The organism is Desulfosporosinus sp. FKA, assembly GCF_002196785.1.
Taxonomy (GTDB): domain Bacteria; phylum Bacillota; class Desulfitobacteriia; order Desulfitobacteriales; family Desulfitobacteriaceae; genus Desulfosporosinus; species Desulfosporosinus acididurans.
In genome coordinates, this window is sequence record NZ_NAHZ01000018.1 from 1 (window position 1) to 111612 (window position 111612).

Below are 111612 nucleotides of genomic sequence, written 5' to 3' on the forward strand. Positions count from 1 at the left end.
GCAGCTTATCGATAATATTCATAGAGCTTTTGCCGAACGTATCGGAAACGACATTTCCAAGCTGAATGTTCGAAACAGTCAGGCTGTTTTGGAGCCGATTTTTCTCGCTCGACGAAAAGTTTGTCAGTTTGAAGCGGTAGCGCATCAGGTCACGGAGCTGCCGAATCGGCAAGGGAGGCATAAAGCTCCCTGCGACAAGATCATGCTTGAATAAGTCGGCAATCCATCGGGCGTCCTTTTTGTCCGTCTTCTTGCCGCGAATGGCCTTGACGTATTTCGGGTGAGCCAGGGTGATGTTGCAGGAATGCTCCAAGATGTTGAACACAGGAATCCAGTATTTCCCGGTCGATTCCATACAAACATCCTTGCATTCGTGCTCACAAAGCCACTGTGACAGCTCATTCAGTCCTTTGGTAAAGGTTGAAAAGCGATGGCGTTTGTAAGTCGTGACGCCTTTGTTGTTGGTGGAAGCAATACAAGTAACCACGAAGGTTTTGTGCACGTCGATTCCGCAACAGACTGGGTAAACAATTTTTAAAGCCATAAGCGTCTCCCTTCAAGGTAATACAGGGATAGGCAGCATTGACTGATTGCCCAGCAATAAACGAGTTGTTTATACAAAGATAAGTCTGCGTGCTCGAAGCGACACTTATTTGTGCTTGGAAAGGCAATCTACGCATATAATCATGCGGTAACTCCAGCAAAGAGTTGCCCACTCACCTCCACGTGATTTGTAGTGTACTGGTATCCCTGTAACTAGAATACAAAAAAATCGCTCAAGATGAACGGATTTCGTTCCGTTTTGTGCCTTGAGCGAAGCGAAAGGAATGGCAAGACGCAGACGAAGAAATAGAACTCCTTTAATTTTATTTATTTTCTTAGTGGTTGATCTTTGTTTGATCATATTTATACACACAGGAAAGAATACGAACAGTAAGGCAATGTCCATAACGCCCCACCTGTCCTCAACAGCCAAAATTCCTGACGCAGTTAAAATTGCTCTCCAAGGAGCAACTTCAGCAAAGCATCCTGATTTATTGAGAAAATTCCCCTATCCATTTGATGCCATGATAGCAATTTCTTCAGATATCGATATGACTACGTTAGGCGAGTTTGAGGAGTATCATAGATTTCTAAATACTAAAGAACAAACCCCCAATGGGCAAGGTTTAGGATTAGATGTTGGAGATTCCTCCTGGCTATACATAGCCGATGACACCTCGCAAAAAGTGGATAAAGAAGGGCATTGTATTGACTATTCCATGTCCTATTTTCAGGGCATTGATCCAAATAAACTTAAAGACGCGAAGAAAATAGTTCATTACTTCAAAGTTGGCTGGATTGATTCCTTGCATACTTTTGGGGATTTTTCAAGAAATGATTATATAATTAAATTCACCCGTAGTTTAGCGGTCGCCTCATGGAATGCAATGAATCAAAGCGGATTTAAACCTGAAGTATGGATTAACCATGGATCTGAAACAAATGCTCTGAATTTTGGACTGTATAATTCTCGTAACCTTTTTATTATAGGTGAGATTAGAAGGAATATATAGGGAAATATTGAATACTTTAAGATAATTATTTAGTGGTTTTCAACCTCCCACTATTATCAACTTAAGGTATTTCACTTATTGACTGACTACAAGAAGTGGCGAACTGAAGAGAGAATTGTTGTTGATCAGTATAATGGGTACGAGGCTCTTAGGGCGAATCTCATAGATAGAGCGAAAATGAAATTGTGGGGATTTGATTTATAAATGAATACATTATCAAATGGGTTGATTATCTTTGGAATGGGATATCTTGTATATTCACTAATATTTAAAAACGATATTACGATATACGTTGCTTCTTAAGCGAAATATTATATACATGACAAGAAGTATATAAAAGTACAGCTAGCCGTTGCATTAGTCAACTCGATGGTAATTATTGCAGGTGGTCTAATTATTAGAATGCAACAAATATGTTCTCCGAACATATTAATTATCCCATTAATATTCCATTTTGTTAATTTAGGATTATTTCTAATTAGCAAGAAAAAGGGTTTAATCAAAGATGTTTAAATAAAATGGTACATATCACCCGCGGGGAGTGTTTGTTGGAATTTAGGACGCATTCGAGTCTTGCGTTTGGGTTACCAATTGAAACATGAGGTTAATATATGAAAAACCAATCGATGGTACAAAATTCTTCAGTAGTAATAAGAAAAACTGTCCAGAATGCTTGAAAAATATCAAAGGCAATAAGATCCATAGTTTCCATAGTGGCGCTGTCATATCAACAGTAGGTAAAGGTCCCAAACTGGTGATTGGCTTTGAAATGTACAGGCCCGGAGAAGATTCTGCTTCAAAGGATGAGGGTGAGCTGAACGTTGCGAAAAGGTTGCTTTCAAGCACCATGAAGAGCCAAAAAAGATTAATGGATGTTGTCGTTTATGATGCCCTTGCCTGTAATTCAGTTTGGATTAACCACTGCAAAAACCTCGGCATTGATACAATTGTCCGAGCAAAAAACAATAATAATAAGAGTTTGCGGTCAGCAAGAAAGAAGACAAATAAGTCGAAGGCAGTTGGTGTTTGGGAAGATGAAAAGGGATTCGAGAAAGTAGAAGTTTACGAGTCAACATTTACCATGGACAATGTTGAGCAACCCTTGCGCTTTGTAAAATTTGCAATGAAACATAAGGACAAGAAGCGATCACAACTTATGATAGTGACGCCCTCTATGGATATGGCCCATAAAACTTGTTCAAAATCATTAGAGCGCGTTGGGATATAGAGATCTCAATCTTTAACAACCTTAAGAGTGAATATGGCTTAGAGCATTGTTTTGTGCACGGCGGGAATGCCGTAGAAGCAGTTTGGTGTGCTCTGCAACTCAATTTATTTCCTTTTCCGTAGTTTGTTTATTCAAAGAATAAAAAGCATATATTGAATTTGTAATATCGCTTTAATTGGGTGCAGAGCTAATGAACTTTATTTCAGCAAAATGATCTAAGGATATAGAAGATAGATATTGCGTAATTGTTACGGATAGGTAGGGCACAAAATGGAATACATAAACGGAGTTGTCGAGAGAATTACCTTTGAAAATGAAGAAAATGGCTTTAGTGTCATTAAAATAAAATCCAAGGGATTTAATGACCTTGTTACTGTTGTGGGAAACCTATCCGCTGTGAATGTCGGCTCCATCATCCGACTTAAAGGCGAATGGAAGATGGATAGTAAGTACGGGAAACAGTTTCTGGCTCAGGATTATCGTGAAACCCTTCCGGCAACGGTAACAGGCATTCAAAAATACTTGGGAAGTGGGCTTATAAAAGGGATTGGACCAGTATTCGCCAAGAGAATTGTTCAGCAATTTCAAGAAGATACTCTGAGGGTGTTGGAGGAAGAAGCCGATTATTTAATTAAAGTTCCTGGCATCGGACAAAAGCGAATTGAGATCATCAAAAAAGCATGGCAAGATCAAAAGGAAATTAAAAATGTCATGCTTTTCTTGCAAAATAATGGGGTATCGACGGCCTTTGCCGTAAAAATCTTCAAAACTTACGGAAATGATAGCATAGAAATAGTGAAGACTAATCCCTATAAACTCGCAGATGACATCTGGGGCATCGGCTTCAAAACAGCGGACAAAATTGCTTTGAAGATGGGATTCTATTTAAACTCCTTTGAACGCTGTCGCGCTGGGATTGTCTATGTACTTAATGAACTTTCCAATGATGGACATTGCTATGCTACAAAGGAACAGCTCCTTACTGAGGCGGAAACAATCCTAGAACTTGAGCAATCTCTCGTTGATTCAACCCTCGATAAAATGATTGTTGAAAAAACCGTCATTCTTGATGAAGAAGATGCCATCTTTTTACCACCCTTTTACTATAGTGAAGTGGGATTATCGAAAAGAATTAAGGCTATTCTGTCTATTGATGGCCACTACAATGTGGCAACTGTGGATAGTATTATTGAAACTATACAAGAAGAGTACAAAATTAGCTACGACGAGGTTCAAAAGGATGCGGTAAAAACAGCAGCCACTTCAAAGTTTATGGTACTTACGGGTGGCCCTGGAACAGGTAAAACCACAACTACTCTTGCTATTATCAAGGTGTTTCAATTGCTTGGGGCGCGAGTCTTACTTGCCGCTCCAACTGGCAGAGCTGCCAAAAGAATGTCGGAGACTACGGGGCTGGAGGCAAAAACAATCCATCGTTTGCTTGAGTATAAGCCACCCGAGGGTTACAAAAAGAATGAGGAATTTCCCCTGGAATGTGATGTGCTGATTATCGATGAGACCTCCATGGTAGACACTATCCTGATGTACAATCTTTTGAAAGCCGTATCCAACGAAACAGTTGTCATACTTGTTGGCGATGTAGATCAACTTCCATCGGTAGGAGCCGGAAATGTGCTTAACGATATTATTGAATCGGGTATCGTTAATGTTGTTAAGCTAACAAGAATATTTAGGCAAGCTCAGGGAAGTGCCATAATTACTAATGCTCACAAAATCAATCGTGGAGATTTCCCGGAGTTAAAGGGCAACAGTGACTTCTTTTTCATTGAAGAGGATGAACCATCAAAAGTGGTCCAAACGATAAGGGAGCTTTGCATAAAAAGGCTTCCTTCTTTCTATAAAGTTGATCCAATTAACGACATTCAGGTGTTATGCCCGATGCAGCGGGGAGAAACAGGAGCAGCAAATCTCAATGGTGTTTTACAAGACGCCTTAAATTCCTCAAACACTTCTATTAAATATGGCGGCACCGTTTACAAACTAGGCGACAAGATCATGCAGATTAAGAATAACTATGATAAAAACGTTTTTAATGGGGATATTGGAGGCATTACTAAAATTGATACTGAGGAGCGAACCCTCGTTTTAAACTTCGATGGTCATGAGGTGGAATATGATACTACTGAGCTTGATGAAGTCGTTTTAGCATATGCCACAACTATTCACAAAAGCCAAGGCAGTGAGTATAAGATTGTTGTTGCCCCTTTAACCATGCAACATTACGTGATGTTACAGCGAAACCTTCTTTACACCTGTGTAACCAGAGCTAAGAAGATTTTTGTTCTGGTAGGCGCAAAGAAGGCAATTAGTATGGCTGTTCGCAATAATAAGACCTCGAAGAGGAATACCCGATTGGCGGAGAGATTGAGTTCAAAGGATAATACTTAAGAAATGAAAGAAAGTGTGAAAAATACAATGACTAAACCGATTTGTTACCCTGATCAATCATCTCGATGCGCTTACAGTGGAACGAACAATGCCGATTCCTCCCCAAGTCTTATACAGAGCTTGGACAGAGCAATATCCTAATATCTAAGATTAATTTATTTTTAGTCGTTGCAGGCGGACATGTGGGCGTTAACAAGCTAACCCGCCACAAGGATGGACGTCCTTACCTATCCAAAGGCGCTCACTGAACCGGGAAGGGGATGCGTCACATCAAGTATTGCGTGTGGTGTTGAGAGTATTGTTACAATTTAGAATTGCTGGAGTTAACGCTCCAGCTTTTTTGATTTTTCAATTTAATCGGGTAATTTGCAGGAATGCAAGGAAATTTGTGGAATTAGGAATTGAGTGGAGGTGATAAATGTGAGCAAACAGGAAATTGCTAGTCTAGCTTGTAAGATTCTTGGCATCTACATGATCATTCAAGGACTAAACGTGATGGTAAACATAATTCCAGTATATTATTTTACACCCCAGCAAGGCTTCAGCAATAATCTATTAGTAATAATTATCCCTTTCGCAGTTCTGATTGTTTTTGGAGTTTTATTATGGCCATTATCCAATAAGCTTGCTGACCTGATGGTAAAAGGAGAGACAAATTTTCATGAAGAATCAGGGGTTAAAGCAAGCGACATTCAAAGAGTATCATTTTCCGTTCTTGGGTTATTATTATTTGGTAATTCGATCCCAAAGTTGATATCTGAATTGGTTAGTTTCTATTCGATGAGAGGAATGGCAAATTCCACGGTAAGGCTTTTAGGACAACTTGGAGTGCTAGGGACGATTGTCCAATTCATTATTGGATTAGGAATTTTTCTTGGATCGGAAGGTCTAGTCAATTTCTTAAATACCATAAGGAATGCCGGCCTGAATGATAAGAAGGATTCTAACGATCATGAATAATCAAGGTGTTCACCGAACTGAAAAGCTGGTGGGATGTGTCATATCAGTATGGTGGAAAGGAGTCTCATATGAATAAGCTGTCTTATTGTGGAAATGATTGTTCTGTATGTCCGAGGTACACAGCTACCGAAAAAGGTGATATTCCTCAACTTAAGGGGGTAGCAGACTTATGGTTTCGGGTCGGATGGCGTGATAAAGTTGTATCTCCTGAGGAAATTAAATGTTATGGGTGTTTAACTTCAAATTTTTGCAGGTATGGAATACAACAGTGCGCGAGTTCAAAAGAAGTTGATGACTGTGGAATGTGTCCAAGCTATCCTTGTGAAATAAGCTCAAAAACGTTTATACAAACCCAAAAATACGCAGATAGCATTAAAGATAAATGTTCTAATGAGGAATATCTTACGTTGCAGTTGGCATTTTTTCAAAAGAAAATGAACCTGGACGGACTCCATTCGAAATAAAAATGATTCATTTATTCAACAAACGCCTATTCCTCGCCTCCGCTAACCCTAACACTCAATGCAGCGGGCTATCCAAAGGCGCTCACCGAACGGGGAAGGATGGAGGATGAGCATTTTTGTTTTATTTTGGGCAAAATTACTTTATTTGGTAGTAATAGAAGGTTAATCCGGAAGTAAATGGAATTGACGGGATACCTAAATGAAAGGGATTTTAATTTGGAGGGATATTAATGAGAAAGTATCTTTTTTTAGTTCTTGTATTATTGCTATCCTTAAGCTTAATAGGTTGTAATACTAAAACAGATGCCCCAGCCCAAGTTGAAAAAACAAATTCCGCAAAAGATTATCAAAGTGTTGTTCAGGATTTCTTCAACCAGAAAAATCTTAAGATCGCTGTAAATAGTGGGGCCGCTGAAGATATTCAACTACCTAAGGATTTTAATGTCGTAAAAGATAACGTTAACGTAGGGAAACTACTAAAGCAAAGAAATGAGTTATCTAAACAGAACAACTTGGATTTTGAGAAATATATGGGTCAAAAAGTAAAAATGTATACTGCTCAAATTGAAACTGAGGACTCCAAATTAAATTATGACGTAGTTCTGTTTATTGCGGATAATAAAGTAATTGGTTATTGGAAGGATGAGGGAGTGAAAGACCCTAAGCAAAATACTCCAGATTTTAATGTTCTGGTAAACCTCTTAATCGTAAGATAATAATATATTTGGATAAATCGTACAATAGGCCTGCCTGTATGTTGAAGGGTTACCAGCAAAAAAAAACTTCCCGAGCTTTAAGCCAGGGAAGACTTTTTGAACGATTTACCAATTGTTGCGCCGCTGTGATTGAAAGCAGTCACGGCAATAGACTGGTTTGTCACCGGATGGTTGAAAAGGAACCATGGTCTCTTTTCCACATTCAGCGCAAACTGCTGGGAACATTTCTCGTTGCTGGCGACCGTATCCGCCATTATTACCACGAGTTTGTTGCTTTCGGGCTGCACGACAGGATGGGCAACGACCAGGTTCATTAGTGAATCCTTTTTCAGCATAGAATTCTTGTTCATTGGCCGAAAAAACGAATTCTTGACCACAATCTCTGCAAACAAGGGTTTTGTCGTCAAACATAAAAAAAACCTCCTAAATTTTCTGCCCGTAGGTGTGGGATGTAATCTTCCCATAGCTTTAGGCAATTAAGAAGGTTTTTGATATCCACATTTTCTAACGAGCACTTCATAGTATAGCATAATAGAGACTAACCCACAATCAATTATTCGGAAATATTTAAAACATCTCCTTACCCAATTCACTCACGCACCTCGCTATCCCCAACCCCAAATATCTATAAGCCCAAGTCACCGGTCATTTACCGAACTCCTTCAATCCCGCAGGATGGGATGTCCTTACCTAGTGGATGCGGGAAGGAATGAAAACAAAGATACATCTTCATCTAGTTTTAAAAGCGAGATATGGATACCAATAGTCGAAAGGTTATGAGAAATACGCAACCATGCGAAGTAAAACTTACTTCGCATGGTATGACAGCAAACATGGGACTCATCTAATTCCCATGCTAGCCAGTAGACAAGGAGCAAGTTTTGCTTGGTACTGGTGAATTTGGGTGGTGGGGACGGATAAAAAAATTGCTTAAAGCGTAATTAAGAGCGTCTAAAAAAGACAATTAAGGAGTATCCCCATGCTCATAAAACAGCTGCAACTGGAAATAGTTGAAGAAAAGGGTCCACTGTATGGTTTGTTGATTTCGGACGGACGAAATCAAGCGGATTTGCTTTTTGATATTATGACAAAGGAATTAAAGATTTTAGGGGATAATGCTTTGACGCGATTCCTTTTAGCCAATGAATTTCAGTTAAGAAAATTACTGCACAATAAGTGTTCAGATAGCTTTTATATAGGATTTCAGTTGGATTTTTCAGTGATTGACGGAAAAGATATAGCGGCGTTCAACAATCGAGACAACATCGTGGTCAAGGACCATGGGAGTATCGCCGTTATCCCCAACGCTGAAAAAAGAGATTTGACAGAAGTCTATACAGATGGAAGTTATGACGAAAAGCATCAACATAGCGCCTATTGCATTTTGAAAAAAGACTTGGACGGGCATTATGAAGCGCATGAATTTACTAGCGGGGACAAGAGTTCTTCCTTGATAGAACTTCAAGCTGTTATTAAGGCTTTAGAGCTATATAGTGGTGATCTTAGAATTATGACCGATTCTCAATATGTTCGCAAAGGAATTACCGAGTGGATATTGCATTGGAAATTAAATGATTGGTGTACTGCAAACGGTACCAAAGCAAAGAATATCAATCAGTGGTTGAAACTAGAACAGCTTTGCGAAGGCAGGCGTGTTGAGTTTGGTTATGTAAAAGCCCATAACAATCATTTTGAAAACGAATATTGTAATTTGATGGCTCGGAAAAAGTGTGAATCTATGAAGTCGGAAATTTGAATTGTAAAGGCAAGTGGCGTAACTTCCGATTTTTTGTAAACCTCCAGAGTGATGCATGTATCACATGGAGGTTTTTATTTGGCATTGTAGAAGCAAAAACATAGCTAATTTGGAGTATATTCTATTAACTCAAGGTATGGAATAAAAAGGAATGACGAGTAAAGATTGGTGGGCTAAACACGTATTTAATAGGGTGTAGACTCTACGGGGCGTGGATTGTTTTCATTATGGGCAGCATATACAATAAAGCCGAGGTGAACAAAATGGATATGAGAAGAAAAAAGCAACTTCTTGAGGAATATAAAAACAGACGACCCGAAATGGGCGTAATTTCTTACCGTTGCATAGCAACTAATGAGTCTTTCTTGGGTATTTCCAAAGATACGAAGGCCGATTTTAATAGTACCAGCGCCAAACTTGATGGAAACTATCATCCTAACAAAAGGCTCCTAGAACTTTGGAATCATTACGGCATGAAAGGCTTTGAGCTTTCCGTAATGAAAGTCCTTAAATATGAAAACCCTGCCGACGATCACACCGCCGAACTGGAAGCGTTGCGTGAGCAGTGTCTGGCACAGGACAAACAAGCAAGGAGAATTTGGAAATGAACAAGGATATTGTAATGATTGCCGATCAGTATGACCGCATCGATGGGAGAAACGCCTATAAGTCAGATATCAAACGGCTGACACTGGGCGCACCAACTTTGGAAATCAACAAGAATATGCAAATTGCAGTGCAAATCTGGAAACAAGAAGCGAACGGCGAATTAGAACTCAGTGCTGAGCTTCCCATACATCAGTTGATTGATCTGATGATTTTTCTAAGCCGCACCCTAATGTATTTTCGTGAAGCCTATAGGCTGCCGTTGTTATACGACCCGGAGAAGCCGATAGTGGAACGGATTGGTGTGCAGGGCGGCGTAATGCCAATCGCAGTCTATACCGAGAATCCGAATATAGACGAGGATATTCAAAAGTTTTCGCAGGCTCTAAGCAATCTAGGAGAGCTGACCGGCGAACGGCTGCGCGTGCTGTCTCGTATATTTGAGGAAATGGAGTATTATTAAAATGGAAAATCAATGGCTTCTGTCCCCTACCAGACAGTTGACGGAAGTAGAAAGATCTCTTGTCTGGCAAAAGCCTGTCACCCACATTGAAAGTGACGCTGAACGCCGCATATGTTCAGAAGTAAAGCGTAATTGGACGCGCGGTGAAATGAAAATTACAAATATCCTTTTAGAGGGAGACGCCGGTTCCGGCAAGACACAGCTTGCCAAAGCTCTCTCCGCTGACTTTGGACTTCCCTATGCTAAGGTGACCTGTTTTGCGGATATGGACAAATCCGACGTCTTAGGTTCTATCCTGCCGATGCTGCCAGAGGATGAAAACAATACTAAAGGCATAACTTACAAATATTATCCCTCAGAAATTGTGCGAGCTTTTGAAAACGGCTGGTTGCTGGAAATTCAGGAGCCTACAGTAATTCGTGACGCAGCGGTACTGATGGCACTGAACTCGGCGTTGGAGGCGGACGGCAGCATCAATCTGCCTACTCGGATTGTGCATCGTCATCCTGATTTTATCGCTGTTATTACTACAAATCGGGGCTACAATGGCTGCCGCCCGTTGAACGAGGCCCTGCGTGACCGAGTGCAGCACAGTGAAAAGATGGATTTACCCCCCATTGAAGTTATGTCGACAAGAGCAGCGGCTAAAACCGGCTGTACTGATGAAGAGCTGCTATTGACCTTTGCCCGTGTTATTGTTTTATTGGATCAAACTGCCAAGGCAAATGCCATCAAGGGTGTTGCAGGTATGCGCTCCTATTTTTTCTGGGTGGACGCTGTACTTCAGGGCTCGGAGGCGGTGGATGCACTATATCACAAGGTAATTTATAAAATCACTACCGACCCCGATGAAATCGTTATTCTGGAACAAGCCTTATCAAAGCATGGAGTGTTATCAGAACTGGAAGAGATGTCGGAACGGCAAATCAATACCAACGGCCAGGTTATGGAAATCCATACAGAAGGAACTATGGAGACAGAGTTCTTTAACACTATTCCGGATGACATCCCGGCGGTAGTCCTGCGAAAGTCAGCTGACAATGAAGGTCACTCAAATGATGATGCGGAAACCGCAGCCGATACGCAAAGCTCAGACCACGGCGAGGACGGAGACCCTATATATCACGAGTTGCAACAAAAAAACAATGTGGAATTGGAGCAGCAAAGGCGAAATTTTCGCAAACATCTGAATCGTCAAGCACGAGAAATGGTTAAGGGTTCTCCCCATGAGAACGTCAATTTGATTGTTCACAGACCGGAAGCAACGATCGCCCATCACCGTGAATATCATCAGATTGCCTCGATGCTTATGCCAATAATCCGGGAGTTGGTACGAAAAACCCTTCCGCTTTTGGAACACGAAGTATCCGCGGAGTTTGCAAAATCTCGTCTTTACGGGACGAAATTCCATGCAGAAAAGCTGGCATCTCCTGATTTTCACTACTATTCCCAGAAATGTCCGCCGGATGAAGAACCTTCTCTTGCGGTGGCACTACGAATTGACGAGTCGGCCTCTATGAGCGCTTTTGGGCGATTGGATGCTGCCAAGCAGGCTGCGGTTGCTGTTTATGAATTTTGTGAAAGCTGCAAAATACCAATGCTGATTTACGGGGATACTGCAGACCGCTCATCTCTGGAGCAGATGTCGCTTTACTCCTATATCGACTACGAAAATCCAGCCTTGAACGACAAGTATTGCCTGATGGCGATACAAGGGCACAGCAACAACCGAGATGGCATGGCGCTGCGAATCCTGGCAGAAAAACTAATGAAAGCATCGCAAAATGCGAAGCTGCTCATCAGCGTTAGCGACGGTCAGCCAAAAGCTATGCCCAACTATACCGGTGAGACAGCCATAAGTGATATGAGAGAAGTAATACAGGAATATAAGCGCAAGGGGATTGTGTTTCTAGCCGCTGCCATAGGGCAGGATAAAGAGACTATTTGTGATATTTACGGACAGGAACACTTTTTAGATATCACTGATTTACGGCAGCTTCCGGCACGGCTGGTTCAAGTTATTGCTAAATATCTATAGCATGGGATAAACTCTTAAGATACCGGAGGTGATTAATGTGGACTGCGCCAAGGTTGGGCGTTTTATTTTTCATCTACGAAAAGAAAAGGGTCTGACACAGCAACAGGTTGCAGATTTACTGAATATCAGCAATAAGACCATATCCAAATGGGAGTGCGGTTTGGGTTGTCCCGATGTAACGCTCTGGTCTGAGCTCTCGGCAGTGTTGGGTGCTGATATTCAAAAAATGCTGGAGGGAAAACTTGATCCAAATCTGCCCGACGTAGGAAAGATTGATAAAATCCGATTCTATGTATGCCCCGGCTGCGGAAACATTCTAACGAGTACAGGGAACGCCTCTATTTCTTGCTGCGGGCGAAAACTGCGACCGTTGAATCCGGTGCCTCACACAGCAGAACATGAAATTACAGTGCAAGAAATGGACTTAGACTATTATATATCCATTTGTCATGATATGATGAAGGACCACTATATCACTTTTGTGGCGTATGTGCTTTACGATAGAGTATTTCTCGTCCGCTTGTATCCTGAGCAGAGTGCAGAAGTCCGTATTCCAATGATTAAGAAGGGTGGAGATTTATATTTGTATTGTACAAAGCATGGTCTGCAAAAATACTCTGATCTTTGCAACTAACAACCGTGTTTTTTCACTACGGTATACTAAAGAACGCAGTTAATAAAAGATAATTCTATGCGAAATTTCGGTTTGATTTATTCCGGTTTGTAATGCTATTCTATTCCATTTTTGCGAATTGATCTGAGTCGAAAACAAATGAAAGCACCAATGCCGTAGAAAGTAATACAGCAGCAGTCCAAATAGCCTTTTCATGAAAAATTCCCGATTCTAAAGCTCCTATGGCAGCTCCTGCTAAAAAGGAAATCAGAATACAACTATATTTTAATGCCCTTTTTAGAGACTGCTTATCCTTTCTTACAATTCCTTTGTAGTAATTATCAACACAAGAACGCATATTTCCACTGCAAAATATACTCGCGTAATTTTCATCTATTCCAAATTTACGAAATGCACAGTATTGAAAGGATGCTGCAAAAGCAATAAGAGAATCAGCTATTATGTTCGGATAAGAGCATGGAATAAATCCAGTAATAAATAAGATAAATATTGAAGTTGCCAGTATTCTACGCTGCCATAATAGCGGATTTTCTTTAGAAAGCGAATAAAACATATGCCATGCCGCAAAGAACCCTGCCCAGAACGACAAAATAGGCACAAAGGGATGAATCATTCCTAAATAATTTTTCTTTGACAACTGGAAAGCAACGAGTACGAAATTTCCTGTCTGTCCTGTAGCAAACACTTGTCCACGAACAGTATAAGAATATACATCCATTAAACCACCTGCCGAAGCAAGCAACATTCCAAATCCTAACTTTTCGGTTATTTGTATATTACTTTTTTTACAGCCCAACTTATGCACCTTAATTCTCAAATTAGTATTTGAACCCCCCTTCTTATTATATACTTGCTACTTCATAAATTAAAAGGGTGGCAAATTACCAATGCCGACCGGAGAAAAGCTTTAACACAGGACTCCACAACCTCAAGTGGAAATATCCTCTTGATAAAGGTAGACGGAGGGGGTTAGTGGGGAATTTACAATCGTGAACTAAAGGAGTGACGGTGTATGAAATTTATTATTGAGGACAAAGCAAAAAATACAATTGAGAACATGAGAACAATGAAGGGAATTTGATTATTAAAAGAGAAATTAGCTATAGTTGAAATGGCTGGATTAGCAGACTCTGGTCAGACATCAGTGAAAAAGCCGAAACAAGAGGGCCTTGAAATTCACGATATAGTACGGAGAACAGTTAGCGGAATGAGCTATGATAGTTTTGCTGGCATCTGGAAATATAACATAAAACCTAAAAAACATGGACTTGAAGATGGGGGCCAATAGTTCTTGGATCATTCAAGTATGGGGAAGGCTGTAACGTCTTCAAGTAGATTAAGCGAGGGGAAAAATGAGTATTTCAAAAACGCAAATGGACTTAGATGTTAAAAACCTGGGATTGGAGCCGGACATTTTTGCTAAAATCTTAGAGTTATATCGGGATAACCATTATGCGCATTTGACAGGTATTAAAATCGTAGCCATTGGACAAGGGAAATTTACTGCCGAAATGGTCGTGGAAAAAAGTAATTTAAACGTGGTCGGAACTCTTCATGGCGGAGCAACTGCCACTCTGATCGATGTGTGTATGGGAATGGCTTGTTTTACAAAGGGAGTTACAGTTGTAACTGGTAACATCAATATTTCCTACCTATCTCCTGGAAGAGCTAGCAATAAGATCCTTGCTGTTGGACAGGTTATTAGGTCAGGTAAAACTGTCTATTTTACCGAAGCAAGTTTGGAAGACGAAAAAGGTCAGATCATCGCCAAAGGTACGGGGACCTTTTTCTATAAAGGTAATTTGTTAAGCGAGTAAATTCTTAGCTATAATCAATCTGAATGGTCATTTTAATATTAATAGCCATCTTCTAAGAAGATGGCTTAATATATTTTGTTCTAGTCACTGTCTTACTTGTCTGATATTGTGATTTTGCAATATCATTCTTTATGATAGAATAAGGCACTTACACTTTTGGGAGCTGTTTTTGCCTTTTTCCTGACTGTTGGGTTATATTTTCTGGTGTTATTCTTTTTTTAGCTGCCTTGTTAGGATTCTTTATATCCTTAAGCATTTTTACAAAATTATGTGCAGAGGGTAGCTTATTTTGTGGCAATAATACTATCATAAAAAATCAGCTTAAAATGTATGTCGGAATACAAAATAGGCAAGTGATGAAAGTGAGATAAGAGGATGTCTGTGATTGTTTTAACAGATAGCACAAGCTATTTGAGTGAAAAGATCAGAAAAGAGTTAAATATTAAAATGGTATCTTTAAATCTTTCTTACGGAAATGACAGCATGAGAGAAATTGACATGGATAATGATCGGTTTTATAAAATGATGGCCTCGAATGGAATTCCAACATCCTCACAACCTTCAATGGGGGATATGTATAGAGAAATGCTTGATGTGGTAGAGAAGGGTGATAGTCTATGCTGTATTTTCTTATCATCTGATATGAGCGGTACTTTTTCAACAGGGCAAATAGTAAGAAAGATGGTTTTGGAAAAACATGAGAATGCTATGATAGAGATTGTTGATTCTAGGTCCAACTGTATGCAGCTTGGCTTCGCTGTTGTCATAGCAGCGAGAGCAGCACAAGCGGGTAAGTCCTTGGAGCAGGTTAAAGAAGCGGCATTAGACAATATTAAAAGAAGTCGGTTCTTATTTATTCCTGAGAACTTAGACTACTTAAAAAAGGGTGGAAGAATTGGCGGCGCAAGTGCTTTGCTGGGAAATCTATTTAAAATTATCCCGATATTGACTGTGGAAAACGGCAAGACAACAGTTATGATGAAGGTAAGAACTAAGAAAAATGCAGTTTTGGCTATGATTGATACAATGCTGCAGGATATAAACAGCTTTGATTTAGGTGAGGTTGTTGTTCATCATATCAATTGTCTGGACGAAGCAAAAGAGCTTGCAAACGTGATTAAAGAACATCTTAAAGTAGTCGTAGATATAATGGATATTGGTCCAGTCATTGGATTACATGTTGGACCAGGAGCAATCGGAATTGCTTATTATACGCTAAAGGCTATGAGATAACTTTAGAGACATCAAAGATTATTTTGAATACCCCGATTAAAATAACCTTTACCTCTTGTTTATTTTAATGATATAATGTTACCTGAAAGGAAACTATTGCTATATTTTTGAAGTGTCATGACAATTAAGTTTTCTCAATAATACCAAGTTTAAATGATAAAAAAGTGAAGAAGGTGCTCTATGAGTTTTGAACGCAGTGATGTAAAAATTAAATTTGATGAAAATGCCAGTCAGTATGATGGTCAAAGAAAAAAGCTTATTCCCTGTTTTGATGATTTCTATTCTATAGCAATTTCACTTGCAGAAACTAAAACTAAAAACCCCAAAATATTAGACATTGGTGCTGGAACTGGCTTATTATCTTCTTTCATATTGGAGAAATATCCGGATGCCTTTGTGACTTTGATTGACCTATCTGAAAAAATGTTAGATATGGCAAAAGAAAGGTTTGTCGCTAATCAGAATGTCACGTACATAATTGATGACTATACCAAGATTAAATTCGATAGAAAGTATGATGTCGTGATTTCTTCACTTTCAATACACCATTTATCTGGTGATGAGAAAAAACAGTTATATCAAAATATCTATTCTAGTTTAAATCAGGACGGAGTTTTCATTAATGCAGACCAAGTTCTGGGGGAAACCCACTTCATGGAATCGTTGTACAAAAACGATTGGAAAAATAAAGTCGAAAGCAGCGGCTTGTCTAAGGAAGAAATTCAATCAGCATATGAAAGAGCAAATTTAGATAAAATGTCAACATTATCAGACCAACTGAAATGGATAGAGGATAGTGGTTTCTTAGATGTAGATTGCGTTTACAAATATTATAATTTTGTAGTTCTTTTTGGAAGGAAATAAATATCAGAACGAGCCTCGCGAGATGATTGATAACTTCACATCCATATTCCAAACAGCTGTAAGCTAGAGGCCAGCTTGTTTATAGGTAGATTGAGCATTGTTTATGACGATGCTCTTTTCGTTTTTGCACCATCCTGCGAGAAAAAGTAATAAAAAATTATTATCATAGGAGGAAATTCTTATTATATCTCGAATATATAAAATATACAGAATTACAGAAAGAAGATGAATTTATGGACTACAAAGAGGTGTTAAATTTATACATTCCCCTCGTGGATTTTATTGCAGACATCATCGGTCCCCATTGCGAAGTGGTTTTGCACGATATTATAGATGTAGAAAACTCTGTGATTGCAATTCGTAATGGATATATAAGTGGGCGGTATATAGGATGCCCTTTAACAGATCTGGGATTTAAGTTATTACAACAAAAGACCTTTTTGAATCAAAATGCCCTTGTGAATTATCGAAGCCGTACTGCCAGCGGCGAAAATTTAATATCTTCGACCTATAAAATTAAAGATGCAAAGGGTGAATTGATAGGAATGCTCTGTGTGAATATCTTAAATTCTCCCGATGATCTCATTAATAAAATTCCAATTGAATTTCCATTAACTGCAATGTTGGGTAATGTAGTTCGTATGGATGACACTGAAGAGGTAAAAGAGTCATTAAGCACGTCTTTGGATAGCGTGGTTGATGATGCGATAAAGAACATAATAACCAAGTACAAGATTTCTGCAGAAAGAATGTCCAGCGAAGAAAAAAGTGCAATTGTTCAAGAACTTCGTGAAGACGGAATTTTCAAGATAAAAGGTGCAATTGCGAAGGTGGCTGCGACTTTAAGGACCTCGGAAAGCACAATTTATAGATATTTAGCTATGAAAACAAATTAAATTACTTATCTCTAAATGGTTCTTGCTACTTTTCGGGGTTCCCTTGATTGCAGCAGTGTAGTGATGAAAAACACTGTATTGTAAGCAGTGGTTACTCTGATTGAAATATAGATTATGGGGTACAAATAAAAGACAAGGAGAAATTATTATGAACGAAGCGATCAAAACAGAAAAAGCTCCTAAAGCTGTCGGTGCCTATTCCCAAGCTATAAAGGCTGGAGGTTACCTCTACACGTCGGGTCAGATCCCCATTGATCCTAAAACGGGTGTTTTTGTCGAGGGTGGAGTTGAAGCTCAGACGAAACAGGTCATGGAAAACTTAAAACAGGTTATTCAAGAAGCAGGGTTAGACTTTGATAATGTTATAAAAACCACTATTTTTATTCTCGATATGGGAGATTTCGCTGCTGTTAATAAAGTTTATGAACAATACTTTACGAAGACTTTACCAGCTCGCTCTTGTGTCGGTGTCGCCAGCTTGCCAAAAGGGGCTTTGGTAGAAATTGAACTTGTTGCATCCTACCAAAACAAATAAGGACGTGATGAAATGTCGGCCTCATTGAAAGAAATACAAAGGGCTCGAGAAACACTAAATGGCGTGATTTGTAGAACGGGATTGGCATATTCCAATATCATCAGCGAGATGAGCGGCAATAGTGTTTATCTAAAAATGGAAAACCTCCAACGTACAGGTTCGTTTAAAGTCAGGGGGGCCTACAACAAAATAGCGAATTTAAGTGAATCTGAAAAGAAAAATGGAGTCATCGCTTCTTCTGCCGGGAATCATGCCCAGGGGGTAGCTCTTGCAGCAACCACGTTCGGTATCAAGTCGACCATTGTCATGCCGAAGCATGCGCCGTTGTCCAAGGTGATTGCTACGCGTGGGTATGGAGCAAACGTAGTCTTATCTGGCGATATTTACGATGATGCCTATGCAGAGGCCAAACGAATTCAGGCGGAAGAAAACGCCACCTTTGTTCACCCCTTTAATGATCCTTTGGTCATGGCGGGGCAGGGAACAATTGCCTTAGAAATGTTAGAGGATTTGCCAGATGTCGAAGTGGTGGTCGTGCCAATCGGTGGAGGCGGCCTAATCTCCGGGATGGCGGTGGCTATAAAAGAATTAAACCCGAAAATAAAAATTATTGGAGTGCAGACTAAAAATTGCCCTGGCATGGCGGAATCAATCGCCCAGAAGCAGGTAGTAACTGTTGATGGAATCCCGACCATCGCTGATGGCATCGCTGTCAAAACACCCGGGGATTTGAGCTTTGATATCTGTCAGCGCTATGTCGATGATATCGTTACGGTCGATGAGGAAGAAATAGCGAGTACAATTTTATTGTTACTCGAAAAGGTCAAGACTGTCGCTGAAGGTGCTGGTGCTGCAAGTGTTGCCGCTGTCCTGAATAGGCTTTCTGACTACAAAAACCGTAAGATAGCAGCGGTAATCAGTGGCGGAAATATTGATGTCAATACTATGACACGCATCATTAACAAGGGACTCGTTAAGTCTGGACGAAAGGTGTTTTTTGACACTGTTATTTCAGACAAGCCGGGCGTGCTCTGGCAATTGTTGCAGTTAGTTGCTAATGCAGGCGCGAATGTACTTGCTGTTACACATAGCAGGGAAAATAGAGATGTGGCTTTGGGTTGTGCGAGAGTGGAGTTGGAACTGGAAACTGCAGATGAGGAACAAATTCAGACTATAAAGCAATTAATGGAACAACGTCAGTATAAGGTAAATATTCGATAAGAAGGACGTGTAATAATGCAAGAAAAACAATTAACCAGAGGACTTAAGGCTCGGCATATTGAATTGATTGCACTCGGCGGCACGATTGGCGTTGGTTTGTTTATGGGGTCGGCGAGTACCATAAAATGGGCTGGACCCTCTGTGTTACTGGCCTATGCCTTGGCTGGGATCATTATGTTTTTTGTCATGCGTATCATGGGAGAAATGCTGTTTCTCGAACCAGTGACAGGTTCCTTTGCTACCTTCGCGAATAAGTATATAAGCCCATTGGCTGGATTTATGACCGCTTGGAGTTATTGGTTCTTATGGGTTACGGTGGGGATGTCGGAAGTAACTGCAATCGGGATTTATGTAAACTATTGGTTTCCGAGCATTCCTCACTGGCTGCCGGCTTTGGTCGGGGTAGGAATCGTTGCGGCAGCAAATTTAGCTGCTGTGAAATATTATGGAGAATTCGAATTTTGGTTTGCTATGATCAAAGTCATCGCCATTGTCTTTATGTTGGTTATTGGTACAGGCGTGATTTTTTTCGGGTTAGGTAACGGTGGTCATCCCATTGGTCTTTCAAATCTCTGGAGCCATGGCGGGTTTTTCGCCGGTGGGCTCAACGGTTTCTTATTTTCCCTCTGTATCGTAACGGCAGCCTTCCAAGGCGTAGAATTAGTAGGGATTACAGCAGGTGAAGCGGAAAATCCTAAACGAACGCTGCAAAAAGCCATTAAGAATATCATCTGGCGTATTTTGATCTTTTATGTGGGTGCTATTTTTGTCATTGTTACCATTTATCCTTGGAATCAAATAAGTATACTAGGCAGTCCCTTTGTGTTGACTTTTGCTAAAGTAGGGATTGTTGCCGCTGCCGGCATCATTAATTTTGTTGTCCTCACAGCAGCTATGTCAGGGTGTAATAGTGGGATTTATAGTGCGGCAAGAATGCTCTATACCTTAGCCAGTAATGGCCAAGCACCTAAATTCTTTGGTAAAGTATCTAAAAGTGGTGTGCCCAGAAATAGTATTGCAACGACGATTGCCTGTTTATTGTTGGGAGTTTTGTTAAATGTCATAGCTCCAAATTCAAAATTGTTTATCTATATTTATAGTGCCAGTATTCTTCCAGGAATGGTTCCGTGGTTTGCCTTAGCGTTCAGTCAATTTAAGTTCAGGGAGAAATGGAAAAATGAAATCAATGATCATCCCTTTAAGTCTCCCTTATTTCCAATCAGCAATTATATCACCATTATATTTTTGGCACTCGTCTTGGTTGGAATGTGGTTCAATCCTGATACTCATTTATCATTAATAGTGGGAGCAGTATTCCTCCTGATTGTCATTGTGGGTTATTATGCCTTTGGTATGGGAAAAAGACAGACAAACCAGGAATTAGAGACCACACAAGAGGTTGCTAAATAGAATCCCCATGGCCGTGATTTAACATCTTCCAGAGAGGTTATGAATCAATCCATAACCTCTATTTTATTTCAAAATCAGAAAGAATCGAAAGAAGGACAAATTTTCATGACAAGAACGATGCAAACGATGGACGGGAATACAGCTGCGGCTCACATATCTTATGCTTTTACCGATGTAGCGGCCATATACCCCATTACCCCATCAACAAATATGGCCGAGCATGCGGATGAATGGTCCACCCAGGGTCGTAAAAACATTTTTGGCCAAACGTTAAAACTTGTTGAAATGCAGTCAGAAGCAGGTGCAGCGGGAGCCGTTCATGGTTCCTTGCATGCCGGCGCGTTAACGACGACGTATACTTCATCCCAAGGTCTGTTGTTAATGATCCCCAACATGTATAAAATCGCAGGTGAACTTTTACCCGCGGTGTTTCATGTCAGTTCTCGAGCGCTTGGGGCAAATGCAATCTCTATCTTTGGTGATCATCAAGATGTAATGGCTACTCGCCAAACTGGCTTTGCTTTGCTTGCTGAAAGCAGTGTGCAGCAAGTCATGGATTTGGCAGCAGTAGCTCATTTGTCTGCCATTAAAGGACGAGTCCCATTTCTAAACTTTTTCGATGGATTTCGGACGTCGCATGAAATGCAAAAAATAGAAGTCCTTGACTATGATGAATTGGCTCAACTGATCGATCAGGATGCTGTCGATGAATTTAGAAGAAGAGCACTAAATCCTGATCATCCGGTTATCAAAGGGACAGTCCAAAACTCAGATATCTATTTTCAGCAACGAGAAGTTTCCAATCGATATTACCAAGCTCTTCCTGAGATAGTGGAAAACTATATGGCTGAGATCAATAAACTTACAGGTCGGGATTATCATCTTTTTAATTTCTATGGTGCACCTGATGCTGAACGAATGATTATAGCTATGGGTTCGGTATGTGAAGCTATAGAGGAAACTGTTGATTATTTGAACGCCCATGGCGAGAAAGTAGGTCTATTGACGGTTCATTTGTACAGACCTTTTTCCCTAGAACATTTCTTAAAGTACATTCCTAAAACTGTGAAAAAGATTGCGGTTTTGGACAGAACGAAAGAGCCGGGGGCTTTGGCAGAACCGCTGTATTTGGATGTTAAAGCAGCATTTTATGGTAGAGAATGGCAGCCGACAATCGTTGGCGGTCGCTGTGGCGTTGGTGGCAAAGATGTTGTTCCTGGCCACATTCAAGGGATTTTTGAAAATCTGAACCAACAGCAGCCCAAGGACAATTTCACCGTGGGTATTGTGGATGACGTTACTAATACCTCCTTGCCGTTTGGTGAAGATATCGATACCACTGCGCCTGGAACGACGGCTTGTAAATTCTGGGGACTCGGTTCGGATGGAACAGTTGGCGCTAATAAAAGTGCTATTGCCATTATTGGCGATCATACCGATATGTATGCCCAAGCGTATTTTGCTTATGATTCTAAGAAATCCGGTGGTGTTACAATTTCTCATTTGCGCTTTGGTAAAAGCCCCATAAAATCTCCTTACTTGATCAATAAAGCGAATTTCATCGCTTGCCATAACCAGTCATATGTCGATAAATATAACGTATTAGAAGGCCTAAAGCAGGGCGGAAATTTCCTTTTGAATTGTAATTGGACGGAGCAAGAACTGGATGAGAATCTACCGGCAGCTATGAAGTGTTACATTTTCAAGAAGAATATTAATTTTTATACCTTAGATGCGATTGGTATCGCTCAAAAAGTTGGTCTGGGTGGAAGAATTAATATGATCATGCAGGCTGCCTTTTTCAAGATTGCCAATATTATTCCCGTGGAAGATGCAGTGAAATACTTGAAAGATGCTGTCGTAAAATCCTATGGCGCTAAAGGTGAAAAAGTTGTCAAGATGAACCATGATGCCATCGATAAAGGGGTGCAAGGCATCGTGAAAATTAGTATTCCCGCTTCCTGGGAAAAGGCTCAAGATAAAAGCAGGACTGAGGATAACGTGCCAACATTTATTAAAAATATTTTGATTCCCATGAACAGGCAAGAAGGTGATCAATTGCCGGTTAGTGCTTTTGTTGGTATGGAAGACGGCACCTTCCCAATGGGTACTGCAGCTTTTGAAAAACGCGGTATTGCCGTTAATGTTCCTTGCTGGATACCGGAACATTGTATTCAGTGTAATCAATGTTCTTATGTATGTCCCCATGCTGCTATCAGACCTGTGCTGATCAATGAAGAAGAAATGAAAAACGCTCCTGCAGGTTTCGTAAGTGTTGCCGCCAGTGGTGCGAAGGGTTTGAACTTTCGCATGGCCCTTTCAGTCTACGATTGTACAGGCTGTGGAAACTGTGCCCAGATTTGTCCAGCCAAACAAAAAGCCTTAGAAATGAAGCCCCTCGAAACCCAACTTGAGCAAGCTGAGTTATGGAATTATGCTCTGACTGTATCGCCAAAAGTCAATCCCTCAAATACGCTTACTGTAAAAAGTAGTCAATTTGAGCAACCACTTCTTGAATTTTCTGGTGCTTGCGCAGGGTGTGGCGAAACTCCGTATGCTAAACTCGTGACTCAATTGTTTGGCGACAGGATGATGATTGCCAATGCTACAGGTTGTTCTTCCGTTTGGGGCGCTAGTGCACCATCTATGCCTTATACCAAAAATCATAGCGGGCATGGACCAGCCTGGGGTAATTCGTTATTTGAAGATAACGCCGAATATGGGCTAGGCATGTTACTTGGCCTAAATCAAGTCCGGGCGAAATTAGCCCAGGACATCCGAGAAGCGGTTAAATTAAATATTGGAACAGAATTCAACACTGCCTGTGAAGAGTGGTTGGAAAATATTGATCAAGGTGAAGACACCCGTGTCAGAGCAGATAAACTCATCGCCCTACTGGAAAAAAATAAAGGCAATAATCCGCTGCTTAATGAAATCTTCAAGAATAAAGATTTTATGGTCAAGAGATCCCAATGGATCTTTGGTGGGGACGGCTGGGCTTATGACATTGGTTTTGGCGGCTTAGATCATGTCTTGGCATCGGGTCAAGATGTGAATGTTCTGGTTTTTGATACCGAAGTCTATTCCAATACGGGGGGGCAGTCCTCCAAATCTACGCCCACAGCCGCGATGGCTAAGTTAGCTGCGAGCGGTAAACGTACTAAGAAGAAGGATCTTGGTATGATGGCCATGAGTTATGGACATGTCTATGTCGCACAAATTTCTATGGGTGCTGATAAGAATCAAACTCTTAAAGCCATCGCTGAAGCAGAAGCTTATCCGGGACCATCCTTGATTATTGCTTACGCACCTTGTATCAATCATGGGCTTAAGGTGGGTATGGGATGTAGTCAGTTGGAAGCTAAACGGGCCGTGGAAAGTGGTTATTGGTCGCTGTATCGCTACAATCCTCAATTGAAGGATGCGGGCAAAAAGGCATTTGCGCTCGATTCCAAAGAACCAACGCTGAACTTACAGGAATTCCTGATGGGAGAAGTGCGTTATTCTTCTCTGAAAAAGAAATTCCCTGAGGTAGCCGAGGCTATATTTGAAAAAACCGAACAGGATTCCGCTGAAAGACTGGAAAGCTACAGGAGATTAGCAGGTCAATAAGACGAAGCAGCACGTTGTGACTGTTATTGATTTAGAAAACAGTTAAGGAAGTCATAGCCAGAGAGTTTACTCTCTGGCTTTTGAATTATTTTATTTCAGTAAGATGAAATTGATGAAGTCTAAACATCATAATTGTGGTAAAATAGTTAATACGGTTATTTTGGCCCCTTTTTATAGCCGAATTTAAAACTAAAAAAATATAAAGCCTTTTTACGACGGGTAAATCGCAAAATACTGTATTTTAGTCTGCTGGAACAGGTATAGAGAAAGACGTATAACCCTTGGCTTTGTGTTTTTATAATGGAGTGTAATTTTCTTGATGTTAAAAGTTGATAAAATAAGTGAAGAAACCTATTATTCGTTTATTTCTCAAGCCGATTTAGGTAATTTTATGCAGTATCCTTCCTGGTCCAAAGTTAAAGCTGAGTGGACCAGCGATTTATTGGGGTGGTTCACCTCGGATAACAAATTGGCAGGGTGTGGTTTGGTTTTATATCGGAAAATGCCTTACCTTAACCGCTACCTGGCTTATTGTCCCCGCGGCCCGATTATTGACTGGCAGAGCTCTAACCTCAAGGAATGGTTTGAACCTTTTTTTGCTTATTTGAAAAGCAAGCATGTTTTCAGTGTTAAAATCGATCCACCTGTGGTACAGGCAAAATGGTATACTCCTACAATTAAAAAGTTCTTAGAGCAAGCTCGCGAACAGGGCAGCTCGGGAAAAGTTTTGCGTGATTTGCCACCTGATGAGGACTACAGAACGGCTAAACAGGTGCAGCAGCAATTAAGGCAAATTGGTTGGCAGAAGCAGCAAGGTGATACGGGTTTCGCCGTGTCCCAACCCGAATATGTTTACCGCCTGCCCTTAAAGGGGCGCAGCTTGGATGAGGTCTTCGCCTGTTTTCATACTAACTGGAGGCGCAACGTTAAAAAGGCTGATCGTTTAGGCGTCAAGGTCCGAGTCGGGACAGAGCAGGATTTACCGGCTTTTTATGAGTTGCTGAAGGTAACTTCAGAACGGGATCAATTCAAGGTGCGCAGTTTCTCCTACTTTTCTAATATGTACCAGTCATTAAAGGCCGAAGCAGCGGACCGTATTACCCTTTATATGGCGGAAGATGAAGAGGAATTATTGGCTGCTACCTTAGCCGTCCATTCCAATTTCCACTCATGGTATCTTTACGGGTCCAGCAGTAACGTAAAACGGGAGAAGGCCCCTAATCATGCTATCCAGTGGCGTATGATTCAGGATGCTTATCAGCTTAAAGCTCACACTTATGATTTCAGAGGCATCAGCCCTACTCTGGATGAATCTGACCACCTGTTTGGGTTGTTGCGATTTAAATTGGGCTTTGGAGGCGAGGCCTGTGAAATGATTGGTGCTTGGGACTATCCCCTGCAGCCTTTATTACACCGGGCTTTCCTGCTGTATTTAAAACGGCGGTAGGGTGCTGAAACAAATGGGGGTTGCCCTCACATTGCTCCTTGTTCTGTGGCTGAATAATATCAGCATAGAATAAGGAGCTGTTTTATTATGGTACGAAAATTAAAAAGGGAAAAGTCAGGAATGCGCATAATTGTATCATTTCTGTTGATGGTTGGAATAAAGTTCCGGCCCGTGGAACACGAATACAATTGCTAAACGGACACCGTGGGAGGCCTCACGGACAGGTGGAAACAGCGTATGAAACCTCGTTGAAACAAGATTATAGTGTGATAACATTTAGGTCATCGGGAACGTAGAGATTTCCGCAGTAGTATTTTTTCCCCTCGGCTGTATATAGCTCTTTTCGATGAGTTATATTCGTGTCTTCTGTATGCCATAGTACAAGGTTTTTAGCATTAAGGTGAGCAGCAAGTTCACAAGCATCTTTAACCGTGCTGTGATGTTTCTCATAGGGTTTGAATTTTTCTCGGCCATCATATAGACAGAAAGCCTCACATAAAAGCCAATCGCTGTTTAAGACATATCTCTTACATAATTGGTTAAAAGGTTCGTCGCCTAAAAAGGTCAGAACTTTTCCGTCACTCAGTTTAACAGTAAAACCAAACTGTTTTACCTTGGTGGAGTGAATATCGAAGAAGGTAAAGTTTTGACCTATGAGGTTTTTCACTTGCCCATCGGTAACAGGGACAAGAATAATTCGATTCCCGATTATGTCCGTTAATTTTTTATCAAGTGTAGATTCTACGAGAGTAATGATATTGTTAATTAACTCCTCATGGCAATAAATCTTTAGGTTATCGTGATACTGACCTGATAGCATGGACGAAGCGATCATTCGAATAATCCAAACTATCCCGAGCAGATGGTCGGAATGCTTATGGCTTACAAAAACGTGATGAATCTCGGTTAAATCAATACCGACTTTTTCTAAAGCTGCCAAGATGCCATTACCACCTCCGGCATCGACTAATAGATATTCATTGTTCTCATTTGCGAGGGCAAAACATGTGTTGTAGCACTTAGTTACTCCAGCATGTCCGGTTCCTAAGACAAATAATCGATTCATTGGTCTTCACTCCATTGTCAGCTTAATTTTGCATTGAGTTAATTTAAGATTCTATTTGTGACAATAACGGATTTTACTAAATTACAATTTATGGATTTTCGCTAAGACAGCACGTTGAATTTAAAATTAACTTTTCTTATTGCCCCTGTCAATAACAATTTTCCAGAATTGAAGTTTTGGAGTTTAAATTTGATGGAAAGTGTCAATAATTGCTGAAAAAATGCTCTCTCAAACGTATAATTAGTAAAAGAGCATAATCATTAGTATTTACTGTGGGTTATATATAATTTCTGTTGTCGTCAGTGATTCTTAACTATTGATCCAGATAGATATAGGGTCCTTCGTTAACTTCAGGTGGGGTAGAGTCCTCCTTCGCCGCTAAGTATTCCTATTGAGAAAGGCAGCTCGGCAATAATGTCCACTGGACATTATTGTATCTGAAGCCCCGATGTTCAGCTTTGGCTGGACGAGTTCACTGAGAAGGGTTTAGTTTAAACTTTGTGGGAGGAGAATTATGATGGAGCTTTTGGAAATGGACGGCCTCGTAAAATGTGAATTTAAAAAAGGCTCATATATAATCCGGCAAGGTGAAAAGATGGATTATGTATATTACTTAATAAGCGGCACCTGTTATCGAACGTTAATTTCAGAAAAGGGTGACGAAGTAATTTATGGTGTTAAGGAATCCAATAATTCATTTCAATCCGTGCTAGGAGCCTTAACGATATTTGACAATGGATTAAGCGATTATGATTTTATTGCTAAGAGCAAGTGCATTTGTTATAAAATACCGAAGGAAATATTTTGGCAATATGTGCAAAATGATCCGGTTGCCTTAAGCCAATTATTGCAAATGGCGATAGGACTTGTTCGGGAGTTAGTTGACTCTTTGCAGGCCAGGAACGAAGGTAAGGTAGGAAATCGTTTGTGTAAATTTCTGCTGACGAATTCTCAAGTTGAGCAGGGCTTGCTGCTGGTCGATAAGCGCTTCACTAATGCGACAATCAGCCGTTTCTTAGGTATTCATAAGGTTACAGTAGCTAAAATATTAAGAGCTTTGAAGAGTGAAGGTATTATCAAGAAAGAAAAAGAAGGCATTATAATTCTCGATGAGAACAAATTAGAAAGCTATGCAAATGATGAAAGAGTTATTGATTACTAATCAAGTGGATATAAGTACACGTTTTATATTTAACTCAGGGCGCGAGGGAATGCAGTGTTAACCTCTCGCCCTGAGTTGTTCTAACGGAAAAATAAACTTAGGCCGCAAGAAGATCAATATGTGTGCAGACAGAGTATTAGGGGCGGAAGCTGGTTTTCTTTATTCGAAAATTTAATAGCAGCATAGGTTATTGTAAAACGATAGTCTATGCTATTTTCTGCGAAATCTTTAACTGTTAAAATGTCGCTAAGACGACAACCTGCAGGAAATTTTTAAATACAGGGGAGGGAAATAGAGGAGCTTAAGTGCTTCGAACTTAAGAGTTAGGCAAAATTCCATTTTCTAAAAATCGGTATCTATATCTATCGTTGTTTAGATAAGTACTTGAGAATACAAGGACAATTGGAGGTTATTTAAGATGGCAATTGGAACAAGAGCAAATTCCATCGCCGAAATGCCCGATTCCGTAAGTACTCTAACCGGAAAAAAGGTAAACAATTACTTTGATGGTTTAACAGTATGTAAGAAACATAAAATGATTTTCATGATCATTATGGTAGCTTATTTCTTTGAGCAGATTACAAATTGGAATTTTGGATTTATTGCACCTTCTTTGATTAAGTCCTGGGGGCTGACCATGGCCGATATCGGGAGAATAAGTTTCGTGTATTTTATGGCCATGACTTTCGGAGGCCTCCTGGGGGGGGTAATATCTGATTCAATTGGTCGCAGAAAAACGTTCCTCGGTTCAATTTTCCTCTTTTCAGTCGCTTCTATACTTAACGGGTTCGCCAATAATGTGCTGACCTTTACAATATTTCGGGCATTAACGGGATTCGGCGTCTTTTGCTTAATGGTAACTTCACAAGCCTATTTTTCGGAGATGGCCCCGGCTGAATGCCGAGGAAAATGGCAGAGCCTTTCCGCTGCAGTGGGATTTACCGCTGCCCCCATTATTGGCGGATTGTGCAGTTTGATTATTCCTTTAAGTCCGCAGGCGTGGCGGTATATCCTCGTTTTGGGGGGGTTGGGGCTGGTTCCCTTTGTCGTTGGCTTAAAATATTTACAAGAGTCACCGCGTTGGCTGGTAGCCGAAGGGAAGGTCGACCTGGCGGAAAAAGTTGTTTGGGAAGTTAGCGGCATTCCGGTGAGTTTACAAAATGTGCCTTTACCCTCAGGAAAGAAAGAAAGTTTGTTAGGAAGAATAACTGGAATGTTTTCCAGGAAGTATCTTGTACGCACCTTAGTTCTCTTAGCCTTTGTCTTGTTAACTACGCCGGCAACTTTTGTTGTCACAAATTGGACCACAACTCTTTTGAATCAACGCGGATTAGATGTTACCGAAAGTTTGCGAGTTTCGTTTATTCTGATGATTGGCGTTCCGGTTGGCTTATATATTTCTTCGTTTATTGCGGATAAAGGCGGCAGAAAAATACCCATGGTGATCCTTTGCGCTTTGGCAAGTGTGCTTGCTGTCATGTTTGGGAAGGTTGCGGGATTTTGGCCGATTTCATTGATTGGGTTCCTATTGATCGCGGCAATCATGGCGTTTGCCTTTATCTCCTATAGTTATATTGCTGAATCATACCCAACAAGCCTGCGAAATACGGCTGTAGGGATTCATAATTCCGTGGGCCGTTTTGCCACGGCAGCCTTTCAATTGGTCATCCCGTTGATTTTTGCTCAGTATAAGTTTGTAGGGATCTATAGTATTGTAGCGATTATGATTTTGGTTCCTGCTGCGATATTAGCTATTTGGGGTGTTCGTACAGGGGGCAAATCGTTAGAAGAAATAAGTTAAAAGAGAATTGGTACTGGTTATGGAAGGAAAAACATTGAGGAGTGATTACGTTGAGAAATTTTTTAGAAACAGAAAAACACCTAATTACGTTACAACATGAGTCCGAAAAAAGATTTTTAACTGAATTTCGTTCCGGCAGCTATACCCAGGAAAATCCGCTGGTTATCAAAAATCCATATCTGATTAACCCTCTTTCTGCCGTCATTTGTTTTAATACAGCTGAAGCAACGACAGCGGAAATTACGGTTAAAGGTAAGGCCAAAGAAGGCGATATAACTCATACTTTTGCTGCAAGTAAAGAACATATTTTGCCGATTTACGGCTTATATGACAATTACACCAATACGGTAGTGATAACGCTTGGCAATGGAAAAACATCCGACGTTAAAATTGAAGTCGAAGAATTGAATGTTAACAGAGCTCTGTATTGTCATACTACACCGGAGTATTTCGGCAAGGATCTCATGCTGATCTCCTCGACAACTCCCTTAATTGATTCTGCCAAAACGGTTGGTTTCGACTATGCAGGGGATTTAAGATGGATAATCACTAACAAACAAAGTTGGGATATTAAAAAACTAGAAAACGGAAGACTTCTTTACACATCCTATCGAACTGTCCAAAAGCCCTATTATACAGTTGGCTTCATGGAAATGGATTTCTGTGGCAAAATCTATAAAGAATACCGCTTACCAGGTGGTTATCATCATGATGGCATAGAATTGGAAAATGGTAATTTCCTAGTCGCTTCGGACAATGACTTTGAGGAATCGGTTGAAGATTATGTCGTCGAAGTCGATAAAACAACAGGGGAAATCGTTAAATCCTGGGATCTTCTTAAGATTCTGCCCAGGGAAAAGGGCAACGCGGGGGATTGGAATCACCACGACTGGTTCCATAACAACGCAGTTTGGTATGATAAAGCCACTAACTCCATTACGATGTCCGGACGACACAAGGATGCCATTATTAATTTTAATTATGACAGTGGGAAATTGAACTGGATACTGGGCGATCCTGAAGGCTGGGGCGAAGAATGGCAAAAATACTTCTTTAAAAATGTCACTAAAGGTGATTTTGACTGGCAATATGAGCAACATGCTGCCCGAATTTTACCGAATGGCAATGTCTTCGTTTTTGATAATGGAACTTATCGCTCGAAAAATAAAGCAACTTGGATTCCGCCCGAGGAAAACTTTTCGCGTGGCGTGATTTATCGAATCGACACAGATAAAATGGAAATCGAACAAGTATGGCAATACGGTAAAGAACGCGGAGCTGAATTCTATTCTCCCTATATCTGTAATGTTGATTATTATAGCGAAGGCCACTATATGATTCACTCAGGGGGAATTGCGACTTACCGTGGCAAGCATACAGACGGTTTGGGAGCTATGCTTCTTAATAAATATAAAGATGAACATATTCATCTAACCTTAGAATCCATCACTGTGGAAGTCCAAAATGATGAAGTGAAGTATGAAATGAAAGTTCAAGGCGGCAATTATTATCGGGCCAGAAGACTTTCCTTATATGATGAAAAGACCCATTTTACACTTGGCAAGGGAGAGTTTTTGGGCGGCTTTGGCGTAACATCGGAGTTCGGAAAAGTAAAATTCAAAGATGCCGAAGGCGGAGTCCCGGCCAAACATAATTTATCGTTAATTCTGGAGGAGGATCGTCTGGCTCTTCGCGCGGCCTTTAAAGAAGGATCGGAAGTGTTTCTGGAATTAAAAGGTGCGAGCGAAGTGAAGTTCTATTCCATACCAACCGTAGTTCATGATGTGACAGCTGCCTGTGTCTCCTTTGAAGAGCAAAAAGACAACGACTTCCAATTCTATGTCAGTAGGGAAGGATTAGCGGGAGACTTTGATATTTACCTGAATATTGATAACAAAAGGTATGATACCGGATTCTCAGTAAAGTTATAATAGCCAGGATCATCATCGGATAAGAATATAATTGGAGGATGCTCCCCAGAAGCAGGCAGGAACGATTAAACAATCTGTTGGCTAAAGGGGAGTTTTCTCTGCCAATACATTAATAGGAAAGTAATTCTAGGAGCAACCTTCACTTACAAGAAGTAGGAGTTCTTACTAGGATAAATGATTTTGAAAAAGTTAAGGGCTTCTTCGAAATGTCCTAGGTATTAAGTAATTTTATGGTTCTGATTGTTAAAAGAATAACATGTGTTATCGGTTTGCTCCTTGCTAAATGTCTATAATAAACACGAGTTTCGGGTATTTAATATCAAATAAAAAAGGGCCTAACAAAATTTTTAATAAAGAGGAGCGTTGTTCTATGGGTCAACCATTTGTTCATCCTACAGGAGTGACTATTTATAATCCCGAAAAGTGTTTTAATGGTTATACTATCATGGCTGTAAAAAAGCTTGGCTGCGTTCTTATCGATATGAACGGCAATGTTGTCCGAGTTTGGCAGGATTTGCATGGGTTTCCCAATAAGCTGCTTCCCGGTGGCTATGTTTTGGGAAGCCGTGGTGTAAGAGACCCTAAATTCGGTTATCAAGACCAAATTGACCTCGTTCAAGTGGACTGGGAAGGTAACGTGGTTTGGAAATTTGACAGAAAAGAATTGATCGCAGATGAAGGGCATGAACCTCAATGGATGGCGCGTCAGCACCATGATTATCAACGGGAAGGGAATCCGGTTGGCTACTATGTGCCGGGTATGGAATGTCAAACCAACAAAGGGAATACTTTAATCCTTGTTCATGAGAATTGTTTTAATAAAAAGATCTCCGACAAGAACCTGTTAGATGATGTCTTTATTGAAGTTGACTGGGAAGGCAATATCGCCTGGGAATGGCATGCCAGTGATCATTTTAAAGAGTTTGGTTTTAGTGAAGCGGCTAAGCTTGCACTTTATAAAAACCCGAACATGCATGAAGCCGGCGGTGGAATGGGTGACTGGATGCATATCAACTCCATGAGCGTCCTCGGACCTAATAAATGGTACGCTAAGGGTGATGAGCGCTTCCATCCGGATAACATCATTTGGGATTCTCGTGAAGCGAACATTATTGCAATTATTTCTAAGGAAACTGGAAAAATCGTCTGGAAAATGGGCCCTGATTATTCAGCCGATAAAAAGCTTGCTAAGATCGGGCAGATCATTGGACAACACCATGTGCATATGATTCCCCAAGGCCTTCCGGGAGCAGGAAATATTCTCATATTTGATAATGGCGGTTGGTCAGGCTATGGCAGCCCAAGCAATATTTCCAAAGATGGTACAAAAGTTAATATTTCTGACCGGTCCCGTGTCCTCGAACTTAATCCTGTGACCATGAAAGTAGTCTGGCAGATTCTCGGAAGCGAACTTATGGGATATGGGCAGCCAGGAATTTCTGACTATCGTTTCTATAGTCCTTTAACCAGTGCAGCTCAGCGTCTGCCAAACGGCAATACCTTGATAACCGAAGGGGTGGGCGGACGCTTCTTTGAAGTAACACGCCTGAAAGAAGTCGTCTGGGAATTCATTTCTCCATTTACAGAAAATCCATCAACCATCTATTATCGTGCTTATCGTTACCCTTATAGTTATATTCCTCAACTTCCTGAACCCCAGGAAACCCCTGTACAAATGCTCGATATTCGCAAATTCCGTGTACCGGGCGCGGCGGATTGCGAAGTTCAAAATGTGGTGGGTGTTGAAGGAACCACAGGCTATCCTGCCATCCAACAAGCTTGTGTTGCCGCAGCCGATCAGGATTTGTCCTTAAAGGATGACGATGATGATGACGAGGATAGTTTCACGAAATTTTAGTGAATGAAAAACTTCTAAGGAGTGAGGAAAATGTCGTTGGAAAAGTTAAATGCCGATCAATTTGAAAAGATTATTTATAATAATGGTGAACCTTCTTTAGTGATTTTCTCCAGAAAAAGTTGTCATGTCTGTCAGGGAGTTATCCCTGTTTTAGAAGATCTAAAGCCAAACTATGAGGGGAAATTTGGGTTCTATTATGTTGACGTCGAGGATGACAAAACATTATTTCAAAGCTTTTCCCTTAAAGGTGTTCCTCAAATCCTATTCTTTAATGAAGGTGAATATCAAGGAAAGCTCGCAGGAGCCGTTGACGAAGAAAAAGTCGAGGATAAGATTGCGGACGTCCTTGAAGGGTAAAACCTCAGCATTTAGAGAAAGGAAGTCGTAGAGGAGTATGGGAGATATAACAAGTACCTATGATTTAATCATTGTGGGCGGTGGCCCGGCAGGACTTACGGCGGCTATTTATGGCGGAAGAGCCAAGTTAAAAACCTTGGTCATCAATAAAGGTACCGTTGGCGGGTTGGTAAATACAACGCGGGAAATTGTTAACTATCCCGGGTATGGACAAATCAGCGGGGAAGAACTCATGAAGGACTTTAAAAAGCACGCTGAATCCTTTGGGACAGATTTCTTACGTGATGAAGTTGTTAGAACGGATTTCTCACAGGAGGATAAAGTAATCACTACGAAAAAAGGCAAAGTCTATTCATCTAAAGCAGTTATTATCGCCTGCGGCAGTGAACCGAGACTTTTAAATATTCCCGGTGAAAAGCGGCTCCAAGGCAGCGGGGTAGCATACTGTGCTACTTGTGATGCCGAGTTCTTCGAAGGTGAAGATGTCGTCGTTGTCGGCAGCGGGGATCAGGCCATTGAAGAAGGTATGTACATCACGAAATTCGCTCGTAAAGTCACTGTGATTGTGCTCCATGACGAAGGAATTCTTGACTGCAATAAAGTGAGTGCAGAGAGAGCGTTCCAAAATCCAAAAATGGAATTCATCTGGAATTCAACCCTCGAAGAAGTTCAGGGTCAAGATAATGTTGAAGGAGTTAAGATCAAGAACTTAAAAACCGGAGCTTCAACGGAACTTGCCTGTCAGGGTGTCTTTTTCTTCGTGGGCATGGTGCCTTCGACCCATTTTCTTCAAGAAAGCGGTATCGGGATCGATAAAAGAGGCTATATCCCGGTCAATGAATTAATGGAAACGAACCTTGAAGGGGTTTATGCGGTTGGAGACAATCGGGTTAAATATTTAAGACAAGTGGTTTCCGCAGCCGGGGATGGAGCTACGGCAGCTGTTGCCGCCGAACGCTATATTGAAGAAATGAAAGCGTTCAATTCAAACGTTTTGGAAAGTGATAAGCAAGTTCTTTTGCTCTTCTTTAATGCCCAAGATAACAGTAGCTTGGGATTTGGTACTTTGTTAGAAGAAGTAAACCAAGAACTGCAGGAACGATACAAGATTGTAAAAGTTGATCTGACCACGAAGAAAAATCTCGCCCAAAAATATGGTATCGAAAAGGCTCCCTCCGTTGTGGTATTAGATAAGGGTCAAGAAGTTAAGCGATTGGATTGTTTAACGACTATAGAAAATCTGAAATCCCAGTTGTGTTAAAAAATTAATCAGTGGTGACATATGTGCTAGTGATATGCTCCCTTCCGGTTGTAGGTTAAATCATAAACTTATAATCGGAAAGGGGCATATCATTTTATTATTTCCTGAATTTTCAATTAAAACTTCTCTGAAAATAATACTATTCACAATCTTAATTAGATCCTTGCAGGCATAGCATATAAAGGTAGGTCGTGTTATGTGTCCTTACCCATTCCTAATAAAAAAATTATAAAAGAAAGGATGCAGATATGAAAAAAAAGGGATTAGTTTTTCTTACCATTCTATTCTTGATAACTTCTTTTTTGTATCCAGTGAAAAAAGCATCAGCTGATTTTGATCGCGAACAACTTAAAAAGAGTGTCTTCAAAGTATATGTTGATTATCTCGTCAATGTAGATGGTTTAGGAGCTGCGACCATTAGTGTCCACGGGACAACGTTTGCTATTGGTAAAAAGGGAGAAAAAATAAAATATCTGATTACGAACTACCATGTCATGGATCAAAACAAGGTTATTCAAGATGTTGCCAAACAAATTGTTGATGCTCTTCAAGCAATAGGCCGATATACTTCCATCGAGAATGTTGCCAAGTATGTACATATTGAAAAAATGCATCCTTATATTATGCTTTATGACGCCCCTATCGATATAAAACTTACGAAAGCGATGGAGGTTAATGACCTGGCAGTAATTGAAATCGTCAATGATAATGAGCGCTTAAACGTAGACCCATTGGTTTTTGGTGATCCTAATACCGTTAAGACCGGAGATAAAGTATATGCCTATGGATTCCCAGGTATTGTTGACCAGCTTAATGGTTTCTATCTTGGCCGAGAAAGGGCAACGGCCCGTCCCAGTGACGTCTCTTACACAAATGGTGAAGTGAATCAAAAAACCCAGATTTCAGTTCAAGGCTCTTATCCTCTTGATGTGATCCACAGTACAGTGCCAATATCAGGGGGGAATTCGGGCGGGCCTTTGGTGAATGAAAACGGCTATGTCATTGGTATTAATACCTACGGCAGTACACAAGGAAATAATTATAATGTGGCTATGGTTCCGACCTATCTCTTGTCTTTGCTAGATAATATTGGAATATCCTATGAAAAAACCAATGGTTCAAGAAATGTTACTTCATCATCATTTATCGGCAAGTTGACTGGCAATCCAATAGTCATCCTAGCAGCCGTAGTTTTAATTATCTTAATAATTCTTGCTATTGTGCTTATAGCTATAAACACCAGTCGCAAAAAGAATAAAGTCAACCAAGTTGAAACGTTACCGCAAAACCCTATTCAAAATAACTTGATTCATAATCAGCCCAAGCCGCTCTTAATCGGAGTTAGTGGACATTTTGCAGGGAATAATCTTGGCGTACATGGAGCACTGATCATTGGCAGAGATCCCGCCCAATGTCAAGTGGTTTTCCCTGCTAATAACACGGATATTAGTCGCCGTCATAGTTGTCTATCGTATAACTCTGATGCGCAAAGTTTTGTTTTGGAAGACCTGAATTCTTCGAATGGAACCTATCTTTTTAATGGGCAGCGTATAATCCCAGGACAGCCGCACTATCTGAAAAGCGGCGAGAAATTTTACCTAGGTGTGCCAAATAATATGTTTGAAGTACGACTATAACCTAAAGTGATTGTGAGTTTTTTATATTTAGTGGGGGTGTAAGGACATGGACCTTTTACGCTGTAATCAAGGACATTATTTTGATGCTTCTGTATATCCGAGCTGTCCCTTTTGCAGTGGTCAAGGACCCTCGTCAGGGGTAACTCAACATATCAATAACCCTTCTCCAGTTAATGATATTCCCAAAACCCAACATACAGCTTCAAATGTCCCAAATGGGGCAAGCGATATTCCCGTTACCCGGGCGCTCAATACCAACGGAACTCCAAGTCGCGGAGAGAAAACAGTTGGCATTATTAAAGCGAAGACTGGGATTGATCCCGTCGTCGGCTGGCTCGTCTGTGTCGAAGGCACTAGTAAAGGACAGGATTATCAGATCATGAGCGGCCAGAATACAATCGGCCGAGGACAAACCAATATCTCCATCAAGGGTGACGATTCAATCTCCCGCGAAAAACACGCTGTCATTATTTATGACCCTAAGCATAATCGCTTCTTTATCCAAGGAGGAGATGGGCGCGATCTTATCTACATTAATGACGCACCGGTTTTGGCGGTTACGGAATTGCATGCGTATGATGCGATTGAAATAGGTAAGTCGCGCTTGCTGTTCATCCCGTTTTGCGGGGAGGAGTTTAAATGGGACTAAATAAAGCAGTAAGCAGCCTTATTGTTGTACTGTTGATTAGCCTAATCCTTTTAGAACCTGCTGTTACTAAGGCTGCCAACGACTCTAATTTTAATATTACACAGGTCGACTCGAAATTGCCGGACTTAAAGTTGTTTGTACGCTTGGATAACATTAATCTGGATAATGCCCAGCTTAAAAATGCCTTGAAGATTAAAATTAACGATACTCCTACCCAATTAACGGGTATTCAGGATGTTAAAACCGATAATGGAGGCACGGTAAATACGTCTTACCTTATACTTGTCGACACGTCTGTTTCTATGGGAAGTGAAAACCGGGCAAGTCAAACTAGGGTTTTGCTGGAAAAATTGTTCGAATTTGTTGGACCGAACGATCAGCTTGCAGTCTTTGGTGTTAGCAATAAATTAGAAACAATCAAGGATTTCGCAGTAAGCGATTCTTCTCAAAGCACTATTAAAGCAATTCAAAATAGCATTTCTGTGGGTAGTGGGACAGGGACACATCTATATTCTGGGATGCGTGACGCTATTGACATTGGTCGGACTGCTAAGGATATTCCTGAACAGCGTATAGTTGTCTTGATTACTGACGGTGGAGTTGATGGGGACAGCTTTAGCAGTGAAGATGTCCAAAAATATGTGGATATTGACCGCTTGCCTGTTTATACCTTGATCATAAATAAGCAAAACTCACTGGAACAAGAGTTCAAGGTCGCTGCGGATCAAATAGCCCAGAAGACGGGTGGTCAATACTTCATCAGCGCGAGCGGAAAAGAGTTGTTTGCTAATTTTAAATCGTCGATCGAGAAATGCAAGCTCATTAATCTACGCTGTGATAATTTCAAGGTCTTTAATCAACAGGCTGTTATTCATGTAGCGTTTAAAGACAGGCAGGGAGAAATCCGGCAAGCCGCCAAATTCACGGCTGTGCCTGCCTTAACAGATAAAGGCAACTCCAGCCAAGTTCTGGCGAAGCCTAAGCAAGAACTCAGAACTAGCTATTTTGGCGTGGCGATGATTTTACTTCCTTTTATTCTCATCACTTTGTTCCTTATTCTTGTAATGATGTGGTTATTTAAAAAGCCTAAGGGTGAATCACAACAGAATAAAACAGAATCTAATGACGGCAATGAACCAAGAAGCACAGCCATGCTTGTCCAAAATTCACAAGGAATTTCCTTTAGTATTGGTTTAGAAGTGCTGCAGGGAACAAATAAAGGGGAAGTGATCCAGATCCAAGCTGATCGGAATCCCCTGATTGGATCTGCACCTGAATGTGCATTACAAGTCGGTTACGACAAAAAAATCATTGGACATTTTTCGGTTATCGATGGAATGATCGTAATCCATAGTCAGACACCGGGAGAGATATATGTCAATGGAATTCCAGTGCAGGGAAGCTGTGCCTTGCAGAATGGCGATTTAATTCGGGTACCTGAGATGATGTATAGAATTGTAATGTAAGGAGTGTTTCAGTTGCGGGTTAATCACGTTCCGAAAATTTATTTAACACCCGGAAATGCGCAGCATATCGGTTCTAGGGAAGAACAGCAGGATGCTTTCTACTTCTCAGATTTTTTTGATGCACAATCCATTCAAGACAATGGTATCTTAGCTGTTTTGGCTGATGGCATGGGCGGGCACGACATGGGGAAAACAGCTGCTTCGATTGCTATAGAAACTTTTGTGGATAGCTATCAATTGTCCAACATTCAGGATTCTGTTCCCGGCCGGCTGGCTAAGGCTATCGACGCCGCCAACCAAGCAGTTGCTAAATTAGGGCTGGAGGTTAATGTCGATACCGGTTGTACTTTGATTGCCTCTGTGGTCAAGGAAGGATTATTATATTGGGTTGGAACCGGTGACAGCAGAATATATCTCTGGTGTCAAGGCCGATTGGTTAGAATTACCAGTGATTTCACCTTTGCCAGGAATTTGGAAAAACTAGTAGCCGAACAATATATCTCAGAAGAAGAGGCTATGATAAACGACCAACGTCATTATTTGTACAGTTATATTGGTGTCCGTGATAATTTTAGGTTCGACGTTTGTCAAAAGCCTATTTTTCTTAAACAAGGGTACAAACTTCTCTTGTGCAGTGATGGATTATTTGGCACATTAAGTGAAGCAGAGATAGCTGAGGAGATGTCCGCTTTACCTCAACAAGCTGCGGATAAATTGCTAGATAAAACACTTCGTAAGAATATCCAGCATCAGGATAATGTCACTATCCTAATTATTGGGTGTTAAGCTCTTAATAGTCATTGAATAACATTTCAAAATGAAGAGACGAGGTGATTTTCTTGGAAGTTCATGCCAACTTTTGGAAACGCCTTTTAGCGTATTTTATTGATAATGCGATTTATAGTACCATACTGATCCTCTTAACAGTTCCATTCTGGTTAGCGACTGCCCTCGGAGGATGGCAGCTGCTGTTGCTCTTGAACATTATCGTTGGGTGGTTATACTTTGCTCTTATGGAAAGCTCTGCGAAACAAGCTACATTAGGAAAGTTAGCTCTAGGAATTATCGTCACAGATTTGTTTGGGCAACGTATTTCCTTTGGAGTGGCAACCGGGCGTTATTTCGGGAAAGTACTATCCTTGGTTCCCTTATGTGCGGGTTTTGTGATGGCTGCATTTACGGAAAGGAAACAAGCCCTTCATGATGTCTTATTGGGAACCTTGGTCTTGAACAAAAATAGCAGTGTCGTCAATAATCGTCCACATCAGATGCCCCCAGGACAAAATGTCCGACCAATTTTATGTGGAGTTACCGGGAATTATGCGGGCCAAATGATTCACATTGATGATAAAGGATTAATTATAGGAAGAGATCCGCTCTCCTGTAATATCATTGTCCCATCAGAAGCAATAAGCCGTATGCATTGTATTATAAAATATGATTCAAGGCAAAACAGTTTTACCTTAACAGATACTTGTTCGTCTAATGGAACTTTTCTGGCTTCGGGAGTTCGACTGGGAAAAGGGCAAGCAATCATTCTTAAAAGTGGCGATCGATTTTTCCTTGCAGTGAAAGATAACATGTTTGAAGTGAAGGCGTAGTTGCTTTATCTACATGGAAAAATGGGTGAGAGGAGAATGATGTTGGACAATAATAATGATTTTATTAATGATGCCAACAATCTTTGCATGGGTTGTATGCAGTTACGTGGTCAAAATGACCAATGCCTGAATTGTAATTGGGTAGAAGGTACACTGTCTGATTCACCGCTTTATCTACCGCCGCGTACTGAACTGAACAACCGCTATGTGATCGGACGTGTTTTAGGGCATGGAGGTTTCGGTATTACATATCTGGGCTGGGATCAGGAATTACACCTAAAAGTTGCCATCAAAGAGTATTTGCCGGACGGCTTAGGAACAAGAGCTTTAGGTAATAAAACCGTTTCTGTTTTTAGTGGGCAAAACGGACAGGATTATGAATATGGCCTGGAAAAGTTTCTGGCGGAAGCGAGGACCCTGGCGCGTTTTCAAAGTAATCCTAATATTGTCTCAATCATGAACTTTTTTAAGGAAAACGGTACTGCCTATATCGTGATGGAATATGTGGAAGGAATCTCTCTAAGTCAGCTTTTACAGAATAGTAATAAAGGTCGCATGCCCTTGGATGAAGCACTAACCTATATTATGCCTATTGCTGATGCCCTTTCCCTTGTTCATGCTGAGGGAGTCCTGCACAGGGACATTAGTCCGGATAATATTTATATAACGAAAAATTATCAAGTCAAGCTCCTGGATTTTGGAGCGTCACGAAAAATCGTGAATGATGTCAACAAGAGCCTATCCGTACTTTTGAAACCAGGCTATGCGCCGATTGAACAGTATACTTCTAGAGGCGTTCAAGGCTCTTGGACGGACGAATACTCCTTAGCGGCAACGTTTTACAAATTACTCAGTGGTAAAACTCCTCCGGAATCGATTGATCGCATGCAAGGTATTAAGCTTGAGAGTTTAGTGGATCAGGGTGTAAACTTGCCCTCCGTTGTAGAATCAGTTATCTTCAAAGCTTTAGCTATACAACCTCAGGATCGTTTTCAAAATATCGATGAGTTCAAAGCAGAACTGAACAAAGCCCTCTCCATAGGAACTAGCCCCGCTAATACGGTAGACAAGGCGACGAACATTGACTTAGAAAGTCACCGGTCTGAGCAGAAAATTGAAGCGCCTGTCAAGAATAGCCAAGCTGAAGGTGGAGGCAATCAGAATACGGGACCTGCGAGTCTTAACGGCAGTCAAAAGCTGATAATTGTATTAGTAGCTGCATTAATTTTGGTTATACCTGCCACGATTTATGGAATAATCAAATTCAACAGGCCCAAACCGGCTGATCGAATAGTTGACTCTAATCAGGGAAATATTCAAGCTAACAATACTCAGGTTAATAATAATCAATCAATCGTATCTGAAAGCGGGAATCAACCTATTTCTACACCAAAAATTACAGATAAACAAGTAAGTAATAGAATTGTATTTTCTGTATTAGAAAACATCGTACGTCAAGACTCCAAAGGTTCATATTTCATGTACCTCCGTGACAATACAACTAAGGAAGAATATGCGAATAGTGAAGCTAATGACTCAAAAGTTGCAGGGGGGTTAGTTTATATACCAATCATGACCACAGTACTTATTGAGCATTTTAATGGCAATTTGAACTTGGATAAACTAATTACCGTTCAAGGAATTGCCGGAGGTACAGGAAAACTTACTCGACAAGATAGCGGCAGAAGCCTATCCATTAAACAATTGCTCGAACTAATGATGCGCTATTCTGATAATACTGCGGCAAATTTACTGATTGATGAACTTGGAGGTCTGGAAAGGATCAACAAGACGATGAGGTCCTTAAATATTGACGGTATCGTACTGAATAGAAAACTCATGGACCAGCAAGCCATGAATAGAGGATTGGAAAATTACTGTTCGCCTCGGGGTATTGGATCTTTACTAAGTTTACTAGCCGAAAATAGAATTATGGCGGCGCAAGATTGTGAATATTCTATCAGTATTATGGGGAATAACGATCATACTGGAATGGCGAAATACTTGCCTGATAATATCTTGATAAGTCATCAGACCGGTATTTTAACTGGCGTTTTTAATGATGCTGGAATTATCAATACTCCAAAAGGACGAGTTGTCCTAGTCTTAATGGGAGAAAAGGTAGACCAGGATACAGCAACAGAAATATTTGGAAAGGTGGCCAGAGCTGTTGTTGAACAAATCCAGAAATAGCAATAGATTCGATCGCATCATCAAAATTGCCTTATATGTGGTTTTATTGTTGTTAGTATTTACTGCTATAGTATTTACATATGAGGTCACAAAAAAAGAAGCGACGGCAACAAGTAAATCTGATTTGATGGACTTCGCCGTTGATTCCGGCAAGCAGTCCAGTCAAGATAATGATTCCGAAGGTAATGAATCGACTCTGGAAAAAAGTAATATACAAACCTCAAACACTGGCAAGAACGTTAAGAGTACAACAGATAAGTTGGCAAGGGATATTAAGAAGATTATCCAGAACGAACGTGGTTCATATTCTATATCCTATCAAGACACGATTTCTAATAATAATTTGGTCATAAACCCCCAAAAAATGACTGCAGCAAGTATGATTAAGTTATTTGTCATGATTGAATCCTATAATCAAATCAAGGAAGGGGTGATTAATGAAAATGAAAAAATAACGCTTACCAGTAGTATGAAAGTAGGCGGAACAGGCTCTTTATCAAGCAGAAAAGACGGTACTGTCTTAACAATAGACCAGCTAATCTACTTAATGATAACGCAAAGTGACAATACGGCAACAAATATATTGATCGATCGAATTACTATGGACAAAATTAATACTACTGTTCAAAAATTAGGCTGCCTTGATACTGTACTTCAAAGGAAGATGATGGATTTTAAAGCTCAAGGTGAAGGAAAAGAAAACTATACCTCTGCTGCCGATTTATGCAATATTTTAACAAAACTATATAAGAATGAATGTCTCGGTGAGAAGTATGATCCAAAGATGATTGAAATTCTAAAGAGACAGGAAAATAACACCAAATTACCACTTTTGCTTCCTGCTGGAACAGTCGTTGCACATAAAACAGGTGAACTTGATCAGGTGGAGAACGATGCCGGAATAATATTCACTCCCAAGGGTGCCTATGTTTTATGCGTTTTGTCTAGTGGTATTGTAGCTGGCGATGCAAGAACAATAATCGCCAAAGTGTCCAAGGTTGTCTACAATGATACCTTGCATACTAGCTGAGGTGTGACCTCCTTAAAAATGTATTTCCAAACGGTGGGAACAGTGTTAAAATTATGTTTAAAAGGAGGAGGATTTTATGAGAATAGCTATAGTTTATTATAGTATGACTGGTAATACCAAAAAGGTTGCAGACCTCATAGCTGAAGGTGCAAAGAAAATCGATAATGTTGATGTAAAAAGTATGTCGATCGAAGAAATTGACAATGAATTCTTGAACGAAGCCAAAGTAGTTATCTTTGGATCGCCGACGATTGCAGGAACCTTTGCATGGCAATTAAAGCAATGGTTAGATACAGCTAAAAATGTTAACGGAAAACTCGGAGCTGTTTTTGCTACAGCAAATTATGTTGGCGGCGGTGCAGAGGTAGCGGAACTCTCAATGATTGCTGAAATGTTAGTAAAAGGTATGTTGGTCTACTCCTCCGGTGTTGCTGAGGGACAGCCTTTCATCCATTACGGAGCTGTGTGCATTAAAGATGGGGATGATGGGCAAAAAGAGCGAGCAAAAATATTTGGCGAAAGAATTGCTAGAAAAGCTGTAGAATTATTTAACTAATACACTAATCTAAAAAGTTACATCTTGGAGCTGAATTATTGAAATAATTAGTTTTATAGCAAGCTTTTATTGCAATTAAGGTATTTATGTGCAGACAAGTTTGTATCAACGCAATATGTTGTGTTATTAACAAAAATGAAGTATGTTTCTTCACACATTTAGAGTAGTGCGGGGAGACATATTTTTTTTGCCATTCATAACTTAGTTGAGCGCCTTCCTGAAGATGATCAAAGAACTGAGATCGGCTTCCAGGTTATTTATTATCCTTTCTCCATTTTTCAAAACCAACTATAGCAGCACCTAGGGCGCCAACGATCTGTGGTTGACTTGATATATTGAATTTCATCTTGAATGCGCTGGATAAAATTTGGCATATCTTTGGATTGTTAGCAACTCCGCCGGAGAATGTGACCTCTTCCCGCAAGGGAATTTTTGAAGCGAGACTCAACATTTTATTTGCAATGGTTTGGACTATTCCGGAAGCAATTGCTTCTTTGGGCACCTCTTGAGCAAGGAGGCCGATAATCTCTGACTCAGCAAAAACCGTGCACATGCTATTGATGCTTACTGGTTTGCTGTTCGAAGCCAGTTGACCTAATTCATCTAATGTAATGTCAAGTATTCCCGTCATTACTTGTAAGAAGCGTCCTGTCCCGGCAGCACATTTGTCATTCATGATAAAATCAGCAACTGTCCCATCTTCATTGACTGCGATCACTTTGCTGTCCTGACCGCCGATGTCGATGACTGTTCTAGTATGCGGAAAAAGGAAATTCGCCCCTTTAGCGTGACAGGTTATTTCAGTAACTTTTTTATCAATGAAGGGAAGGGAAACACGTCCATAGCCTGTTCCTACGATAGCATTGATATCCTTTTCTCGCAGACCTGCCATGTTGAGTGCTTCCAGAAAAACTGACCGCCCGGCTTCTTTCGGGTTCCAGCCTGTGGGAATTATAGCTGCACTTCTAATGGTTCCATCAAAAATAACGGCTTTCGTTGCCATAGAACCAACGTCAATACCCGCGCTGAGCACTTAACTCACCTTCTTTGTAAATTATCATCAGTTGGATTAACTAACACAGATGTAACAAAAGCCTACCTATTTAATACTCGGGCTATAAGTCTTATTTTGTCAATAACTTATTAGCTATATATTAACATAATTATTATATTATCTATTGCCATAGAATAAAATAGAAAATGAGGAATAAGAATTAAGTTTTCAGTTTTCAGTTTTCAGTTTTCAGTTTTCAGTTTGAAATAACGAACGGGCTATCATCAATTAAGATGATAGCCCTCAAAATAGTAATTATTAGAAGATAACGCCTAAAGCGATAAGAATTAAAATAGCGATGGCAATAATTCCGGCACCGATGCAGCTTCCTCCGCCGCCAACTGGAGCACAACATGCTCCGCCCATGCCATATCCACCATAACCCATTCCATAGCCCATTCCGTACATTAATTTTTCTCCTTTCAAATTAGAATACGATCCCCATTGCAATAAGCAGAAGAATAATAACTACCACTATACCGATTCCTGCTCCATAGCCAAAGCCTGTTCCACAAGCACCTGCTCCGCCAGCGCCTCCAAATGCCATTTCCTTTTCCTCCTTTTCACGAGATAGTACATTGTATGTTAGAGATGGCTAATATGGTACATTATGGAAAAATGAAAGTGCGCAATATAATTTAGAGCTCAAAAACGCTTGGATTCGTTCGGATCTTGATTCGAACAGTAAACTTTACTGAGATAAAGTTTACAAAAGAGGACAACAAAAGCGAGGACTTAATATACTGGGCGGTGTATGATTTTTACAAGGAGGTGAAGAAATGGAGTGGCTAAAAAATTTGAGCAACGCAATTGATTATATTGAAGACAACTTAGTCGGTGAGATTTCTTATGAAGAAGCTGCAAAAATTGCGTGTTGCTCCACCTATTATTTTCAACGAATGTTTTCCTATGTGGCTGGTATTTCGTTATCCGAATATATTCGGCGCAGGAGAATGACACAAGCAGCATTTGAATTGCAAGCTACAGAAATAAAGGTTTTAGATGTTGCCTTGAAATATGGGTATACTTCACCTACGTCCTTTAACCGGGCGTTTCAATGTGTTCATGGGATTTCTCCTGCTTCCGCAAAGTCACAAGGAAGTGTGCTGAATGCATACCCACCTATCAAGTTTTCAGTTAAAGTTACAGGAGGTAATGTTATGTCCTATAGGGTTGAAGAAAAAGAAGCTATGCGAATTGTGGGTATCCGTATTCCACTATCGTTCGATATGGAAGAAAACATAAAACTTGTTCCTCCTTTTTGGAGCAAGACAATAAAAAGCAGTCAATTCTCGGAAATCTGCGATTTGTCGAACCAGTTCCCAAAGGGTGTATTGGGAGTTACCGTATGCCAAAGCACTGACGAAATTTACTATTTTATTGCAGCTGCAACCGATAAACCTACTCCTGATGGGATGTTCGAATATACAATTCCGGCAGCCACATGGGTGATTTTTGAAAGTGATGGGCATTTTAAAGAATCTATCCAAAACATATTTAGACGCTTCCTCACAGAGTGGCTTCCGTTCTCGGGATATACTTACGCAGAGCTGCCAGACATTGAAGTTTATCCAATTCGTAAAGAAAGACCGCAGGAGGGGCACTCCGAAGTGTGGATTGCGGTAAAAAAAGAAAAGAAGAATTGAATCGATGGAATACCAAATTGGAGGAATAAAATGGCAGTTATTATATGTGTTAAAGATTTGATTAAAAAGTATAACAACGGTGTGCAGGCACTTGATGGCCTTTCTCTGACTGTTAATGAGGGAGAAACTTTTTCCCTCTTAGGGCAAAATGGCGCGGGAAAATCAACGCTTATCAATATACTGACAACGTATCTGCGTCCTACATCCGGAAGTGTAATCATGTTTGGAAAAGATGTCTGCCACGAAGCGGCTGCAACCCGTTCACAAATTTCTTGTGTAGCACAGCGGACATCTATCGACTCACATCTTTCTCTCACAGAAAACATGATGTTTCAAAGCAAACTTTATAAGGTGCCGAAAATGGACGCACGAAGGCGTATGGAAACACTAATTTCCTGCTTTGGGTTAGAACAGTATTTGAATTATCCGGTTTCGTCCTATTCCGGCGGGGTAAAAAGGCGGCTTGACATTGCACTCAATATGATGTCAAATCCCAAAGTACTGTTCCTGGACGAGCCAACGGTTGGTATGGATATTCAATCCCGCATGGCAATGTTAGATATGCTGAAGAAAATCAGAAATGATTTTGGAACTACGATTTTTTTGACGACTCACTATTTAGAGGAAGCCGATCAGTTAAGCGATACTATCTGCATTATGAAAAATGGGAAAGAGGTCATTCAAGGTTCTCCGAACGCTCTCCGGGAATATTTGCATCAAGATATGCTGAAAATCAGTTTTGCATCAAAGGAAGAAGCTAAAATTTGCTTTGAACCGTTAAAAAGCGTCGTTGCTCTTAAAGAATCGGATTTACGAGACGATAAAATTATCACTAGCTTAAAAAACGGGCATAGCGATTTAGAAGAAGCAAATCGGTGGCTGTTGGAGCAAGGCGTTCCTTTCTTGGGTATCGAAATTATGCGGCCTGCTTTGGAGGATGTTTTCATAAGGCTGACAAGTGATGATGAAAGGGGAGTCAGTTGATGGGAGTTCTAACTTTGCTCCATCGTGATATAAAATGGCGTTTCCACAACGCTTTCACCATTGTAATTACGATTTTGCAGCCAATACTTTGGCTGATTTTATATAGCGCAGTTGCCGGGCAGTCCATGCATGAGATTGGAATCGAGAACTATACTGCCTTTATGCTTCCCGGTCTTGTAGTACTGGTAAGTTTCGGAGCTTGCAGCAGTAGTGGCATTATGAATTATTTGATGAAAACAGATGGCAGTTTTTACCGGGTATTGATTGCCCCGGTTCGGAGAAGTTCAATTGTACTCGGCCAGGTATTAGAAGCGGTTTTATGTACTTTTATTGAAATAGCTATTATGTATATGGTCAGCTTGTTCTTTTCAGTGAAAATTGCATCTGGGCCGATGGGATTGCTTCTAATTATTTTGTTGCTATTTATGACAGCGTTTTTTATGGCAAGTCTTACTTATGCAATTAGTCTTTGCTTACCGAATGAAGTCATATACGAAACAATGATGAACGCAATTGTCCTGCCAATCTTTTTCCTCAGTACAGCGTTATTTCCTACAGATAACTTATCTGGTGGATTGACAATTGCTGTTAATCTAAATCCGTTTACGCATGTAATTAATGTTTTACGAGCTTTGACTTTACAGGGCAATATTGCTGCACGTGATATTATCTTCGTCTTGATTTTACTTTCGATGATGTGCGTTATCAGTTTTTCTTGGGCATTATATAGGTTAAAAAAGGAAACAAGCTTCTAGTAACGTACTGGCATGCGCTGCCTTACAGCACAAAATAATAATTAATTTTTTTTATCGTTTCATGACTTTTCTTAAATATATTAAGGTGACAGATATTGTCGAACTCATTGATTCCAATCAACACCTGGAATATAATAGCAATTGTGTTGAGATAATGTCTAAAATTACCATATGGGGTGAGACGATGAATGAGTGCTGTTGAATTATTGAAGTCTATTGAGATTGTACGAGAAAAATTAAATACTTTAGGGTCAAATAAATCACTTGTCGACCCTGAAGTTATTCAACTTAGCCAGAGGCTCGATTTATTATTAAATATATACTATAGCATGAGAGATGTTGCTTAAGTTAAAATAGTTATATAAAAGCTATCGTACATACTTAATATGAAAACATCAAATTACGTATTGGAGTGCCTGGGAGGGTGATGAATTCTTTTAATCCCACCGCAGCGTTTTTGCGTTTCCAATTGAATTGCCGCCGAGATTAAGTCAATCCAAAACTTTTTATGGAGAATAAAAGAATATGAATAAAAGAATAGCACTATCTATTGTTATTTCGCTTAGTGTTTTATTAACTGGTTGTGGAAGTAAGCAAGTAGAAAATCCCTCAGGAACCCAAAATATTGAGAAAAAAACAATTGCAAATCTGACAGCACAGAAAAAGGCAAACGAGATAAAAAATTCTGTGGTGCCTAATTTCGAAGGAATATATAATAATACGGTTGAGATCGATGTCAATTTTAGCTCGAATGGTATGTACAATAATGAAGCTATTACAATCAAAGATGGCAAAATGTTATCCGATATTTTAACAATGATTGGAAAAAGTCAATTGGTAACAAATGAGTCAAAAATTAAAACTATGAGTGGAATAGCAACTAAGAACAATAGCTTGATTCTTGTTGGCAGGGATGGGAGCAAAAAGGAAATCAAATTTGCTTTTGATGACCCGGCATTTGCAGTTGGGTATTTAGAAATTGATCACCAAAAGTATGACCCTGGTTTTAGTTTTTTCAGGTATATAAGGGATCTTACAGAATATAGGCAGTTTGATACAAACATAGACAATCAGATTGAACAATTGTTTGGAAAATATAATTGGACTGTCGACTATAGAGTTAACACTATCGATGAAACACTCCCAGCTAATCTTAAACATGAGGCGGGGGAGTATCCTGTTAAGATATACTGGGCATACAATAACGAACTATCTAAAAATATCGGGCTGGATTATAGCAAATATTTAGGGGAGAAAGTGAAGGTTGACATATATAGGCTTAGGGAGCCGCTGCCTGATTACATGAAGCCAAGAATGGATGCTCGAGGAATCGTTTTGAAGTACGATAACAAAATCGTTGGGGCGTATATTGATGCCGGTAGGCATAATTGCTTTGCCTGCTCACTCGATCGGAAAAGCTTGAATGACATTAATGGTAAAGATTGGGATAATTGGATTAGTGACTATATAGATTATAATAATGAACTAGAGCTTAAATTGTCTAAAATGAAACCCGAGGATATCATAAAACAGTATTATGATGCTTTAGACAGCCATGATCAAAAAATGCAGTTTTCATGTTTGACCCGGCAGAATTTATGTCATTATCTATCTGTAAACATGGATAATAATCTTCTGTTTAACAAGGGTTTTAATACTGCTTATGCAGATGGAGAACAGAATGTAAAATCAGCAAAATTTATTAATTTGCAAGAAGTAAGTGGCCTTGGCAATCCAGAGGGGACTGTGGAGTATGCAGTAACCATATATTTTAAATTTAAACAAGAGATAACTTCTAACAATGGGAAACAAACCAGATTTATTATTCTCAAAAAAGAAACGGCTAAAAGTGGTTGGAGAATTGATAGCGAAGGTTTTTAAGACCCCCACTTCATGTAAGTGGGGGTGTTGGTCCTTCGCTTTAGCTGAACGAGTTCACTAAATATTGGCGAATTGAGAATTAGGTTCATAACTAGGAGCTAGTTTACGGTAAAATGCACTCTCATTAGAGATTAATCCAGTCGCTTCGAACGAATACCTTTCTAGAACATTGGAATAGTCGTTCGCTTGAGTAACAAAGAGTTTAGCCATATCTGCGGCGTCTTCTAAAGTGTTAAAAATAAAAAGATTATACATAAATAGGACTCTATTTTTTACGCGAAATACTAGGTGTGGTATTCCGCTCTTTTGAGCGAGCGAAATTAACACAGGTCTTTTGCCGATACTCATTAAAATACTTAAAGCCTCTAAAGAAATGCAGTCTTTTGTCATAGATATAGATATAGCTTTTTGCATATTACACTTGTTGTTGATTTCAAGATCAATATTGTGTTCTTCTGCCCACTCGTTTGTCATTTTGTTGTACAAATCTCGAACCCCCACAACCGCAAGCGTGAACTTACCAATTAATGACTCCGGCATATTATCGAATTCTACAGGAGTAACGCCAATGATTATATTTCTTTTCCCCATTTAGTCCACCTCTCAACATAATTTTTGTGATGTATAAATTGCAAATTATATTGAAACATGTCAGCCTAAATTTTATATTACAAACAATTCAAATAATTCATACTAGTTTAACTTTTCTTAACTATAACACTCCTTGCAAATTAAATAAAATGACCATTTTGTATTATTCAATAAGAAAATAAAATCACCATTCAATAAATTGGTAGTGGTGTAATCAGAAAAACTTTTTTAAAACTAAGTGAACCATGTATAATAAAAAGCGGAAAACTGTTGGAACAAGAGGTTCCTAAAAATGGAGATGAGGAATGAAATACTAATAAAAACAGGCTCGATCATTGGCACACTAAAATGCCTTATATGGGCGTTAGAAAACTATGAAAAAAACTGCAGAAAGAAGATGGTCTTCTAGTTGGGCGTATAAGAACAAATGAAACAATTAATGGAAGTGAATATTCGATAAGAAGGAAGTTGTAATAATGCAAGATAAACAATTAACTAGAGGACTTAAGGCTCGGCATATTGAATTGATTGCACTCGGCGGCACGATCGGCGTTGGTTTGTTTATGGGGTCGGCAAGTACTATAAAATGGGCTGGACCCTCTGTGTTACTGGCCTATGCCTTGGCTGGGATCATTATGTTTTTTGTCATGCGTATCATGGGAGAAATGCTGTTTCTCGAACCAGTGACAGGTTCCTTTGCTACCTTTGCGAATAAGTATATAAGCCCATTGGCTGGATTTATGACCGCTTGGAGTTATTGGTTCTTATGGGTTACGGTAGGGATGTCGGAAGTAACTGCAATCGGGATTTATGTAAACTATTGGTTTCCGAGCATTCCCCACTGGCTGCCGGCTTTGGTCGGGGTAGGAATCGTTGCGGCAGCAAATTTAGCTGCTGTGAAATATTATGGAGAATTCGAATTTTGGTTTGCTATGATCAAAGTCATCGCCATTGTCTTTATGTTGGTTATTGGTACAGGCGTGATTTTTTTCGGGTTAGGTAACGGTGGTCATCCCATTGGTCTTTCAAATCTCTGGAGCCATGGCGGGTTTTTCGCCGGTGGGCTCAACGGATTCTTATTTTCCCTCTGTATCGTAACGGCAGCCTTCCAAGGCGTAGAATTAGTAGGAATTACAGCAGGTGAAGCGGAAAATCCTAAACGAACGCTGCAAAAAGCCATTAAGAATATCATCTGGCGTATTTTGATCTTTTATGTGGGTGCTATTTTTGTCATTGTTACCATTTACCCTTGGAATCAAATAAGTATACTAGGCAGTCCCTTTGTGTTGACCTTTGCTAAAGTAGGGATTGTTGCCGCTGCCGGCATCATAAATTTTGTTGTCCTCACAGCAGCTATGTCAGGGTGTAATAGTGGGATTTATAGTGCGGCAAGAATGCTCTATACCTTAGCCAGTAATGGCCAAGCACCTAAATTCTTTGGTAAAGTATCTAAAAGTGGTGTGCCCAGAAATAGTATTGCAACGACGATTGCCTGTTTATTGTTGGGAGTTTTGTTAAATGTCATAGCTCCAAATTCAAAATTGTTTATCTATATTTATAGTGCCAGTATTCTTCCGGGAATGGTTCCGTGGTTTGCCTTAGCGTTCAGTCAATTTAAGTTCAGGGAGAAATGGAAAAATGAAATCAATGATCATCCCTTTAAGTCTCCCTTATTTCCGATCAGCAACTATATCACCATTATATTTTTGGCACTCGTCTTGGTTGGAATGTGGTTCAATCCTGATACTCATTTATCATTAATAGTGGGAGCAGTATTTCTCCTGATTGTCATTGTGGGGTACTATGCTTTTGGCATGGGAAAAAGACAGACAACCCAGGAATTAGAGGCTATACAAGAAACCAAACAACAGGTAGCCAAATAGATCCCTGCCCAAGTAATGAAATGGGAGGGAGATAAGGCTACTGTTGAGGCAGAGGTAACAATAAAACGATGAATCTCTGTACACTCGTTCAGGGATTCATCGTTTACATAGGATTGATCGTGTAATTTACCTAACTTATTATGGAGTTTGTTTTATTACTTAATTTATTCTTAGGCGTAGGCGCATAATTAAAACTATTCTTAGTAAAAGTTCCCTTTAAACATGAACTGCATAATACAATACATAGTATTATAGGCGTTGTTATTATCAAAGTTGCAATTAGGAAAGAAAATGTGTAACAAATAATTCCCAATAAACCAAAAAACATTTAAACAACCTCCTGTATATTATTTTAACGCGCACAATCATCATATGCTCAAATTAAATATAAATGACGAACGCGAAATATTCACAATATTCTCCATAATAATAGTCAATTGAATTTGCTGGCTATGTTCTATGGGTGGCTGTTTAGATTTGATGCGTAGAAAACTTTCTATTTAGAACATGGCCATGGAGGTCTTGCTTTAAAGAAAGGGCAGCTTAAAGCGCAGCCTATAGGGCTGCGCTGGTTATCCTCGGTTGAGGAGCGGGGCTTCAATCACTGATTTCTGAATTCAAGTATGATTATCAATTATAAACATTCTTCAATATAATATAGAATGTCAATTGCCCTAATAATTCCTATCGGCTTTCCTCCCTCCAAGACTGGCAGTATATTGATTTTTTTAGTCATCATTATTCGAATTGCATCAGAAAGATTTTGCTCTGAATGAACAAATTCAGTTACTAGTGGACGTATTGCATCAGCAACTTTAGTATTAACGCTATAACCTAAGGAACTCTTACGATAAAAGTTTCCCCAAGACACTGGAAAATTCTCAGCGGTATCATTATTATTCAGCGTTTTTACTTTTATGGCATTGAGTATATCTCGCACTGTTAAAATACCGGCAAGTCTCTCCTCATTTCCTTCTTTTTTTAGGACTATAATGGACCGATGTTTTTTACTCTCACCTGAATAGTCTTTAAGAACTTTTATGGCGTCTCTTAAGGTATCGGTATTATAGACTACAGGATATTCAGATGATGATGAAGATGAAACCGGAACCATTAAGTCCTTAACTTTTTTTGTTTCAGGCATAGTTAGTTCCTCCTCTTCTAATTTATTAAATATTTCGAATATACTTATTTTTATTCTATTCCTAAACGTTTGTGACATATGCCAAATATAATTGCATTCGATAGTTACATTTAAAACCAGAATAACGAAAACATATACCCCGCAAGGGCTAATTTCGCTTCGAAATGCGATTTGCTAATCTCTAGAAGGAACCAACTCCCACTTACAAAGTGGGAGTCTTACGATTGGATAAATTCAAGTAATTTAGTCTTGCAACTATAATATAAAAACTTAATAATAATTGACATATGTTCAAAAAGGACTATAATAGAAATCGAATGGGGCATATGCCAATAACCAAAAGGAGGTAATTGCCATGCCAGTTGACAGATTACTAATTGTGACTTCTTCGCAACACGTGATCAAAGTTTGAGTAAACGTTTTGAGGGTGATTGGCTAGAGAATATAACAACTATGTTAGATAAAATGGAGGAAAAGAAAAATGAAAATTGCTGTGGCAAGTAAGAATGGAATGGTCACAGAACACTTTGGGTATTGCGAGAGTTTCAATATTTTTGAAGCAGAAAACAATCAAATTGTTAAGAGCAAATCTATACCAAACCCTGGACATAAGCCTGGTTTTTTACCAAATTTCTTAAACGATATGGGAGTTAACGTTGTGATTGCCGGGGGCATGGGTGGCAGCGCCGTCAGCATCTTCAACGATAAAGGTATTGAGGTTATTACAGGTGCACAAGGAATTGCTGAAACCGCTGCAAAAAGCTATTTGCAGGGCACACTTAAATCTACGGGCTCTGTCTGTCACGAACATCAGCATCATGATGAATGTGGTAATTAAATGAGGAGACCTGATTATTTGAAGGAGGATAAACATGGAGAATATTCAAAACCTATTAATCATAGTTAACAGTGGCATCGACAAGCCATACAATCAGTATGCTTCTTATGTTGTAGCTTTTATGTCCAAGCATATAGCCAAGATTGAAAATGTCACGTTATATTATGGACCTTATGGAGTTAACATGTCTAAAAAGGGCATGCTCGCATCCCTTAAATTAACAGATGATCTTAAAGAATTAATCGCGAGTCAGCTGGATGGTGTAGCTAAGGATGCACTTCCAGATAATCTTGAATTAATGGCTCGTTTCGTTAAGGATAAATTAGGAATAAATATTGTTTCCTGTGCTACATTTAATGTTATCGATGGTATTTCTCAAAATCTTGAAGACACATCCCAAATGGAAGACTTCATTATGCCGGTTAAACTGCCACTGGCAGCCCAGGCATTAATCGGTGCTGATAAAATATTATACTTTTAGTTTCAAGTGCGTGGATAAACAAAGTAGCGATGACTTTTTACGATAAATTCTGCGACATTTTTGCACAGCGCAACCGGCCTAGTTTATAAACTATTTATAAGCTAGGCTTATTTTTGTTTTAAATAAGAGGAATTTAACAATCGGAGAAGAAGTTCTATTGAATCGAAAAAAATTATTATGGTAACTTCACTATCATTTGATATTGTTACTTAAATTTTAATTAGAGGAGGACGTTACCTTGACATCATTTCTAGAGCGTTTGAGCCAATATCTTTTTCGTCATTCCAGAATTATCCGCTGGTGGTTTAACCTTACTCTTTCCCATAAGCTTATTCTTGCCTTTTTAATCAGTGCATTAATCAACCTTTCAAGCGGTGGTTTTGCTTATTACTTAGCGTTACAGGGAGGTGAATTGGTAACTCATATTGAAACTTTATTAATCTTTTCAACCCTCGCCAGTCTATTAATATTTCTTTACGGACTTTATATCTCTTTTCTAACTTCGAGACCCCTAAGACATGCCGTCGATTTTGCCGATACACTGGCTAAAGGTGATCTGACACCAACTTTAAGTAGTCTTACGAAAACAGACGAAATAGGGAAACTATGCCAGTCACTTGGTACAATGCTTGAAAATTTTCGCTCATTAGTTGAAAATATTTCCTATGGAGTAAAAACGTTCCAGGAATCATCTCAAACTTTGGGAGAACGTGTAGAAGTAACCGCCAGTGCTGCAAAGCAAATATCTCAATGTATCGATGAGTTAGCCCAAGGATCACAAAACCAAAGTCAGGATAATAATCTTCAGGCTATTCTTTCTACGATCGAGAAGATGTCTGCCGGAATTGAACAAATTGACCAAAGTGTATCTCTTGCGGATCAAGCTTCCACTCAGGCGCTGACCTTAGCCAATGAAGGAGATCAAGCGATTACCGAAACAAACGTCCAAATGCTCCACATTCATCATACTGTTGATGAGACTGGTACCATTATTTCCGAACTCGGTGAAAAATCCAGCTCAATTCAAACAATTGTCGCAACCATTAAGGCCATATCGGACCAAACTAACTTACTGTCCTTAAATGCAGCTATTGAAGCCGCACGAGCAGGGGAACATGGTCGTGGTTTCAGTGTTGTAGCCGATGAAGTCCGCAAACTGGCGGAGCAATCAAACCAATCCAGTGTTCAAATTGAACAGATCATACTGGATATTAAACATAACGTTGACAGGGCTATTGCCAGCATGACAGCAGAAAAAGACGTTGTTCGTAATGGAGTCAAAATAATTGAAGAAGCTCAAAAAACATTTAATAAGATTATGGAAACGACGCAGATAGTCAATCGTCAAGTTAAGGAAGTAGCTCAATTCGCCCGAAATATTGCTGATAATTCGCATGATATCTTTTCCAAAATAGAACAGGTTGGTGCCATTATTAAAGAGACTACCCTTAAAACAGATGAAGTGGCTTCGAGCAGTTTAGAACAAATGAAAGCAATGATGGAAATCAATACTTTGACTGAAGAGCTTCAAGCAGCCTCTCGGTCACTGCAAGAATCAACAGAAAAGTTTAAATTAGAATAGTAGTGCAAATGCCTTTGGCTATTTGCACTCAACAACGTCTTGGTAACGACACACTTTTTTGCACATAGGGCATACAACATTCTTCGAATTCTTGGGTTTCCCCCTATAATTGAACGAAACGGTGATTGTTGTCATTCTACGAGATATAGAAGCCCATTTGTTCGATTTACTAACCTGTCCACAGTTAGGACACAAAAAATACGGAATCTCTAAATTATCCGTCAAATCATTACAACCTTCCTTCAAATGCGTTGCCTATATTCATCTTACAAGTAAGGGGTTTTCAATACGGGTTTATAATCTAGAGTATTCAGTTAAGATTTCTGCGTTACTAAATTTTTTGATTAAATTGCTTAAACATTAAAAGCCGTCCCACAGCAGGGCGGCTTTTAGTTCTCTCATATCTTGTCTTTAGCTTAGTAATTTCTTGTGCAAATGTCGAAATAACTCGAAAATTACATGTTGGAAAACTTAAAATTTTAAAGTATTATTAACAAAAGTGTAATTATATGAGATATTGTTATTCACAATGATATCAGGAGAGCGAAGTTTAGTAATTAAAAACATCGGTTGTTTTCTAAAGAAAGAGGTGTTATGGATGAGCAAGCGGTTCACATCTGAATGCTTAAGTAAATTTACTGAACTCTTTGATCTCAATGAAATACAAAAGCTACAAGATTTGTTTTCTGCTGCTACAGGTGTGGCATCTATCATCACTGAGCCCGATGGGACTTCTATAACAGCGCCAAGTGGTTTTTGTGATTTGTGTAAAGAAATAAGGAACACTGAAAAAGGTCTATATAACTGCCAAAAATCAGATTCGGTTATCGGGAGTCCCAGAGAAGACGGACCTAATATTCAGCGATGTTTAAGTGCCGGACTACTTGATGGCGGAGCAAGCATTGTTGTTAATGGAGTACATATTGCTGACTGGCTGATTGGACAAGTTCTCGAAGAAGATTCTGAAAATACTGACTTGATTAAATATGCAGATGACCTTAATATTGACCGGGATATATATCGAAATAAATTAGCTAAAGTCAAACGCATGTCTAAGCAGCAATTCGAAAACATCTGTGATTACCTTTATCTAAATGCACAATTGCTCTCCCAGTATGCGGTGAAAAATATTTCATTGGTTCAAGAGATTAATAGCAAGATCAAGAATGAAGTAACGATTAAGAATCTTAATATTGAACTTGAAGTCGAGATCAAGAAAAGAACTGATGAATTAATTATGACAAACAAAATGCTCGAAGAGTCTAATGCAGAGTTAGAAGAAATTAATGCGATACTTGAAGAAGAAATTATCAAACGTCAAAAAGCAGAAGATGATCTCAACAAATTAAATGAAGAATTAGAGGCGAAAGTAGCGGAGCGTACCCATCAACTCCAAGAATTAAATGCTATTTTGGAAGAAGAAATAGCAGAAAAGATACTTGCCGAAGACAAGTTAAAAAAAGAGAGAATTTTCACAGATGCTTTATTTGACAGTGCGCCTGGTATGATTTATTTGTACGATGATAATAGCAAGTTAGTGAGATGGAATAAGAAACACGAGGAGCTAACTGGGTATTCTTATCGCGAATTAAATAACAGACATATAATGGATTGGTATCAGAACGATTTGGAAAGTCAAACCGCGGTCATAAAAGGTATAGAAATGGTAAACAAAGAGGGCTATGGAGATGCTGAGGCAAATTTGCAAAAAAAGGACGGCACTACAATACCCATGTACTTAACAGCTAGTTTGGTGAGCATTGATGACCGACAGTATTTTGCTGGAATAGGGATTGACATGACTGAGAGAAACCAATTATTAGAAAGACTAAAAAAATATGAGATTCTGGCTGAAAAGGCACACGATGCAATATGGTTCCTTGATATGGAAGGAAATATTCTTGAAGCCAATAACACTGCGATGAGAATATATGGTTATACACAAGAAGAATTTTCATCCTTAAATGTTTCTGATTTGAGACATTTTTACAACCCTTCAGCTATTATAGCTCAAATGGAAGCAGCTGATAAAGATGGTATTACTTTGGAAACTGTTCATTATCGCAAGGATGGCACGCCATTAGATGTCGAAGTAAGCACACAAGGAGCTTATTTAGGATCTGAACGGGTTCTTCTCAGTATTATAAGGGATATCTCTGATCGAAAGAAGCGAGACAATGAAAATCAGTATTTAAGTTATCATGATGTATTAACAGGTCTTTATAACAGACGATTCTACGAAGAGGAGATAAAGCGGCTAGATACAAAAAGAAACCTCCCAATTTCTATTATCATGGGAGATGTTAATGGTTTAAAGCTCGTAAACGATGCCTTTGGCCATGATAAAGGAGACGAGCTTTTACAGAAAGCTGTAATAGCCATTCAAAACGCTTGTCGAACTGGTGATATAATTGCTCGATGGGGGGGCGATGAATTTGTAATTCTTTTACCTAAGGCTAATAAAAACGAAGCAGAAAACATTGTCAATAGAATAAAAAAACATTGTCGGTCTTTGAGTGTTAACTCAATACAAGTCAGCATTTCATTTGGGTGGGAAACTAAGAAGAGTGCCGCAGAAGATATATTAAAGGTTCTGAAAAGTGCTGAGGATTCAATGTATAAAGTTAAAATTGTTGAAAACGAAGGTACGAGGAATAATCTGATTAACACTGTCATTAACACCTTACACGAAAAAAACCCAAGGGAAGAACAACATTCCAAAAGAGTTAGTGAATTATGCCAGTATATAGGGAGAGCGATGGGTCTATCTGAAATTGAAATAAGAAGACTGAGGGTTGCCGGTCTGCTTCATGATATAGGAAAAATTGCTATCGAAGAAGGCATACTTAACAAACCGGGGAAGCTAACTGAAGCTGAGTTGGAACAGATAAAGAGCCATCCCGCTATCGGCTATAGGATAATAAGTACATCATATGAAATGTTAGAGTTGGCAGATTATATATTGGCACATCATGAACGATGGGATGGGAACGGTTATCCTAAAGGGTTAAAAGGAGAATCAATACCGAGGATTTCAAGAGTTATTGCTCTGGCTGATAGTTATGATGCTATGATAAGTACTCGCCCCTACAGAGATGCCCTCACTAAGGAACAGGCTTTATATGAAATTCAAACAAATTCCGGAAAACAGTTTGATCCTGACATCGCCCAAGTTTTTTTGAAAAGTTTGCAAAAAGGTTTGAATTTCTAGAAAGTTATGGAATAGGTATTTCGAGACCATCATTATCAATTTTCATTACACGCTTCATCGAATGATAACGTGGAGCGCGTTTGCAATTGTGATCTTAGAAAGAGTTTGAACGCAACAAAAGTAATTTTTACATATGTGACCTTTTGCGACAAATTTCATGACATTTTTACGATATAATACACGTGGTTATACAGCAAGTTTCTTATAATGACAAGGAATTTATGAAGCATGCATCGTAATTGGGCGCTTGATACATGTGGAAAAAGTAGCGCAACCGGCCTAGTTTATAAATTATTTATAAACTAGGTTTTTTTGATTTTTGAATTATAAGTAACTTAGCGAAATTTAACAGTAGTGAGTTAGTGGGTTGTTGTATTTGTGTAAATTATCCAGAGAATATGGAGGTCGTTAACAATGAAACTTAATTCATATCTAGAAATTGCCAGCGAATTACAGGATCTCTATGATGCGGAAACAGCTATAACACTGTTAGATACAAAAAATGTGATTGCCGTTTATCCTGGGCCGCATTTAGATTTGAATCTAAAAGTAGGGGATCAAGTACCTAAAAATACTGTAACTGATGAAGCGCTCCATTCAGGTACTCATATTGTGAAACGTATCCCAAAAGAAGTTTTAGGCATACCGTATGTTGGCATAGCCCATCCAATACAAGAAAATGGAGATACCGTTGGTTGTATTACAGTAAGTATATCAACCGAGCATTATGATAAATTACTAGAGGCAGGTCGGGAAATTCTTACAGCTGCAGAGGAAATATCTGTAGTCTCAGAAAGCCTTACTGCCACTTCAGAAGATCTTGATGTAACAACTAAAGCTATGATTGATGAAATTGACAAAGTCACTCGAGAAGTTGAGCATACGAACAAGGTAACAGAAAAAATAAGCAAAATTTCAGTCCAAAGTAATATTCTTGGTATCAATTCATCGATCGAAGCGGCTCGTGCCGGAGAATATGGTAGAGGTTTTACTGTGGTTGCAAATGAGATAAGAAAGCTTGCCGAAACTACGAGAAATTCAACTTTCGAAATAGAATCTGATCTAAGTGGAGTTCAAACATCTGTTAATAATCTAGTTAAATCAGTTAAGCAACTAGGTAAAATGACTGAATCTCAAGCCAGTGCAGCTTCAGAACTTTCGAATGCCTTATTGCAAATTACACAAATGGCTGAAAAACTAGTAATGATGGGTAATGTCTAACCTTAACTACAGTCCTGTATTTATCCAGTTTTCAGACCCCCACTTCTTGTTCACTTGCTTTTTATCAAATTTAAAGAAGACTGTCCTATCAAAAAGAACAGTCTTCTTAGGCGAATTGAATGTTATTGAAGTGCAAGCGTTACGTGGGGTAACATACCGGGGAAAACGTAGGCCTGAAGTAAAATGATTATGCCGACAACAACCACAAATCCGAGAGAGTGTTTAAAGGTGAAACGGAACAAACTTGATTCTTTACCCACTTGATTGGTACCAGCTGCTGCAACGGCCAGAGATTGAGGCGAAATCATTTTACCCATAACACCTCCCGAACTGTTTGCGGAGACTGCCAGAACTGGGTTTAAGCCTAACTGCGAAGCAGTTGTCATTTGCAGTTTGCCAAACAAGGCGTTGGAAGATGTGTCCGAACCGGTTAAGAATACGCCCAACCATCCCAAGATAGGAGATAAGAACGGGAAGATTTTTCCGGTGGAAGCGAACAGTAAACCAAGTGTAAAGGACATTCCAGAGTAGTTTGCCAGATAAGCGATTCCTAATACGGAACCCATCATAATAATTGGATAGAGAAGTTGCTTGAATGTCGCTCCAAAAACCTTGATTGTCTTTGATGGCTTCAATCCGAGGATAAAGGAAGAAATGATAGCAGCTAAAAGAATAGCTGTTCCTGCGGCAGAGAAGAAATCCCATTCATAGTTCGCAGGATAAAGAGTAGGTTTGGGAACGATCGGTGCTGCTTTATAAATTAAGCCATCAAGACCAGGCCAATGTTTAATGTTGATAAACCATCTCAGGTCTTTAGCTACAAAATCTTTGAAAGCGGGTACTCCCCAAATACCAACAAAGATGGTTAAGATAATAAACGGTGTCCAAGCTTTTAAAATTTGAGCTCCAGTATATTTGACAGCGGTACCTGATTTAGTATCTTTTTCATGCGGGAAACGCCAAATAGTTTTTGGCTTCCAAACTTTGAGGAAAGCTGCTGTGCAAACAAGAGATACAAGAGAAGAGATGATGTCTGGAAGATAAGCTCCTAAATAATTAGAGGAGAAAAATTGTGTTATAGCAAATGAACCACCCGCTATAAGAACAGCTGGAAGCACTTCAACGGTTTTCTTCCATCCAGCCAACACAATGATAAGGTACATTGGAACTAAAATAGAAAGGAATGGTAATTGGCGTCCAACTGCTTGGGAAATAACATTGGCGCTTATTCCTGTAACTGAACCTGCGGCAATGATTGGGCTGCCAATGCCACCGAATGCAACAGGAGCAGTATCTGCGATTAAGCAGAGGCCGGCAGCATATAGAGGTTCAAACCCTAAACCTATAAGGATAGCTCCCGCAATAGCAACCGGTGCACCAAAACCTGCTGCACCTTCTAGGAAGGCACCAAAGGAAAAAGCAATTAACAAGGTTTGAAGTCGACGGTCATCCGAGAGTGATGCGATTGATGATTTTATGACATCGAATTGCCCAGCTTCAACGACCAAATTATAGAGAAATACAGCCGAAAAAACAATCCAGGCAATCGGAAAGAGGCCGTTGAAAACACCCAGGATGCTGGCGGAAATCGCCATTGAAACGGGCATTTTGTAAACGATAACAACATCTAGAATAGTTAATATAAGAGTGGTTACACCAGCAATGTGACCCGTCATTTTTTTAACGGCTAAAGCCCAAAATAGATAGAGGATAGGTACTGCAACAGCGAGTGAAGTAAAACCAATACTACCGGCTAATGCTGAATAATTCTGTGTCCAAGGCATCGAAAACCCCTTCCTTCTTATCAAGCTTGTCAAATGGTTAGTTAGAATATTAGTGCGATTGCGATTAGTTTCTCGTTCCGCCCCGAACATGGAGGCCTGTCACTTACTCCGGCATAAAATACCTTAGTTAAAGATTGGATCCCCCCCTTTAGAATTAAATTAAGAATTTAATGAAAAGAAATTATATATAAATTTTAACTGCTTTTGTGCAAATTATCAAAAAGTTTATTTTTTCACAAATATTCGACATGATACTTAAAGTATGATAGAATATACGACAATATTTGCAGAACGTTCCATACAGTGAAACGAAAAATGACTTGATCGCTCTTTCTTCATAATATAGAACAAGAACTGTTTAACCTGGATGTTCCATTTTCAAGAATCGATACGGCACGAAGAGTTACTACCCATCAGCGGCGATTACAACGATAACTACTATATGATATTTAAGATAATATTTAAGTAAACAAGAAGAAAATGAGGTGTGCTTAATGTTTAGAGAAATGAGAAGAAAGAAACAACTACTGTCCGAAGAAGAAACAAGTGAGATTATTAAGGCTCACTCGGCAGGTGTATTGTCTGTAACGGGTGATGACGGCTATCCGTATGCAATTCCGATTAGCTACGCTTATGTAGATGGTAATCTTTATTTCCACTGCGCAAAGGAAGGTCACAAGATCGATGCCATCAAGCGCAATGATAAGGTGTCCTTCTGCGTCATCGATAAGGATGAGGTCATTCAGGAAACCTTCACGACTCATTTTCGCAGTGTTGTCGCTTTTGGCAGAGCTAGGATTCTAAAGGAAGATATTGATAGGAGAGCTGCTCTTGAAAGTCTTGTCGGAAAGTATTCCCCGGACTATATGCAGGAAGGGCAGAAGGAAATCGAGAAAGACTGGAGTAGAGTTTGTGTGGTAGAGGTCAAGATCGAGCATATGACTGGCAAGGCCGCAAAAGAAATTGCAAAATACAAAGAGTGATAAGCTTGTCTGCTTCCAATTATTTTACTGATGCCGCCCTATACTGAAATGGGGCGGCATTTTTTCAGCAACGGAATCTATAGGTGATGTTTTCGGTTTACTCTTACGGAAGAATAGTATTTTAGCTTAAGGGGTAAAGCTAATTTATAAGAATGATCATTAATATTTTTTTACATCGAATTCAAAAATAGCGAGCCGGCGATTCCGAAAAATAAGTAAAAATAAGGGAGTTGAAAACTATGATTTATGACTTGATTATAATAGGTGCAGGCCCAGCAGGTATCAGCGCCTCTATTTATGCTGTTAGCAGAGGGCTGCAGACATTGGTTATAGAAAAAAACCAAGTGGGTGGAACTATCCGACAAGTCTCAAACGTTACCCATTATTCTGGGATTACAGAAAATGAAACTGGTAAGACCTTTGCGACGAGAATGTATAACCAAGCTATTAAAGCAGGGGTAGTTTTTAAATTCGAGGAAGTAACTGCTGTAAATTTTGAAGCGGAGATCAAAGAAATAGAAACAAATAAAAGTATTTACCAAACCAAATCAGTGATTATTGCCAACGGTACTACTCCTAGATCTCTTGGTATACCAGGGGAGCAAGAATTTATTGGTAAAGGAGTAGCTTATAATTTGTCAGATGATTTAAGTCTATATAAGGAAAAAGAAATTTTTGTTGTGGGTGGCTCGGATGGTGCTTTAAAAGAAGCATTGTTTCTGTCAACGTTGGCAAAACAAGTTAACCTCATCCATTTTGAGGAAAAATTAGGAGCTGTAGTAGAGTTTACATCAAAAGCAGAAAATAATTTGAATATGAAAATTCGTCTGCATTCCAGACTTACCAATATTAGAGGGAGTATGAGTATTGAAAAATTGGAGATTACAGATATAAATACTAATGAGACTGAAATCATAGAAGCTGCGAATAGTTATGTGTTTATCTATGCCGGGTCAACACCTAATTCACTAATGTATTCTACGGTTAATAAAGAGAATGGATATATTGTTGCAAATGAGAGCATGCAAACTAATATACCTGGTGTCTATGCTGTGGGCGATATATGCAAAAAGCAGGTGAGACAAATAGCTACAGCCGTTTCTGACGGAGCAATTGCCGGGATTCAAGTTGCGTCTTATTTGAGTGGAAAAGCATAATAGCATTTCTGGTTTTCACTTTTTTGCTGCACGTAAACTTACTAATATTTTGTGTATACCCGATATAAACATTAGGTATTGGTAAATAGTCGGCTCGTTACTTATAATTTTAAGTATCGTGTAAAATGTGTTGGGAGAAGTGAAACAATGAAATGCTAAATGGCTATCTGTTAATTATTTTAGCTGCTATAGGCTATGGTGCTTTACCCATATTCATAAAATGGGGGTTTAACATGGGTCTAACCATAGATGTCATGTTATTCTCGCGATTTTTCATAGCCAGCAGCTTAATGGTTTTTATCCTATTTGTCAGTAGAAAAAAGGGCTTCAAAATATCTAAATCTTCTTTTATCCAATTAGCCCTTCAGGGCTTTCTCTTTTTTGGATGTTCATATACTTATTTTTTATCCATTAAGCATATGTCTGTCATCATTACAAATATATTGCTTTATACTTACCCTCTAATGGTTGTACTTATGTCTGCCTTGATTTTTAAAGAGAAGATATCATTTGTTAAAGGAGCAACTTTGCTTATTGCCTTTTTCGGTTGCTTGCTGGTTATAGATGTTACAAACATGTCTGGCCAAAAAATCAGTATGTCGGGCCTTTTTTATGCTGTTGTATCCGCCCTATTTTATGCTCTATACAATATCAATGGACAGTATCTTTCCGAAAAGTCAAGTCCATTTACTGTATCCGTTTGTACAACCATCATTTGTTTATTTGCTACTATTGCTATTTATCCTCCAATCAATGTCATTTCCTGTCACTCCCAGTTGGCTCTTTGGACTGTAGGCCTTGGGACAGCCATGTTATGTACGGGTGTTCCTCTTTTTTGTTATCAAAAAGGTCTATCCCTTTTAGGTGCAAGCCGAGCTTCTATCTTAAGCACTATAGAACCTGCAATAACGACTTTATTAGCTAGTTTCCTTTTAGGAGAAACACTAACAAGCGAACAACTGCTTGGAGGATTACTTATTATATGCGGAGGTTTGCTGCTTAAATTAGATAAATTAAAAAAACCCTATCCTTTAAACCATCATTTGAGCCATTAAGTGTAAATACATTTTTGATCCAGTTTAAGACCCCCCACTCCTATAAGTGGGGGCGAGTCTGTAGTTAACTTCAGGTGGGGTAGAGTCCTCTTTCGCCGCTAGGTATTCCTATTGGGAAAGCCGGCTCGGCAATAATGTCCACTGGACATTATTGTATCTGAAGCCCCGATGTTCAGCTTTAGCGTAAGCGAGTTCACTTTATGAATTTTTTCTCTGATTTCAAGCGACAGTTTGACTATAAGGAGAGTCAATTATCTTATGCGAAATAATGTATTGACAATGAGTTGACCGCAAGGATATAATGTTTCTGTAAAGTAAACAACGGATTAGTCATATGAATCTTGCTTTAGAGACGTTTAAGGATAGTGACAGTTATGGAAGATTTATTTATTAGCAAACAACTAAAACAAGTTCGGCTGGAAAAACAGTTGACATTGGACGAATTAGCGAAGCGTACTGGTTTTACTAAAAGTCTATTGTCTAAAATTGAGAACAATAAGGTGTCGCCGCCCCTCAGTACTTTGATGAGAATAACCCGTGCCCTTGATGTTTCTTTAAGTGAGCTTTTTAGAGCTGCTGAAGCACGTCATATTGAAATCGTGCGAGGGAATCAGAAATCGCAAAGACCCATGAGTAAAGTTGACGGTCAAATGATGGAAAGTCTCGTGCAGGGTTTTCCGCAGCAAAAGTTTGAACCAATACTAGTTACAATAGATAACCAAGTTAGTCATGAGCTTAAGCTTTATGACCATCCGGGGCAAGAATTTATTTATGTTCTAACCGGTAAAATGAAGTATGTATATGGAAATGAAGAATATTTTGTGGAAGCTGGAGATTCGCTATACTTTTATGCTGATGTACCACATGGCGCAATCCCGATGCAAGGAGAGAAGGTTACCTATATTTCGATTCTCAGCCTCTAATAATCTAATCTGCAAGAGTATTGAATACTGTTTGAAAGGAGAGAATTAGTTCATTATTTTTGCTTGCTATGTTTCCTGAGGGTAAACAATGTTTCACTTTTAACACATTAAGGGAGGGGATAAAATGTCTAAAATTAATTTTAGTAAAGCAGCAGATGTTTATGAAAAAACGGCTCTCGTACAAAAGTCAGCTTCCAAAGTTCTACTGGATCTATTATCTATTAAAAATGGCGATGATGTTCTTGATTTGGGATGTGGGCCTGGCAATATATCAATGGAGATTGCCAAGATGACCAAGGGGCGAGTGGTTGGAATCGATGTGGCACCGGGCATGATTGAGAAAGCCCGCCAAAGCGGAACAGCATCTGACAATGTAACTTTTGCTGTACGAGATGCTGCTGATTTTGAATTCAGTTCGGAATTTGATGTAATTTTTTCCAATTCCGCGTTCCAATGGTTTAGAGATCCTGATGTAGTTTTAAAACGATGTTTTAACGCTCTGAAGCAAGCTGGTCGCATGGGTATCCAGGCACCTGCAACTAGAAATTTTTGTACCAACTTTGTGGCAGCGGAGGAGAAGATTCGGAGCAACCCCGTAACAAGTGGGGTATTTTCTGACTATAGAAGTCCTTGGCTTTTTTTAGAAGACGCTAAGGACTATGCAAGACTATTTGAACGTAATGGTTTTAGAGTTAGTCATTGTCAGATTGTACAGGAAGAAACTCTTTATAGTGTAAATAAAGCATTTAAGATTTATCAATCAGGAGCAGAAAATGGGTACTTAAACCAGGATTATTATCAAGTGTCGTTATCGTTGGATTACGTAGAGAAGTTCAGAGAGCTTTTTAGAGAAGCCCTCAGTGAGCAGGCTAGGGAAGATGGCATGGTGCCAATTGTGTTTAATCGCATTTATTTGATTGCTCACAAGTGAGAGTAAAGTTAACACTTAATATTACATTAGTACTTGTGCTGCTTGCGTCGGCGGCGGAATGGAGGTTACTATGGATAATACGAATGAGGTTAAGAAAAATTTTGGGCAAAGAGCATATGAATATCGATTGAGTTCTACCCACGGTAATCCGGAAGATTTGGATAGAATGATTGGGCTAATTGATCCTAACTTTAATGACGAAGTGTTGGATGTTGCTACAGGAGCAGGTCATACTGCGATCGCTCTAGCCAAATTTGCCAAAAAGGTGACAGCAATTGATATTACCCCGGAAATGTTAGCTGAAGCTAAAATTGCTTCAATTCAAGACGGTATAAGTAATATAACTTTTAGGATAGAAAATGTACACAACCTAAATATTTCCGACGGGCAATTTGATATTGTTGTCTCAAGGTTTGCAGTACATCATTTTTCCGATGCACGAAGTGCCCTTCGTGAAATGTGCAGAGTATTGAAGCCTGGAGGTAAGTTATATATCCTTGATTGCTCAGTTGTTGACGGTGATGAATCTGAGAAGGTCATTAATCATATTGAGTTATTAAGAGACAGTTCTCATCAGTATTCTTATTCACCGCGATTATGGAACCAGTTATTACAGGATTTGCCGCTGACAATAGTTCATGCATCGTTGCTTCAATCAGAGTATAAGTTACCAGTCTGGTTTGACAGGATGGGAACAAGCCAAAGCAATAGGAATGAGATCTTTAAGCTGCTTAATAATTTATCGAGTAAATGCAAAGTCAACTATCCTTTTGGAAATGATTATATAACTACTTATCGTTATGAACTTTTAGCAACTAAGAACTAGCATGTATAAGTGCTGAGTTTACAGAAACATCATCATCATTAAAAGAAGGTTCCTTGCGAAATGGGCAGGAAGGCGGATTGGAATTTAATAAATTTCATATTCCGGATATTAAGATATAAGAGGCAATTGTTATGTTGGAAAAAGCGATTTCAGATGCAAGGTTAGATGATAACTATCTTAAGAATGTAAGTTTTGTCAATGATGTTCTCACAGATGTTGATATTTCAAAGATTGAATTTGAGTCGGTAGAGTTTGTCAAGTGTCAATTTATTAATTGCAATTTTTCTCGCACTAGCTTTTATGATTCAGCTTTTATGAATTCCGATTTCTCAAATTGTAATTTTGAAGATAGCTATTGGAAGAAAGCGCAAATATCAGAATGTAAAGGCAGTGGAAGCAATTTTAACCAAAGTCATTTTAAAGAAGCAATGTTATCTAATTCTTCATTCCGTTACACAAATTGCACATTATCAGTATGGGAAAACTGTACGATTAGTGATTGTAACTTTCAAGAAGCATTTCTTTCAGAGGTAAAGTTCAAAAAGGTTAACCTCAAAGCGGTTGATTTTCAGAGAACAGATTTCTTTAAAACTTCACTAAAAGGAATTGACCTATCAAATTGTTTAATCGAGGGTATTACGTTATCCGATACGTTCAGTGAGCTCAAGGGTGCAAAGATAAACGCCTTGCAAGCAGTTAATATAGTACAAATTTTAGGGGTAAAAATTGTATAACCCTTAATTTAAGGAGTTGATTATTTCCATGTTTCGAGAGGAAATATCCTCAGTGGAGAAATGGTATATTGTGGTAATAACTCAAAGCTTTTAGTTATTCAAAAAAACCTCTGTATCACGATAAAAGTGAAAACAGTGGTTTTTTTGTTAAAAAGGTAATTGAGTTATTGTGATTACAATAATATAATATAAAAGTGATTTGTACGCATAACTACTTAATTATTGATGGAGGCAGTATATGGAAAGAGAAAAAGTTATTAATGATGTAAGGACAAAGGCGGAAGGATACTTCCAGAGAGGTGAGTTTTTTTGTTCTGAATCTGTGATCCATACTCTCAATGAGTTGCTTGGCTGGCCTTTTGATCCTTCAATTAGCAGATTGGCTTCAGGCTTTCCGATCGGGATCGGAAAATCGGGTTGTGTTTGTGGAGCCATAAGTGGTGGTGTAATGGCCTTAGGTATGGCTTACGGCCGAGATCATGGCAATCCAATGAATAGCAAAATGCTTCCTATTGCTGCTGATCTTCATGATCATATTAAAAAGTTATATAGAAGCACTTGCTGCCGAGTCATTACAAAAGATTTAATCTTTGATTCTCCTGAACGCAAAGCTCACTGTGTAAAAATAACCGGAGAAGTTGCGGCTTGGATAACAGATAAATTGTTGGATGATGAAGAGCTAATTAATACAATTAAATCTGTTAACATATAGGAGTTTAGTCTTATGAATTTTAACTCAATACAAACGATAACAGCGGCAGGACTCTTTTTGCTATTCGGTTATTACCTTCAGAGTAAGATAATTTGGTTAAGAAAGTTGTACATCCCGGCTCCATTTATTGGAGGTATTTTGGCTTCTGTCCTTTTTCTTTGCTTAAAAAGTATTGGACATGTTAAATGTAATTTGGATTATTCTATGCTTCCGGTGTTTGTTGCCGGATTCTTTGCTTCAATTGGACTAAGAACAGATCGTGCTTTTTTAAAAAAAGGTTATAAAGGTCAAATCCTATTTTTGGGTATTGTTATTTTTGTAGCATTATTTCAGAATGTCGTTAGTTTATTGATTAGTAAGGCTGTCGGCTACAATCCATTTCAAACAGTCATATTTGGGTCAATGGGCTTGATGGGGGATGCTTCTGTACTCCAAGGGGTTCCCAGTCTAATATCAAGAGGGCATGCTTATCTTGGACTGTTTAATGGGTACTCGGTGTTTGGAAACATTTTTGGTACGCTCTTAGGGGGCTGCCTTTTTATTTTGTTAAAGAAGCGAACCCAATTGGAATCGCCTAAAATTACACCAATTGAGTTTAAGCCTTACGAATTCTTACAACATCTTTTGATTTTTTTATTGACTATATGTCTGGGTCTGCTCCCTACACAATTGGGGTTTGGCAAGTGGATAAACCCGGCAGGGGGTTCTTTTCTTGCAGGGCTTATTATCCGACAGTTGTTTGAATTAACAGGTAAATCTTCGATTCAATCACCGAAGGTAAATATTATTGGCAATTTTTCTTTATCCATGCTTTTAATTATATCTTTCATGTCGATGGACCTCGCCGCGCTTGCGAAACTTAATCCTGCCGCTATTTTAATTTTTGCCCTACAGGCTTGTATACTGATGTTTTTCAGTTTTTATTTTGTTTTCCGTTATTACAAAAGAAACGCCTTAGCCGCCTATGTAGCTTCAGGGTTAATCGGTTTTAGTTTAGGAATGCCAGCAAGTACTATGTCTACCCTTCAATGTATTGGAGAACAGGAAGGGGCTATTCCAATAGTTTTATACATTGTCCCCCCAGTGGGTGCATGGCTTATTTCGGTGTTTAATCCATACATTATTAAGTTATTCCTTTAGCTTTTTTCGTGGCAGTAGAAAATATCAAAGACTATAGAATCATGGTAGTCTTTACCGGGATCACACTTTTTTAATATTGGTTGATAGGCCGGTTGTTATTTCAAACTAATATGCAATAAATCATTAATATAATTCATTGCCAATTTTGTTGCTAAAGTCTCCCTCATAGTCTGAGGGAGACTTTTTACATCTAAGACAAAAAAGGAGTACCACCCTAACTTCTCGAAACAGTAAGTGACCCAACCAGTCCATTCCTTTACAACTTTATAATAGATTTATAATACAATCAAAATGAGGTGATATATATGGCAAGGATACTTATTGTGGAGGACGAACATCCTATTAACGAATTGATATATCGTAATTTGTTGCTTGTGGGGCATGACTGCTTGCAGGTATATGACGGTATGGCTGCTATTGAAGAAACAAAAAAACAATCCTTCGATTTAATTATCTTGGATGTTTTGCTTCCCAGTTTAAGCGGATTTGAAGTACTAGAAAGAATCAGAAGCATTCCAGTAATTTTTCTGACCGCCAAAGACGGCCTTTCCGATCGTGTTAAAGGTCTTAATCTGGGTGCAGATGATTATATCGTGAAGCCTTTTGAAACACTCGAATTACTGGCGCGGGTGGAGGCAGTATTGCGTCGCACACAAAAACATACAAAATTGTTCCAATTAGTTGACGCAGAAATAAATCTAGAAAGCCGGAAGGCTTATTATCAGGGGCTGCCGGTGGATCTGGCCCCCCGAGAATTTGAACTTCTTGAAACACTCATACTGAACCGGAATGTGGCGTTATCCCGTGAAAAATTGTTGGAACTTGCATGGGGATATGATTACATTGGTGATATGCGAACAGTTGATGTGCATATACAAAAATTAAGGAAAAAGCTTGGCTGGGAGACATGCATCCATACAGTATATAAACTCGGATATAGGTTGGAGGTCTAGTAGATGAAATTCTGGCAGAAGACGTTTCTCCTAACTCTGTTCCTATTTCTCATCATCTTCGACAGCAGCATGTTTCTATTAGCAAATTCGGCATTTACAAACAGTCTTAACAATGAAAAAGAGCGTTCGCTCGGCGAGCAGTATTTTATTTCAAATGCTATTGCTAAAGATTTGAGTGCAATTAAGGCGCGTGGAAGCGATACGGATATGGCACTCCGGTCGCTTTTCTCCGCTTATACGTCCTATTATAAAGACCAGCAGGTATATCTGGAATTGTTGAAGAATGGAAAGGCCCTGTATTCGAACATTCCCGGTTATGATGGTACAAAGCCCGAACTTAGTGTAGATGCCGGGTTTCGCAACACGGTTTTACGAACAGTAGAACATCATAAATATTTCTATGTAGCTGGATACTTACCTAACCCTTGTGATGAATATGTGCTTGTTTATGCTCATGACATATCAAAGCTGACTGCGTCCCAAGCACAGCTTACGAGGTTTCTAACTACGGTAAGCATCTTTATTTCACTTTTGCTCACAGGAGCATTATATTTACTTTTAAGGAGACTCACAAAGCCGATTGCTCAACTTTCTCTGGCCGCACAGCGTATTTCGGATGGAGAACTAAATGAGCGGGCAATGGTGATAGGCAGGGATGAATTTTCTGAGCTGGCTGTTAATTTCAATGGAATGGCCGAGAAAGTTCAGGGGCAAATCAAAGCGCTTGAGGTGGCTGCAGAACAAAAGCAACAGTTTATTGACAATCTTGCGCACGAATTGCGAACCCCCTTGACCACTATATACGGTTTTGCGGAGTACATACAAAGAGCGTCAATTACTGATGATGATCGTATCACTGCAACCCAGTATATTTTGTCCGAAAGCAAACGGCTGCAACAAATCGCTTTTAAGCTCCTTGATTTGGCATTGCTTCGTCACAGTGAAATTGACCTTACAGAAGTGAGGGTCGATAACTTGTTTGAAAAATCGATGAATACCATCCGTCAAAAGGCTGATCAAAAGCAAATTGCCATCGAAGTTGATGTAAGAATTAGCTCTGTAAAGGGTGATGCAGCTCTGCTTGAAAGCTTAATTATTAACCTGCTGGATAACGCTGTCAAAGCATGCAGTTTAAAAGGGAAGATCGGTCTTAATGCTTATGCGGATGGAAATGAAAAAATCCTTGAGATAAAAGATAACGGCTGCGGCATGACAAAAGAGCAAATTGCACATATAACAGAGCCGTTTTATCGAGTTGATAAGTCGAGAAGCCGGGCTCAGGGAGGTGCCGGTCTTGGACTGTCACTCTGTGAACAAATATCTCGATTTAGCTGCGCGGTTCTGGAATTTGTTTCTGAGTCGGGAAAAGGAACATCGGTAAAAGTAAGATTTACAACTTCATAATAACTTCTTTATTTTATGGTGATAGCGTTTGCCTAATATAAAGATGTGATCACAAACAACGAAATTTTAGGGAGGTTATAGACATGAAATCTGTAAAACAATTTATTAAAAAAAGCTGGGTATTTTCACTGAGTATCACTATTATTAGTGCGAGTGCGGTTATTATGAACGCCGGCATCATTACCGCCAGTGCAGCGCAGGAAAATATTGTTTCCAAGGTGGCAACGCCTATCACCACTGTTTCAACAAAAGCCGGACAACCATTCAAGGTTTCAGCATCACGGCGTGTGTTTACTATTACGGACTCGGCCCCTATTGAAACCAAGGGAATGGATGCCAAAAAAGCAGCAGAAGTTAGTAAAGTTTATACACCATCTGCTAAAGACATAACAAAAGAGCAGGCCGCTGATAAAATTGCGGCAAAAATTGTAGAAATAACCGGAAGTGATTTGAGCGGCTATACCGCTGTGATGCAGTTGTTCCCTATTAAGGAACGGGATACATGGTTTGGCAGTTTTACGTCGGCAGATGGTAAAACCATTTATTCCTCTAAAATTGACGCTGTTACCGGAGAAGTCTGGTCGATTAACATGTTTGTGCGCGCAGGCGGCGGATACAGTGAAAAAGCTGGAGGGACTTGTGATTTGTCTAAAGATCTTTTAAACAACTCAGCTGACGTTTTCGGATATGATATCGAAAAATCCTAATATACAAGGGTAAGCTCAAGAAGAAATAGTCGCTATGATAAATGCTGGATTATTTAAGCAAGCGTCCGGAGAAAATTAGCAAGCCAAAACAAGTAAACTGGAGGGTAATCAATCGGGCCAGCATGTCCCAAGCTTTCCCATTCCCCCAAAAATGCTTCTCTTTATTGAAACGTTCCAGATACTCAAAGACGATCATGAGAAAAGCCATATAGAGACCATAGACAATGTAATGCCACTCGATTCCATGCCAAATTCCCATTATAAGAAAAAGCAAGAGGTAACCAAGAGCGGAAGTAGTGTAGCGACTGTTAAAACGTTTCTTTTTGGCACTGTCGAGAACGAAGCGCATATAGATATAGTCTCTGAACCACATTGACAAAGAGATATGCCAACGGTTCCAGAAGTCCTTAATATTTTTGGACCAAAAAGGGACTTTAAAGTTTTCAGGTGTTTTTACGCCGTAAAAGCGGCTCACTCCGATAGCAAAGGCGCTGTAACCGGCAAAATCAAAGAAAAGATAAGCGCTGTAAGTATACATATAACGAAATGTCGCCCACAAACTATGAATATGATTTAATGGTATGATCATATATTGGTTAATCAAATAAGCCAAAATAAACTTATATAGAAAACCACGCAAAATGTATTCTAAACCTTCGGTAAAATGAATGAGATACTCTTGCCGAGTTATTGTTCTTTGAAGATCCGAGAGAAACCTGCGGTAGCGGTCTATGGGCCCTGAGGCAAGAGTAGGGAAAAATAAAACGTAGCTAATGAAATTTCCTAGATTAACCTCCTTGATTAAACCGTCTCTGATTTCAATTAGCGTTCCAATGATTCTAAAGCTCACATAGGATATTCCTAAAAAACCAAGAATGGTATTCTCGGGGGATGTCATTTGACTTGGCTTAGATGCAGCTTGTCCTATGCTTTTTGAGAATTGACTAAGCATCTGTGATCCTGCAGAGATTTGGGTGTTAGTAAGTGTTTGAGATAGATTTTGGACTCCTTGCGTAATATGATTTAAATTTTGAGTTGCTAAGGACTTTGCTCCAGAAAACGCAGCTGTTGTTGCACCAACGTTCGGATAGAAAAATGGCGATAATTTAACCAATATTAACGGCAATAAGCTTCCTGCAACAGCAAGATAAAAGATTAAAGAGCTGTTTTTAGCCTTTTCTGATTGACGATAACGTAGATAAAACCAAATAACAAGGTATTCCCAGATAAAATAGATGACGGCCTGAACAAAAAAGGCTTGAGGTTTCAAAATTAAATATAACATACCAATTGACGAATGCATGATCCACAGCGATCGGGTTTTGGGAGATGCTTGGGCTAATCCTATAATTATTGCCGGAATAACAGGTATAAGCAGCCATAAGAAAAACGAGAAGTTATCATATGGAATCATTTTACCCTCCTTGAAGTGCTTTACGGTCAACTTTGCCATTCATTGTCAGGGGGATACTTTCAATGAAGCTGTAGCGTTGTGGCAGCATATAGGCTGGCAATATCTGCCCTAATTTTAAGCGTATTTGCTGCCCCATTTCTTGCTTAATCGATTCCGGTTCTTTAGTAAAACCTTTAAAATTATTGCTTAGTTTGACAAATGCTTGGAGAGCAGCATTTTTGTTCCGGCGTACAATTGGAATTACAACAGCATTTTCAACTTCAGGTAACCTTCGTAACTGTTCTTCAATTTCGCCTAATTCAATCCGATAGCCGTGCAGTTTTATTTGAAAATCCCGCCGACCTGTGTAATATAGTTTTCCGTTGAGCCAATAGCCGATGTCGCCGGTACGATAAGCTTGTTGGGAGATTCCATTTTTCGTCCACTTAAAAAAAACACGTTTTGTCAGCTCGGAATGGTTAAGATAGCCTATACTAACGTTGGGCCCTGAGATGACAATTTCGCCGCTTTCCCCAGGTTTGAGTAAGCTTTGGAGGTGTTCTTGAGAACTTACGGCGGAGTTCACTTTGTCTAGAGCATCGGGATCACATATTAAGATTTGACAATCTGCAGATCTCTGTCCTACAGGGAGTGGCCCGGGACTTTTAAGGATTTCCGCAGTAATATTTACACCCGTTACTGCCACGGTGCACTCCGTTGGGCCATAGAGGTTTATGACCTTGGCTTGCGGGAAGCGTTCTAAGAGTCGCGAGGCAACATTGCTGGGAAGAACTTCTCCACAAAAGAGAAAGTAACGCAGCTTGGGCAAAAGCTCTTCAGTGAAATTCGGATCCATGAGGCATATCTCCGCAAAGGAAGGTGTGGAAATCCAATAACTTATTTGTGATTCGTGTAAAGAATAAAATAGATCCTTAGGGTTACTGATTTGCTCCTGATCCACACTCCACAAAGTACCACCATTGCTTAAGGACATGTATAAATCCAAAACGGATAAATCAAAGGAAAAAGGGGCTTGATTGAGAAAAATCTCCTTTTGCTGTTCTGGTAGATAGTCGCGATTTACCCAAGCAACAAAGCTTTCTAACGAACGTTGGGTAATTTGCACACCTTTTGGTTCTCCGGTGCTTCCGGAAGTGAAAATGATATACCATACATCATCGATACCGATTTGCCACTCCGATTGCGGTTTGGCATTCTGGGGTGCTAAATTGAAGATCGCTGGAAGGTGAAGGTTCTCTAGGCAAATGAGGCTTTTCACCTTCATTTTCTGTGGTAAAGTTGTAGGAGAGAGAATAAGTTCCGCACCCGAAGATTCTATAATTTTGAGTATACGCTCGGTGGGAATCGACTTATCGATGGGAATATAGGGATGCCCCGCTTTAATGCAGGCTAAAAAGAACACAAGCATTTCGCTTTCTTTGTGTCCGTATATGATAATAGGTCTTCTCTCTCCTGAATTGCGAGTTGCTTTCTGAAAAAGCCAACAGGCCAAGACATCAGAATAGGATTTTAGATCCGCATAGGTTAAAACTTGTTCTTTATATCTATGCGCTAAGCGCAGCGGAGCTGATTTAGCCCACTGATCGATTTGCTGCAAAAGCATAAAACCACCCTCTTTAACGATATTTAAGCGAAAGAAGTTACTAACACTGTAAATCTTAATTTCTATCGAACTAAAAGCAGTCCTGAAAATTGTGGTTAAAAACCGTTGTATATGAATGGCGGCGGGGTATGCTGTTTCTGGACCAAATAGAGAAGGAAAAGCCCCATTATTATTAGGTAGTAATAAACTACACGGGCGCAAAACATTGTCTTAGGGTTTTTGATGAACGAACTGATCCAAAGTTTCATCGAATTCAACCCATCCTTTCTCACTGGGATGTGATGGATCATCCATTAAATATTTGTCATACTCGTGAGTAGAGAAATCCGCTAGAGAAAATCGGTAGTGATCCGCCATCTCTCGAACTTGATTATAATACTTCTGACGTTGTTCTTTAGGAAAACCGGTAAAATCATACCATGGGCCATTTACAGGCTGAATCAAAAATATTGGATCTGCTCCTTCATCCTTTAAAACCTTCATTAATAAGTTAAGATCTGAATATTCCGGAGAAGGATAAAAGTGGCTCTTCCTTGAAGAGTTTTTGAATTTTTGTGGGTTCTTGATCTTTTGTTGATAAAATTTATTACCGATTCCAAAGGGATTATTGGTTTCATTTTTTTGGACATCGGCGGAAGCTTTCTGCAGCATTTTGGACCAGGCTGGCAAAACTTTCTGAATAGAGCCGCTTGAATTTTTGGCTATTTCCTTAGCCGGAAGATGGTGAATGACTTGATATGTTTTTACAGCGTCTTGGATTTCTAAAGCGGACATTTCAACCCTGGCAGCTGGCCAGTAGACAAATTCCATTATATTTGAACCTATATCTCTTTGACCGTAGTATTTAAGCAGCCCATCTAAAATCGGATAGAATTTCTTTACCTCATCAAATTGAATAAGTCGTCGTGCCAGAGACGTTTTTGTTTGACGAGTCAAAGTGGGGTTGAAAATCAATTTATATGCTTGTAAGGCAGAAAAATTAGCAGCGAAGGTATTCTGAGAGATTCCATTACCGCCAAACCATTGGGCCGAAAGTGAAAGTACAATTTTTTTCCCTTTTAGATTTTGGGCTCCTGCATAAAGCGCTTGAATCAAATCTAATGAACCTGCATGTCCAACAAGATAGGGTGTCCATCCGGTAGGCCGGCCAGCGAAGAGCTTTGTCGGATTATATGGGCCTCCATGTCCAAATTCAGAAGAACCATACATCGGGACTACGTGTGGATCCTTTAAAGCCATACTTTGTAAAAGAGTTCCTCCGAAAAGAGAGGGGATCAGATTTTCACTTGCAGTTTCAATTACCCCTGGTTTGATATAGCTGCTTACCCACCATTGAGACAGTGGTCCAAGTATAAGTATGCTCAGAAAACAGAGGAGAAGCGCCAAAACCATTGGCAGCAGACGTCTACGGATCATTTCATTTTCCCCTCAAGATATTGGATAATCCGCTCCGGAGTCGACCACATTTCTCTGTCAACTTCTGTCGGTGCAATATCGATGTTCAGTTGTTCATGAATCGTCAGCATCAATTCTACTAAACCAAAAGAGTCTAATAGGTTATTAGCAAAGAGATCTAGGTTTGGGTTGCTCTCAATTTGATCTGTTCCGCAAATATCCGAAAGTGCACTTAAAATTGTCGTTCTGATGCCTGATTGATAACTCATTGTTGTCGCCCCTTATCATAATTTTAATTCTTTGGAAAGCCAGATGTTATGAGATCTTGGCTGCACTAGAAAGATTATAGTAATCTTAGCTTAAAATTAGCTGAGAACAAAGAAGAAATATCATGTTCAAAAAGTCTGGCAGATTATCAGTGAATCTAATAATTCGTGAATATCGACGGCTAATACGCGGTATTACTGTTAGATGAAAAAATCATAAAGTAATGTATGTATGTAAGTTAATTAATAATAGATACTGCTTTGTATAGATGTATTGATGCTTAGATCGGCGAAAAATATTGAATACGAATCTAAGAGACCTGGACTTTAGCAAGGTTCCAGGTCTCTTAAGAATCTCTCAATATAATTATTTTTTTAAAATTATGATATAAGTTTAATATTAGAGAAGTTATTCATTGCGCATTGAATCTTTCAACTTTTACAAATTCATGGAGCTGTTTTGAGACTGAAACAATTTCATCACTAGTAGCTGCCATCTCCTCAGTTGCGGCAGCTTGGTTTCCAGCTGAAAGGCTTGTGATTTTCATCTTCTCATCAATAAATTCAATTGCACTTCTGATTTTCAGAAGAGATTCTGCTACCTCTTCTGCTGATTCTTTACTCAATTCCGAAAGTTTACCCATTTCTTGAGCTACAACACTGAATCCTTTTCCTGAATCTCCTGCTCTTGCCGCTTCTATAGATGCATTTAAAGCCAGAAGATTCGAATTCTTAGAGATGTTTTTTATATCACTAATTGTTTGGTCGATGTTTTTTAGTTTTTCTACTGTTTGCGAAGTGAAATCATCAATTTCCTTAATAAAACTTGATATTTCCTGTGAACTCGAAGCAACTTCCTCTATACCAGCGTTAAGTTGCTCCAACGATGAGAAAATCATAGATATTCTTTCCTCAATTTTAGTCTCCTTTTCGATATTTTGCATTATATTTATTAAAGCACAGACCTCCCCGTTTTCATCGCAAACTGGAGTAAGAAGCCCTTTGGCTGTAACACCAAAGGATGTTTTGGGGATTTTCGTAAATACTTGTTTTTTGTTTCTGATTACATAATCATGAGTCTTAGTTTTTTCAATTGGATCTCCAACTTTTACTTTTCTATCAAGTTTTCCGGGTGCATAAGCCATGACAGTCATATTTTTAGTATCAATTACAACTATCGTGATATCCTCCTGCATAACTTCATTTAACGCTGGCATGATTTCAATAAATTGGTTAAGATATTTTATTTGCATTTGTTTTACCACCATTCTTCACAAATAGTATATAATTTTAGAATAGAATATAGTTGGAGATTACGTAAATCGCCCCCGAAAATCTAGATTTAATTTTCAGGCCTGTTTATTCTTATCCGATAACAACATTAATCTTCTATCTATTAACTACCAAATTGTATACTCATAAGTGTAATAATAACACTTATGAATCTTCAAAACTGTAGTCTGAACTGCTATAATTCAAATATAACAATTTAGAATTTTTATGGCGACAGCTATTCCTATATTACAAATATTAAGGAGAATTGTAATGGAAAGTGATATTTCTAACTTTTGGTCACCCTGGGTTACAAATACAATGTTCTCTTGGAAAAAGGTCTTAGGATTTGCTACAAAAAGACAGTATGAAAAGAATGATACAATACTTTGGAATGGACAGATCGTTGATGAACTTTATTATTTAGATGAAGGCCAAATTAAGATGAGTTATCTCAATTTTGAGGGCGAAAAAAAATCTGTATGGTACATTGAAAGTGGAAATACTTTTGGAGAAGCACCTTTTTTCCTAAGAAGGGAATGTAGTATGTTGATCACTTGTGAAAGAGATTCAATCGTGTATGCTTTTGACCGTAAGGTAGTTATGGAAATAATATTACATAATTCCGAAATAATGGTTGATATGCTAACTCGAATGGCAAGTAAAATTCAAACTCTTACACGACAAATTTATGATTTGAGTTTAAATTCACCGAAAATGCGATTGTACAGAATGTTATATTTCATGTCGCAGACTAGACCCGGCAATACCGCCAACATATCCCAACAAGATTTGGCAGATCTGCTTGGCCTTCATAGAGTTACAGTAAATAAACTATTGGTTGCTTTAAAAAATGATGGGATTATTGAACATGATATAAAAAGAAAACGAATTGTTGTCAGCAATCCTTCAACTTTATTAGAATTAATTGAAAGGGAACAAAATACATAGGCTAAACATAAAGCTCAGTAAAATTTAAGCTTATTATTTAGTTTGAAAATGATTTATATGGAAAATCCTTAAAAGACCTTGAATTTATGCTAACGCAAAAGTCTAGGTCTTTTCTATGTTGAAAAAGGTTAAAATTACTCAACGAAATTTAAAAATAGGCTACAAATCGTTTAAGAAAACTGCAATAAAATTTTTATATTGTATTATTGTAGTCTCAACAACAGTAAGAAATTAATTCTTGATGTTATTGTAATCACAAGAACTATTTAATTCATAAAAGGGAGCTGGTATGTGAAGGTGGATAAACAGGTGTCATAAATATATGAGTCAAAGAAATAATTGGAGGTTTTGTATGAGTAATAATAACGCTCAATTAAGAAATCAAGAAGAGGTAACCCAATTCAATCGAAGCATTTTATACTGGATTATATCCCTCGGTTTACCAGTACTAATTCTTTTTATTCCTACAACGGCACACTTTACTAGTCATGTAAAACAATTCTTTGCTCTTTCTCTGGGGGCTATCTTTTTATGGGCTTTTGAAATTGTCCCAAACTTAATTGTTTCACTGATTTTACCGGTATTGTACATGCTGCTTGGTTTAGCACCTGCAAATGTTGTATTTAGTGCATGGTCTAACTATATCCCTTGGATAGTATTAAGTGGGATGATTCTCACAAGTATTGCGGAAGAGACTGGACTGCTAAAAAGAGTAGCCTGTTGGTGTATCTTAATCACGGGGGGATCTTATCGTGGTATCATTTATGGCCTGACTATTGCCGGGGTAATATTATCTTTACCAATTACTGATTTAACAGCTAGAGTACTCTTATTTGCCACTATTAGTTACAGTATTTGTAAAGCATTAGAGCTTGAGAACGGCGGAAAGTCTAGTTCGGGTATTATGCTCGCCGGTATTTTTTCTGCCTTGAATCCTGGTTATATTTTCTTCACTTCAACAACTCAGACAATGATGGCTTATCAATCAGCAGCCAAATTAGGAGTAAGCAGTAGTTGGACATCCTATCTAATTAATAATGGCTTAATAACCTTAATTTGGTGTTTTCTCTGTGCTGTCATTTTAGATTTTCTTTTTAAATCAGAGCGGAATATTAATTCAAAAGCATATTTCCTAGAAGAGAAAAAGAAGTTGGGCAAATTATCTCTTGCCGAAAAGAAAATGGTTGTGATTTTGGCTCTTATCATTATTGCGATTTTGACCGAACCCTATCATAAGGTTCAAATTGGCTGGTTGTTCCCATTGTTTGTTGGAGTCATTTACTTACCAGGTGTTGGTTTGGCAAAACCTGATTCACTAAAGAAACTTAACTTCCCGATCATTATTTTCGTTACAGCAACACTGACTATTGGCGCAGTTGCCAGTAGTGTTGGAGGCAGTAAGTTCTTAGCCGACTTACTTACACCTATTATGAGTGGCTCAAAATTATATACTTTAACTTCAGTATGGGTATTTGGGATTATCATTAAATTTTTGTTGACACCTTTAGCAGCTTTGGCGACATTAACTGAGCCAATTGTTAGATTAGCTCAACATGCCGGATTAAATCCAGTGCCTGTTCTTTATGTCTGGAATCAAAGTATGGAACAAGTAATTTTCCCGTATGAATATGCTCTGGTTCTTCTTGCATACAGTTATGGCTACTTATCACTAAAAAACCTAATGAAAGCGTTTAGCATTAAACTAGTTTTTAATATTATTTTTATTATTCTGATTGCTGTGCCTTTCTGGAAGCTAATAGGTTTGTTTTAACGAGCGAGTTTTAAGACTGAGACATTTGTGTAAAACAGATATTTAATTAATGAGGAGAATAAATATGGTTAAATACGAACGGATACCCCACATTATTACAAGACAAAATGAACTTGAAAAGGCTTTTCTTGATAAGTTTGAAACGGGTAATTATACACTGGATAATCCCTTGATCGTTCTAAACCCTTATGAAATCGCTCCCTTAACTGCTATGATTCTATTTAATACGCCGGTGGCCTGTGAAACGACCATTGTTGTGAAAGGAAAGAAACATCCAGGGGATATTCGCCATACATTCCCTTGTACAACAAAACACATTCTTCCTGTTTTTGGCCTTTATGCGGACTATGAAAACAGTGTTGATATTATTCTTTCTAATTCTGAAAGAAATACGATTCAAATTAAAACTGATCCCTTACCCTCTGATGTTGCAGTTGCTACATCTATTAAAACAACGCCGGAATATATGGGCAATAACATGATGCTCCTTACGACAGCTATGCGTTCAAAGCCCGCCGGTTATGATTACGCCGGTGATATACGTTGGTATTCTAATACGAACTTTAACTTTGATTTAAAGCGTATGCCGAACGGGCATCTTTTGGTTGGCACTGAGCGCCTGGTAAAAATGCCGTATTTTACGAGTGGTTTATATGAAATGTCTTTCAGCGGTAAAATTTATAAAGAATATGTCCTACCCAGTGGATATCACCATGACCAGTTTGTGATGGAGGATGGCAATATTTTAGTGCTCACCTTTGATTTCTATTCTGGAACGGTAGAAGATACTTGTGTCCTTCTTGATCATAAAACCGGTGAAATCCTCAAAAAGTGGGACTTCAAAACAATATTACCTCAAGATGTTGCTGGTTCAGGCAGCCAAGATGAGCATGATTGGTTTCATAACAATGCGGTCTGGTATGACAAAAAGACTAATACTCTAACTCTTTCTGGGAGGCACCAGGATGCTATTATTAATCTGGATTATGAGACAGGCAACTTGAATTGGATCATTGGAGATCCAGAAGGTTGGCCCCAGGACATGGTGGACAACTATTTCTTCACTCCTGTGGGTGATGGAGATTTCGATTGGCAGTATGAGCAGCATGCCTGTGTTGTCTTGCCGGATGGAGATATCATGGTCTTTGATAATGGGCATTTCCGCTCTAAGAATAAAGAAAACTACCGTGCCAATAAGGATAACTTTTCTCGTGGAGTTCGCTATCGGATTGACACAGATAAAATGACGATTGAGCAAATTTGGCAATATGGAAAAGAACGCGGTGCCGACTTTTTCTCTCCTTATATCTGTAATGTTGAGTATTATAATGAAGGTCATTATATGGTTCACTCTGGGGGTATCGGCTATGAGAATGGTGTAACAAGTGAAGGAATTCTAGCGGTTAGAAAAGCTAGGCTTCCTGAATTCAAGGACAATGTTTATACCTTCAATTCTATTACGTGCGAGCTTGTAAATGATGAGTTAGTTTATGAATTACAGGTTCCGGCTAACTGCTATCGAGCCGAGAAACTTCCTCTTTATTACGCGAATGAAATCGCAGAGCTCGGCGAAGGCCAAAAACTCGGACAATTTATTAAGACGCAAACCACGCGGATGAAAATAAAAGCTAACGAAACGGGAGAATTTGTTCCGGACCATTATGAAGCAAAGATTATTGAAGAAGAAGATCGTTTTAATTTCAATGGGATCTTTGAAAGCGGCGATCTAGCTCAGATTCTTCTAGTGCATGAAAGCGGAGACACCTTAAGATACCCCATTAATACGGTGGCTCAAGATTTTAAAGCCATGTGTGTAGGAACATTTCAGAAAGCTGATCCTCGGAATGTTGATACCTTTATTAACAAAACAGGATTATCTGGCAAGTATCAAGTAAAACTAATTGCCGATGAAAGAGTTTATGAAACAGGTGTTACAATTCAAGCATAACATATCTGTGTATTAGCTCTTATTTGTCGAGGAGGATAACGATGTCATTACCAAAATTAAATGCTAATAGTTTCGAAGAAAAGATTTATGATGCATGTGAAGCTTGTCTAGTCGTTTTCTCTAGAAAAACCTGTCATGTATGTAAGGAAGTCGTTCCCAAAGTTGAAGAGTTACAGCCCCAATATGAAGGTAAATTTGGATTTTACCATGTTGATGTTGAGGAGGATAAGCCATTATATCAATCTCTGTCTCTCAAAGGAGTTCCTCAAATTCTTTTTTTCAAGGATGGGGAATATCAAGGTAAACTCGCAGGGGATGTTGATGAAGAGGAAATAGAAGAAAAAATCAAAGAATATCTTTGACAATCAAACAATTACGAGAGAAGGATTGGAAGACGTGGAAAACTCCTATGATTTGATAATAATCGGTGGAGGACCTGCTGGGCTAACAGCGGCAATCTATGGCGGAAGAGCCAAACTTAAAACCCTGGTTATCAATAAAGGTACCGTTGGCGGGTTGGTAAATACCACGCGGGAAATTGTTAACTATCCCGGATATGGACAAGTCAGCGGAGAAGATCTCATGAAGGACTTTAAAAAGCATGTCGAATCCTTTGGCGTAGAACTTCTGCGTGATCAAGTCGTAAGAACGGATTTCTCACAGGAAGATAAGATCATCACCACGAAAAAGGGCAACGTATTTTCGGCCAAGGCAATTATCATCGCCTGCGGCAGTGAACCGAGACTTTTAGATATCCCTGGTGAAAAACGCCTCCGCGGCAGCGGAGTCGCATACTGCGCCACGTGTGATGCCGAGTTCTTCGAAGGTGAAGATGTTGTTGTTGTCGGCAGTGGGGATCAGGCTATTGAAGAAGGCATGTACATTACTAAATTCGCTCGCAAGGTTACCGTGATCGTGCTCCATGACGAAGGTATTCTTGACTGCAATAAAGTGAGTGCAGAAAGAGCATTTCAAAATGGAAAAATGGAATTTATCTGGAATTCCACGCTAGAAGAAGTTTTGGGTCAAGATAATGTTGAAGGGGTTAAGATTAAGAACTTAAAAACCGGTGGTTCAACTGAACTTTCTTGTCAGGGTGTCTTTTTCTTTGTGGGTATGGTACCTTCGACCCACTTTCTTAAGGAAAGCGGCATTGAGATGGACAGAAGAGGGTATATCCCGGTTAATGAATTAATGGAAACAAACCTTGAAGGGGTTTATGCGGTTGGAGACAATCGGGTTAAATATCTGAGACAAGTGGTTTCAGCTGCCGGGGATGGAGCCACTGCAGCTGTTGCCGCTGAGCGCTATATCGAAGAAATGAAAGCTTTTAATTCGAACGTCTTGGAAAGTGATAAGCAAGTTCTTCTACTCTTCTTCAATGCTTTAGATAACGAGAGCTTGGAATTTACTACTCTATTGGAAAATGTAAACAAAGAACTTATGGAACGGTATAAGATCGTAAAAGTTGATATGACCACCAAGAAAAATCTAGCACATAAATACGCTATCGAAAAGGCGCCCTCAGTTATGGTATTAGATAAAGGTCAGGTAGCTATGCGTTTGGATTGTTCAGCAGCAAAAGAAGACCTAAAATCCCAGTTATGCTAAAGACTAAAGACTAAAGACTAAAGACTAAAGAGTAACGAGTAACGAGTAACGAGTAAAGACTGAAGACTGAAGACTTTAAAATCAAGCACTCTCCTGTCAACAGAATTGGCAAGGAGGGTGTTTTTCATTGTCATTTCTTTGTGAAACAATAGTAACTATTTTTATACAGGTTTAACGGGCTTGGAATGAACATATTGTTGTAAATGAGAAAATTATAGCGAATGTTAATTGCTATCGCAACTAACATTCGCTATAATTAGTTGCGATAGCAATTAATTTAGAAAGGAATTATATCATGGAAAAACATTCAATAGGTAGATATATCGCGTCAATATACCGTTATCAAAGCATTCTCATTAATAAACAGTTTGAACAATATGGTATTGGTTGTGGGCAGCATACTATTCTAATAAATATCGCTTTAAACCCTGGTATTAATCAAAAGGATTTAAGTGAACGAGTTAAAATAGACCGTGCCAATACCCACAGAGCTATAAAAAAGCTTGAGGCGCTGGGCTATATTCATACCGATAGAGATGAAGACGATAAACGAATCATTAGATCCTGTTTAACAGAAAAAGGGGAGAAATTGATGCCCTCAATTAAAAGCGGTTTACATGACATAACAGAAATAATGATTAAGAATTTTGAGGATCCAGAAAGAGAAGAGATAACTAACTTACTGCAGAAAATCGAGGAAAATGTACAAAAGCACGTTAAATCTTTGAGAGATGATAGTTGACTTTTTCGATATCATTGCGGTAAGGAAATATAAAGTAAGAGGAGTTTATATATGTTTGGTACTGAAATTCACAGTGTAGCAAAGAGATTAATGCTTATTAGGGGATTACGCAGTATTGGGCAAGGAGCGATGGTTGTAGATATTACCCTTTATTTAGCAGCACTTCATTGGAGTGGTACTATGATCGGCGGGGTAACATCAGCTGCCGGCTTGTTCGGAGCAATCCTGATCTTGTTTGTTGGTATTATCAGTGATAAGTTAGGAAGAAAACCGTTTTTGCTGATATTTGAGTTAATGACCATGGTAGCAGCCGTTGCCTCTTGTTTTACTACTAAAGCGATTGTACTTGTTTTAGCCATAGTAGTTGTAGGGTTTGGTCGGGGTCAAAGTGGTGCCGCAGGTCCTTTCAGTCCAGCCGAACAGGCTTGGCTGGCTCGCTGTGTAAAACAGTCCCAGCGCGGAAAAGTATTTAGCCTGAATAATGCGATCGGTTTTATAGGGATGGCTCTGGGGGCAGCCATCGGCGGTTTGCCTGGCTTGATGCACGTAAGCAGTCCGCTGTTGGCCTACCGGCCGATTTTTATCCTGGTGGCGGTGTTCTCTCTAATATGTACCGTTGTTTTACTGAATACTGAAGAAATAAAAGATGATTCCGATAGTCCGGTAAAAACGGAAATTAAAAATGAAAAAGTCATCCCAACCAGTGAAACTAATATACGTCGTCAGGAAAATATGGCCATGCTTAAATTTGCCCTGGTAAACACAATCAATGGTATTGCGGTCGGGTTAACCGGACCAATGATGGCGTATTGGTTCAGCCTAAGATATCATGTTGGTACAGAAGCAATTGGTGTAACTCTTTCGCTGTCATTTCTGTTGACAGGAATATTTTCAGTTATCAATGGGTTTATGGCCGACAGGTATGGCATGGTAAAGTCTGTCACCTGGATGAGAATAATTGGGTCTATGTTAATGGTGGCACTGCCCTTTATGCCGAATTTTAGTTTAGCTTCATTTATCTATGTGATTAGAAACGCTATTAATCGTGGTACCCAAGGCAGCAGATCGGCCTTAAGTGCCAGTCTGACCCGTGATAAGCGAAGAGGTCTGGCTACAAGCATCAATGCCCTGTCTATGCGGCTGCCATCAGCTGTTGGTCCTGCCATATCAGGATACATGTTTGAAACAGGTCTTTTGGCATTACCTTTGATCTTAACTGCGGGCTTGCAATTGATTAATGCAGGGCTTTATCAATGGGTTTTTGGCAACTATGATAAAGCGAAGACTAATCCTTAACTTTAGAGTAAAGGGCTCAATTAGATCATGTGAACGCTTTAGAGATCAAGGCTTATTTGTGGATAGCGGCGAAGGAGGACCCACCCTCACTTAAGTGGAAGTCTTAAAAACCGGATAACTTAAATCCCTCTTGCCGTAATGGTGGGAGGGATTTTGTTCGCGATTGAAGAAACAACCCATCGTTTTATTCAATTGCGAAATTGCAATGTCAACGTATATTAATTCAGTTTCTATGAGGATAAAACAATTCCTTATAAAATCCTTATAATTGCCTTTTATAATGTTAACAAACAAATGAAGGGATGATGAAAATGGGAAACACCATTTTACAGACCAAAGATCTTTGCAAAACATTTAAAGGGCAGAACGTGGTAACCAATATTTCGCTGTCTATCGCAGAAAACTCAATCTACGGCCTGCTTGGGCCAAATGGTGCTGGTAAGTCAACAACGCTGAAAATGATCACAGGTATGCTCCGCCCGACATCCGGTCAGATACTTTTTGAAGGGCATCGGTGGCGGAGAAAAGACCTTAACGATATTGGCTGCTTGATCGAATCTCCGCCCCTGTATGAAAATCTGACGGCTTATGAAAACCTGAAAGTCAGGACGACGTTATTGGGCCTTCCTGAATCCCGTATCAGCGAAGTGCTCGCCATTGTTGATCTAAAGGACACGGGGAAAAAACGCGCGGGACAATTCTCCATGGGTATGAAGCAGCGCCTTGGTATTGCTCTTGCCCTTTTGAATCATCCGAAATTATTGATCCTGGACGAGCCGACCAACGGTCTTGATCCCATAGGTATTCATGAATTGAGGGAACTGATCAAGTCATTTCCCCGACAGGGTATTACCGTAATTCTCTCCAGCCACATTTTGTCCGAAGTTGAGCAGATCGTTGACCACATCGGCATCATTGCCAACGGCGTTTTAGGCTATCAGGACGTTGTTAATCCTGGACAGAATCTCGAAGAATTGTTTATGCAAGTCGTCGCGATGAATCGGAAAGTGGGGTGAGGCAAGTGTTCAGGCTTATTTCCAGTGAATATCAAAAACTAAAACGCACGTTCACTAAAAGGGCTGCCTTCTTAGCGCCTATTGTCACAATGCTGCTTTGTGCTCTATTGGGAGCAGGGACATTTTTTCAGTCCGGCAGTTTTAATTGGTGGTACACGATGCTGCTGCCCGGTATGCTTTCCCTCATCTGTGCCGGTATCGTGCAAAAGGATAAAAAGAAGCTGAATTACCGTGGAATTATGAGTCTTGCTATTGAGCCAAGGAGAATCTGGTTGGGAAAGGTTGGGGCCTGCATCCTGCTCTATGGTATATCATGTGTGGTTTTCTTCATTGGCGTAACAATTGGCGGGCATATATTTGGAAGCTTTTTCACTCTGGCTCAAAGCGGCACAGCAAGTCTTCTGCTGTTTGTTACCTTCTTATGGCAAATACCCTTTTGTATGCTTATCGCGGATAGATTGGGCTCTTTTGCTGCTATCTTTATAAACCTTGTGGGAAATATTTTAGGCGTTATATTTGCGGCCAAAAGTATATATTGGTGGATACCTTTTGCAATTCCGACACGGCTGATGTGCCCTGTTATTCATGTACTGCCAAACGGATTAACGGTTCCGGCAAACGATCCGCTGCTTTCATCCAGCGTAATAGTGTCAGGCGTTCTCATTACTTTGGTTTTATTCATAGTTTTGTCCGTGCTTACCGCCTTACCATACCGCAGACTGGAGGCAAAATAAATGATAGAGTTTATTCACTGCCTGCAGGCTGATTTTATCAAAATCAAAAGAAGGCCTGTATTATGGATTCATTTTCTTATTCCAATTGTCGGAATCTCTATTTTGCTTCTAATCTTCGCCTTCTCCAAGCAGTCTCCCGGGTCGAATGCGCTCGACTGTCTGGGGGCAATCGCTCTCTCATTTCCGACGCTCATTGCTATTGTCTGCTCTATGATTGGCGATCAGGAGGCGGAAGCAGGTAATTATCAGCAACTGTTAACGAATCCCTCCAAGCTGCGGCCCTTTCTGAGCTTGTCTGCCTTGCTTCTGTTGCTTGGGCTTGGCGCTGTGTTGCTTGCCGCTCTTGGTTTTGAAGCAGGATTTGCCGTTATCCTGCATCACGCACCGGTTGGACCGGAATTTTATTTATCCGGAGCTGCAATTTTGTTTAGCAGTAATATTTTTCTGTATTTCCTGCATCTGTTTTTAAGCTTTCGCTTTAATAAAGGTGTTTCTATCAGTATTGGCATTGTGGAAAGTCTGTTGTCCGCTCTGCTGATTACGGGCCTTGGTGACGGGAAATGGGTGTTTATACCCTGTGCATGGGTTCTTCATTTTTTAAAGGTTTTCGGTATAAACAGTTTTGGCGGATCTATGCCGACGGCCTGCGGCTTACGGACAGGTATTGTGCTATGTGTCCTTGAAACCCTATTGATATTTGTTTTCTCTATTATCTGGTTTTTGAGCTGGGAAGGGAAGAGAGCAGAGGAATAGCTGCTTTTGTCTCTGTTGCTTACAAACAAGAGAATCGCTATACTTTAGAAGAATGGGGATGGTTTTATGGCTAATATATTGACGGTTGACGATGATCAAGGGGTTCTTGTTCTGCTTAGGAACATTCTGTGCAAAGATGGACATACTGTCGTTACTGTCAATGAGCCTAAAAAGATATTTGATTTGCAGTTGGGACGATTCAATTTAATCCTTCTTGATGTGATGATGCCGGGTGTTGATGGATTTGTGCTTTGCCGGCGGATACGGGAAAGGGTGGATTGCCCTATTCTGTTTCTTACAGCAAAGTCGATGGAAGGCGATGTTATGACGGGGCTTAGTGAGGGTGCCGATGATTACCTGCTGAAGCCTTTCGGTGCCGGGGAACTCCGGGCGCGCATTAGCGCCCATCTGCGGCGGGAAAGCCGACCCAAGCATAATATGCTTTGCCTGGACGCCATTTCTTTTGATCTGTCTGGTAAAACAGTGATGGTTGATGATCAATCTGTTCCGTTAACGAAGGGTGAATATGATATTTGTGAATTTCTCGCCTGCAACCGAGGACAGGTTTTTTCCAAAGAAAAGATCTATGAGACTGTTTTCGGCTTCGATGCTGTCGGTGAAAGCAGTGCTGTCGTGGAACATATCAAGAATATCCGCGCCAAATTCTCCTCCGAGAAGGTATCGCCGATTGAGACCATTTGGGGGATTGGTTACCGATGGCGCTGAGAAATAACGAACATCGGCGTCAACCTCAAAAACTGCGCCGACTTTTCACAGGGTATCTAGCTGTTTTTTGCCTTGGAACAATTCTGTTTGTCGTTTCGCTCTTCGCAATCTTCGACCTACTTCTGACAAATAGCGTTATTTTGCCGGCCAACTACGGGGAAGTGCAGCTATCCGTCATGAAAGAAAAGATTGCAAGCAGCAATACTGTCACACCGGATATGATACCGGAAACATGCAGCTATGGAGTTTTTACACGGCAAGGCAGGTTCGTTTCGGGAAATTTTAATAAAAAAGATGCTGCAATGGCATGGGATTTGACGCAGAAGCAAGGACGGGACCGAGATTTTATATATTACTATTTACCTATTCCCCGCCGAAATGAGATTTGCATTGTCCGGTATACGCTGCTTGCGCAGTTCAGCTCGCCGGTTTTGCGTCAGTTTTTGCCCTCCCCGGAAATCCTTTTTGAACTTGTATTGGGTCTCGGATTCCTATTGGAAGTTTTTTTGCTAGCATCCTCCTTCGGAAGAAAACTGACGAAAAAACTGCACAGTTTGGAAAAGGCAACGGAAAAAATTCAGAATCATGATCTGAATTTTTCTGTTGAATCGAGCGGAATCTATGAAATCGACAATGTGCTGTATTCCATAGACAAAATGAAAGAAGCTTTAAAAGAGTCTTTGCAAAAGCAGTGGGATCAGGAGCAGACCCGACGGGAACAAATCTCGGCACTTGCGCATGATATTAAGACGCCGATCACCATTATTCGCGGAAATGTAGATTTGCTGTCTGAAACAAACCAGACAGAAGAGCAGAAGAGTTACACTGGCTACATTATAGACAGTGCTCGTCAGATGGAACAATACGTCAGAACGCTGATCGAAATTTCCAAGGCTGAAATGGGATTTTCTCTACATAAAGAAATTCTTGACACAGGTACTTTTATTACGAAAATCCATAAGCAGATTTCTGCACTAATGGTGGTCAAGAGGTTGTCTCTCGATTTTAAAACCAGAAATCTTCCGCAAAGCTTGCATGCAGATTCCGATTTGCTGCAACGCGCAATTTTGAATATTGCTGCCAATGCTGTAGATTTTTCGCCGCAAGGTGGGACAATCGTTTTCGATGTTGGCTTTGCAGGCGATACTGTTCAATTCTGCGTCGTTGATTCTGGTAATGGTTTTTCGGAGGATGCCCTTAAAAATGCCACACAGCAGTTTTATATGGGCGATAAAAGCCGTTCGTCAAAAGCCCATTATGGAATGGGGTTATTTATTGCCAATTCCATTGCTGTGCAGCATAAGGGAAGACTATTGGCAGAAAACTCTTCAGAGACTGGTGGGGGCATGGTAACCATTCGAATTCCAATTGAATCGGGAGAGGGTAAAGTGACATACTCCCACCACCTACGCTAACGCTAAGAGGTGGGGGCTTCTTGGGACGTACCAGCTAACGCCAGTATAATTACCAAGCTAACCCCGTTTGCCCAACGGTTCTTAGTTATGGACTAGGCTATGCCAAGCAAGCGACAGCCCTCATTTTTGATATTGATTGCAGCGTTTATATCGCGGTCTAATTCTGCTCCGCAATGGCTACAAGTCCAGGTTCTATCTGATAGGGTTAGTTCTTTATTTTCGTTGTTGCAGAACCTGCACATCTTACTGGATGGAAACCACTTATCAATAATGACTAACTGTTTTCCCTGTTCAGTAAGTTTGTAGGTTAGAAACGTTTTTAGCATACCAAAACCATTGTCATTCGTCGATTTTGCAAGATTGAGACATTGAGCCATGCCTCGCATATTTAAGTCTTCCATTGCAATAGCTGAGTAATCATCGGCTATTCGCCTGGACAGTTTATGTAAGAAGTCCTTTCGTTGATGAGCTACTTTTTCATGCAGTTTGGCAACCTTGCGACGTTGTTTGTCACGATTTTTACTACCCTTTTGGCGTTTAGATAGTTTGCGTTGTGCTTTTTTCAATTTTGCTTCGGCTTGACGGTAGAACTTTGGATAATCGGCATTATTTGCTTGGCTATCGACGAACAATGTCTTTGATGAATAATCCAAACCCAGTACCGTTTCTGTCGTTGGTGTTACGGGCTTTATATCGGCTTCAAACTCAACCAATACGGAAATATAGTAGTTCCCTGTAGGAGTTTTGCTTATTGTCGCAGACTTTATAACGGCTTCTTTAGGTAATTGTCGGTGTAGCTTAATCCGTACTTCTTTTAATTTTGGCAATCGAATGGTCTTACTGTCAATAAGCCTGATTGTTCCACCCTGATTGTTGGTAGTATAAGATTTCTTGTCACGGTGCTTGTTTTTGAACTTTGGAAAGCCTATTGATTTATCCCGGAAAAAGTTCTTGTATGCGGTCTGCAAATTCAGTTGAGCATTAGCCAAAGCCAGACTATCCACTTCTTTGAGTCATTCAAATTCATTCTTGAATTCAGCGGGTAATAGGTATTTCTGTTGTTTCAACGCTTCTTTATCATCCTTGAACTTCTCATAAACCTCTTTGCGGTTAGCAAGCATTTTGTTGTAAACAAACCGCACACAGCCGAACGTTTTATTGATGAGAATTTCTTGTTCAGGAGAAGGATATAGACGATATTTGAAAGCCTTGTTCATAATTTCTCACCTTGGCTTTCAATATAGCGTTTGATAACTTCAATTGGCGCTCCACCCGTGGTTAATAAGCAAAAACTTCTTGACCAGAAATAGTCTTTCCATAGTGATTTTTTGACGATAGGATATTCTTTCTTGGTTAGTCGAGAGGACGCGCTTTTATAGGCATTGATGAACTTTGATAATTCGCTATTGGGTTGCGCTTTGAACAGAATATGAACATGGTCTTTATCATGGTTCCATTCCTGCAAAATGACATTATAATTGGGTGCTATATACTCGAAGATTTCTTTAAGACGATTGGAAATCATATCATCAATAACTTTCCGACGATATTTTATAACTAAAATGAGATGATAGTACATCAAGAATACTGAATGATTATTATTGTCTAATTCCAATGTGTTCACCGCCATTCATGACTATACTACTGATTATATCATGGCAGTATTTGTACGACAATAACAAAATGAAGAGCGACAATTCATCCCCCACCTTCGCTCTCGCTATCGCGAGTAAGGAAGGCTAAGAGGTGGGAGACTTCTTGTCGCACGGGGTTAAAGTAATTGCATTTTTTACCAGATTAATCTTCGTATAATAACAGATAATATTTAAATCGTTTTTAAGTTGTCTCTCACAAGGGAGCTATTACTGAAGTTGGAGAGTAAAGTTTCCTTAATGGGCCCCACTTTCAAATAAAGCTTAGCGGAGGAATTCGTGAAACGATTCATTAAAGGTTTGTTTAGACTTTTTATTTTCATGTTCGTGGTTTTATGTATTGGCTGGTTTGGTTTAAAGTTTTACTTTACCTATGATTACCGAATATCTGACCAGGTGCGAAGTATTGTAGTTAGTCAAGTAAAAGTTCATCATACCCGTTATCTAACTTACAAGGAAATACCGGAAATGTATAGGAACGCTGTGATCTCAACTGAAGATCGGAGCTTCTTTACAAATCAGGGTATCGATTTCAGAGGAATTCTACGTGCAATATTGGTGGATTTAAGTGCCAAACAGCCTCTACAAGGTGGGTCCACAATCACGCAGCAGTTAATTCATAATACTCTCTTGAGTGATATCAAAAAATCATTGAAATGGAAATTACGGGAAAGTGTTTACGCTATTGGTATCTATGACACGCTGAGTAAGCAAGAAACGTTTGAACTGTATGCCAATGTCATTTACTTTGGACATGGGGCTAATGGACTGTATCAAGCGGCAGAGACTTACTTTGCTAAAGCTCCTTCACAATTAAACGATGGAGAACTTACTATGCTTGCTGGACTGCCCAATGCACCAAGCGTATATGACCCATTTATCAATATGGGGCTTGCTCGTGAGCGACAAAATCAGGTTATTCAATGTATGGTTGATTACGGTGTTATTACTGAATCTCAGGCGAAGCATATTTTCGATGAACCTATAGAGTTAAAGTAAACTCGGCGGTAGATTGGTTCATGTGCAAACACTTATGAAACCTTTCGAAGGTTCTCACAGAATGTGAATTATTAATAACATTGGGAGAAAAAGCTCATAAATTTTGCCTCTCGCTGCAATTTTGATTGAATGAAGTTGACAATAATCACATTAAAAGCCGCCCCACTGCAAGGGCGGCTTTTAGTCTTTTTCATGGCTTACTTTATTACTCTTTTAGCACCGACATATGCTTTCCACCAGTATGAGTTAAAGCTGCTTATTGTAACGCCTTTGTGACTAGTGGCATTAATGAATTTTCCGTTACCGAGATAAATTCCAACATGAGTTACAGTATGGCGTGAATTAAAACTAAAGAATACTAAATCACCTGGTATAAGACGGCTGGCTGGGGTAAAAGTTCCAACTTTATACTGATAGGTACTTGTTCGCGGAAGATTGATGCCTACTGCCTTGAAAGCATCCATTGTTAGGCCGGAACAATCAATACCTTGATAGCTTGTCCCACCAAAAACGTATTTGGTACCAATATAACTTTCAGATTTCGCGATAACCTTCTGGACTTCTGCGGAACGAGTTGAATTAGTAGAAGCACTTGCTACTGGAACATAAGATAAAACTCCGATTAAGACTGCTATAATTAATGTTGTAAATTTCTTCACCATGTTAACCTCCAAGAATTAATTTGTTCTTGCGAGAACATGATAAAGAATACCACGCTAACAACTCTGATATCATTAGTGGGTTGTTGGTTTGAATTCCATATATCTACAATTAACAAAGTTGTTTTGGAATGGATATTGGAATATTCTTTATCGCTAATTTTTATCCTAAATTGTTACTCTAAACAATTGATATTCTTAAAAGCAGATCGGCAACTGTGGCCACAGAAGCCTACCATGTTCATTTTAAGTTAGTTGAAAAATAATTGAGATGGTTCATAGCCAACCCAACATATTATGAGATGCCGCTTACGGTCATCTATGGACTCTCACTTGCATTAATCATATTGACCAGCTTCCTTTCCAGGAAAAGCCCGTTTTACCTAATGGACAAAGTGCGAAGGTTGATTTTATATTTATAAAACAATAAATTCGTTGATTGGCTTAATATATTTTTTACAAAAAATATCGAAAAATTGTTTATCCGGAATATCCAAACATGCTCTCTTAATGAAGAAGTAGAAATTTGCTATAATTAAATATAAAGGTATTGCTTGAGGAGTGAAAATGTTTGAATTCAGATAAAGATTTTGATTCTAATACTATTGCAAGAGAAAACGATAGTCCCACCTGTGAAACTGTATGCGTACACCCAGAGGTGATTAATAATTTTGATAATAAACTTATCCTTTATGAAAAAGCTGATGATTTAGCCGAATTATTTAAAACTTTAGCTGATCCGACGCGAGTGAGAATAATCGATGCTCTTGCCAAAGCTGAATTATGTGTGTGCGATTTGGCAGAATTATTAAACCTAAGTCAATCTGCAACTTCGCATCAATTACGTGTTCTGCGCGGCAATAAGCTGGTAAAATATCGGCGTGAGGGAAAAATGGTTTATTATGCTTTGGACGATGAGCACGTTTTAAGTTTGTATAACCAAGGGCTTGAACATATTAACGAGCATACCAATAGGTAAAAAATCTTATTGTAGGTAATGAGCATATTTGTTACAATACATATGAACGATTAAACATATGTTTGCACGAATAGACATAGGAGTTATGACGACGAGAGGGGGAAAAAGTGATGACAGAGAAAATAGCGTCAAAATGCAGCCAAGGGCATAATCATGACCACGAGAATGATCTTAATACTGCTCACAAGTATACCCAGGGTCATAACAATCAAGAGCGATTGAAATATCGAATTGAGGGTGAGTTTTGCCCAAACTGTGCCGCTAAGATGGAACGAATATTGAGTTCTACAAAGGGTTTTGGGGAAACAACCATTAATTACGCTGCAAAGACAGTTTTTCTTCCTCCGATGCTCATGGATCAAGCCCAAGAAATAATGCAGGGGATTGAACCAGGCGTCAAATTGGCAGCAATCCAAGAAAAAAGGACTCTTGCAGATACTAAAAATGATAACGAGGACCATTTAGATCGCAAGCAACTGTTGACAATCCTTGTTGCGGCAGCTCTTTTGGTGATTGGATTGGTGTTTGGTTCACATTGGCATAATAGTAATTTGGAAGTCCTGGAATATGCAATATACTTGAGTGCCTATTTACTTGTCGGTTTCGAAGTATTGGAGAAGGCTGTAAGGAATATTATCCGGGGTGCGATTTTTGATGAAAATTTCTTGATGGCCCTGGCCACAGTTGGGGCTATTGCCATTCACCAACTTTCGGAAGCTGTCGGGGTTATGCTCTTTTATTCTGTCGGTGAACTTATAGAGAACCGAGCGGCTGACCGTTCCCGCCGTTCCATTAAGGCTTTGGTTAATATTCGTCCCGACTATGCTAATTTGCTTAATCAACTTGACGTCACCAAAGTCGATCCTGAAGATGTCTTAGTTGGTCAACAGATTCTAGTCCGCCCGGGAGAGAAAGTTCCGCTTGATGGTGAGATTTTACACGGAAGCTCATTTGTTGATACGTCTGCCTTAACAGGGGAGTCTGTTCCGCGTAAGGTGAAGGTCGGGGATACGGTTCTGGCCGGTATGATAAATAACTCCGGTGTCTTAACGGTCAAAGTTATGCGCGAATTTGCTGATTCTTCCGTGCAAAAGATATTAGATTTAGTAGAGAACGCTAGTTCACGCAAAGCCAATACAGAGAAATTTATTACGACGTTCGCTAGGTATTATACCCCCGGTGTTGTGGCCATCGCTTTAGGGATAGCTTTAATTCCGCCGCTCTTCATGGGTGGAGTTTTTAGTGAATGGCTATATCGGGCGATGACGATTTTGGTTATCTCGTGTCCTTGTGCTCTCGTTATTTCTGTCCCTCTGGGTTATTTCGGAGGAATTGGGGGGGCATCCAGGCAGGGAATTTTAGTTAAAGGAGCAAATTATCTCGAAGCTTTAACCAATGTCCGGACTGTATTGTTTGACAAAACTGGAACGTTAACAGAAGGGGTGTTTCAAGTAGTTAAAATTGCCCCGGCTCAAGGTTTCACGGAAAATACCTTGCTCGAATTGGCGGCTAAAGCGGAAATTCATTCGAATCATCCCATAGCGAAGTCTATTCGCGAAAAGTTCGGGAAGATTGTTAAGACTGATGAGCTTGATCAATATCAAGAAATCAGCGGACAGGGGATTCAGGCAACGATTAAAGGTCAATATGTCTTAGCGGGAAAGGAAGAACTTATTAAGCAAGCGGGAATTGAAGTCCCTTCAATTAATCATAAAGAAGTGGGAACATTGGTCCATCTTGCTATCGATGGAGCATACGCTGGTTATATTTTGATAGCTGACCGGGTTAAAGTTGAGTCGCGCGAAACGATTGCCCGTCTGAATACCGCCGGGATAAAGACTGTCATGTTAACAGGTGATCAGGAAAAAGCGGCACAGGCAATTGCTGATGATTTGCAAATTAGCGAGCATCATTCCAATTTGCTTCCTGAGCATAAAGTAGCTTGGCTAGAAAGCTATTTGAAACAGTCCGGTAAAGGCAACGTTGTTTTTGTCGGTGATGGGATTAACGATGCTCCCGTTTTGACACGCGCCGATATTGGTGTTGCCATGGGCGGTTTGGGATCAGATGCAGCGATTGAAGCAGCCGACGTGGTTTTGATGGAAGACCAACCTGGTAAACTTATTGATGCCATTGAGATAGCCCAATATACCAAGAAGATTATTTGGCAAAACATTGCTTTCGCTTTAATGATTAAGTTAGGATTTATTATACTTGGGATGTTTGGCGAAGCTAATATGTGGGAGGCTGTTTTTGCCGATGTGGGAGTTGCCGTACTTGCTATTCTCAATGCAACACGTATTATTAGATATTCAATTCCCGGTCAAATGGCGGAGGGTGGTGGGTATTCTACTTCTTTGCGAGGCAATCCGTTAAACGATATGTCATAGTTTTTTGACAGGAGACAAACGTATCGCGTCGATTTTAAGGCCGTAAACGTACAGAATAACTCTGTTCGATTACGGCCTTTTTGTTGTTTTTATATTGAATGCAAGGAAAGATCTTATCTACGGATCAGGAAATACCCTATTCATAATTCTTATTTTTGGTTACGTATGGAAGAAGAGTTTGTGATATGCCTAAAACTTGGTTAAATATGGTGATAACACTGTGTGGAGTCGCTTTATGCCATCATCAAGGGATAAAATGTTTGTATTTCCATAGCCAAAAATCAGAGAATCATTATAAGGATGTTTAAGTACCTTATTAGTTTCATCAAGCAGATAATGTTTTCTGATCGGGGTGATTTGAATATTGTTGTCTTCAATTTTATGCATTACTAAAGAATCAAAATTTATGGTTTTAAAAGTTGCTACTAAGTGCATTCCTGCTTCTGCTCCAGAAATTGAAACTGTGTCTTCGAACGTATTCTCAAGGCATTTAATCAAATGATTTCTCCTTTTTAAATAAATACTTCTCATCTTTTTGATATGCAAATCTAAAGAACCTGCTTCAATAAATTTGGCCATTGTAAGCTGTTCAAGTATGGGTGAATGTAAATCAGCTACATATTTAGTTTCTTCCATTTGAGCACACAAAGCATCAGGCAACACCATGTATCCCATGCGCAATGAAGGCATAAGAGTTTTGGAAAATGTCCCGACATAAATAACGCAGGTTGGGTCAAGTGATTGCATGGACTGTATTGGACTTCCATCAAAGCGAAATTCACTATCATAGTCATCCTCGACAATGTAGGAGTTATGTTTTTTTGCATACTGGATCATTTGAATCCTGCGTTTGATGGGTAGTATTACTCCAGTTGGAAACTGATGACTTGGAGTTGTAAATATTAATTCAGGTGGAATATTTGGCAGTTTTTCTGTCACCATGCCAAATTCATCAACGGGAATTGCTTGGATTTTCACCTGTCTACTTTCCAAAGTATGAAGAATGCCATAGCTAAGGGGATTTTCTACTAAGGCATATCCATCCTCTGAGACATGCTGACACAATAAGCTAAACGCTTGTGCAGCCCCATTTGTTATGAGAATGTTTTCCGGATGGGTATTTACTCCGCGTACGCGCCGTAAATAAATTGAAAGCTGACGTCTCAGCTCATATTCACCCTTTGAGCTTTGATAATCCATCTGCTGCGGTAATACTGACAGGGTAATGGATTTATAGAGCTGCCCCCATTTTTTTATAGGAATAGAAGCCAAATCGGGAATTCCTGTGCGAAAACTAATAACATTTTTATTAGGACGGTTCTCTATTGGTTTTCGATTATTTACGGAAGAAATGGAGGTTGCTCGTTCAAAATATATTCCATCGTTTACATATGTTCCTGCACCATTTTTAGTGTATATATAGCCCTCAGCAGTAAGCTGTTCGTAGCTTTCAATAATAACATTTCTTGCCACGTTGAGATACTTGGCCATTTCTCGTGTCGATGGAAGTTTCTCATACTGCTGCAGTGTTCCGTTCAAGACGGCCTCTCGTATATGTTTATAGATTTGTCTGGTGAGTGAAATTGTGCTGTTGCGATCTAAAGTAATGTGCATCATAGTTTTCCCTCGGAGTGGTTCTATAAAAAATGATATTAAGCGGCACTTTTATGAACCGTTTTTTTAGATTAAAGTATATCATAAAATGGAATTAAGCTCACTAAGGAGGAAAAAATGAGTATATACACATTTATAGTAACGTCATTAATCATAATTCTGCTCCCTGGTACCGGGGTTATTTACACAATCTCCACCGGCATAACTAAAGGAAAAAAAGCAAGTGCCATTGCTGCCCTGGGCTGTACAGCTGGTATACTTCCCCATCTAATTATAAGTATCGGATTTTCTTCACTATTATTAAGGATGAGTGAGCAGGCTTTCTTTGTTCTTAAGATGGCTGGCGTTTTGTATCTACTGTATCTTGGATTTGGGATGCTCCTGTCAAAAACTAAATTGGATTTTGGTGAAACAAGTAAAGAAGATACCCCTGTGACCATTGTTCGTAAAGCAGTTTTAATTAATTTATTAAATCCAAAACTTACGCTGTTCTTTTTCTCGTTTTTGCCCCAATATCTTAGCAGCAACAGCCAGAACTATATAAGAGAGAGTTTTCTGCTTGGCATAGTATTTATGCTGTTGACCTTTCTGGTTTTTGTGGGTTACGGAATTTTGGCCGGATCAATGAAAACATTTGTTGCAAAGTCTCCCAAACGACTACAAGGTATTTCTCAGCTCTTTGGAATTATATTTATCGTTTTTGCAATTAATCTGGCAGCTAGCTCTCAGTGAATCTCACCGCTTTACACCAAATTACCTCCACTGCAGCAAAAGAGTTATTTCTATTCAAATTATTACTCGTAGTTAAGAGGACTTAAATATCAAAATGGGTATCGAGTATTGCGTGTGATGAAATAATCCTTCCAAAGTGGGATATCTGTATTGTAAGCGGGGTATAGAATAATAGTATTAACTATATTTAGAAGGGCATTGGGGATGGCTATGTATTTTGAAGAGACCGGAAATAAAAGTATGCCTTCGATTGTATTTATTCATGGCGGCGGAATAAGCGGATGGATTTGGCATAAGCAGGTTGAGCATTTTAGCGATTACCATTGTCTTGTACCTGATTTACCAGAACACGGGAAAAGCATATATGAAGGGCCGTTTAATTTAAGAGATTGTGCTGATCGCATAGCGGAACTCATCGAAAACACAACGAATCATCGTAAAGCTCATGTAGTTGGTCATTCTCTTGGAGGCAAAGTAGTAATCGAACTCCTCGCCAGACGACCGGATTTAGTGGATCATGCTGTCGTAGCCAGTGCATTATATAGACCAATGTATCTATTAAGTCTTGTCCATACGCCATTTATCTATAAACTCTCGGCAGCTATGTTGAGAAATAAAGCGATACTATCGTTTATAGCAAAGCAGTTTAAGTTTCTTGATAAAGTCTCAATTGAAAATTGTCTGGCCGATTTTAGAAGATTGACTGCAGATTCGCTATACAGGTTATACGACCAACTATATCAATTCGGAAAGATTCCTATTTTCGAACTAAAACATGCCAACGTCCCGACTCTAATATTAGCTGGGGAAAAAGAACCAAAAGCTATGAAGCAATCTGCAGCCGATATTGTGGAGGCCCTTCCTAGATCAAGAGGTATAATAATAAATGGGGCTGACCATACGTATCCATGGACTGCATCTAATAAATTCAACGACTTAATCAGAATGTGGATTAACGATAAAATATAGAGAATTAGAAGAGACAGTAATCAATAAAGGTGATAAGTTAAGATAATGAACTATTTGCTTGCTAGAAATGGACAAAGTAATGCTTGGAATGTGGGGAACATATTACGGAGTCTGTGAATGGAAGTCGTCTGGCCGGGAGAGTTGGAGTTTGTGAAGCTAAAAATTAAGTAAAATAATTGGAAAAAAATGACAAGTACTTTAATATAATAGAGCATAAACAAACATTTTGGAAGGATAAATTATGACGAAATCCTCACATTTGAATTGCTATTATGCTAAACCAAATACTATGTATTTTAGCCACGGATACCCTAAAAAAACAATAACCACAACAGCTGTGATAGATTGGTCAAGACTATTATGGCCCAATGGATGTTTCTTAACCCCAGCTATTATAGGTATTGCGGGGGCAAGTATTTTAGGATTCAGTGTGACTATTTTAGATTCATCGTGCACTTTAGATAAGGGGATGGCAGAGCATGAGGTGTTTGAACGTTCAGAAGTAAATTGTACGAATAAAAGCAGTTGCGCTAATGAAAAAATCGCATCACAAAAAGCTGTATTTTTAGTAAATATTTATACTTTGATTGCAACAGCAAGCATTTCCCTATATATTATTGGAAACCTCTTTTTAGTTATGCCGCAATTTTGGCTTACACTTAGTACGATAATTGTCGGAGCTATTACGGCTATATTGCTATTTTCATCTATGTATTTTTATGTGTATCGTATTAACCCCGGATCCTTTAGTTCTAAATATTTAGGTAGTAATATTTTTTATCAATATTTTTCCTTTATTTATTTTAGTGCTACTAATATATCTGTTGGGTCTTTTGGGGATATTCTACCGCTGACGATAGGATCCCGCACATTGGTGATTATGGAAGTATTATTCTTCCTGTTCATATTAAGCTGTGGCATTGCTGTCATTCATAAAGCAAAATGAACAAATTTTATGGAGATCCCATGCACTGAGACTAAGTTAAATAAGTGGAGGGGAAAACGGGTGAAAACGCTAAAGATTTATCAGGTTGACTCATTTACTACGGAAAAATTCAAAGGTAATCCTGCTGGAGTTGTCTTAAACGCAGATGATCTTTCAGAAAAAGAAATGCTGCAAATTGCCAGAGAACTGAATAATTCAGAAACAGCATTTATCTTGTCGCCTGACAGTGATGATCATGATGTGAGGCTTAGATATTTTACTCCAAAAGTTGAAGTTCCGGTTTGTGGACATGCCACTATCGCAGCCCATTACATTAGGGCTCTAGAATATAACCTGGATTCTACGACCGTGATCCATAAAATTAAAATCGGAATTTTACCAGTTGAAATAAATAGAGTTGGGAATGACTACTCTGTTGTAATGACTCAAGGAAATGTCGAATTTTATCCGCCTCTCGGTAGGCGAGAAAGAGAACAAATACTTAAGGCTTTGGAAATTAATGAAGAAGAATTAGATAAGAGATGTCCAATTCAAATTGTATCTACTGGACATTCCAAAGTTATTATCGGAATTCAAACTAAAGATAAATTGAATTCCTTAGCACCAAACATGCTGGCATTAGCCGACATTAGTAAAGTAATCAATTGCAATGGCTATTTTGTTTTTACAATGGATTCAAGCGAAAAAGAAATTTTAACACATGGAAGAATGTTTGCACCAGCCATAGGTATTAATGAAGACCCAGTGACAGGAAATGCCAATGGTCCCCTTGGTGCATATTTAGTGGAACATGGTTTAGTAAAACATAATGATTCTGTCTTTTCCTTCAAAGCAGAACAAGGAGAAGCAATAGGTCGGAGTGGCGTTGTTGAAGTGACTGTGAAATTGAATAACGGAAAACCGAAACAAGTTAAAGTTGGAGGAAAAGCTGTAATTGTGTTTAAGACCGAAATGAGAATTTGAATTTCCTAAAAGATCGGCCTCAAGATGTCGCTAAAATAATTATTCACGGTCATGACTATGTTCTGCAGAACGATTATAAGTTTGATGTTGAACTGAAATTGAAAACTTAAATTTGGAAATCATTACTTAATGCTTACGAGGTGAAATATAACTGTGAATTTGGCATTTAGCATAAACTCTTTATATGTCTGTGTGAAAGATATGGAAAGAGCAATTGACTTTTACGAAAGATTATTAGAACAAAAAGTTACAGAGAGAAATGAAATATACAGCGTTTTTAATATAAGTGGTTTTAGATACGGATTATTTGCGAATCAGAAGATGAATGAAAAGAAAACGTGGGGAAATAATTGTTTACCAAGTTTTGAAGTTAATGACATCAACCTGATTCAAATGCGGTTAGAAGAACTTAATTGTCCAATTATTTTTCCCTTAACTATTATTGGGAAGAATAAAGTTTTAGAATTTAAAGATAGCGAGGGCAATGACATTGAAATCACTTGTCCCCTATAATTATGTGAAAAAGAGTAATAGTCATCGCTGGTCAGATTATGTTTGTTTCTTTGATATTAAACCATCTGCTTAAATCGTAGGAGATTTAGAGATGGAAAGAAGGATCTTTTTAAGTATCCAAGCTCCATTGATTGGGAGTATTATAGGAATAAGTAATGCTCAAGGAATTAATCCCATTATGGATATGCGCTTTGTTATTTTTTCATCTGCGGTAGGGACACATTGGTTACAGGAATATATAATTGGTGTTCTTGCGGCGAGTTATTCGGCCACTCGCCTCTTATAAGCTCAAGAAGGAATAAACGCCGTGGTAAAGTATTAGCCTGGTGGCTAAAGACTGAGATTCTTTTTAGGGTAGTAAGCGTATTGGGATAAAGTCTTATTGCTTAACTTAGGGTGTGAACAGGGTTTGGAATGTCCCTTAAATCTAAAATCGGTTGGGGAATTGTGCATGCTGGATTATATTAGAGGTAAAGAATCTGTCATAATCGTTTTACACGAAATATATGGAATTAATCCGTATATTGAATGGGTTTGCGAACATTATTCAGAAGCTGGGTACGATGTTTTATGTCCGAACTTTATAAAGCCTGAGGTTTATTTCGATTACGATAGAGAAGAAGAAGCTTACAAATACTTCGTTAATAAAGTAGGTTTTTCTCAAATGGTTCATGAAGTTAGAAGAATACTTAAGAAAGCAAGAACAAAATACAAAAAGATATTCCTTTTAGGATTTAGTGTTGGGGCAACAGCAGCATGGCTTTGCAGTGAGAATGATAATTCTGTCGACGGGGTAATTTGCTACTATGGTTCTCGAATAAGGGATTATCTAAATATAGTGCCTAAATGCCCAACACTGCTTATTTTTGCAAAAGAGGAAAAGTCTTTTAATGTATCGGAATTGATAAGTGTGCTAAGAGAAAAGAAGTTTGTCAATGTCTATGTCTTAAACGGTAAACATGGTTTTAATGATTTCTTTTCGAAGAACCTTAATCAGCAATCGCAAAAAGCAGCACAGACATTAGTAAATGAATTTCTGACAGCTCGAAGAGATACAGGCGCGGCTACCTGAGGAGAAATAATGTATGAGAAAAGGTGGGTGGGTTTGAGGTTGACGCAAGATAATAACCAAACAATAACGGAATTACTAAGAAAGCGGATTTCCCTTAGGAAGTTTGCCGATCAACCCCTTAAGCAAGAAGATGTAGATTGGATTGTAGAGGGAGCTATGAGAGCACCTACAGCCGGGAATATGATGCTTTATTCCATGATATTGATTACCGATGCCAATAAAAAGCAGATTTTAAGCGAGACTTGTGATCATCAGCCTTTCATAGCTAAGGCTCCCTTGATAATTGTTTTTGTTGCGGATTACCAACGCTGGTTTGACTATTACCAGAGTTCCAATGTTAAAATGTTTTGCACGGATCATGGCCTGGAATTCCGTGGCCCTGATGAAGCAGACTTATTATTAGCATGTTCAGATGCTCTTATTGCAGCGCAAAATGCAGTTATTGCCGCCGAGAGCCGGGGGATTGGTTCTTGCTATATAGGGGATATAATGGAAAACTATGAGAAACATCGCGAGTTATTGAACTTACCCGAATGGGTATTTCCAGTTGGTATGCTCTGTTTCGGGTATTATCCCGAAGGAGCTCGATTGGCCCCTAGGCCACGTTTTGAGCGGAAATTCATTGCTTTCGCAGAGCAATATCATCAATTAACTCCAGAAGAACTAGCTGAAATGTTAGCTATTCGGGAAAGTGCTTTTTCGCCGGGGAATCCTTTTGGAGCAAAGAACTTTGGACAATGGATGTACGCCAGGAAAACTGGTGCACAGTTTTCAACTGAGATGGCTCGTTCAGTACGAGAAGCTTTAAAGAGCTGGAGAGGTGATTTAATCTAGACTTTTTAAGTACATATAGAAAACAACACCTAATTATAAAGGGTAACTGGTGGTCAAGTAAGGATTCTTGATTGTCTAGTCTTCTGAGGTGACCATAGTTTCTAATTCAAAGATAGAGATAGGATATTGGCGGGTTGTACAGCGCCAAGTCCTCAATGATTATATTGCAGATGCGTGGTGAGGATAATGGATGAATTAATTCAAAAGATTGTTGAGTTTAGAGATTCTCGAAATTGGAGGCAGTTCCATAATCCAAAGGATCTAGCGATATCATTAAGCATAGAGGCCAGTGAACTACTCGAAAATTTTCAATGGAAAACTAGTGATGAGAGCGTAACTGTTAATTTCGAAAGAATTCAAGAAGAATTAGCAGATGTATTGATATATGCTTTGCTGTTGTCAAACGAATTAAACATTAATCCTGAACAAGCTATTATCGATAAAATAAAGAAGAATGAACAAAAGTATCCTATTGAGAAAGCCTATGGATCTAATAAGAAATATAATGAGCTCTAGTTATTTGAAGATCGAGATACCAAATCGCGTCCTGCTACTCCAACTCAATGGTATTGAATCCGCCAAATAATATATATTGGATTGTTTTGCAAGCAAGAGATTATTTACATATAGAAAAGGAAGGATTTAATTTATGTTAACACATGTTGGTACTAGGCAGATTGAAACAGATAGATTAATTTTGAGGAAATTTAAATATTCAGATAGCGAAGACATGTTAAAGTATTGGGTTAGTGATCCTAAAATTCAGTCAATGTACTCCGAACCAGTTTACACAACCAAGCAGGATGTAAAAGAATTGTTGGATAAATATATCAGTTTCTATGAAAAAGATAATTATTACAGATGGGCTATAATATTTAAGGAAACCGATGAATGTATAGGGCAGATTGCATATTTTTTGGTAGATAACAATAATCATTTTGCAGAAATTGAATACTGTATTGGGGGAAGTTTTCAGAGAAAGGGGCTTGCTACTGAAGCTACAAAAGCCGTTATTCAATTTGGGTTTAGCAAAATGAATTTGCATAAAGTACAAATATGTCATAAGTCTACAAATATTCCTTCTCGTAAAGTTATTGAAAAATGTGGGTTTATTTATGAGGGAACATTACGAGACTTTTTTTATATGGATGGTCAATATGTAGATAGATTGTATTATTCAATAATAGTCGATGAATTTATGTCCAAGTAATAGTTCTATCAGTAGGGGATTTATCCTGAGAACTAGGCAAGTTAACGAGGAGAGTGCCTCATCAGATGGAAATGGAAATTAGACAAGCTAAAGCTAGTGAAAGTAATGAATTAACTGCCATCTCATTTATTTCAAAAAGGTTTTGGAATTATCCTGAAGAGTATTTTGACATATGGAAAAAGGAGTTAACAATTACCCCGGAATATATTCAAGACAACATGGTTTATGTTGCCAAAGTTGAAGGGAAAATAACCGGATATTTTTCAATCGTTGAGGTGGAAGAGGATTTTTTCACGGGCAAAGTGGTGATCAGTAAGGGTTATTGGTTAGAACATCTTTTTATACTGCCAGAGTTTATTAGAAAAAGAATTGGTTCCGAACTGATCTCATACGCAAAAGTGGTATGCAGGAAGAAGAATATAAATCGGCTTCTCATCTTTTCGGATCCAAATGCAATAGGGTTTTATGACAAGATTGGAGCTACATATATAGAGGAATCGCTATCAAGTATCGAAGGACGAAAGGTTTTACTATATGAGCTTATAGTATAAAGAAACCGCAGCACAGTAATTATCACAAGGAATTGAATTTCTCTCAAATAGAAAATTATATCCAATTGATTATTAATCAAGTTTATATTAGCTATCAGGTGATTCATGGAAATAAAGAAACGACCTTAATTATAGCCCTTCACATCAAGCGTGATCCTAACATGGATAAATAGCATGATTAGGAATATGTTTTTAAACCGACATCCGTTCATTAATAATTCTGGGGGACAATACTTTGGACAAACATGGAGAGATACTAGAAGAGTTAAGTCGGTCTCGCATTAATGATGAAGCAGTTAATATAGAAAAAGTATACTTTTACAAGACGGACAAGAGAGTTAATCCTAAGCAAGAGGACCCATTTTGGGTCGCTATCGGGAAAATGCCCGTTTTGGTATCAGCCCCACATGCCGTAAGATATTATAGACAAAAAAAGATTAAAATGTCAGACCAATTTACCGGATCAATCGTTTATCTATTAAATCAACTAACGGGTTGTCATGCTATTGCAGTGACTAATCTGTACGGCGGAGATCCTAACTTTGATAACCCATGTATATATAAAGAAAGAATCGCCGAAATTTGCAAAAGGGAAAAGGTGAAGTTTGTACTAGACATTCATGGAGCCGCACGTGATCATGAATTCGATGTGGATTTTAGTATAAATCGCGGGAAAACCCTTTTTAAGGCGAGTATGGTAGAATTGATCGAGCAAAACTTCCATGACTTTGGTTTAAGCAGAATAACCCATGGCCATTTTACCGCTGCGGGCCCAAATACCGTTAGTAGTTTTGTCGCACGTGAATTAGGGATCCCTGCGTTACAAATTGAAATCAATAAACAATACAGGGTGCCATCACAAAATCCAAAGGGGTTTCATCGAGTATTGGGGGCCTTAATGTCAAGTGTCAGAGAATTAGCCCAATAAGCGTACTTTATGTCAATTCTTGTGGATTGGATGAAGATGGTTAAATATACCACTAGACATAATGAGCCAATTAATGTTATTCTAGGTGAGCACCAAAACGGCTGAAAAAATCCACTAACCTGGATGAAAGGATTTAAATATTAGCCATTGACAACATGGGTTGAAAATGCTAATATAAAAGTCCGGCCAAGATGGCTGACAAAATGGTCTTTGAAAACTAAACAACAAGGACAGCCAATGAGAGAAACTCGCAAGAGTTTCAAAAAGAATCATGAAATCATGAGCAAGAAATCATCTTCTTTAAAGAAGTTGAAATAACTTTTTTGGAGAGTTTGATCCTGGCTCAGGACGAACGCTGGCGGCGTGCTTAACACATGCAAGTCGAACGGAGAGACTTCTAAGTTTACTTAGAAGGATCTTAGTGGCGGACGGGTGAGTAACGCGTGGGTAACCTACCCAACAAACCGGGACAACCCTTGGAAACGAGGGCTAATACCGGATACGCTTAAGAGTTGGCATCAACTTTTAAGGAAAGGCGGCCTCTGAACATGCTGCCGATGATGGATGGACCCGCGTCTGATTAGCTAGTTGGTGGGGTAAAGGCCTACCAAGGCGACGATCAGTAGCCGGCCTGAGAGGGTGAACGGCCACACTGGGACTGAGACACGGCCCAGA

General features: G+C 39.3%; 103 protein-coding genes, 1 rRNA gene and 1 riboswitch. Of the genes, 85 read left to right on the top strand and 19 right to left on the bottom strand.

Annotated features, from left to right (window positions below):
- Nucleotides 1–544, bottom strand: a 544-nt coding sequence (locus tag B5771_RS05490) for a transposase (protein WP_140417698.1), incomplete at its 3' end; no start/stop codon positions are given.
- A 283-nt stretch (nt 545–827) separates the two neighbouring features.
- Between B5771_RS05490 and B5771_RS05500 the strand changes: the two genes are divergently transcribed.
- From B5771_RS05500 to B5771_RS05525, 6 genes are all read left to right on the top strand, one after another.
- Entirely contained in the window at nt 828–1556 is a 729-nt protein-coding gene (locus B5771_RS05500) for a hypothetical protein (protein WP_172408168.1), read from the top strand.
- 598 nt (nt 1557–2154) lie between these two features.
- Nucleotides 2155–2784 carry a spermidine/putrescine ABC transporter substrate-binding protein gene (locus B5771_RS05505; RefSeq protein WP_242966751.1) on the top strand — a complete coding sequence of 210 codons (630 nt, stop codon included), beginning with the start codon at nt 2155–2157 and terminating at the stop codon, nt 2782–2784.
- A 270-nt stretch (nt 2785–3054) separates the two neighbouring features.
- Nucleotides 3055–5193 (top strand): ATP-dependent RecD-like DNA helicase, encoded by a 2139-nt coding sequence (locus B5771_RS05510; protein WP_088186647.1) that lies wholly within the window; start codon nt 3055–3057, stop codon nt 5191–5193.
- Between the two features lie 420 nt (nt 5194–5613).
- Nucleotides 5614–6153: a hypothetical protein gene (locus tag B5771_RS05515; RefSeq protein ID WP_088186648.1), complete on the top strand. Its 540-nt coding sequence runs from the start codon at nt 5614–5616 to the stop codon at nt 6151–6153.
- 68 nt (nt 6154–6221) lie between these two features.
- Nucleotides 6222–6617 carry a DUF3795 domain-containing protein gene (locus B5771_RS05520; RefSeq protein WP_088186649.1) on the top strand — a complete coding sequence of 132 codons (396 nt, stop codon included), beginning with the start codon at nt 6222–6224 and terminating at the stop codon, nt 6615–6617.
- Between the two features lie 230 nt (nt 6618–6847).
- Entirely contained in the window at nt 6848–7333 is a 486-nt protein-coding gene (locus B5771_RS05525) for a DUF4830 domain-containing protein (protein ID WP_088186650.1), read from the top strand.
- A 105-nt stretch (nt 7334–7438) separates the two neighbouring features.
- Here the strand turns inward: B5771_RS05525 and B5771_RS05530 are convergent, their stop codons facing one another.
- Nucleotides 7439–7744 (bottom strand): zinc-ribbon domain containing protein, encoded by a 306-nt coding sequence (locus B5771_RS05530; protein ID WP_088186651.1) that lies wholly within the window; start codon nt 7742–7744, stop codon nt 7439–7441.
- A 568-nt stretch (nt 7745–8312) separates the two neighbouring features.
- On the opposite strand from B5771_RS05530, the gene B5771_RS05535 reads away from it, so the two are divergent.
- The 5 genes from B5771_RS05535 (at nt 8313) to B5771_RS05555 (ending at nt 12830) form a co-directional block, all read left to right on the top strand.
- Nucleotides 8313–9089: a ribonuclease H gene (locus B5771_RS05535; RefSeq protein WP_088186652.1), complete on the top strand. Its 777-nt coding sequence runs from the start codon at nt 8313–8315 to the stop codon at nt 9087–9089.
- Between the two features lie 263 nt (nt 9090–9352).
- A complete protein-coding gene (locus tag B5771_RS05540) occupies nt 9353–9697 on the top strand; it encodes a GIY-YIG nuclease family protein (RefSeq protein ID WP_088186730.1) in 345 nt (114 codons plus the stop codon).
- Nucleotides 9694–10158: a DUF6530 family protein gene (locus tag B5771_RS05545; RefSeq protein WP_088186653.1), complete on the top strand. Its 465-nt coding sequence runs from the start codon at nt 9694–9696 to the stop codon at nt 10156–10158. The genes B5771_RS05540 and B5771_RS05545 overlap by 4 nt, the downstream gene beginning before the upstream one ends.
- A 1-nt stretch (nt 10159) precedes the next feature.
- Nucleotides 10160–12196: an AAA family ATPase gene (locus tag B5771_RS05550; RefSeq protein ID WP_088186654.1), complete on the top strand. Its 2037-nt coding sequence runs from the start codon at nt 10160–10162 to the stop codon at nt 12194–12196.
- A gap of 37 nt (nt 12197–12233) precedes the next feature.
- A complete protein-coding gene (locus B5771_RS05555; RefSeq protein WP_088186655.1) occupies nt 12234–12830 on the top strand; it encodes a helix-turn-helix domain-containing protein in 597 nt (198 codons plus the stop codon).
- Between the two features lie 100 nt (nt 12831–12930).
- On the opposite strand, the gene B5771_RS05560 is transcribed toward B5771_RS05555, so the two are convergent.
- A complete protein-coding gene (locus B5771_RS05560) occupies nt 12931–13647 on the bottom strand; it encodes a YoaK family protein (RefSeq protein WP_242966752.1) in 717 nt (238 codons plus the stop codon).
- A gap of 535 nt (nt 13648–14182) precedes the next feature.
- Here B5771_RS05560 and B5771_RS05565 point away from each other — a divergent pair.
- From B5771_RS05565 to B5771_RS05605, 9 genes are all read left to right on the top strand, one after another.
- Complete coding sequence (locus B5771_RS05565; protein ID WP_088186656.1) at nt 14183–14647, top strand: PaaI family thioesterase; 465 nt, start codon at nt 14183–14185, stop codon at nt 14645–14647.
- Nucleotides 14648–15022: 375 nt separating this feature from the next.
- Nucleotides 15023–15880: a DegV family protein gene (locus B5771_RS05570; RefSeq protein ID WP_088186657.1), complete on the top strand. Its 858-nt coding sequence runs from the start codon at nt 15023–15025 to the stop codon at nt 15878–15880.
- Between the two features lie 180 nt (nt 15881–16060).
- Nucleotides 16061–16744, top strand: coding sequence for a class I SAM-dependent methyltransferase (locus tag B5771_RS05575; RefSeq protein ID WP_088186658.1), 684 nt, complete (start codon nt 16061–16063; stop codon nt 16742–16744).
- 233 nt (nt 16745–16977) lie between these two features.
- Nucleotides 16978–17640, top strand: a complete 663-nt coding sequence (locus B5771_RS05580) for a PAS domain-containing protein (RefSeq protein WP_088186659.1) — start codon at nt 16978–16980, stop codon at nt 17638–17640.
- A gap of 148 nt (nt 17641–17788) precedes the next feature.
- On the top strand, nt 17789–18175 hold the full coding sequence (locus B5771_RS05585; protein WP_088186660.1) for a RidA family protein: 387 nt from the start codon (nt 17789–17791) through the stop codon (nt 18173–18175).
- Between the two features lie 12 nt (nt 18176–18187).
- Complete coding sequence (ilvA, locus tag B5771_RS05590; protein WP_088186661.1) at nt 18188–19396, top strand: threonine ammonia-lyase; 1209 nt, start codon at nt 18188–18190, stop codon at nt 19394–19396.
- A 15-nt stretch (nt 19397–19411) separates the two neighbouring features.
- The gene (locus B5771_RS05595) at nt 19412–20806 is read left to right on the top strand and encodes an amino acid permease (protein ID WP_088186662.1); all 1395 of its coding nucleotides are present in this window, start codon (nt 19412–19414) and stop codon (nt 20804–20806) included.
- 105 nt (nt 20807–20911) lie between these two features.
- Nucleotides 20912–24418, top strand: a complete 3507-nt coding sequence (nifJ, locus tag B5771_RS05600) for a pyruvate:ferredoxin (flavodoxin) oxidoreductase (protein ID WP_088186732.1) — start codon at nt 20912–20914, stop codon at nt 24416–24418.
- Between the two features lie 319 nt (nt 24419–24737).
- Nucleotides 24738–25865, top strand: a complete 1128-nt coding sequence (locus B5771_RS05605; protein WP_088186663.1) for a peptidoglycan bridge formation glycyltransferase FemA/FemB family protein — start codon at nt 24738–24740, stop codon at nt 25863–25865.
- Nucleotides 25866–26124: 259 nt separating this feature from the next.
- Here the strand turns inward: B5771_RS05605 and B5771_RS05610 are convergent, their stop codons facing one another.
- Nucleotides 26125–26931 (bottom strand): MBL fold metallo-hydrolase, encoded by an 807-nt coding sequence (locus tag B5771_RS05610; protein WP_088186664.1) that lies wholly within the window; start codon nt 26929–26931, stop codon nt 26125–26127.
- Nucleotides 26932–27445: 514 nt separating this feature from the next.
- Here B5771_RS05610 and B5771_RS05615 point away from each other — a divergent pair.
- The 14 genes from B5771_RS05615 (at nt 27446) to B5771_RS05680 (ending at nt 44433) form a co-directional block, all read left to right on the top strand.
- Nucleotides 27446–28093 carry a Crp/Fnr family transcriptional regulator gene (locus B5771_RS05615; protein ID WP_242966753.1) on the top strand — a complete coding sequence of 216 codons (648 nt, stop codon included), beginning with the start codon at nt 27446–27448 and terminating at the stop codon, nt 28091–28093.
- 418 nt (nt 28094–28511) lie between these two features.
- A complete protein-coding gene (locus B5771_RS05620; protein WP_088186665.1) occupies nt 28512–29894 on the top strand; it encodes an MFS transporter in 1383 nt (460 codons plus the stop codon).
- Nucleotides 29895–29944: 50 nt separating this feature from the next.
- Nucleotides 29945–31825 (top strand): aryl-sulfate sulfotransferase, encoded by a 1881-nt coding sequence (locus B5771_RS05625; RefSeq protein ID WP_088186666.1) that lies wholly within the window; start codon nt 29945–29947, stop codon nt 31823–31825.
- A 370-nt stretch (nt 31826–32195) separates the two neighbouring features.
- Nucleotides 32196–33683 (top strand): aryl-sulfate sulfotransferase, encoded by a 1488-nt coding sequence (locus tag B5771_RS05630; protein WP_088186667.1) that lies wholly within the window; start codon nt 32196–32198, stop codon nt 33681–33683.
- Between the two features lie 30 nt (nt 33684–33713).
- Nucleotides 33714–34040, top strand: a complete 327-nt coding sequence (locus tag B5771_RS05635; RefSeq protein ID WP_047811734.1) for a thioredoxin family protein — start codon at nt 33714–33716, stop codon at nt 34038–34040.
- A 37-nt stretch (nt 34041–34077) separates the two neighbouring features.
- The gene (gene trxB, locus B5771_RS05640) at nt 34078–35301 is read left to right on the top strand and encodes a thioredoxin-disulfide reductase (protein ID WP_088186668.1); all 1224 of its coding nucleotides are present in this window, start codon (nt 34078–34080) and stop codon (nt 35299–35301) included.
- Nucleotides 35302–35549: 248 nt separating this feature from the next.
- Nucleotides 35550–36938, top strand: coding sequence for a trypsin-like peptidase domain-containing protein (locus tag B5771_RS05645; protein ID WP_088186669.1), 1389 nt, complete (start codon nt 35550–35552; stop codon nt 36936–36938).
- Nucleotides 36939–36984: 46 nt separating this feature from the next.
- The gene (locus tag B5771_RS05650; protein ID WP_088186670.1) at nt 36985–37587 is read left to right on the top strand and encodes an FHA domain-containing protein; all 603 of its coding nucleotides are present in this window, start codon (nt 36985–36987) and stop codon (nt 37585–37587) included.
- Nucleotides 37578–39053, top strand: a complete 1476-nt coding sequence (locus B5771_RS05655; RefSeq protein ID WP_088186671.1) for a VWA domain-containing protein — start codon at nt 37578–37580, stop codon at nt 39051–39053. Before B5771_RS05650 ends, B5771_RS05655 begins: the two co-directional genes overlap by 10 nt.
- Nucleotides 39054–39065: 12 nt before the next feature.
- Nucleotides 39066–39839, top strand: coding sequence for a protein phosphatase 2C domain-containing protein (locus B5771_RS05660; protein WP_172408169.1), 774 nt, complete (start codon nt 39066–39068; stop codon nt 39837–39839).
- Nucleotides 39840–39892: 53 nt separating this feature from the next.
- Entirely contained in the window at nt 39893–40654 is a 762-nt protein-coding gene (locus tag B5771_RS24185; RefSeq protein WP_207652676.1) for an RDD family protein, read from the top strand.
- Between the two features lie 36 nt (nt 40655–40690).
- Nucleotides 40691–42847: a serine hydrolase gene (locus tag B5771_RS05670; RefSeq protein ID WP_172408171.1), complete on the top strand. Its 2157-nt coding sequence runs from the start codon at nt 40691–40693 to the stop codon at nt 42845–42847.
- A complete protein-coding gene (locus tag B5771_RS05675) occupies nt 42825–43877 on the top strand; it encodes a serine hydrolase (protein WP_088186674.1) in 1053 nt (350 codons plus the stop codon). The genes B5771_RS05670 and B5771_RS05675 overlap by 23 nt, the downstream gene beginning before the upstream one ends.
- A gap of 76 nt (nt 43878–43953) precedes the next feature.
- The gene (locus tag B5771_RS05680) at nt 43954–44433 is read left to right on the top strand and encodes a flavodoxin domain-containing protein (protein WP_088186675.1); all 480 of its coding nucleotides are present in this window, start codon (nt 43954–43956) and stop codon (nt 44431–44433) included.
- Between the two features lie 253 nt (nt 44434–44686).
- Here B5771_RS05680 and B5771_RS05685 read toward each other — a convergent pair whose 3' ends face one another.
- A complete protein-coding gene (locus B5771_RS05685) occupies nt 44687–45466 on the bottom strand; it encodes an acyl-CoA dehydratase activase (RefSeq protein ID WP_088186676.1) in 780 nt (259 codons plus the stop codon).
- Between the two features lie 279 nt (nt 45467–45745).
- Nucleotides 45746–45895, bottom strand: coding sequence for a hypothetical protein (locus B5771_RS24190; RefSeq protein ID WP_047810665.1), 150 nt, complete (start codon nt 45893–45895; stop codon nt 45746–45748).
- Between the two features lie 371 nt (nt 45896–46266).
- Here B5771_RS24190 and B5771_RS05690 point away from each other — a divergent pair, with 371 nt between their 5' ends.
- The 5 genes from B5771_RS05690 to B5771_RS05710 all read left to right on the top strand — a co-directional run bounded on the left by B5771_RS05690 (nt 46267) and on the right by B5771_RS05710 (nt 50753).
- Nucleotides 46267–47133 (top strand): AraC family transcriptional regulator, encoded by an 867-nt coding sequence (locus B5771_RS05690; protein WP_088186677.1) that lies wholly within the window; start codon nt 46267–46269, stop codon nt 47131–47133.
- Nucleotides 47134–47163: 30 nt separating this feature from the next.
- Complete coding sequence (locus B5771_RS05695; protein ID WP_088186678.1) at nt 47164–48117, top strand: ABC transporter ATP-binding protein; 954 nt, start codon at nt 47164–47166, stop codon at nt 48115–48117.
- Nucleotides 48117–48872, top strand: coding sequence for an ABC transporter permease (locus tag B5771_RS05700; RefSeq protein ID WP_088186679.1), 756 nt, complete (start codon nt 48117–48119; stop codon nt 48870–48872). The genes B5771_RS05695 and B5771_RS05700 overlap by 1 nt, the downstream gene beginning before the upstream one ends.
- Nucleotides 48873–49060: 188 nt before the next feature.
- Nucleotides 49061–49219, top strand: coding sequence for an aspartyl-phosphate phosphatase Spo0E family protein (locus B5771_RS05705; protein ID WP_088186680.1), 159 nt, complete (start codon nt 49061–49063; stop codon nt 49217–49219).
- Between the two features lie 178 nt (nt 49220–49397).
- Entirely contained in the window at nt 49398–50753 is a 1356-nt protein-coding gene (locus B5771_RS05710; protein WP_088186681.1) for a DUF4829 domain-containing protein, read from the top strand.
- Nucleotides 50754–50810: 57 nt separating this feature from the next.
- On the opposite strand, the gene B5771_RS05715 is transcribed toward B5771_RS05710, so the two are convergent.
- On the bottom strand, nt 50811–51344 hold the full coding sequence (locus B5771_RS05715; RefSeq protein WP_242966754.1) for a hypothetical protein: 534 nt from the start codon (nt 51342–51344) through the stop codon (nt 50811–50813).
- Between the two features lie 476 nt (nt 51345–51820).
- On the opposite strand from B5771_RS05715, the gene B5771_RS05720 reads away from it, so the two are divergent.
- Nucleotides 51821–53227: an amino acid permease gene (locus B5771_RS05720; protein WP_088186682.1), complete on the top strand. Its 1407-nt coding sequence runs from the start codon at nt 51821–51823 to the stop codon at nt 53225–53227.
- Nucleotides 53228–53861: 634 nt separating this feature from the next.
- Here B5771_RS05720 and B5771_RS05725 read toward each other — a convergent pair.
- A complete protein-coding gene (locus B5771_RS05725; protein ID WP_088186683.1) occupies nt 53862–54371 on the bottom strand; it encodes a CBS domain-containing protein in 510 nt (169 codons plus the stop codon).
- A gap of 481 nt (nt 54372–54852) precedes the next feature.
- On the opposite strand from B5771_RS05725, the gene B5771_RS05730 reads away from it, so the two are divergent.
- From B5771_RS05730 to B5771_RS25045, 5 genes are all read left to right on the top strand, one after another.
- Entirely contained in the window at nt 54853–55209 is a 357-nt protein-coding gene (locus B5771_RS05730) for a NifB/NifX family molybdenum-iron cluster-binding protein (RefSeq protein WP_088186684.1), read from the top strand.
- 34 nt (nt 55210–55243) lie between these two features.
- Nucleotides 55244–55690, top strand: a complete 447-nt coding sequence (locus tag B5771_RS05735) for a hypothetical protein (RefSeq protein ID WP_088186685.1) — start codon at nt 55244–55246, stop codon at nt 55688–55690.
- Nucleotides 55691–55928: 238 nt separating this feature from the next.
- Nucleotides 55929–57272 carry a HAMP domain-containing methyl-accepting chemotaxis protein gene (locus tag B5771_RS05740; RefSeq protein ID WP_088186686.1) on the top strand — a complete coding sequence of 448 codons (1344 nt, stop codon included), beginning with the start codon at nt 55929–55931 and terminating at the stop codon, nt 57270–57272.
- A 598-nt stretch (nt 57273–57870) separates the two neighbouring features.
- A complete protein-coding gene (locus B5771_RS05745) occupies nt 57871–60483 on the top strand; it encodes a PocR ligand-binding domain-containing protein (protein ID WP_088186687.1) in 2613 nt (870 codons plus the stop codon).
- Between the two features lie 205 nt (nt 60484–60688).
- Nucleotides 60689–60772, top strand: a riboswitch (cyclic di-GMP riboswitch).
- A gap of 125 nt (nt 60773–60897) precedes the next feature.
- Nucleotides 60898–61704 carry a methyl-accepting chemotaxis protein gene (locus B5771_RS25045; RefSeq protein WP_088186688.1) on the top strand — a complete coding sequence of 269 codons (807 nt, stop codon included), beginning with the start codon at nt 60898–60900 and terminating at the stop codon, nt 61702–61704.
- 122 nt (nt 61705–61826) lie between these two features.
- On the opposite strand, the gene B5771_RS05755 is transcribed toward B5771_RS25045, so the two are convergent.
- Complete coding sequence (locus tag B5771_RS05755) at nt 61827–63488, bottom strand: lactate permease LctP family transporter (RefSeq protein ID WP_088186689.1); 1662 nt, start codon at nt 63486–63488, stop codon at nt 61827–61829.
- Nucleotides 63489–63982: 494 nt separating this feature from the next.
- Here B5771_RS05755 and B5771_RS05760 point away from each other — a divergent pair, with 494 nt between their 5' ends.
- The 12 genes from B5771_RS05760 (at nt 63983) to B5771_RS05815 (ending at nt 75013) form a co-directional block, all read left to right on the top strand.
- Complete coding sequence (locus tag B5771_RS05760; protein ID WP_088186690.1) at nt 63983–64471, top strand: pyridoxamine 5'-phosphate oxidase family protein; 489 nt, start codon at nt 63983–63985, stop codon at nt 64469–64471.
- Nucleotides 64472–64710: 239 nt separating this feature from the next.
- A complete protein-coding gene (locus B5771_RS05765; RefSeq protein ID WP_088186691.1) occupies nt 64711–65628 on the top strand; it encodes an FAD-dependent oxidoreductase in 918 nt (305 codons plus the stop codon).
- Nucleotides 65629–65780: 152 nt separating this feature from the next.
- The gene (locus B5771_RS05770) at nt 65781–66683 is read left to right on the top strand and encodes a DMT family transporter (RefSeq protein WP_088186692.1); all 903 of its coding nucleotides are present in this window, start codon (nt 65781–65783) and stop codon (nt 66681–66683) included.
- A 374-nt stretch (nt 66684–67057) separates the two neighbouring features.
- Entirely contained in the window at nt 67058–67606 is a 549-nt protein-coding gene (locus tag B5771_RS05775) for an XRE family transcriptional regulator (protein ID WP_047811712.1), read from the top strand.
- A 124-nt stretch (nt 67607–67730) separates the two neighbouring features.
- The gene (locus tag B5771_RS05780) at nt 67731–68537 is read left to right on the top strand and encodes a methyltransferase domain-containing protein (protein WP_088186693.1); all 807 of its coding nucleotides are present in this window, start codon (nt 67731–67733) and stop codon (nt 68535–68537) included.
- A gap of 70 nt (nt 68538–68607) precedes the next feature.
- A complete protein-coding gene (locus B5771_RS05785) occupies nt 68608–69363 on the top strand; it encodes a class I SAM-dependent methyltransferase (protein WP_088186694.1) in 756 nt (251 codons plus the stop codon).
- Nucleotides 69364–69494: 131 nt separating this feature from the next.
- Nucleotides 69495–70097 carry a pentapeptide repeat-containing protein gene (locus B5771_RS05790; RefSeq protein ID WP_088186695.1) on the top strand — a complete coding sequence of 201 codons (603 nt, stop codon included), beginning with the start codon at nt 69495–69497 and terminating at the stop codon, nt 70095–70097.
- Nucleotides 70098–70335: 238 nt separating this feature from the next.
- Nucleotides 70336–70809, top strand: a complete 474-nt coding sequence (locus tag B5771_RS05795; RefSeq protein ID WP_088186696.1) for a C-GCAxxG-C-C family protein — start codon at nt 70336–70338, stop codon at nt 70807–70809.
- A gap of 12 nt (nt 70810–70821) precedes the next feature.
- Nucleotides 70822–71949: a sodium/glutamate symporter gene (locus B5771_RS05800; protein ID WP_088186697.1), complete on the top strand. Its 1128-nt coding sequence runs from the start codon at nt 70822–70824 to the stop codon at nt 71947–71949.
- 305 nt (nt 71950–72254) lie between these two features.
- On the top strand, nt 72255–72902 hold the full coding sequence (locus B5771_RS05805; protein ID WP_088186698.1) for a response regulator transcription factor: 648 nt from the start codon (nt 72255–72257) through the stop codon (nt 72900–72902).
- A gap of 3 nt (nt 72903–72905) precedes the next feature.
- Nucleotides 72906–74306, top strand: a complete 1401-nt coding sequence (locus B5771_RS05810) for a HAMP domain-containing sensor histidine kinase (RefSeq protein ID WP_088186699.1) — start codon at nt 72906–72908, stop codon at nt 74304–74306.
- Between the two features lie 83 nt (nt 74307–74389).
- Nucleotides 74390–75013 carry a hypothetical protein gene (locus tag B5771_RS05815; protein WP_088186700.1) on the top strand — a complete coding sequence of 208 codons (624 nt, stop codon included), beginning with the start codon at nt 74390–74392 and terminating at the stop codon, nt 75011–75013.
- Between the two features lie 49 nt (nt 75014–75062).
- Here the strand turns inward: B5771_RS05815 and dltB are convergent, their stop codons facing one another.
- From dltB to B5771_RS05840, 5 genes are all read right to left on the bottom strand, one after another.
- Nucleotides 75063–76427 (bottom strand): D-alanyl-lipoteichoic acid biosynthesis protein DltB, encoded by a 1365-nt coding sequence (gene dltB / locus B5771_RS05820; RefSeq protein ID WP_088186701.1) that lies wholly within the window; start codon nt 76425–76427, stop codon nt 75063–75065.
- A 1-nt stretch (nt 76428) separates the two neighbouring features.
- Complete coding sequence (gene dltA, locus B5771_RS05825; protein ID WP_088186702.1) at nt 76429–78030, bottom strand: D-alanine--poly(phosphoribitol) ligase subunit DltA; 1602 nt, start codon at nt 78028–78030, stop codon at nt 76429–76431.
- Nucleotides 78031–78240: 210 nt separating this feature from the next.
- Nucleotides 78241–79446 (bottom strand): D-alanyl-lipoteichoic acid biosynthesis protein DltD, encoded by a 1206-nt coding sequence (dltD, locus tag B5771_RS05830; protein WP_088186703.1) that lies wholly within the window; start codon nt 79444–79446, stop codon nt 78241–78243.
- Nucleotides 79443–79694, bottom strand: coding sequence for a D-alanine--poly(phosphoribitol) ligase subunit DltC (gene dltC / locus B5771_RS05835; protein WP_088186704.1), 252 nt, complete (start codon nt 79692–79694; stop codon nt 79443–79445). The genes dltD and dltC overlap by 4 nt, the downstream gene beginning before the upstream one ends.
- A 410-nt stretch (nt 79695–80104) precedes the next feature.
- Nucleotides 80105–80944 carry a methyl-accepting chemotaxis protein gene (locus tag B5771_RS05840; protein ID WP_088186705.1) on the bottom strand — a complete coding sequence of 280 codons (840 nt, stop codon included), beginning with the start codon at nt 80942–80944 and terminating at the stop codon, nt 80105–80107.
- Nucleotides 80945–81236: 292 nt separating this feature from the next.
- Between B5771_RS05840 and B5771_RS05845 the strand changes: the two genes are divergently transcribed.
- From B5771_RS05845 to B5771_RS05900, 12 genes are all read left to right on the top strand, one after another.
- Nucleotides 81237–81914 carry a Crp/Fnr family transcriptional regulator gene (locus tag B5771_RS05845; RefSeq protein ID WP_172408172.1) on the top strand — a complete coding sequence of 226 codons (678 nt, stop codon included), beginning with the start codon at nt 81237–81239 and terminating at the stop codon, nt 81912–81914.
- Between the two features lie 352 nt (nt 81915–82266).
- Nucleotides 82267–83685, top strand: coding sequence for an SLC13 family permease (locus B5771_RS05850; RefSeq protein WP_172408173.1), 1419 nt, complete (start codon nt 82267–82269; stop codon nt 83683–83685).
- A 58-nt stretch (nt 83686–83743) separates the two neighbouring features.
- Nucleotides 83744–85633 (top strand): aryl-sulfate sulfotransferase, encoded by a 1890-nt coding sequence (locus tag B5771_RS05855; protein WP_088186734.1) that lies wholly within the window; start codon nt 83744–83746, stop codon nt 85631–85633.
- A 41-nt stretch (nt 85634–85674) separates the two neighbouring features.
- On the top strand, nt 85675–85995 hold the full coding sequence (locus B5771_RS05860; protein WP_088186708.1) for a thioredoxin family protein: 321 nt from the start codon (nt 85675–85677) through the stop codon (nt 85993–85995).
- A gap of 25 nt (nt 85996–86020) precedes the next feature.
- Nucleotides 86021–87244, top strand: coding sequence for a thioredoxin-disulfide reductase (trxB, locus tag B5771_RS05865; protein ID WP_088186709.1), 1224 nt, complete (start codon nt 86021–86023; stop codon nt 87242–87244).
- A 295-nt stretch (nt 87245–87539) separates the two neighbouring features.
- Complete coding sequence (locus B5771_RS05870; protein WP_088186710.1) at nt 87540–87986, top strand: MarR family transcriptional regulator; 447 nt, start codon at nt 87540–87542, stop codon at nt 87984–87986.
- A gap of 51 nt (nt 87987–88037) precedes the next feature.
- A complete protein-coding gene (locus tag B5771_RS05875; protein ID WP_088186711.1) occupies nt 88038–89282 on the top strand; it encodes an MFS transporter in 1245 nt (414 codons plus the stop codon).
- A 311-nt stretch (nt 89283–89593) separates the two neighbouring features.
- Nucleotides 89594–90298, top strand: a complete 705-nt coding sequence (locus B5771_RS05880) for a lantibiotic protection ABC transporter ATP-binding protein (RefSeq protein ID WP_047811695.1) — start codon at nt 89594–89596, stop codon at nt 90296–90298.
- A 5-nt stretch (nt 90299–90303) separates the two neighbouring features.
- On the top strand, nt 90304–91032 hold the full coding sequence (locus B5771_RS05885) for a lantibiotic immunity ABC transporter MutE/EpiE family permease subunit (RefSeq protein ID WP_088186712.1): 729 nt from the start codon (nt 90304–90306) through the stop codon (nt 91030–91032).
- On the top strand, nt 91033–91785 hold the full coding sequence (locus B5771_RS05890; protein WP_088186713.1) for a lantibiotic immunity ABC transporter MutG family permease subunit: 753 nt from the start codon (nt 91033–91035) through the stop codon (nt 91783–91785).
- Between the two features lie 66 nt (nt 91786–91851).
- Nucleotides 91852–92511 carry a response regulator transcription factor gene (locus tag B5771_RS05895; RefSeq protein WP_047811692.1) on the top strand — a complete coding sequence of 220 codons (660 nt, stop codon included), beginning with the start codon at nt 91852–91854 and terminating at the stop codon, nt 92509–92511.
- Nucleotides 92502–93926 (top strand): HAMP domain-containing sensor histidine kinase, encoded by a 1425-nt coding sequence (locus tag B5771_RS05900; RefSeq protein WP_088186714.1) that lies wholly within the window; start codon nt 92502–92504, stop codon nt 93924–93926. Before B5771_RS05895 ends, B5771_RS05900 begins: the two co-directional genes overlap by 10 nt.
- A 92-nt stretch (nt 93927–94018) precedes the next feature.
- On the opposite strand, the gene B5771_RS05905 is transcribed toward B5771_RS05900, so the two are convergent.
- From B5771_RS05905 to tnpA, 3 genes are read right to left on the bottom strand one after another with little or no spacing between them, the layout of a single operon-like run.
- On the bottom strand, nt 94019–94930 hold the full coding sequence (locus B5771_RS05905) for an RNA-guided endonuclease TnpB family protein (RefSeq protein ID WP_348982935.1): 912 nt from the start codon (nt 94928–94930) through the stop codon (nt 94019–94021).
- Nucleotides 94931–94939: 9 nt separating this feature from the next.
- Nucleotides 94940–95143, bottom strand: coding sequence for a helix-turn-helix domain-containing protein (locus tag B5771_RS25180; RefSeq protein ID WP_348982936.1), 204 nt, complete (start codon nt 95141–95143; stop codon nt 94940–94942).
- Complete coding sequence (tnpA, locus tag B5771_RS05910) at nt 95140–95541, bottom strand: IS200/IS605 family transposase (RefSeq protein WP_140417703.1); 402 nt, start codon at nt 95539–95541, stop codon at nt 95140–95142. Before tnpA ends, B5771_RS25180 begins: the two co-directional genes overlap by 4 nt.
- Before the next feature lie 316 nt (nt 95542–95857).
- Between tnpA and B5771_RS05915 the strand changes: the two genes are divergently transcribed.
- Nucleotides 95858–96577 carry a biosynthetic peptidoglycan transglycosylase gene (locus tag B5771_RS05915; protein WP_088186716.1) on the top strand — a complete coding sequence of 240 codons (720 nt, stop codon included), beginning with the start codon at nt 95858–95860 and terminating at the stop codon, nt 96575–96577.
- Nucleotides 96578–96774: 197 nt separating this feature from the next.
- On the opposite strand, the gene B5771_RS05920 is transcribed toward B5771_RS05915, so the two are convergent.
- Nucleotides 96775–97239, bottom strand: a complete 465-nt coding sequence (locus tag B5771_RS05920; RefSeq protein ID WP_053006519.1) for a C40 family peptidase — start codon at nt 97237–97239, stop codon at nt 96775–96777.
- Nucleotides 97240–97807: 568 nt separating this feature from the next.
- Here B5771_RS05920 and B5771_RS05925 point away from each other — a divergent pair.
- Both B5771_RS05925 and B5771_RS05930 read left to right on the top strand, forming a co-directional pair.
- Complete coding sequence (locus B5771_RS05925) at nt 97808–98215, top strand: metalloregulator ArsR/SmtB family transcription factor (RefSeq protein WP_242966755.1); 408 nt, start codon at nt 97808–97810, stop codon at nt 98213–98215.
- A gap of 110 nt (nt 98216–98325) precedes the next feature.
- Nucleotides 98326–100605, top strand: a complete 2280-nt coding sequence (locus B5771_RS05930) for a heavy metal translocating P-type ATPase (protein WP_088186717.1) — start codon at nt 98326–98328, stop codon at nt 100603–100605.
- Between the two features lie 189 nt (nt 100606–100794).
- On the opposite strand, the gene B5771_RS05935 is transcribed toward B5771_RS05930, so the two are convergent.
- Nucleotides 100795–102222: a PLP-dependent aminotransferase family protein gene (locus B5771_RS05935; RefSeq protein ID WP_088186718.1), complete on the bottom strand. Its 1428-nt coding sequence runs from the start codon at nt 102220–102222 to the stop codon at nt 100795–100797.
- Between the two features lie 114 nt (nt 102223–102336).
- On the opposite strand from B5771_RS05935, the gene B5771_RS05940 reads away from it, so the two are divergent.
- The 13 genes from B5771_RS05940 to B5771_RS06000 form a co-directional block, all read left to right on the top strand.
- A complete protein-coding gene (locus B5771_RS05940; protein WP_088186719.1) occupies nt 102337–102951 on the top strand; it encodes a LysE family translocator in 615 nt (204 codons plus the stop codon).
- A 204-nt stretch (nt 102952–103155) separates the two neighbouring features.
- The gene (locus B5771_RS05945) at nt 103156–103920 is read left to right on the top strand and encodes an alpha/beta hydrolase (RefSeq protein ID WP_088186720.1); all 765 of its coding nucleotides are present in this window, start codon (nt 103156–103158) and stop codon (nt 103918–103920) included.
- A 241-nt stretch (nt 103921–104161) separates the two neighbouring features.
- A complete protein-coding gene (locus tag B5771_RS05950) occupies nt 104162–104866 on the top strand; it encodes a hypothetical protein (protein ID WP_053006518.1) in 705 nt (234 codons plus the stop codon).
- 60 nt (nt 104867–104926) lie between these two features.
- Nucleotides 104927–105829: a PhzF family isomerase gene (locus B5771_RS05955; protein ID WP_088186721.1), complete on the top strand. Its 903-nt coding sequence runs from the start codon at nt 104927–104929 to the stop codon at nt 105827–105829.
- 153 nt (nt 105830–105982) lie between these two features.
- Nucleotides 105983–106342 carry a VOC family protein gene (locus tag B5771_RS05960; protein WP_088186722.1) on the top strand — a complete coding sequence of 120 codons (360 nt, stop codon included), beginning with the start codon at nt 105983–105985 and terminating at the stop codon, nt 106340–106342.
- A gap of 91 nt (nt 106343–106433) precedes the next feature.
- Nucleotides 106434–106628, top strand: coding sequence for a hypothetical protein (locus B5771_RS05965; protein ID WP_088186723.1), 195 nt, complete (start codon nt 106434–106436; stop codon nt 106626–106628).
- A 165-nt stretch (nt 106629–106793) separates the two neighbouring features.
- Nucleotides 106794–107414 carry a dienelactone hydrolase family protein gene (locus B5771_RS05970; protein WP_088186724.1) on the top strand — a complete coding sequence of 207 codons (621 nt, stop codon included), beginning with the start codon at nt 106794–106796 and terminating at the stop codon, nt 107412–107414.
- 39 nt (nt 107415–107453) lie between these two features.
- On the top strand, nt 107454–108248 hold the full coding sequence (locus B5771_RS05975; RefSeq protein ID WP_242966757.1) for a nitroreductase family protein: 795 nt from the start codon (nt 107454–107456) through the stop codon (nt 108246–108248).
- Between the two features lie 186 nt (nt 108249–108434).
- Nucleotides 108435–108764 carry a nucleotide pyrophosphohydrolase gene (locus tag B5771_RS05980; RefSeq protein ID WP_088186726.1) on the top strand — a complete coding sequence of 110 codons (330 nt, stop codon included), beginning with the start codon at nt 108435–108437 and terminating at the stop codon, nt 108762–108764.
- Between the two features lie 133 nt (nt 108765–108897).
- Nucleotides 108898–109458 carry a GNAT family N-acetyltransferase gene (locus tag B5771_RS05985; protein WP_088186727.1) on the top strand — a complete coding sequence of 187 codons (561 nt, stop codon included), beginning with the start codon at nt 108898–108900 and terminating at the stop codon, nt 109456–109458.
- Nucleotides 109459–109523: 65 nt separating this feature from the next.
- Nucleotides 109524–110009, top strand: coding sequence for a GNAT family N-acetyltransferase (locus B5771_RS05990; protein WP_088186728.1), 486 nt, complete (start codon nt 109524–109526; stop codon nt 110007–110009).
- Between the two features lie 235 nt (nt 110010–110244).
- Nucleotides 110245–110937, top strand: coding sequence for a hypothetical protein (locus tag B5771_RS05995; protein WP_088186729.1), 693 nt, complete (start codon nt 110245–110247; stop codon nt 110935–110937).
- 320 nt (nt 110938–111257) lie between these two features.
- A 16S ribosomal RNA gene (locus B5771_RS06000) occupies nt 111258–111612 on the top strand; the annotation flags it as partial.

Excerpts from the sequence above, each read along its gene's own strand:
- B5771_RS05645 (WP_088186669.1), top strand. The coding sequence starts at position 35,550 with ATGAAAAAAAAGGGATTAGTTTTTCTTACCATTCTATTCTTGATAACT.
- B5771_RS05650 (WP_088186670.1), top strand. The coding sequence starts at position 36,985 with ATGGACCTTTTACGCTGTAATCAAGGACATTATTTTGATGCTTCTGTA.
- B5771_RS05615 (WP_242966753.1), top strand. The coding sequence starts at position 27,446 with ATGATGGAGCTTTTGGAAATGGACGGCCTCGTAAAATGTGAATTTAAA.
- B5771_RS05840 (WP_088186705.1), bottom strand. The coding sequence starts at position 80,944 with ATGCAAATAAAATATCTTAACCAATTTATTGAAATCATGCCAGCGTTA.
- B5771_RS05510 (WP_088186647.1), top strand. The coding sequence starts at position 3,055 with ATGGAATACATAAACGGAGTTGTCGAGAGAATTACCTTTGAAAATGAA.
- B5771_RS05760 (WP_088186690.1), top strand. The coding sequence starts at position 63,983 with ATGTTTAGAGAAATGAGAAGAAAGAAACAACTACTGTCCGAAGAAGAA.
- B5771_RS05705 (WP_088186680.1), top strand. The coding sequence starts at position 49,061 with ATGAGTGCTGTTGAATTATTGAAGTCTATTGAGATTGTACGAGAAAAA.
- B5771_RS05945 (WP_088186720.1), top strand. The coding sequence starts at position 103,156 with ATGGCTATGTATTTTGAAGAGACCGGAAATAAAAGTATGCCTTCGATT.
- B5771_RS05800 (WP_088186697.1), top strand. The coding sequence starts at position 70,822 with ATGAATTTTAACTCAATACAAACGATAACAGCGGCAGGACTCTTTTTG.
- B5771_RS05670 (WP_172408171.1), top strand. The coding sequence starts at position 40,691 with ATGATGTTGGACAATAATAATGATTTTATTAATGATGCCAACAATCTT.
- B5771_RS05605 (WP_088186663.1), top strand. The coding sequence starts at position 24,738 with ATGTTAAAAGTTGATAAAATAAGTGAAGAAACCTATTATTCGTTTATT.
- B5771_RS05735 (WP_088186685.1), top strand. The coding sequence starts at position 55,244 with ATGGAGAATATTCAAAACCTATTAATCATAGTTAACAGTGGCATCGAC.
- B5771_RS05845 (WP_172408172.1), top strand. The coding sequence starts at position 81,237 with ATGGAAAGTGATATTTCTAACTTTTGGTCACCCTGGGTTACAAATACA.
- B5771_RS05860 (WP_088186708.1), top strand. The coding sequence starts at position 85,675 with ATGTCATTACCAAAATTAAATGCTAATAGTTTCGAAGAAAAGATTTAT.
- B5771_RS05940 (WP_088186719.1), top strand. The coding sequence starts at position 102,337 with ATGAGTATATACACATTTATAGTAACGTCATTAATCATAATTCTGCTC.
- B5771_RS05770 (WP_088186692.1), top strand. The coding sequence starts at position 65,781 with ATGCTAAATGGCTATCTGTTAATTATTTTAGCTGCTATAGGCTATGGT.
- B5771_RS05920 (WP_053006519.1), bottom strand. The coding sequence starts at position 97,239 with ATGGTGAAGAAATTTACAACATTAATTATAGCAGTCTTAATCGGAGTT.
- B5771_RS05690 (WP_088186677.1), top strand. The coding sequence starts at position 46,267 with ATGGAGTGGCTAAAAAATTTGAGCAACGCAATTGATTATATTGAAGAC.
- B5771_RS05710 (WP_088186681.1), top strand. The coding sequence starts at position 49,398 with ATGAATAAAAGAATAGCACTATCTATTGTTATTTCGCTTAGTGTTTTA.
- B5771_RS05680 (WP_088186675.1), top strand. The coding sequence starts at position 43,954 with ATGAGAATAGCTATAGTTTATTATAGTATGACTGGTAATACCAAAAAG.
- ilvA (WP_088186661.1), top strand. The coding sequence starts at position 18,188 with ATGTCGGCCTCATTGAAAGAAATACAAAGGGCTCGAGAAACACTAAAT.
- trxB (WP_088186668.1), top strand. The coding sequence starts at position 34,078 with ATGGGAGATATAACAAGTACCTATGATTTAATCATTGTGGGCGGTGGC.
- B5771_RS05535 (WP_088186652.1), top strand. The coding sequence starts at position 8,313 with ATGCTCATAAAACAGCTGCAACTGGAAATAGTTGAAGAAAAGGGTCCA.
- B5771_RS05505 (WP_242966751.1), top strand. The coding sequence starts at position 2,155 with ATGAGGTTAATATATGAAAAACCAATCGATGGTACAAAATTCTTCAGT.
- B5771_RS05540 (WP_088186730.1), top strand. The coding sequence starts at position 9,353 with ATGGATATGAGAAGAAAAAAGCAACTTCTTGAGGAATATAAAAACAGA.
- dltA (WP_088186702.1), bottom strand. The coding sequence starts at position 78,030 with ATGCTTTTGCAGCAAATCGATCAGTGGGCTAAATCAGCTCCGCTGCGC.
- B5771_RS05720 (WP_088186682.1), top strand. The coding sequence starts at position 51,821 with ATGCAAGATAAACAATTAACTAGAGGACTTAAGGCTCGGCATATTGAA.
- B5771_RS05810 (WP_088186699.1), top strand. The coding sequence starts at position 72,906 with ATGAAATTCTGGCAGAAGACGTTTCTCCTAACTCTGTTCCTATTTCTC.
- B5771_RS05730 (WP_088186684.1), top strand. The coding sequence starts at position 54,853 with ATGAAAATTGCTGTGGCAAGTAAGAATGGAATGGTCACAGAACACTTT.
- B5771_RS05630 (WP_088186667.1), top strand. The coding sequence starts at position 32,196 with ATGGGTCAACCATTTGTTCATCCTACAGGAGTGACTATTTATAATCCC.
- B5771_RS05850 (WP_172408173.1), top strand. The coding sequence starts at position 82,267 with ATGAGTAATAATAACGCTCAATTAAGAAATCAAGAAGAGGTAACCCAA.
- B5771_RS05575 (WP_088186658.1), top strand. The coding sequence starts at position 16,061 with ATGAGTTTTGAACGCAGTGATGTAAAAATTAAATTTGATGAAAATGCC.
- B5771_RS05655 (WP_088186671.1), top strand. The coding sequence starts at position 37,578 with ATGGGACTAAATAAAGCAGTAAGCAGCCTTATTGTTGTACTGTTGATT.
- B5771_RS25180 (WP_348982936.1), bottom strand. The coding sequence starts at position 95,143 with ATGAACAAGGCTTTCAAATATCGTCTATATCCTTCTCCTGAACAAGAA.
- B5771_RS05545 (WP_088186653.1), top strand. The coding sequence starts at position 9,694 with ATGAACAAGGATATTGTAATGATTGCCGATCAGTATGACCGCATCGAT.
- dltB (WP_088186701.1), bottom strand. The coding sequence starts at position 76,427 with ATGATTCCATATGATAACTTCTCGTTTTTCTTATGGCTGCTTATACCT.
- B5771_RS05550 (WP_088186654.1), top strand. The coding sequence starts at position 10,160 with ATGGAAAATCAATGGCTTCTGTCCCCTACCAGACAGTTGACGGAAGTA.
- B5771_RS05935 (WP_088186718.1), bottom strand. The coding sequence starts at position 102,222 with ATGATGCACATTACTTTAGATCGCAACAGCACAATTTCACTCACCAGA.
- B5771_RS05565 (WP_088186656.1), top strand. The coding sequence starts at position 14,183 with ATGAGTATTTCAAAAACGCAAATGGACTTAGATGTTAAAAACCTGGGA.
- B5771_RS05895 (WP_047811692.1), top strand. The coding sequence starts at position 91,852 with ATGGCTAATATATTGACGGTTGACGATGATCAAGGGGTTCTTGTTCTG.
- B5771_RS05715 (WP_242966754.1), bottom strand. The coding sequence starts at position 51,344 with ATGGGGAAAAGAAATATAATCATTGGCGTTACTCCTGTAGAATTCGAT.
- dltD (WP_088186703.1), bottom strand. The coding sequence starts at position 79,446 with ATGATCCGTAGACGTCTGCTGCCAATGGTTTTGGCGCTTCTCCTCTGT.
- B5771_RS05695 (WP_088186678.1), top strand. The coding sequence starts at position 47,164 with ATGGCAGTTATTATATGTGTTAAAGATTTGATTAAAAAGTATAACAAC.
- B5771_RS05900 (WP_088186714.1), top strand. The coding sequence starts at position 92,502 with ATGGCGCTGAGAAATAACGAACATCGGCGTCAACCTCAAAAACTGCGC.
- B5771_RS05815 (WP_088186700.1), top strand. The coding sequence starts at position 74,390 with ATGAAATCTGTAAAACAATTTATTAAAAAAAGCTGGGTATTTTCACTG.
- B5771_RS05890 (WP_088186713.1), top strand. The coding sequence starts at position 91,033 with ATGATAGAGTTTATTCACTGCCTGCAGGCTGATTTTATCAAAATCAAA.
- B5771_RS05585 (WP_088186660.1), top strand. The coding sequence starts at position 17,789 with ATGAACGAAGCGATCAAAACAGAAAAAGCTCCTAAAGCTGTCGGTGCC.
- B5771_RS05875 (WP_088186711.1), top strand. The coding sequence starts at position 88,038 with ATGTTTGGTACTGAAATTCACAGTGTAGCAAAGAGATTAATGCTTATT.
- B5771_RS05985 (WP_088186727.1), top strand. The coding sequence starts at position 108,898 with ATGTTAACACATGTTGGTACTAGGCAGATTGAAACAGATAGATTAATT.
- B5771_RS05785 (WP_088186694.1), top strand. The coding sequence starts at position 68,608 with ATGGATAATACGAATGAGGTTAAGAAAAATTTTGGGCAAAGAGCATAT.
- B5771_RS05525 (WP_088186650.1), top strand. The coding sequence starts at position 6,848 with ATGAGAAAGTATCTTTTTTTAGTTCTTGTATTATTGCTATCCTTAAGC.
- B5771_RS05745 (WP_088186687.1), top strand. The coding sequence starts at position 57,871 with ATGAGCAAGCGGTTCACATCTGAATGCTTAAGTAAATTTACTGAACTC.
- B5771_RS05700 (WP_088186679.1), top strand. The coding sequence starts at position 48,117 with ATGGGAGTTCTAACTTTGCTCCATCGTGATATAAAATGGCGTTTCCAC.
- B5771_RS05965 (WP_088186723.1), top strand. The coding sequence starts at position 106,434 with ATGGAAAGAAGGATCTTTTTAAGTATCCAAGCTCCATTGATTGGGAGT.
- B5771_RS05870 (WP_088186710.1), top strand. The coding sequence starts at position 87,540 with ATGGAAAAACATTCAATAGGTAGATATATCGCGTCAATATACCGTTAT.
- B5771_RS05990 (WP_088186728.1), top strand. The coding sequence starts at position 109,524 with ATGGAAATGGAAATTAGACAAGCTAAAGCTAGTGAAAGTAATGAATTA.
- B5771_RS05520 (WP_088186649.1), top strand. The coding sequence starts at position 6,222 with ATGAATAAGCTGTCTTATTGTGGAAATGATTGTTCTGTATGTCCGAGG.
- B5771_RS05595 (WP_088186662.1), top strand. The coding sequence starts at position 19,412 with ATGCAAGAAAAACAATTAACCAGAGGACTTAAGGCTCGGCATATTGAA.
- B5771_RS05950 (WP_053006518.1), top strand. The coding sequence starts at position 104,162 with ATGACGAAATCCTCACATTTGAATTGCTATTATGCTAAACCAAATACT.
- B5771_RS05880 (WP_047811695.1), top strand. The coding sequence starts at position 89,594 with ATGGGAAACACCATTTTACAGACCAAAGATCTTTGCAAAACATTTAAA.
- B5771_RS05620 (WP_088186665.1), top strand. The coding sequence starts at position 28,512 with ATGGCAATTGGAACAAGAGCAAATTCCATCGCCGAAATGCCCGATTCC.
- B5771_RS05755 (WP_088186689.1), bottom strand. The coding sequence starts at position 63,488 with ATGCCTTGGACACAGAATTATTCAGCATTAGCCGGTAGTATTGGTTTT.
- B5771_RS05805 (WP_088186698.1), top strand. The coding sequence starts at position 72,255 with ATGGCAAGGATACTTATTGTGGAGGACGAACATCCTATTAACGAATTG.
- B5771_RS05980 (WP_088186726.1), top strand. The coding sequence starts at position 108,435 with ATGGATGAATTAATTCAAAAGATTGTTGAGTTTAGAGATTCTCGAAAT.
- B5771_RS05580 (WP_088186659.1), top strand. The coding sequence starts at position 16,978 with ATGGACTACAAAGAGGTGTTAAATTTATACATTCCCCTCGTGGATTTT.
- B5771_RS05970 (WP_088186724.1), top strand. The coding sequence starts at position 106,794 with ATGCTGGATTATATTAGAGGTAAAGAATCTGTCATAATCGTTTTACAC.
- B5771_RS05725 (WP_088186683.1), bottom strand. The coding sequence starts at position 54,371 with ATGCCTGAAACAAAAAAAGTTAAGGACTTAATGGTTCCGGTTTCATCT.
- B5771_RS05765 (WP_088186691.1), top strand. The coding sequence starts at position 64,711 with ATGATTTATGACTTGATTATAATAGGTGCAGGCCCAGCAGGTATCAGC.
- B5771_RS05635 (WP_047811734.1), top strand. The coding sequence starts at position 33,714 with ATGTCGTTGGAAAAGTTAAATGCCGATCAATTTGAAAAGATTATTTAT.
- B5771_RS05790 (WP_088186695.1), top strand. The coding sequence starts at position 69,495 with ATGTTGGAAAAAGCGATTTCAGATGCAAGGTTAGATGATAACTATCTT.
- B5771_RS24190 (WP_047810665.1), bottom strand. The coding sequence starts at position 45,895 with ATGTACGGAATGGGCTATGGAATGGGTTATGGTGGATATGGCATGGGC.
- dltC (WP_088186704.1), bottom strand. The coding sequence starts at position 79,694 with ATGAGTTATCAATCAGGCATCAGAACGACAATTTTAAGTGCACTTTCG.
- B5771_RS05500 (WP_172408168.1), top strand. The coding sequence starts at position 828 with ATGGCAAGACGCAGACGAAGAAATAGAACTCCTTTAATTTTATTTATT.
- B5771_RS05570 (WP_088186657.1), top strand. The coding sequence starts at position 15,023 with ATGTCTGTGATTGTTTTAACAGATAGCACAAGCTATTTGAGTGAAAAG.
- B5771_RS05530 (WP_088186651.1), bottom strand. The coding sequence starts at position 7,744 with ATGTTTGACGACAAAACCCTTGTTTGCAGAGATTGTGGTCAAGAATTC.
- B5771_RS05780 (WP_088186693.1), top strand. The coding sequence starts at position 67,731 with ATGTCTAAAATTAATTTTAGTAAAGCAGCAGATGTTTATGAAAAAACG.
- B5771_RS05775 (WP_047811712.1), top strand. The coding sequence starts at position 67,058 with ATGGAAGATTTATTTATTAGCAAACAACTAAAACAAGTTCGGCTGGAA.
- B5771_RS05930 (WP_088186717.1), top strand. The coding sequence starts at position 98,326 with ATGACAGAGAAAATAGCGTCAAAATGCAGCCAAGGGCATAATCATGAC.
- B5771_RS05610 (WP_088186664.1), bottom strand. The coding sequence starts at position 26,931 with ATGAATCGATTATTTGTCTTAGGAACCGGACATGCTGGAGTAACTAAG.
- nifJ (WP_088186732.1), top strand. The coding sequence starts at position 20,912 with ATGACAAGAACGATGCAAACGATGGACGGGAATACAGCTGCGGCTCAC.
- B5771_RS05795 (WP_088186696.1), top strand. The coding sequence starts at position 70,336 with ATGGAAAGAGAAAAAGTTATTAATGATGTAAGGACAAAGGCGGAAGGA.
- B5771_RS25045 (WP_088186688.1), top strand. The coding sequence starts at position 60,898 with ATGAAACTTAATTCATATCTAGAAATTGCCAGCGAATTACAGGATCTC.